The organism is Phycobacter azelaicus, assembly GCF_014884385.1.
GTDB classification, from domain to species: domain Bacteria; phylum Pseudomonadota; class Alphaproteobacteria; order Rhodobacterales; family Rhodobacteraceae; genus Phycobacter; species Phycobacter azelaicus.
In genome coordinates this window covers 2,111,821-2,226,707 of the sequence record NZ_WKFH01000003.1, presented here as the reverse complement: position 1 = coordinate 2,226,707, position 114,887 = coordinate 2,111,821, and the positions used below count along the sequence as shown (strand labels likewise).

The following is a 114,887-nucleotide window of genomic DNA, read 5'->3' as shown; positions in this document are numbered from 1 at the left end:
TCGCGAAGGGAAAACCTGAAGGGCTCGGAAAGATTACCTTTGCCGATGGCGGCACCTACGAAGGCGAATGGTCCGACGGGCTGATCAACGGCAAAGGCGTTGCAGTCTATGCCAACGGTGCCCGCTATGAGGGCGATTTTGTGAATGGTGAGCACCATGGCAAGGGCGTCATGCAAAACCCGGGTGGCTATGAATATGCCGGTGACTGGATCGAAGGGCGCAAAGAGGGAGAAGGCAAGATCACCTATCCCGATGGTGCGACCTATGAGGGCGGAATCCTGGATGGCCAGCTTCATGGCAACGGCACTCTGATCATGCCGGATGGGCTGGTTTACACCGGCGAATGGGCCAACAATCAGATGCACGGCCAGGGCAAACTGACCCAACCCAATGGCGATATTTACGAAGGCCCTCTTGAAAACGGTCGCCGCCAAGGTGTCGGCCGACAGGTGCACGCGAACGGCGACATCTACGTGGGCGACTTCAAGGACGACCTGCGCCATGGCACCGGAACATTCACCAAGACAGATGGATATGTTTACGAGGGCGACTGGCTTGCAGGCCAGATCGAGGGCGTGGGCAAGGTCACCTACCCCGACGGATCCGTTTACGAAGGGCAGTTCCGGGACGATCTGGCCGAAGGGCTTGGCAAGATCACCTACCCAGATGGATCGACCTATGAGGGCGACTGGATCGCTGGCGTGATCGAAGGACAAGGCGTGGCCACCTACCCAAACGGCGTTGTCTACACCGGAAGCTTCAAGAACGCCCGCAACCATGGCCAGGGTGTGATGACCTATGAAAGCGGCTATCGCTACGATGGCGATTGGCAGGATGGCCAGCGACATGGACAGGCCAGAGTGACCTATGCAGATGGATCCATCTATACCGGGGAATTCGCCAATAGCCAGCGCCACGGCAAGGGCAGGATCGAAATGCCCGGCGGATTTGTCTATGAAGGCGACTGGCAGGAAGGCAAGATCACCGGCCAGGGCGTGGCCACCTATGCCAATGGCGACGTCTACGAGGGCAGCTTTGTCAACGGCAAGCGGCAAGGCCCCGGCCTGATGCGCTATGCCACGGGCCAGGAGACCAGCGGCGCCTGGGAAAACGGTGCACTGGTCACGGAAAACTCCGGCGAAGAACAGGCTGACCAGCCCGCGGACAACAACTAGCCTTTTCGCTTAAACCCGGTCGCCTGCATCCATGCGGGCAAGGAACTCTTCCGCCTCGGAAATGACCTGTGCCCGCCTGTCTTCTGCCATTCGGTCCCAAGTGCGGTACATATTGCCCATACGCGGATTGCTGGCGAACCGCTCCCGGTGACGGACCAGAAAGTGCCAATAGAGCAGATTGAAAGGGCAAGCCCCCTCCCCCACCTTCTGACTGACCTTGTAGGCGCAGCTTTTGCAGTAGTCGGACATGCGGTTGATGTAGGCCCCGCTTGAGACATAGGGTTTGGAACCCACGATGCCGCCATCGGCAAACTGGCTCATGCCGACGGTATTGGGCGCCTCCACCCATTCGAATGCATCGGCATAAACCGCCAGATACCATTCATGCACCTCGGTCGGATTGATCCCCGCCAGAAGCGCGAAATTCCCGGTGACCATCAGGCGCTGAATGTGGTGGGCGTATGCCTCTTCCTGCGTTTGGGCGATGGCCTCGGACAGGCAGCGCATCCCTGTCTCAGCGCCCCAGTACAGCGGCGGCAACGCACGGCTGTGCTCCAGGGCATTGCGGCTGGGGTAGTCTTCTCCTTCCAGGAAATAGATGCCCCGCACGAACTCCCGCCAGCCAAGGATCTGTCGAATGAAGCCTTCGGCGGCGTTGATCGGCACATCCCCCGCCTTCCAGGCCTCCTCGGCGGCGCGGCAAACCTCCAGAGGCTCCAGAAGACCGATGTTCAGATAGGGCGACAGCACCGAATGATAGAGCCATTTCTCGCCACGCAGCATGGCGTCCTGATAATCCCCGAAGAGCGGCAGCCCTTCGCGGATGAATTGTTCAAGTGCCCGAAGGGCATCGCTGCGCGTAACTGCGAAATGAAACGGGCGCAATTCCCCGAAGTGATCACCAAATCGCTCCTCAACCAGGTCCAAAACCTCGTCAGTTTCTGCATCCGGGGTGAACTGCATCGGGCCAGCGCAAGTAATCTCCTTAGGCGGCGCCTTGCGATTGTCGTGATCAAAGTTCCATTTGCCCGCCGCAGGTTTGCCCCCCTCCATCAGCAGCCCGGTCTTGCGCCGCATCTCCCGGTAGAAATATTCCATGCGCAACTGTTTGCGCCCCTCTGCCCAGTCCGTGAAATCGGCACGGGAGGCAATGAAGCGCGTGTCCGGCTTTAGGCTGACCTTCAGCGGCAGGGACTGCAACTCGCGGATCAAGCGCCACTCACCGGGCGTGGTGGCGATCACTTCCTCCGCGCCGGTCTGCTGCGCGCGCCGCAACAGCTCATCAGCGATGGTGCCGGTGTTGTCCTCATCCTCAAGACGCGTGTAGGCGACCTCCCACCCCTCCTCCCGCAAATGGCCCGCAAACTTGCGCATCGCAGCAAGGACGAGGGCGATCTTCTTGGGGTGGTGGCGCACATAGGTGCCCTCTTCGGCGACCTCGGCCATCACGACCGTATCCTTTGCCTTGTTACCTGCCGCCAAAGCGGACAGCGTCTCACTCAACTGATCGCCAAGAACCAGAACAAGCCGTGCCATGGGTGTTTGCCTTCTGTCGCCGCCCGCATGAGCTAGGTGCGTTTCGCTGCAGATCAAACGCGCGAGGCACCTTGGCGGCTCGGTTGCCCAGCCTTCACCCTAAAGGGTCAATATTGCTGAGCTATTTTCGCCCTTTCCATTCGCCGCGCGCTCTGTATAAGGTGCCCCCATGACAGCTCGCGCACATATCCATGCCCCGGCCACCGCCATTTGCGGTGCGGCTCTGCGCGACCTACTGATCCTAACCCGCCTCTGAGCGTGCCATTCGGCGCGCCCGCTCAGAGGAGGAGGTTTGCGCGCCAATCGAATGGATCCAGGACAGAGTTTCAAGAAAGCTACCGACATGACGAATACACTCGAGAAAGATCGCGTATTGATCTTTGACACCACCCTGCGCGATGGCGAGCAAAGCCCCGGCGCCACCATGACCCATGATGAAAAGCTCGAGATTGCCGGGCTTTTGGATGAGATGGGCGTCGACATTATCGAAGCCGGGTTCCCCATCGCCTCCGAAGGCGATTTCAAGGCCGTCAGCGAGATTGCAGAACGCTCGCAGAATTCCGTGATCTGCGGGCTGGCGCGCGCTAATTTCAAGGACATCGACCGCTGCGCCGAGGCCGTGCGCAAAGCCGCAAAGCCCCGCATTCACACCTTCATCGGCACCTCACCGCTGCACCGCGCCATCCCGAACCTCACCATGGACGAGATGGCCGAGCGTATCCACGACACGGTCACCCATGCCCGCAATCTGGTCGAGGACGTGCAATGGTCGCCGATGGATGCCACCCGCACCGAATGGGACTATCTCTGCCGGGTGATCGAGATCGCCATCAAGGCCGGCGCCACCACCATCAACATCCCCGATACCGTCGGCTACACCGCACCGCTGGAAAGCGCCGATCTGATCCGCCGTCTGATCGAAACCGTTCCTGGTGCTGATGAGGTGATCTTTGCGACCCACTGCCACAATGACCTTGGCATGGCGACCGCCAACGCCCTGGCAGCCGTGGAGGGCGGCGCACGTCAGATCGAATGTACCATCAACGGGCTTGGGGAACGCGCTGGTAATACAGCTCTGGAAGAGGTCGTGATGGCCCTCAAGGTGCGCAACGACATCATGCCCTGGCACACCAATGTCGATACCACCAAGATCATGCATATCTCCCGCCGGGTCTCGACAGTGTCGGGCTTCCCGGTTCAATTCAACAAGGCCATCGTCGGCAAGAACGCCTTTGCCCATGAAAGCGGCATTCACCAGGATGGCATGCTGAAGAACAAGGAAACCTTCGAGATCATGCGCCCCGAAGACGTGGGGCTCTCAGGCACATCTTTGCCGCTGGGCAAACACTCAGGCCGCGCCGCGCTGCGCGACAAACTGGGCCAGCTGGGCTACGAGGTGGGTGACAACCAGCTGAAAGACATCTTTGTGCGCTTCAAAGAGCTTGCCGACCGCAAGAAAGAGGTCTTTGACGACGATATCGTGGCGCTGATGCGCTCGGGCGAGGATGCCGAGAACGACTATCTTCAGCTTGTGTCCATGAAAGTCGTTTGCGGCACTGGCGGCCCTGCCGAAGCCACTCTGGAGATGGAGATCGACGGCAAGGACGTCAGCGCCACAGCCGAGGGCGATGGGCCGGTCGATGCGACCTTCAAGGCTGTGCGCAAGCTCTACCCGAACTCGGCTCATCTGCAGCTCTACCAGGTGCATGCTGTGACCGAAGGCACCGATGCCCAGGCCACGGTCTCCGTGCGGCTTGAGGAAGACGGAAATATCGCCACAGGTCAATCGGCCAACACGGATACAGTCGTTGCCTCGGCCAAGGCCTATATCAATGCCTTGAACCGTCTGATTGTGCGCCGCGGCAAGGTCGGCGAAGGCGCCGACGCGCGCGAAATTTCCTACAAGGACGCAACCTAGGCGCCAAAACGATCCGGCGCCGTGCCGCAAGGCGCGGCGCCGGGCCCAACGCCTTTTCGATCATCTTCGATGGTCGGCAAAGGGGGCGGGAGTGCCCCGCCAGCCTCGCCCAGCCTCCAAGATTACCCCCGGTTCAGCTCTTCGAATAGTGCGCTGATGCGCGCGACTTCCTCTTCGGCGCCAAAAGGCGCGTTCACCACGAACATCCCCGACCCAACCATCCGGTGCCCCTCGCGGGCAGGCGGGAAACGCACCTCGTGGCGCAACATGCCGGGCAGATTCTGCGCCTCCAGGGTGGCCAGCATCTTCTCATGCGCGCCATCGGTCAGGATCGGATACCACAGCGCAATCACACCGACGTTCCACTTGCGATGCAGCTTGCCGATAATGCCGGGAATGCGGGCATAATCGGCTTTCACCTCGTATGAAGGGTCAATCAGCAGCAGCCCCCGGCGCGGCGTCGGCGGGGCCAGAGACAGGGCCAGCTCAAACCCATCCTGCTGATGCACCTTTGCCCGCCAGGGCCTCAGCGCCTGCCGAAGGGCGGCACATTCCTGAGGGTGCAGCTCGGCAAAATGGAGGCTGTCCATCTCCCGCAACAGTGCGGCGGCCACCAGGGGCGATCCGGGATAGCTTGTGGCGCCAAACCGCGCGCGGCATTCGGAAATAGCCCGGCTCAGGGGGTGATCCTCGGCCAACGCCTCGCCACCCAACACACGGAAGATCCCCGCCGCGGCTTCCCCGGTCTTCAACGCCTCGGGCGCCTGAAGTTCATAAAGGCCGCGCCCCGCGTGGGTTTCGACATAACTCAGTGGTTTGTCCTTGCGCGTTAGATAGGCCAGCATCCAGGCCAGCAGCGCGTGCTTCTGAACGTCAGCCAGGTTTCCGGCGTGATAGATATGTTGATATGACAGCATGAAATGCCAGTAGCCTCATTCGAAACCCAGAGAAAGACAAATCACAACGCATCCAGCGCCGAACCCCTGGGCAAAGCCCATGTTTCACAGGCGGAAAGGCGCTAGTTGTGCGCATTCGGCCCTTTCGCGGCGACGCTGCGCTGCTTATAAGTTCAACAGTGCGTGGCGGCAGAAGAGTCGCAGGCAAAACGGCAGAACTTACAGGATCCCTTCTATATGGCGCTCTTTGGAAATCTAGGCGGTCTGTTCACATCGGACATGGCCATCGATCTCGGCACTGCGAACACGCTGGTCTACGTCAAAGGCCGCGGCGTGATCCTGTCCGAGCCGTCGGTGGTAGCCTACCACGTCAAGGACGGCGTCAAGAAGGTTCTGGCCGTGGGCGAAGACGCCAAACTGATGCTGGGCCGTACACCCGGCTCGATTGAGGCCATCCGCCCGATGCGTGAGGGCGTGATTGCGGACTTCGACACCGCCGAAGAAATGATCAAGCATTTCATCCGCAAGGTGCATAAGCGGTCGACCTTCTCCAAACCCAAGATCATCGTCTGTGTGCCCCACGGGGCAACCCCTGTGGAAAAGCGTGCCATTCGTCAATCGGTTCTGTCGGCCGGGGCGCGGCGCGCGGGCCTCATTGCCGAACCCATCGCGGCGGCCATCGGCGCGGGCATGCCCATTACTGATCCGACCGGTAACATGGTCGTGGATATCGGCGGCGGCACCACCGAGGTTGCAGTTCTATCGCTGGGTGACATCGTTTATGCGCGGTCTGTGCGCGTGGGCGGTGACCGCATGGACGAAGCGATCATTTCCTACCTACGCCGCCAACAAAACCTTCTGATCGGCGAATCCACCGCCGAACGCATCAAGACCTCGATCGGCACTGCTCGCATGCCCGATGATGGCCGGGGCCAGTCCATGCAGATCCGGGGCCGCGACCTTCTGAACGGTGTGCCCAAGGAAATCGAAATCAGCCAGGCCCAGGTAGCCGAGGCCTTGGCGGAACCTGTGCAGCAGATCTGCGACTCGGTGATGACCGCGCTGGAAACCACCCCACCGGACCTGGCTGCCGATATCGTTGACCGCGGTGTTATGCTGACCGGTGGCGGTGCTCTTCTGGGTGATCTTGACCTCGCATTGCGCGAACAGACAGGGCTTGCGGTATCGATCGCAGACGAAAGCCTCAACTGCGTGGCCCTTGGCACCGGCAAGGCGCTGGAGTTCGAAAAGCAGCTCCGCCACGCGATTGACTACGACAGCTAAGGCGCCTTTTCCTCTCCCCTTGAAGAGAGCAGGCGCCCGAAAGGAAGCCTTTGGCCAAAGACCGCTCACAGCGCGATGACTACTCAGCCCCGCTGCGACGCCTGCTGATCGGGCTTGTCTGCCTGTGTCTTGCCGCCATCTTTCTGATTTGGCGCATCGACAGCCCGCGGGTTGAACGCTTCCGCGCGCAGCTCGTAGATACGGTGGTGCCAAGTATGGATTGGGCCATGGCACCTGTCACAGGGGCGATCAACTTATTCCGTGATTTCCAGAGCTATCAGCGGCTGGCAGAGCAGAACCGCGAACTGCGATCCGAATTGCGCCAGATGCGCGCCTGGAAAGAAGCTGCCCTGCAACTAGAGCAGGAAAACGCCCGCCTTCTGGATCTCAACAATGTGCGCCTTGATCCCAAGCTGACCTATATCACTGGCGTTGTCCTAGCCGATAGCGGTTCGCCCTTCCGCCAATCGGTGATCCTCAACATCGGTGCGCGTGACGGCATCCAGGACGGATGGGCGGCCATGGATGGAATCGGCCTTGTGGGACGCATATCCGGGACGGGGCAGGATACATCCCGCGTGATCCTTCTAACCGATGCAGCCAGCGCCGTGCCCGCCGTTATCCAGCCTTCGGGCCAGACTGCACTGGTGACAGGCGACAATACAGCTGCACCCGTTTTGGACTTTCTCGAAAGCCCCGACATGATCCGGCCGGGTGACCGGGTCATTACCTCCGGCGACGGAGCGGTCTTTCCACCCGGCCTGCTGATCGGCCAGGTGGCAGAGGACCGCGCCGGGCGCAAACGTGTCCGCCTGTCCGCCGACTACGAACGGCTCGAATTCCTGCGGGTCCTGCGCCATCAAGGGGCCGAGGCGATAAAGGAACCTGGCGCGCTGGTCGTTCCGTCCCCGGATGCCACCATTCCGCCACGGCGCCCCGACAGCCTAGGACCACAATCCCTTTCCAGATCTGGTGAGGGCGGCAATGGCTAATACCTCTCCGGGCCGTATATGGATGATGCGGATGGCCTTCCCGGCGCTAGCGCTAGTCCTGATCTTTTTTCACCTCCTGCCGCTGGATACTCTGCCCAGCAGATGGGCGCCGCCGGATCTGTTGCTCGCTTTGGCTTTGGCTTGGTCCTTGCGGCGTCCGGATTTCGTGCCGACGATCCTCATAGGCGCAACCATGCTGGTAGCAGACATGATGTTTCAACGTCCGCCGGGCCTCTTTGCGATGTTGGTGGTGCTCGGCTGCGAATTCCTGAAATCGCGTGTGATGCCTCACCGCGAAACAGCCTTTGCCGCCGAATGGCTGGCGGTGGCCGTTGTGATCTGCGGTATCGTCGTACTGAACCGGTCGATTCTTGCTGTGCTGGCGGTGGCTCAGGCGCCTTTGGGTCTGACGCTGATGCAGGCCGTGTTGACCATCGCGGCCTACCCTCTGGTAGTGGTATTCAGCCAGACCCTGCTCGGGGTGCGCAAACTGTCACCGGCCGAGGCCGAAGTCCTGGGAAGCCGCTGATGAGACGCAATCCAAAGGAACTTGAGTTCACCCACCGCAAACTGACACGCAGGGCTCTGCTTCTGGGTGGGATGCAACTGGCCTTTGTCGGTGGTCTGGCCGCCCGCATGCGCTATCTGCAGGTGGATCAGGCCGATCAGTTCCGCCTGCTGGCCGAGGAAAACCGAATCAATATTCGCCTGCTTCCCCCGGCGCGTGGCGAGATATTCGACCGCAACGGCATTACATTGGCACAGAACTCCCCCTCTTACCGGATCACCATCGTGCCAGAGGATGCAGGTGATGTCGGACAGGTCATCGCAAAGCTGTCGCGCCTAATCCCCCTTGCGCCCGAAGACGTGGAGCGCGCCCTCACCGAGATGCGCCGCTCGCCGCCCTTTCTGCCCGTCACCCTTGCCGATCAGATCGGCTGGGAAGACATCTCCAAGGTCGCGGTCAACGCCCCCGCTCTGCCCGGGATCACACCTGAGGTGGGCCTGACCCGTGTCTATCCGCAGCAAAGCGCCTTTGCCCACGTTGTCGGATATGTTGGTCCGGTTTCTGATTACGATCTGAGCAAGATGGAGTCGCCCGAGCCCATCCTACGCATCCCGCGTTTTCAGATCGGCAAGGTGGGGTTCGAAGCCAAGCGTGAGGATGCTTTGCGCGGCAAGGCCGGCGCCAAAAGGGTCGAAGTCAATGCCATGGGCCGCGTCATGCGCGAGCTTGACAGGCGCGAGGGCGAGCCGGGCGCGGACATGCAACTAACTGTGAATGCCGAGTTGCAAAGCTATGTTCAAGCCCGTCTGGGCACGGAAAGCGCAGCTGCCGTGATCATCGACTGCGAGGATGGCGATATCCATGCCATTGCCTCGTCCCCCAGTTTCGACCCAAACCTGTTCGTACGCGGGATCTCAGTTGCCGATTACCGCATGCTGACCGAAGATCCCTATCGCCCGCTTGCCAACAAGGCCGTTCAAGGCACCTACCCGCCCGGCTCCACTTTCAAGATGGTCACGGCGCTGGCTGCACTTGAAGAAGGGCTGATCGGCCCCGATGAGACAGTCTACTGCCCGGGCTACCTAGAAGTCTCGGGCCGCCGGTTCCACTGCTGGAAACGCGCCGGTCACGGACACGTCGACCTCAATACATCCCTCAAGCAATCCTGCGACGTTTACTATTACGACCTCGCCCTCAAGGTAGGGATCGACAAGATTTCTGACATGGCAAACCGGCTTGGCCTTGGAGTGCGCCACGATCTGCCGATGTCGGCCGTGGCCAGCGGACTCGCGCCAAATCGCGAGTGGAAACAGCGCGTCCACGGTCAGGATTGGCTGATCGGGGATACGGCGAACGCCTCAATCGGCCAGGGATACATGCTCGCCTCCCCCATGCAGCTGGCCGTCATGACCGCCCGGATTGCCTCGGGACGCAGCATTGCACCACGGCTTTTGAAATCCATCGACGGCGTGGAACAACCGAACTCGGAAGCCGAACCACTCGGTCTGAACGAAAACAACTTGCGCACGGTCAGGCGCGGCATGTTCTCAGTAAGCAACGACCGGCGCGGCACCGGCTATCGCTCACGCATCATCGCTGAAGACATGCGCATGGCTGGGAAAAGCGGTACGAGCCAGGTTCGTAACATCACCGCCGCCGAACGTGCAGCAGGCGTCATTCGCAATGAAGACCTACCTTGGGAGCGGCGCGACCACGCGCTTTACGTCTGTTACGCGCCCTATGACAATCCGCGCTATGCGGTTTCCGTCGTGGTCGAACATGGCGGCGGAGGCTCCAAAGCCGCAGCGCCAATTGCCCGCGATGTGCTTTTGCAGGCGCTCTATGGCGGCACACCGCCACTTGAGGCGTACCCGAAAGGCGACCGCAGCCGCATCAAAGCTCAGCAGGAGCGGCTCGAGCGCGAGCGGATCAAGCGCGAAGAGGCCGGAGGCAGTGACCGGGCATGAGCTATCTTGAACATCACGCCAAATCGGTCCCAACGGGTCTGCGCAAGATTATCTATCTCAATTGGCCGCTGACGCTGCTCTTGGCTTCGGTCGCGGGCGTGGGTTTCCTGATGCTCTATTCGGTGGCTGGCGGGTCTTTCTCACCCTGGGCCGAGCCGCAAGCGAAACGTTTCGCCCTTGGTATGGCCGTGATGATCGTCGTGGCCATGGTACCGATCTGGTTCTGGCGCAACATATCAGCGCTCGCCTATCTGGTGTCTCTCGTACTGCTGCTCGCGGTCGAATTCTTCGGTACCGTCGGCATGGGCGCGCAGCGTTGGATTGACCTGGGCTTTATGCGCCTGCAACCCTCTGAGCTGATGAAAATCACTCTGGTGATGCTGCTTGCCGCCTATTACGACTGGCTTCCGGCGGAACGAACTTCCCGCCCATTCTGGGTTCTGGTGCCGGTCCTCATGATCCTGATCCCGACCTTTCTGGTCCTCAAGCAGCCGGACCTTGGCACATCGATCCTGCTCATGGCAGCCGGCGGAGGTGTCATGTTCCTGGCCGGAGTGCACTGGGCCTATTTTGCAGCCGTTATCGCAGCCGGAGTGGGCCTGGTCACAGCAGTGTTTCAAAGCCGCGGAACAGAATGGCAGCTGATCAAGGACTATCAATTCCGGCGCATTGATACGTTCCTCGACCCGTCGCAGGACCCTCTTGGAGCGGGCTATCACATCACTCAGTCCAAGATTGCGCTGGGGTCCGGCGGATGGTCCGGGCGGGGTTTCATGCAAGGCACGCAATCGCGGCTGAACTTTCTGCCGGAAAAGCACACCGATTTCATCTTCACCACCCTGGCCGAAGAGTTCGGTTTCATCGGCGGGTTTACCCTTCTCGGCATCTACGTGCTGATCATCGTCTTCTGCGTCGCAACCGCCCTCGCGGCGCGGGATCGCTTCTCTTCGCTTGTCACCTTGGGTATCGCGATCACCTTCTTCCTATTCTTTGCTGTGAACATGTCGATGGTCATGGGACTGGCACCGGTCGTAGGCGTTCCCTTGCCCTTGGTGTCTTACGGGGGGTCGGCCATGCTGGTGCTGCTGGCCGCCTTTGGCCTCGTACAAAGTGCCAATATTCACCGTCCTCGCTAAGCGCCATTCCAAACCACAGGACTTTTCTTCATGAGCATCTTCCATCTCGCCTATCACGTTGACGACTTGGCGCGCGCCCGCGCCTTTTACGGCACCCTTTTGGGATGTCAGGAAGGGCGCAGCACAGAGACCTGGGTCGATTTCAACTTCTTCGGGCATCAGATTTCACTCCATCTGGGCCCGGTCTTTGCCACTGCGAACACCGGCAAGGTCGGCGAGCACATGGTACCGATGCCCCATCTTGGCGTGATCCTGCCACAGGACGAATGGCGCGCGCTGGCGGATCGGCTCGTGGCAGAGGGCATAGAGTTCACCATCGCCCCGACCACCCGCTTTGAAGGGCAGCCAGGCGAGCAAAGCACCATGTTCTTCCATGATCCCGCGGGCAACCCGATCGAGATCAAGGGCTTTGCCGATATGGCCGGAGTCTTTGCCACATGATCAACGTGCAATTCGCCGCCCTTCCCGCCCGCTGGGAGACTTACCGCGAGCCGCTGAAGACCGCCTTCAACAAGGCCGGGCTGGAGGTGGACTTGCGCCTGGATCACGCCCCCGATCAGGTGGATTACGTGGTCTATGCGCCCAATTCCGACCTTCAGGACTTCACACCCTACACCCGCTGCAAGGCGGTGCTGAACCTATGGGCCGGGGTTGAAAAGATCGTCGGCAATCAGACACTGACCATGCCGCTCTGCCGGATGGTGGATCCGGGCCTAACGGCGGGCATGGTGGAGTGGGTCACCGGCCATGTGATGCGCTATCATCTCGACATCGACCGCTCTATCACAGTGCAGGACAGGTGGGAACCGGTGGTGCCGCCACTGGCCTTTGAACGCCCGGTGACCCTTCTGGGCCTTGGCGCCTTGGGGAGCGCCTGTGCGCAAAGCCTTGCGCGCATCGGATTTCCGGTCACTGGCTGGTCGCGTTCCCCCAAGGAGATAGATGGGGTCACCTGCCTGCACGGCGACGAGGGGCTGAAACAGGCGCTGTCGACGGCAGAGATCGTGGTGCTTCTCTTGCCGGATACGCCCGCGACCACGAATATCCTGAATGCAGAGACCCTCTCCCTGCTGTCCAAGGGCGCGCGGATTATCAATCCGGGCCGTGGCCCGCTGATCGACGATGCCGCCCTATTGGCCGCGCTCGACACAGGCCAAGTAGGCCATGCCACGCTGGATGTCTTCCGCCTGGAACCCTTGCCCCTTGAGGATCCCTACTGGGCGCATCCGAATGTAACGGTCACGCCGCATATCGCCGCAGAAACCCGCGCCAGCACGGCCTCCGAAGTAATCGCCGAAAACATCCGGCGCGGTGAGACAGGTCAACCCTTCCTGCATCTGGTTAACCGCGACCTCGGCTACTGAACGAGTTTTCGCCGGGGACCGCTCCCCGGCGAACATGACTTACTTGGCAGCCAGACCGCGCCCTTTCAGCAGCGCATCCACTCCAGGCAGACGCCCCCGGAAAGCCGTGTACAGCTCCGCGGGATCCTTTGAGCCGCCAGAAGACAGGATATGCGCCTCCAGCGCCTTGGCTCGTTCGGGGTCGAAGGCACCGCCTGCCTCTTCAAAGGCGGCAAAGGCATCGGCATCCATCACCTCGGACCACATGTAGCTGTAGTAGCCCGAACTGTAGCCATCGCCGGAGAACACATGGGCGAAATGCGGTGTGGCGTGCCGCATGATGATCGCATGGGGCATACCGATTTCTGCCAGCACCTCGGCCTGTTTGGCCATCGGATCGGCTGGGGCCGCGCCATCATGGAAAGCCAGATCGACCAGCGCCGAGGCCACATATTCGACCGTCTGAAAGCCCATGTCGTAAGTGGCGGCGCCCAGAACCTTGTCCAGCATCTCCTTGGGCATCGCCTCGCCGGTTTCTGCGTGGGTGGCAAATTCGCTCAGCACCTCGGGCACTTCCAGCCAGTGTTCGTATAGCTGCGAGGGCAATTCGACGAAATCGCGCGCCACCGAGGTGCCGGAAATGCTCTCATAGGTCACATCCGATAGCATCTGGTGCAGCGCATGGCCGAATTCGTGGAACAGAGTGCGCGCATCGTCATAGGACAAAAGCGCCGGATCGCCCTTGGCAAAGTTGCAGACATTGATCACGATCGGCGCCTGCTTTTCGGGGAATTTGGCCTGGCTGCGCATCGCCGAACACCAGGCGCCCGAACGTTTCGATCCCCGCGCGAAGTAATCGCCGATGAAGACCGCCACATGTTCGCCGCCCCGCGTGACTTCCCAGGCCCGGCAGTCAGGGTGATACAGGGGCACGTCAAGCGGCGCGAACTCCAGCCCGAACAGGCGGTTCGCGCAGGCGAATGACGCTTCGATCATCCGGTCCAGCTGCAGGTAGGGTTTCAGCTCCGCCTCGTCGAGGTCATGTTCGATCTTGCGGCGTTTCTCGGAATAGTAGTGCCAGTCCCAGGGTTCCAGATCGCCATTGATCCCATCCCCCTGCATCATTTCGGTCAGCACCGCTGCATCTTCATCCGCGCGCGCCTTGGCTGGTCCCCAGACATCCATCAACAGGCCGCGCACCGCCTCCGGTGTCTTGGCCATTTCGGTTTCCAGCTTGTAGGAAGCGAAATTCTGATACCCCAATAGCTTGGCGCGTTCTTCCCGCAAGGCAAGGATTTCGGCCGCGATTGCCCGGTTGTCGGTCTTGCCACCATTTGCCCCACGCGCGGCCCAGGCTTGAAACGCCTTTTCGCGCAGATCCCGGCGGGGCGAGAACTTCAGAAACGGCGTGATAATCGACCGTGAAGTGGTCACAACCGGCCCCTTTGCGCCCTTTTCCTCACCCGCAGCGCGGGCGGCTGCGACGGCGAATTCGGGCAGCCCTTCCAGATCCTCCTCAGAGAGTTCCATGAACCACTCGCGCTCATCCGCCAAAAGGTTCTGGGTGAACTCGGTACCAAGGCTGGCAAGGCGGCCTTTGATCTCTTGCATGCGGGCATCATCGGCGCCTTCCAGCGCCGCACCACCGCGCACGAAGCCGCGGTGGGTCAGCATCAAGACCCGCTGCTGTTCATCCGAAAGGTCCAGATCCTCGCGCTTATCCCAGACCGCCTTTACCCGCGCATAAAGCGCCTTGTTCGCCGTGATGGCCGAGAAATGCGCGGCCAGTTTCGGGGAGAACGCCCGCTGCAGCTCTTGTCGTTTGGGATTACTGTCCGCCCCCGCCACCGTGTAGAAGACCGACAGCACCTGCTCCAGCGGGCGGCAGGGCGTCTCTAACGCTTCGATCACATTGGCGAATGTGGGCGGCTCAGGATTGGTTGCGATCGCCTCGATCTGCGCATTGTGCGCTGCAAGCGCCTCTTCCAGCGCCGGGGCAAAATCCTCATCCGAGATGCTGCCAAAAGGTGCGATCTCAAAGGGTGTATCCCAGTGGGACAAAAGCGGGTTGGTCATGGGCAAAGCCTCCTTTGGATCAGAAGCTATGCCCACGCCCCGGCAGCGTCCAGAGGACGCGCGCGCAATCCCCCGGATCATTCAATCAAAAGCGCAGAAAACTTTGCAATCAGCCGCTCTCTCCTGCGCAAATCGGGCAATCCTGGCGCTGTTTGAGGCCGATCCGGCGGCTTTCTCCGTAAAGCGCATCGTAGATCAACATAGACCCACGCAGCACCTCTCCGGCGCCGGTGATCTGTTTGATCGTCTCCACCGCCATCATCGCGCCCACAACCCCCGGCAGTGGGCCGATCACACCTGCCTCTGAACAACTGGGCGCAAGCCCCGGCGCCGGGGCCTCGGGGAAGATGCACTGGTAGCAGGGGCCTCCCTGATTGGGGTGGAACACAGACAACTGCCCCTCCCACTGCGACAGCGCGCCCGAGATCAGCGGCTTGCCAAGCGCCACGGCGGTGCGGTTCGACAGGTAGCGGCTTTCGAAATTATCGGTGCCATCCAAGATGATATCATACTCGGCAAATAGATCTGCGGCGATGTCATCGGTCAGGCGGCGATGATAGGGGCGCACGGTGACGAACGGGTTCTGCGCCTCCATTGCGCGCTGCGCCGAGAACACCTTGGGCACGCCGATGTCTTCGTCCCGATGAATGACCTGCCGCTGCAGGTTGGCGTTTTCCACCACATCGTCGTCGATAACCCCGATGGTGCCGACACCTGCCGCCGCCAGATACTGCAGCGCGGGCGCCCCCAGCCCCCCGGCACCGATGACCAGAACCTTTGCGTTCTTCAGCTTCTTCTGCCCCGGCCCACCCAATTCGCGCAGGACGATATGACGGGCATAGCGATTAAGTTCCGTTTCGGAAAAACGGCCCGGTTTCGGGTTGGCGCCAGTTTGAGGATCGCCCTCGTCTTGCCCATCGGCCCGTTCCCGCAGCCGCGCTACGGTCCAGCTGTAGGCCCCTATCAGAAGGGCCACGCCGCCAAGAATGAGCCAGGACTGGGCCGATCCCCCCGTGGCCACACGCAGGGGTGCGCCTTCTGGCAAGGTCAATTGCAACAGAAGAATAGCGAGAAAGAGAACGGCGAGAAGCGCCAACCGCAACTTGCGCTCAAGGCCCATCAGCCCGCCGCCCCACCAGATCAGCCCCGCAAGCCCCAGAACCAGAATCATCAGCTTCTCCCTGTTGAGCCGAAACCACCACTGCCACGCACCGTCTCGCTCAGTTCCTCCACCAGTTCAAACCGCGCCTTCAGTATCGGTGCGATCACCATCTGCGCAATCCGGTCACCATGGGCGATTTCGAAAGGTTCCTGTCCGGCATTTAGGAGGATGACACCTAAAGGCCCACGATAATCACTGTCTATGGTTCCGGGAGTATTCGGCAGCGTGATCCCATGTTGCAGCGCAAGGCCCGAGCGCGGGCGGATCTGGATCTCATAACCATCCGGGATCTCTACCCTCAGCCCGGTTGGCACCAGGGCACGGGCGCCCGGCTCCAGCACAATGGGCGTGCGATCCGCCAGGTCCGCGCGCAGATCGGCCCCCGCAGCACCTGCAGTCTCATAGAAAGGCAACGGCAGATCCGGATCTGCCTGCGCATCACGGCTAATACGGATAGTGACCATTGTGGCTCCTTCCTGGGGAAACTCTGGATCAAAAAGGCCAGTACCGGCTCACCCCTCAAGCGCAGCGGAAATCCGCTCTGCCAGCTTGCGGGCGACCTCGTCCTTGCCCATGCGCGGCCAGTCCTCGGCCCCGTCTTCTGAGATCAGTGTAACCGCGTTTTCACTGCCGCCCATGATACCGGTTGCAGGCGAAACGTCATTGGCAACAATCCAGTCGCAGCCCTTGCGCAAACGTTTCGCAGTGGCGTTTTCCAGAACGTCATTTGTTTCGGCGGCAAAACCGACCACCAGACCGGGGCGACGTTTTTCCATGTGCGATACGGTCTTGAGGATGTCGGGGTTCTCGGCGAACTCCAGCGCGGGCAGCCCATCCTTCGTTTTCTTGAGTTTGCGGTCCGAGGCGCTTGCCACCCGCCAGTCCGCCACAGCCGCCGCAAAGACCGCAGCATCGGCCGGTAGGGCCGCCTCGACCGCCGCCTGCATCTCAAGCGCGCTTTCCACGGGCACGATCTCAACCCCTTCGGGGGGCCGGACCGTTGCCGGGCCCGTGATGAACACCACCTCCGCTCCCAAGTCGCTCAGAGCACGGGCCACCGCAGTCCCTTGCGCCCCCGAGGAGCGATTGGCGATGTATCGTACCGGATCAATCGGCTCATGGGTCGGACCGGAGGTCACCACGATCCTCTTGCCCGTCAGGGGGCCTTTACGAAACTGCGCGGCAATGGCGTTGACGATCTCATCCGGTTCGGCCATCCGGCCGGGGCCGAACTCACCGCAGGCCATGCCGCCTTCGTTGGGGCCGACAAAGCGGATACCATCGCCTTTCAGCACTTCGATATTGCGCTGCGTCGCGGGATGCTCCCACATGCGCACATTCATCGCGGGCGCGATCAGCACCGGCGTATCGGTCGCCAGCAACAGGGTTGAGGCCAGATCGTTGGCCAGCCCCTGCGCCATTTTTGCCATCAGATCAGCCGTGGCGGGGGCCACAACCACCAGATCGGCGCTGCGCGATAGCTGAATATGGCCCATTTCGGCCTCTGACGTCAGATCGAACAGATCGCGGTGCACGGGCGCGCCCGCCAGAGCCGACACGGACAGAGGGGTCACGAATTCCTCTCCCGCGCGGGTCAGCACTGGGGCCACGCTTGCGCCCTGATCCTGCAGGCGTCGGATGAGCTCGAGGGCTTTGTAAGCGGCGATGCCGCCACCAATGATCAGTAGAATATGTTTGCCAGCCAGCATATTGACCGCCTCCGCCCGTACCTGGGGATTTTGTCCCGGCGCTGACCTTACTGCGGGCTGCGCCAAGTGTGAAACGGTTTTCCGATCAGCCTTTTTTGAAGGCGAGACAGGGGTCCGGGCGCTCTACCGCCGGACTATCAAGCAGCAGATCGAAATCGCCGCTGATCGCGCCGCCCTCGCTTTGTCCAAGGCTCAAGACATCAACGCCAGGTCGCGCTTTGGCCAAATAGACTGCAAGCCCACGGTCAAGCCGCGCGTGGCCGTTGCCGGTGATCACCACCACCGGCCCTCCGGTCTCTTTAAGTGCCCGGTCTGCGGCGGCAGCAAGAGCCGCATCACGCAAACGCTGAAAGTCTACGAGAACGGGCAGCATCTCTTCCGGCATAGCATTGCAGTGGTTGGCCATCTGGTCCGCCTCGCGTGCGGATTGTTCAGCGTCCGGCAAGGGCTGATCCAGCCCGAACGCCGCAGCACGGGCGCCAAAAAAATCGGCGACACCCTGCTCCAGGGCTGAACGTGCCTCCGAGCGAGGCACCAGAGCGCCATATTGCTCAGCGGGGGCCGCTGCAGCAAAGACCGGAGCATAAAGATCAAACGCAGGCCAGCCGGACGACGACCAGTCTAGGATCTTGGCCGTAGCCTCAGCGCTGCCCAGAATGTCCGAGGTCAGCGCATCTGCCTGCTCTTGCGTGATCATTTCCCAGACTACGGCGCGGGGCGCGATATGCGACAGGATCTCAGCCTGATTGAGGTGGTGTCTGGCGTTGTCGTGAACCTCACCAAGAATCACAACATCGGCACCCTTCGCAAGGCTGGCTGCGGCTTGCGGCGATACCGCGAATTCAGGTCCGGCGCCCGCATCTGCCGCAGCCGCTACCCTTGTGAAAACGAGTGCGGCCGCAGCACATGCCACGGCCGCTTTTCTGATAAAAAGAATCGACTTTCTCATGAAAGAAAGTTGTGAACTTCCCGTGAGCAACCTTCAAGTGTCTTTCGCATCTTCTGGAAGGCTGCGGCCTCCAGCTGGCGCACACGTTCCTTGGACAGATTCAGCTCGGACCCCAAGCTTTCGAGAGTACGCGGTTCTTCGCGCAGCTTGCGTTCTGTGATGATAAAGCGTTCGCGCTCATTGAGCGCCTGCAAAGCCTCTACGAGCCAGGCACGCAACTGGCGGCGATCATGCTCTTCCTCGACCAGTTCGGCCGCTTGAGCGCTATCGTCTTCCAGCGCCTCAATCCATTCGCGCCCTTCATCGTCAGACGATTGGACCGCGTTCAGGGAGAAGTCAGAGCCGGACAAACGCCCATCCATCATCTCGACATCCCGCAACGGCACGCCGATCTCGGTGGCGATCTGCTGGTTCAACTGGTGTTTGTCCAGTTCAATACCAGCCGCACTGGCCTCGCGTTCCAACTGCGCCTGAACGCGGCGCATGTTGAAGAACAGCGATTTTTGCGAAGAGGTGGAACCTGTGCGTACCATGGACCAGTTGCGCATAACGTAATCCTGGATGGACGCCTTGATCCACCAGACCGCGTAGGTCGAAAAGCGCACACCCCGGTCGGGATCAAACTTGTCCGCTGCCTTCATCAGGCCGACACCGGCCTCCTGGATGAGATCGTTCATCGGCGCGCCGTAGCGCTTGAACTTGGCAGCCATGGATATCGCTAGCCGCATGTAGGCATGGATGAGCCGATGCAGAGCCTCCTCATCCCGGTCGTCGCGCCAGGCATAGGCAAGCTTCAGTTCTGTTTCAGCGTCCAGCAGCTCGGCCTTCATGGCCTGCCTTGGCAGCGGGTTTTCAGTGGTCGTGTCAAGTGCCATGATACTCCCCTCGAAACTGATTTGTAGAGTGTACGCAGCCCTCCCGAGATTGGATCACTCTATCTGGTAATTTTTTTTGCCCACTTCTCTGGACGAACAGTCAATCGGACCCAGATTGCGCGCTTTCGAGTATGGCTTCTTCCTGAAAACCGCGGTTATCCGCGAAACAAGCGCTCAGAAACCATGCAGTGGAATGCTTGTGTTGAATTGGGCCAGCGGATAGGCAAAACCAAACTTAACCTCTGTAAACAGGGTACGGAATTTGACCGCAGCTGTCACACTCATTCTCGGCGGAGCCGCATCGGGCAAGTCGGCGTTCGCCGAAAAACTGTGCATCTCCTCGGGCAAGCCGCGAGCGTACTGGGCCACGTCACAGGTGTTTGATGACGAGATGCGCGCAAAGGTGCACAAGCACCTTGTGCAGCGCGGTCCGGATTGGATGACACACGAAGAGCCCTTTGACGCGGTCAGTGTGCTCAACACGCTTTCGGAGGGCCAGATCTGCCTCATGGACTGCGCCACCATGTGGCTGACAAATCACCTGCTGGCCGAGCACGACTTGGAAGCGGAAACCGAAGGCCTGTTGACCGCCATTGACGCATGCGCTGCGGATATCGTGATTGTTACCAACGAAACCGGTCTCGGGATCGTGCCCGAGAACGCCCTGGCCCGCAGGTTCCGAGAAGCGCAAGGACGGCTCAATATCGCTCTGGCGGCCCGCGCAGAAAGGGTCGTTCAGGTGACTGCCGGTCTGCCTCTTGTTCTGAAAGGTACCCTGTCATGACCCGCCTGTTTCTGGTGCGCCACGGTCCAACCCATGCGAAATCCATGGTTGGCTGGTCGGACCTGCCTGCTGACCTGTCTGATACGGCTGCACTCGACCGGCTCTCCGCCGCTCTGCCAGATGACGCGCTAGTCGTCTCCTCGGATCTGTCCCGCGCCGCTGAGACGGCAAACGCCATCGCACGGGGCCGCACGAGGCTGCATCATCTGCCTGACCTCCGCGAAATCCACTTCGGAGCGTGGGAACTGCGAACCTGGAAGGACATCGATGCCGAGGACCCCGAACGCATCCGCGCCTACTGGGAAACCCCCGGAGATGTGCGCCCTCCCGGCGGCGAAAGCTGGAATGAGGTCTGCGCCCGCGTTGATCGCGCCATCGACAGCCTGATCGAAGCCCACCGAGGGCGAAATCTGGTTGTCGTGGGCCATTTTGGACAGATCCTGACCCAGATCCAGCGTGCCGAGGCCCTGACGGCGGAAGAGGCCTTTTCCCATCGGATCGACAATCTGTCGCTCACCGAGATCCACCACCGTACCGATGGCTGGCATACAGAGCGCATCAATCACCTTCCGTGATGGAGACGCGCACAAACCATCGATTTGATAACGCGCCGCACCACGATAGCCTGTCCCCATGACATATGATCTTTTTATCGGTGACCGCATGTATTCCAGCTGGTCCTTGCGCGGCTGGCTCATGCTTGAAAAATTTTCGCTTCCCCATGTAGTGCATATGGTGGGGCTGTATTCCGGAACCATGGCGCAGGATCTCGCGGATCTGGCGCCCGCACGCCTCGTGCCGACACTGCGCACGCCTGAAGGCATCGTGATTGGCGAAAGTCTTGCCATCGCCGAGACTCTCGCCGAACGGCACCCGGAGGCAGCTCTGTGGCCCAAGGATGCAGCCGCACGGGCAACCGCGCGTTGGCTGGTAGCTGAAATGGCCTGTGGGTTCTCCGCCCTGCGCGGCGATTGCGCCATGCAACTCAGTCACATCTGGGAAGGCTTCACGCCCTCTGATGCCGTACTCAGGGATCTGGCGCGGATTGAAGTGCTGTTCACCCATGCCCGCAAGGTATCAGGCGCGGATGATGGCTGGCTCTTCGGTGACTACAGCCTTGCCGATGCCTTCTACACGCCGGTCGCAGCACGGATCATCGGCTATGATTTGCCTGTTTCGCCCGAAACAAGGGCCTATTGCCGCGTGCTCTTGTGCGATCCAGCCGTTCTGCACTGGCAAAAACAGGCCCGCAAGGTGACTTACGACCCCGAACCCTATGCGCTGGACCTGCCACGCCGCGCATGGAGCCTAGATTAGGAAACAGTCACAAAGCCCGCGAAGCCAACGTCAAAAACACACGCTTAGCGTGCTTTTCAGGCGACTCTGATCGCGCGATTGCTAGTATTTTCACTGGACAATTCAGAGGGATAGCGCAGCATGATTTCGCGGGCCTACACAGTCGCATTTCAAGGGGTGGAGGCCCGCTCGGTCGAAGTGCAATGCGCCGTGGTACCGGGGCTGCCTGCTTTTTCCATCGTTGGCCTGCCAGACAAGGCCGTAAGCGAGGCACGCGAACGAGTGCGCTCGGCCTTTGCGGCAATGTCCATCGCGCTGCCGTCAAAGCGGATCACCGTGAACCTGTCACCCGCCGATCTGCCAAAGGAAGGCAGCCATTTCGACCTGCCCATCGCACTGGCGCTTTTGGCGGCCATAGAAGTGATCCCGGTCGAAACGGCGAGCGAGACCATCGCCCTTGGCGAACTCTCCCTTGATGGCACGTTGATCCCCGTTTTGGGCGCCCTGCCCGCCGCCATGACCGCCGCGAGCGAAGACCGCCTGCTGCTCTGTCCAAAGGCGTCGGGGGCCGAGGCCGCCTGGGTCGATGCGGCGCGGGTGATCGGTGCGACCAGCCTTCTGGATGTGGTGCGCCATTTCACCGGTAAGATGCCCCTCCCCGAGGCTGTCGCGGGCGAGGTCACAGATGCTCTTGGCGCACGTGATCTGCGCGACGTGAAAGGTCAGGAACGCGCCAAACGCGCGCTGGAGATTGCCGCCGCAGGAAGGCATCACCTGTTAATGGTCGGCCCGCCCGGATCGGGCAAATCCATGCTGGCCGCGCGCCTGCCGACGATCCTGCCGCCGCTTACCCCGCGCGAGGCTTTAGAGACTTCGATGATCCAGTCCTTATGCGGTTTGATCGAAGATGGCGGCATCAACCGCAGCCGCCCATTCCGCGAGCCGCACCATACCGCATCGATGGCGGCCATAGTGGGCGGAGGACGGCGTGCTCAGCCGGGTGAAATCAGCCTTGCCCACAATGGCGTGTTGTTTCTGGACGAGTTGCCGGAATTCTCCCGTCCCGTATTAGAAACCCTGCGCCAGCCTCTGGAAACCGGCGAGGTCATGGTCGCCCGCGCCAACGCTCATGTGAAATATCCGAGCCGTTTCATGCTGGTGGCCGCCGCCAACCCCTGCAAATGCGGGCATCTGGCGGACCCCTCCCGCGCCTGCTCCCGTGCGCCGATCTGCGCCGAAGACTACATGGGCCGCATTTCGGGTCCGTTGATGGATCGCTTTGATCTACGCATTGAAGTGCCGGCCGTGCCCTACAGTGATCTAGATCTTGCCTCTGCCAGCGAAGGCTCCAACGAGGTGGCTCAGCGCGTCTTTGCCGCCCGTGACCTGCAAGAGCACAGGTTCGTGGATCTGCCCGAGGTGCATCTCAATGCCGACGCGGAGGGGGCATTATTGGAAGAGATCGCCCCCCTTGATGCAGACAGTCGCGCTTTGCTGCACAAAGCCGCCGATCGGTTCTCGCTAACCGCCCGCGGCTATCATCGGGTTTTGCGGGTGGCGCGTACCATTGCCGATCTGGATGCCACTGACAGTATCGCCCGCCATCACATTGCAGAAGCACTGTCCTTTCGGATTGCCGGGTAAGCCTCAGACGGGGTCATAGGTGGACCTTGATGAACCGCGCCACATCGCGCAGGGCCTCGCGTGCCTCAGGAATCCAGCCGTCGAACAGATGCCACACATGCGGCGCATTGGGATGCGTGTGCGTCACAACCTGAGCGCCCGCCTGTCTCAAAACCTGCGCCATGCGGCAACTGTCGTCCTGCAGGATCTCGGTCTCAGAAAAATGAAGCAACACCTGAGGATAGTTCGGGAAATCCGCAAACAGTGGGGACAACCGTGGATCGCAGCGGTCTGTTTCGTCACCCAGGATCAGATCCACCAGTTCACCAATGCGGCGGGCCGGGAACAACACGTCGGAGCCTGCATTCCTGTGCAGGCTGTTCCCGGAAAGGCTCAGATCACACCATGGCGACAGCGCAAAGGCCGCAGCAGGCGGGGTGCCCACCCGGCACAAATGCCCCAAAAGCGCCAAGGCAAGCCCCCCACCGGCGGAATCGCCGCCAAGGACTATATCAGTTGGCCGGTATCCCAGCTCCGAGAGCCGCGCCCAAGCCTGGCACGCATCCTCAAAAGCGGCGGGGAAATGAAACTCCGGTGCCAGCGGATAATTGGGAGCGGCGACTTCTACACCGGCGAGCCCAGAAAGTCGCCCAATCATACCGAGGTGGGTTTCTGGGCTACCGGCGACATAGCCACCGCCATGGAAATAAAGGATAATCCGCCTTGTGCGGCGCGTCCCTCTGCTGATGCGGTGCAGACCGTCTTGGCCAACAAGGTGACATACAAGCGGCGGCACAGGCAAAAGGAGGCGCGCGAGACGCTCAAGAGCACGGCGCATTGGCGCAGGCTTATGGACGTGGCCCAAAAGAGGCCGCGCAGCCAAACGCAAGAACGCGTTCAGTGCCTTGAGCTGCCAGCTCAAGTACAGCGGGCCTCGATGGCCTGCCAAACCTTTCCGGCAATGTTGACACCATCAAAACCCTCTAGCTCCTGAATACCGGTGGGAGAGGTCACGTTGATCTCGGTCAGGTAGTCGCCGATCACGTCTATCCCGACAAAGATCTGCCCTTTTTCCTTCAAAAGTGGGCCGATGGTGGCGCAGATCTCAAGGTCGCGTTCCGTTAGTCCGATCTTTTCGGGACGCCCGCCCACATGCATGTTTGAGCGTGTCTCCCCCGCGGCGGGCACACGGTTGATCGCGCCCACGGCCTCGCCATCCACCAGGATGACGCGTTTGTCGCCATTGCTGACATCAGGCAGGAACTTTTGCACAATCAGCGGCTCCCGGCTGAACCCGGTGAAAAGTTCGTGCAGCGAAGTCAGGTTGCGATCATTGGCATCGAGCCGGAACACACCTGCGCCACCGTTGCCATAAAGGGGTTTCAGGATGATATCGCCATGCTTGGCCTTGAAAGCCTTGATGGTATCAAGGTCGCGCGCAATCGCAGTAGGCGGCGTCAAATCAGGGAAATCCAGCACCAGCAGTTTTTCCGGGTAGTTTCGCACCCAGAAGGGATCATTCACCACCAGGGTCTGCCCCTTAAGCCGGTCCAGCAGATGGGTCGAGGTAATATAGTGCATGTCAAACGGCGGGTCCTGACGCAGCCAAACGACGTCGAAATCGGCCAGATTCACTTCGCGCTCCTCGCCCAGCACAGCCGGGGTTCCGGCCACCCGCTGCACGGTCATGTCATATCCGCGCGCGGTGATGCGCCCTTCCTGATAGGCGAGGTGATCGGGGCTGTAATAGAACAGCTCGTGCCCGCGCGCCTGAGCTTCCTCTGCAAGGCGGAAGCTGCTGTCGGCATTGATGTCGACGCCCATGATCGGGTCCATCTGGAAGGCGATTTTCATGAAGTGCATCCCTTTTGTTTCGACGAATAGATGGCCCAGCAGGCCCGAAGGATCAATAGAGCAACGCCTGCCTAGCCCAGCCCAAAGGCATTTTCGAGGATCTCCACCGCCCCTTCCCCGTTCACAAGTACGGCATCAAGGCGCGCTTCGGTCAGCTGGCCCTGTGGTTCCCCATCAAGGAAATGCGCAGCACTGGTCATGATGCGCTGCATCTGGGCGGGAGTGATGCGCGCGGCTGCGGCCTCAAACGTGCTGCTGTGTTTGACCTCGGCAAAGACCACCAGCGCGCCCTTGCGCAGGATCAGGTCGATCTCACCACCGGGACCGCGCCAGCGGCGCATCGCCACCTGATAGCCGCGGGCCTCATAGGCGCGGGCGGCGGCCACTTCGGCGGCTTGTCCGGCCAGGTGGGCACGCTGGCCTTGATGATGCCGCCCTGCCAAGGCTTCAGCCCGCATCCTTGGCCAGTTGCAGCGCCAGCTGGTAAACCTTGCGCCGCGGCAACCCATGGGTTTCCGCCACGATCGAGGCCGCATCCTTGACCGAATTATCCTTCAAGGCGGCGCGCAGGTCTTCCTCCAGGTTGGCTTCACTCACCTCTTCTGCGCGCGCGCGGTCCACCAGCATCACGATTTCGCCCTTGACCGGGTTGTTATCCAACCCAGTGGCGAGGTCGCTGAGAGAGCCGCGCCGCACCTCTTCGAATTTTTTGGTCAGCTCGCGACAGAGCGCCGCCGGACGGTCCCCCAGAACCGCTGCCATATCGGCAACCGAGGCCGCGATGCGCTTGGGCGATTCGTAGAAGATCAGCGTGCCGGGCACAGCCCGCAGTTCTTCCAGGCGCTTGCGGCGGGCGGATGTTGCATTGGGCAGGAAACCCACAAAGAAGAAGGCATCCGTCGGCAGCCCCGCCAGTGTTAGCGCTGCCAGCGCCGCCGACGGTCCAGGTGCCACAGTAACCTTGTGTCCGGCTTCGGCGGCCGCACGGCTGAGGTCATAGCCCGGATCGGCAATCAGCGGCATCCCGGCTTCCGAGGCATAGGCGACCGACTGCCCCGCCTCCATCGCCTGCATCAGCCGCGCGCGGGCGCCTGCGCCGCTGTGGTCGTGATAGGCGATGATCTGACGACCGTTCAGCGGCACGCCATGGATCTCCATCAGCTTGCGCAGGGATCGCGTGTCTTCGGCGGCGATCACATCCGCCGAGGCCAGCACATCCAGCGCGCGCAGGGTAATGTCGCGCGCGGTCCCGATGGGCGTTGCCACAAAGTGAAGCCCCGGCAACAATTTGACGATCTGATGATTCACGCTGGACCCGCCTTCTTGGTCGTTTATGATCCCCCCGAATTCAATTCGGCCACGACAACGGGCGCCCGCCGCCCTAACAGGGGAGTTTAGAGGTCCATTATGTTCGCCGTTTTTAGACAGGCCCGCAAGGCGGCTTTGGCCGCTGTCACCGCAGTTTCCGCACTTGCGCTTGGCGCCTGTAACCCGGTCAGCACCGGCGGCGGTCCTTCGATCAACACCTCAAAACCCGTTCCCGTCGCCCTTCTGGTGCCAAAAGGATCGACGCAAGCGGGCGACAGCGTGCTTGCTCAAAGCCTGGAAAATGCCGCACGGCTGGCGATCGGAGACCTCAAAGGCGTCCAGATTGATCTGCGTGTCTATGACACAGCCGGTGATCCGACCGTGGCCGCCAACGCCGCAACCCAAGCGATCAATGACGGCGCAAGAATCCTGCTTGGCCCTGTCTATGCGGAAGCTGCAAACGCAGCGGGTGTTGCGGCTGCAAAGCGCAATGTGAACGTTCTCGCCTTTTCCAACAACACCGCGATCGCGGGCGGGAACGTGTTCATCCTTGGCGCAACATTCGCCAACACGGCGCAGCGCCTGACCTCTTACGCGGCGCGTCAGGGGCGAAACAACATCGTGATCGTTGCTGGCAATGATGCGGCCGGTCAGGCCGGCAGCAGCGCCATTCAGGCAGCCGCTGCGCGCAGCGGCTCCACCATCGCGGGCACCATCGGCTATGAACTGTCCCAGAAGGGCGTGATCGATGCAATTGGCCCGGTCCGCGATACCGCCCGCGCAAGTAACGCCACTGCGATCTTCATGACCGCAACCACAGCCGGCGCCCTGCCGCTCTTGACCCAGCTCCTACCGGAGGCAGGGCTCGACAAGGAAACCTACCAATACATTGGCCTGACCCGCTGGGATATTCCGTCCCAAACCCTCGCGATGCCGGGTGTTCAAGGTGGCTGGTTCGCCCTGCCAGATCCGGCCAAATCCCAGCAATTCGTGTCACGCTACAGCGCGGCCTATGGCGGCACACCGCATTCGATCGGTGGTCTGGCCTATGACGGGATCGCAGCCATTGGCGCGCTTGTCAGCGCCGGAAAGACCGACGCACTGACCGGCGCGGCCCTGACGCAGCCTGCAGGCTTCCAGGGCACCGGCGGCATCTTCCGCCTGCGTCCGGATGGCACCAATGAGCGCGGCCTGGCCGTCGCCACAATCCAAGAACAGAAGGTGGTCGTCATTGACCCAGCCCCAAGCAGCTTCTCCGGCGCCGGTTTCTGATCCGGCCCCCAACTCCCAAGGGCTTCTGCCCCCGATCAAGAACGAGCTGATCTGCCCGTCGACGCAGATCTTTGACGCAGAGAAACTGCGCAACCAATTGTCGCAGGCTGCCAAAACCATGGATGCAACTGCGCTAAGGGCCGAGGTCGTGCGCCTACTGCGAGAGGCCAACAAGGACGGACGCGCAGCGATCGCGTCCGCCTTTGCACTGTCTCCGTTTTCTGCCCGCGCTCTGACCCAATCATACAGTCATCTGACGGACGGGTTGGTAACAACCGCGTTCTATGCGGCGACCGAACTGTTGCACCCACTCTCCAACCCGACCCGTGGCGAGCGTATCGCGGTCATGGCCGTGGGCGGCTACGGTCGCGCCGAAATGGCGCCCTTTTCGGACGTGGATCTGCTGTTTCTGACTCCTTACAAGATCACCGCCTGGGCCGAGAGCGTGATCGAATCCATGCTCTACATCCTGTGGGATCTTCGCCTCAAGGTCGGCCACTCCAGCCGCACCATCAAGGATTGCATCCGCCTTGGCGCTGAAGACTACACCATCCGCACGGCCATGCTGGAACACCGCTTCCTGTCGGGCGACTCCGATCTTGCCGCAGAGTTGGATGACCGCCTGCAAAGCGATCTGTTCTCCAAGGATGCCCGCGACTTCATCGAGGCCAAGCTCGAAGAGCGAGACCAACGCCACCTTAAACAGGGTGAACGCTACATGGTCGAGCCAAACGTCAAAGAGGGCAAGGGCGGCCTGCGCGATCTGCAATCGCTGTTCTGGATCGCCAAGTACCTGTACCAGGTGCAGGACGTGGCAGAACTGGTCCCCCTTGGGCTGTTCAGCGAAGATGAATTCGCCTTCTTTGCTGAGGCCGAAAGCTTTCTTTGGGCGGTACGCTCGCACCTGCATCTGGTGACGAACCGTGCCACCGAACAGTTGACCTTTGATCTTCAGGTCGAGGTGGCCCAGCGTATGGGCTATCAGGACAAAGCCGGACGCCGCGCGGTCGAGATCTTCATGCAGGACTATTTTCGCAAGGCGACCCAGGTCGGGGACATCACCCGGATTTTTCTCACCAAACTCGAAGCCAGCCAGCAAAAGAACGAACCGCTTTTGGAGCGGATCTTTCGCCGCCGCCCCCGGATCAAACCAGGCTACAAGGTGGTCAACAACCGGTTGGACGTTGAAGATGCGGAGAGCTTTCTTGAAGACAAGTTGAATCTCTTGCGGATCTTCGAAGAAGCCCTGCGCACAGGCATGCTGATCCATCCCGACGCCATGCGCCTTGTGACTGCGAATCTGGATCTGATCGACGACGAGATGCGCGGCAACAAGGAAGCCAACCGGATTTTTCTTGACCTATTGCTGAAACACGGCAACCCCGAACGCGCCCTGCGTCGTATGAACGAACTTGGAGTGCTCTCTGCCTTCATGCCCGAGTTTGAACCCATCGTGGCAATGATGCAGTTCAACATGTACCATTCCTACACGGTGGACGAGCACACGATCCAGGTGATCTCAAACTACGCATCCATTGAGCGGGGGGAGCTGGAAGAGGAACTGCCGGTCTCTTCAGAGGTGTTGCGCAGCGGGATCAACCGCAAGGTGCTGATGATTGCCATGCTGCTGCATGACATCGGCAAGGGCCGTGAGCAGGATCACTCGATCCTCGGCGCCCAGATCGCACGCAAGGTTGCCCCGCGCCTTGGGCTTAACAAATCCGACAGCGAAACAGTCGAGTGGCTGGTACGCTATCACCTGCTGATGTCGGATATGGCGCAAAAACGCGATATTGCCGATCCGCGCACCGTGCGCGGATTTGCCAAGGCCGTACAATCGGTGAAACGGCTGGATCTTTTGCTGCTGCTCACCGTCTGCGACATCCGCGGCGTCGGCCCGGACACCTGGAACAACTGGAAAGCAGCGCTTTTGCGCTCGCTTTACAACCAAACCCGCCGCGCTCTTGAGGACGGCATGGAGGCACTCAGCCGCGAACATCGTGGCACAGCCGCAAAAAAGGCGCTGCGTGCAGCTTTGCCGGAATGGAGCAAAGCGGACCTCAAACGCGAAACCTCACGCCACTATCCCCCGTATTGGCAAGGCCTTCATGTGACCGCCCATGTTGATTTTGCCGAGATGCTGCAAGAGCTCGAGGCGAAGGACGATCCCGGAGAGGTCATCATTCGCCTGCACCCGGATGAAGATCGAGATGCCACCCGCGCCTGTTTTACAATGTCCGATCATCCCGGCATCTTTGCCCGTGTGGTCGGCGCTCTCGCGCTGGTCGGAGCCAATGTGGTCGATGCGCGCTCATACACCACCAAGGACGGCTATGTAACGGATGCCTTCTGGATTCAGGACGCTGAAGGACATCCATTTGAGGCCTCGCGCCTGCCGCGTCTCACCCAGATGATCCTGAAAACCCTGAAAGGCGAAGTCATTGCCCGCGAGGCTTTGGTGTCGCGCGACAAGATCAAAAAGCGCGAAAAAGCCTTCAACGTTCCCACCCACATTACCTTTGATAACGAAGGCTCCGAAATCTACACCATCATCGAGGTGGACACCCGTGATCGGGCGGGACTGCTTTATGACCTGGCGCGCACGCTGGCGGATGCAAACGTCTATATCGCCAACGCCGTGATAGCGACCTATGGGGAACAGGTTGTGGATACCTTCTACGTCAAGGATATGTTCGGATTGAAATATCATTCGGAGTCAAAGCAGAAGACTCTGGAACGCAAACTGCGAGAGGCCATCTCGGCCGGGGCCGAACGGGCCGGTTCATGAAGCCCGTGAAACTGATTTCCGGCTTCATGACGGTCGGTTTCTGGACTCTTGCCAGCCGTGTCCTGGGATTTGCGCGTGACATCATGATCGCAAGCTTCCTGGGCACTGGCGCGGTGGCCGAGGCTTTTCTCGTGGCCTTCAGTCTGCCCAACATGTTCCGCCGGTTCTTTGCCGAAGGGGCCTTCAACACAGCCTTTGTGCCTCTGTTTTCGAAGAAGCTGCAAAAGGGGGAGGATCCGCTCGGCTTTGCCAGAGATGCCTTCTCTGGCCTTGCGACTGTTCTCATCGTCTTCACTCTGTTTGCCCAACTGGTCATGCCGTGGCTGGTTCTGGCGATGGCCAGCGGATTTCGCGGCGATGTGCGGTTTGATCTGGCAGTTGATTTCGGCCGCATCACCTTCGCCTATATCCTGTTCATCTCCCTGGCGGCCCTCCTATCCGGAGTACTCAACGCTTCAGGCCGGTTTGCAGCCGCGGCGGCTGCGCCCGTACTTTTGAACATCATCCTCGTCAGCGCGCTGCTGCTGGGGGAGAAGGGTGCGTTTGGCTCCGGGATGGAACCGTCCGATCCAGACCTTGCGGGCCTGTCGCAAGGTACCATCCTGGCCTGGGGGACACTGCTGGCCGGTGTTGCGCAGATGGGGCTGGTCTGGATCGCAGCTCGGCGCGCTGGTTTCACGGTGTTGCCGCGACGACCGCGGCTCACCCCGGACCTGCGGCGCCTTGCCATCATAGCTGCGCCCGCAATGTTGGCCGGCGGCGTTGTCCAGATCAACCTGCTCGTCGGACGCCAGGTTGCGAGTTTCTTTGATGGCGCGATTGCCTGGCTCAGCTATGCGGATCGGCTTTATCAGTTGCCGCTTGGCGTGGTTGGCATTGCCGTAGGGATCGTTCTGCTGCCGGATCTGTCGCGCCGATTGGCCGCGGCGGATGAGGCAGGCTCTCAGAACGCCCTAAGCCGTGCGGCGGAGATCTCCCTTGCCCTCACCATACCGTCGGCCGTCGCTCTGGTTGTGATCCCACTGCCACTGGTGTCGGTCCTGTTCGAACGCGGCGCCTTTGATTTCAATGACAGTCAGGCCACGGCCTTTGCCGTCGCGGTCTACGGGCTGGGCCTGCCCGCCTTTGTCATGCAGAAAGTGCTTCAACCGCTTTATTTTGCTCGTGAGGACACACGAACGCCATTTCGTTTTGCGCTGGTGGCCATGGCCGTAAATGCGGTGGCTGCCATCCTCTGTGCCTATCTTTTTGGTTTCATCGGCGCCGCACTCGGCACCACGATTGCCGGCTGGGCGATGGTGCTTCTGCTTGCCTCCGGCTGCAAAGGAATGGGGCAAAGCGCCCGTTTCGACAGCCGCTTTCATAGCCGCATCGGCCGGATCATCCTTGCCGCCCTCGCGATGGGTGTGCTCCTGTGGGGGCTGGCATGGCTGATGGAGCCTTGGTTGTTCCGCGCCAGTGTCCGCTATCCCGCGCTCGCCCTTCTCGTCCTGGCTGGCATCGTCAGCTATTTTTCAATTGGACAGGTCATCGGAGCATTCAGGTTAGCGGAGTTCAAAACTGCCCTTCGCCGCAGCCCGAAACAAAAGTGATGTACACCGACATGACAGCCCAAGAGCCGCGCGCAGGTGAAACGGATTTTCACGCGCCGCAGTAAAGCGGAACATCACGGCAAAGGAAAAGGCCGCCCAAAACCGGGCGGCCTTTCATGATTCGGGAAGCAACAGCACCGTCATCATTTCTGTTCGTCAGTTTGCGTCAGACAGAGGCCTGACAAACAACCTTACAGCAGTTCCAGCGAACCTGCGGACTGCTTGCCGTCGCGACCAGTTTCCAGTTCATAGGAAACTTTCTGGTTGTCGTTCAAACCGTTGAGGCCCGAGCGTTCAACCGCAGAGATGTGTACGAACACATCTTTTCCGCCGGACTCGGGCTCGATAAAGCCGTAGCCTTTAGTTGCGTTGAACCATTTTACGGTGCCGTTGGCCATCCGATATCTCCAGTATAGACTACCCCCGCAACGTGCGAGGGCATACGCCTGTCTATCACAAGGAGCGCGGGCCGACCATGCCAATAATGTCATAAGTCTTGCGCAGGATCGGTGCGGTGATTTCACGCGCACGCTCGGCGCCGCGGGTCAGGATGCGGTCGATCTCGTCCTGCTCGTTCATCAGGCGGGCCATTTCGGTCGAGATCGGTGCCATTTTGGAGACCGCGAGATCCGCGAGCATCGGCTTGAACTCGGAAAATTGCTTCCCGCCCACATCGGCAAGCACCTGCTCAACGCTCTGATCGTTGAGGGCGGCGTAGATATTGACCAGGTTGCGGGCCTCGGGGCGGTCCTCAAGTCCCTTTTCTTCACTCGGCAGAGCCTCGGGATCGGTCTTGGCCTTGCGGATTTTCTTGGCGATGGCGTCAGCGTCATCGGTCAGGTTGATGCGGCTGGCATCCGATGGGTCCGATTTCGACATCTTCTTGGAGCCGTCGCGCAGGGACATGACGCGGGTCGCCGCCCCTTCGATCACAGGTTCGGTCATTGGGAAGAAATCAACGCCGTAGTCGTGATTGAACTTGGCGGCGATGTCGCGGGTCAACTCAAGGTGCTGTTTCTGATCCTCGCCCACCGGAACGTGGGTCGCGTGATAGACCAGAATGTCCGCCGCCATCAGCGCCGGATAGCCAAACAGCCCCAGTGAGGCGTTCTGCGCATTCTTGCCTGCTTTGTCCTTGAACTGGGTCATACGCTGCATCCAGCCCATGCGGGCGACGCAGTTGAACACCCAACCCAGCTGCGCATGCTCAGGCACCTGGCTCTGGTTGATCAGGATGGACTGCTCGGGATCTAGGCCAGCCGCGATGAAACCGGCGCAGAGTTCACGCGTGGATTTCTTCAGATCCGCAGGATCCTGCCAGACGGTGATCGCGTGCAGATCGACCATGCAGTAGATGGTTTCCACATCCTTGGCCTGCCAGTCGACAAAACGCTTGAGCGCGCCAAGGTAGTTGCCGAGATGCAGGTTGCCCGAAGGCTGGATGCCGGAAAAAACACGCGGCGTGAAGGTGGTCTCGCTCATCGAGAAACTCCCGTCTGGAAATAGAGCCTGCGGTGGCTTAACCATGGGCGCAACGGTCGTCAACAGCCCGCCCCCTATGCGGGCTGGCGCGGGCACATCAAAAGACCGGAGCGAGGCAAAAAGGGCCAATCGAAATGAGCAGCAGCGAAAACCCCTCCCCCGTCAATCCGCTGCCGCCTGTGGTGGTGGCGCTGGTTCTGGTGATCATGGGAATTGAAGCCGCCTTTTCCTTGGGTGCACGGGGCATCATCGGCGGACCGTCCGCCGTGGGCTGGCGGCTCGAGGCGTTTCAATCCTATGCCTTTTCAGCCGAGATCTTCTGGTGGATGTGGGAGACGGGGCAATGGCCCCTGGAGCACCTGATGCGCTTTGTCTCTTACGCCTTTGTGCATGGCAGCTTTACCCATGCGCTATTTGTCTGCGTCTTTGTGCTGGCAATGGGCAAGATGGTCGGAGAGGTCTTTGGCGATCTGGCGATGATCCTGATCTTTGTCCTCTCAGCCATCGGGGGCGCTGTGGGATATGCAGTGTTTTCTGGGTCTGAAGTTCCGTTGATCGGCGGTTTCCCAGCCGTCTACGGGTTGATAGGCGCCTTCACCTACATCCTGTGGCGACAGCTGTCACTCGTCGGCGCGCAGCAAAGCCGGGCCTTTTCGCTGATTGCCTTTTTGATGGGGATCCAGCTTCTCTTTGCGCTGCTGTTTGGGGGGCAGCCGGACTGGATCGCGGACCTGGCGGGTTTTGCGACAGGGTTTGCCTTGTCGTTCTTCCTCGCACCGGGTGGCTGGGCAAGAGTCCGCAACAAGATCCGTCACGACTAAAGGCAAACACAGGCGCTCCCGCCCGTCTGCGGCATGACACATGCCTTATCCCGTTGGGCATGGCGCCGCGCCAAGGCGCGGCGCAGGTGGCCCTAGGCTCGACCGTTGCGACGTCGTCCGACGAACCCTACGGCTCCAAGCCCTAGCAAAAGCAAGGGCAGCGCGGCTGGGACCGGTACCGGTGCCATCGTCGAGACGAACCCGCCAAAGCGTTCATTGTCATTGGTGCCAGATGTCTCGCGCATCTCCACCCGGTCAAAAGGGTTGGCGTAGAGCGCTCCGAAGAAGGCGATCGTATCATTGATCGGATTGAAGGTCTCGCTGCCGACAACCGCGCCGCCGTTTTTGAAAGTGAAGGTAAAGGTCGAGTCGCTACAGACGGCCGTTCCGCAGCCATTTATCGTGCCGGCCAGAGTAGACTCGAAGATATCGAGACCGAACCCAAACCGAAGCGTATCGAACTGAAAATTGAGATGCTCAACACCGCTGATCAGAATGGCATTTGCGATTCCTAAATCACTGGCGCCAAATGAAGAGGCCGAGGCCATTTCCGGCCCGAGCGTACTCACCGTCAGGCCGTTGCTAAATGCACGGGACGTTGTGCCGCGCGGAATATTGCCGGTCGTATGATCGCTCGCGGTTCCGGACGCTGCAAGAAACGCCGTACGGTCCGTGAATGTTGCTGCCATCGCCGAGGTCGACATACACAATGCGGCGACCGCCACTGTAAAAAATATCTTTAACACGTTGCAATCCCCACAAAAACTCCCACACCGGCGTAAAAGTCCGCCCGATTCGAGTCAATTTTTCATTAATAATGGTTAATGCAGCAGCCAGAGGATGTACTGTTCCGGTACCCCGGCTGCGCTCCTGCAGCTGCCTTTTGCAACAATCCGCACAGGCCTGCTGAAACAAGGCTGACGTTGGTGACGTAGAGAGCCTCAGCTTCTGCCTAAAGCCCCTTCACGCCATTGAGCGTAAGTGTGGCAACCATATCGGCATAGCCTTCGCGGGCCTCGGATCCGGCACCGGAATTCCACATGTAATACCAGTTCAGCATGCCAAAGACTGACATTGTGGCGCCGCGCAACTTGGCCGGATCACCCTCAAAAACATCAGGTGCCACAGCGCTGATCGCATCGCTCATGAAGGCAACGAGTTCGCGCTGATAACCCCGCAGCAGTTTTTGCTGTTCTTCAGGAAGGGCCGACATGGCGCTGATCTGCACCTGATGTTCGTTATCGGCACCCTGGTAGGCCAAGAGCACCTCCGCCACGATGCGGCGCAGGCGGGCCTCTGGGTCGAGGCCCGTCAGGTCCAACCCGCAGACCCGATCCCGCAGATCGCTCAGATAGGTTTCAAGGAGGCCGAAAAGAACGGCATCCTTGCTGTCATAGTAATGGTAGATATTGGCCTTGGAGATCCCGCAGTCGCGTGCCAGCTGGGTCATCGAGGCGCGGTCATACCCGGCCTCGGCAAACACCTTGGCTGCAGATTTCAGGATCTGCGTGCGTTTCTGGTCATGGTCTTTTGCAATCGTGCGGGCCACGGATATCTTACCCCTTGTCGCGGTTGTCGATGACGCGCTTGGCCTTGCCCTGGCTGCGCTCGACCTCGCCGGGATCGCCGACGATGATCTCGGTCGAAACACCGACCATATCCTTGATCCGCTTGGTCAGCATCCGCGCTGCGGCGGTCTTGGATAGCTCGTCCGTAGCGTCCGGGTTGGCCTCGACGTAGACGCGCATCGCATCCATGCGGCCGGATTTATAGAGCTCGATCTGGTAATGCGGCGCGAGTCCGCCAGTTGCCATCAGCTGTTCCTCGATCTGGCTGGGGAAGACGTTCACGCCGCGCAGGATGATCATGTCGTCACTGCGACCGGTGATCTTTTCGATCCGGCGCATGGTCCTGGCAGTGCCCGGCAGCAAGCGAGTCAGGTCACGGGTGCGGTAACGCACCATCGGCAGGCCTTCCTTGGTGAGCGTGGTGAAGACCAGCTCGCCCATCTCGCCATCGGGCAGCACTTCACCGGTAACGGGATCGATGATCTCGGGCAGGAAGTGGTCTTCCCAGATCACCGGGCCGTCCTTGGTTTCCACGCATTCGCTGGCGACACCGGGCCCCATGATTTCCGAAAGGCCGTAAATATCCACCGCATGCATATCAAAGGCGTCCTCGACCTCCTTGCGCATGGCGTCGGTCCAGGGTTCGGCGCCGAAGATACCCACCTGCAGCGAGCTTTCACGCGGGTCAAGACCCACCTTGTGGTACTGCTCAAGGATGTTCAGCATGTAAGAGGGCGTCACCATGATCCCATCTGGCTGGAAATCGGTGATCAGGCCCACCTGTTTCTCGGTCTGACCGCCGGACATTGGCACGACTGTGGCGCCAAGGCGTTCGATCCCGTAATGGGCGCCAAGGCCGCCAGTGAACAGACCATAGCCATAGGCGTTATGCACCATGTTGCCCTTGCGCAGACCGGCGGCGCGCAAAGACCGCGCGACCAGATCGGCCCAATTGTCGATGTCATTCTTGGTGTAACCCACAACGGTCGGCTTGCCCGTGGTGCCGGAGGAGGCATGCAGGCGGATGATCTCTTCGCGCGGCACGGCAAACAGGCCGAACGGGTAGTTGTCGCGCAGGTCGTTCTTGTAGGTGAAGGGGAACTTCGCAAGGTCTGACAGTTGTTGCAGGTCATCGGGGTGTACGCCCGCCTCGTCGAACCGCTGCTTGTACATCGGCACGTTTTCATAGGCATGGCGCAACGACCACTTAAGCCGCTCCAGTTGAAGACTGCGAATTTCGTCGATCGATGCGATTTCGATCGCGTCGAGATCGCTCTTGTTGGGGGTCAGGTCTTTCATGGCGTCCTCCTCACCTATTCTTCGAACAGATGGCCCTTGATCGCGCGGGACTGGCCCCGAAACTCTGCGATCACCAGGTCATCCTGATTTCTTACTGTCACGTCGTAAATACCGCTGCGCCCTGTCAGAGAGACCTCGCGCGCATCGGCGGTCAGCCGGTCGCCCAGGCGGCCCGGCGCGGTATAGGTAATGCTGTTGCTTTGCGCCACGGTCGACTGGTTGCGGCTGTTGCAGGCAAAGGCAAAGGCGCTGTCGGCCAGCATGAAGGTGACGCCCCCATGGCAGATGCCATGGCCGTTGCAATGATGGGCCTCCACCGTCAGTTGCAGCACGGCGCGGCCTTCATCGACCTCAGCAATCTCCATCCCGGCCCATTTCGACGCATTGTCGCTGGCCCACATGGCGGCGCTGGATTTCTCGGCGCGTTCTTTTGGTGTCATGCTCATTTGCCCTTGAAGACCGGCTGGCGTTTTTCCAGGAAAGAGGCGACGCCTTCGGCATAATCGGCGCTTTCGCCGCAGGTTTTCATCGCGTCTGCTTCCATCTCAAGATGGTCGGTCAGCGTGTCCACGGCGGCGGCCTGAATGCATTGCTTGGTCAGGCCCATGCCCAAGGTCGGACCGTTGCCGAACTTCTCGGCCATGGCGCGCGCCTCACTCATCAGTTCGTCATCGGGCAGCGCCTTCCAGATCAGCCCCCAGTCTTCGGCCTTTTTTGCTGGCAGCGGCTCGGCGGTGAAGGCCAGCCCCTTGGCGCGGGCTTCGCCCAGCAGACGTGGCAGATGCCAGCTGCCGCCGGTATCCGGGATCAGGCCCACTTTCGAGAAGGACTGGATGAACTTGGCGCTTTCGGCGGCCAGAACCACGTCACAGGCGAGCGCGATATTGGCCCCTGCCCCGGCCGCGACGCCATTCACAGCACAGATCACCGGGAAGTTCAGCGAGCGGATCAGCCGCACCAGCGGCGCATAGAAGGTGCGCACAGTGTTGCCGAGGTCCGGCGGGCCATCCATCTTGCGCGGATCGCGGTCACCCAGATCCTGGCCGGCGCAAAAGCCACGCCCAGCACCCGTCAGCAGAACAGCACGGGCCCCACCATCCCGGGCGGCCTCCAATGCGGCGCGTAGCGCATAGTGCATTTCATCGTTGAAGCTGTTCAGACGGTCCGGGCGGTTGAGGGTGATTTCCACCCAAGCCCCATGATCCGCAACCAGAATCGAGTCAGCCATTTCCCGCTCCCATATGTCATTCCCTCCGCCAAAACCCTGTTTTCATAGCGAAAACACCGGCACGACGGCCTCTTGGACAATTTTCTTGCATAAACCGACCGGACGGTCAATATATATCGCAATTCAATCAGGCCCCGCGCGCCGCCCTTGGGTTGTTATGGCGCGGCAGGGCAACCTAGGGAGAGAGCAATGAGCCTTCTTGAGATTTCCAGCTACGCCGCAGGGGAATGGGTGAAACCCGGCGCAGGGGCGCGTAATATCGCCAGCGCCGTCACCGGCGCCGTGATCGCCACCGCAGGCAACGATGACCTTGATGTGCAGGCAATGCTGGATCATGCCCGCAAAGTGGGCGGCCCCGCCCTGCGCAAGCTGACCTTCCACGACCGTGCCCGCATGCTGAAGGCGCTGGCAACCGAGCTGGGCAAGCACAAGGATGCGCTTTACGATCTGTCCTTCCACACCGGCGCCACGCAGTCCGATCATATGATCGACATTGATGGCGGCATCGGCACCATGTTCGTCTTCGCTTCCAAAGGCCGCCGCGAGATGCCCGATGGCCATGTCTATCTGGACGGCGATATCGAGCAGCTCAGCCGTACCGGCACTTTCCTGGGCCAGCATATCTGCACGCCGCTGCAAGGGGTTGCAGTGCATATCAACGCCTTCAACTTCCCGGTCTGGGGCATGCTGGAAAAACTGGCCCCTACCCTTCTTGCCGGTGTGCCCTCCATCGTGAAGCCCGCAACCGCGACCTGCTATGTGACCGAGCTGGCCGTAAAGATCATGCTGGACAGCGGCATCCTGCCCGAGGGCGCGCTGCAGCTTGTGTCGGGCAGCACCGGCGACATGCTGGACCGCCTTGGCTGCCAGGATGTGGTCAGCTTCACCGGCTCGGCCGATACCGCGCTGAAACTGCGCAACACCCCGGCGATCCTGGAAAACTCGGTGCGTTTCGTTGCCGAGCAGGACAGTCTCAACGCCTCGATCCTGGGGCCGGACGCGGTGCCCGGCACGCCGGAATTCGATCTTTTCATCAAGGAAGTCTCCCGCGAGATGACCGCGAAGGCCGGACAGAAATGTACCGCTGTGCGCCGCATCATCGCGCCCGAAGCACAGGTTCAGGCGGTCATTGAGGCGCTGTCCGCGCGCTTGTCCAAAGTGGTGATCGGCGATCCGCGTCTGGAAACCACCCGCATGGGTGCACTGGTCTCAAACAGCCAGAAACGCGACGTTCTGGAAAAGGCCGCCCTGATCGCAACCGAAGCGACGCGAGTCTTTGGCGACCCGGAGAACTTCACCGTCGAAGGCGCGGATGCCGACCAGGGCGCCTTTGTGCCGCCAATGCTGTTCCACTGCGAGAACCCCGATACCGCCCAGCGCGTGCACGACACCGAGGCCTTCGGCCCTGTTTCCACCGTCATGGGCTACCGCGATCTGAACCACGCCATCGAGATCGCCAACCGCGGTCAAGGCTCGCTTGTGGCCTCGGTCATCACCCATGATCCGGCGGTCGCGCGTCAGGTGGCGCTTGGAGCTGGTGCCTTCCACGGGCGGCTTTACTTCAACAACCGAGACTCGATGAAGGAATCCACCGGTCACGGCTCCCCGCTGCCCCATATGGTGCATGGCGGCCCGGGCCGCGCGGGCGGCGGCGAGGAAATGGGCGGTGTGCGCGGCGTCAAACATTACATGCAGCGCACCGCGATCCAGGGCAGCCCCGATATCCTGTCGGCGATTGGCGAAAAATGGGTGCCAGGTGGTGCCGAAATCACCGGCCCCGCGCATCCCTTCACCCGTAAGTATGGTGAATTGTCCATCGGGGAGACGCTCCACACCGACCCCCGCACCGTTACGCTTGACGATATCGAACATTTCGCCCATTTCACTGGCGACACCTTCTATGCCCATATGGACGACGCCGCAGCCAAGCGGAACCCGTTCTTCCCAGGCCGCGTGGCGCATGGCTACCTGCTGCTGTCTTTTGCTGCGGGTCTCTTCGTGCAGCCGGATGAAGGGCCGGTTCTGGCCAATACTGGCCTGGACGGTCTGCGCTTCATGAAGCCGGTTTCGGCAGGGGATAGCATCAAGGTGCGCCTCACCGTGAAGAAGAAGACACCCCGCAACGAGGAATACGGCGAGGTCCGCTGGCACGTGACCCTGACCAACCAGGATGGCGACCTGGTTGCGGAATACGAGCTTCTGACCATGAACGCCTTCTGATAGCTGGCGGCAATCAAACGGAAATTCTGCCCGGGCTGGCGCAAGCGGCCCGGGCATTCTATTCTGTGCACATGAGCACAAAGCAAAACCAGTGGTTCGAGACCAGCGTCGCCCAGTTGAATGATCCGCAGAACCTGCGGGTCTGGTCCATTATCGTGTCTCTGTTTGGCGATCTGGCCCAGAAGGAAGGCGCACAGATCAGCGGCGGGGCGCTGACGCGCATCATCACCCCGATGGGGATCAAACCCGAAGCCATCCGCGTCGCGCTGCATCGCCTGCGCAAGGACGGCTGGATCGAAAGCGCGCGCGCGGGGCGCGCCTCGGTGCATTTCCTCACCGAGTTTGGACGCAGCCAGTCCGCGGCCGTCACACCAAGAATCTACCAGCGCAACCCGCCAGCGCCCACAGACTGGCATCTTCTCATCTCAGAGGACGGTTCAGGTCAGGATATGCTCGACGATGTTCTGTTGCTGCCGAACTACATCGCCGTGAACCGCCACACCGCGCTCGGGCACGGAAAAAGTCCTGAAAACCTGGAGGATCTTCTCGCGGTCGAAGTCTCGAAGATCTCGGTTCCAAGCTGGCTCAAAGAGCGACTGTTTCCGCAAGAGTTGCAGACGGCGTGTTCGACGCTGGATGTGGCGCTCCAACGCATTTCATCTCCCCCTGCGACATTGGGTGCAGAGCAAATCGCCACGCTGCGCACGCTGATTGTCCACCACTGGCGGCGGATCGTACTGCGCCATCCGGGACTGCCCCCGTTGTTTCACCCCACCGGCTGGCGCGGCGAAAGCTGCCGTAGCCGGGTCTTTGACTTGTTGGATACCCTGCCCTCTCCTGACCTCTCTGATTTGAACACTGCACCTTAAGCCTGTTGGACAAAGGAATTTTCAATGTCAGCTCTCGCAACGATTTCTCTTGCGGCCCTTGCCCTGCCCGCAGCCCTGCTTGGCGCAGCCCATATCAGCACTCGTAAGATGGCGAGCGAAGCCGAAGACCTCGTGCCCCCGGTTGGCCAGTTCCACCAAACGCCCCATGGGCGCATTCACTATGTCGAGATGGGCCAAAAGGACGCTCAGCCCTTGGTGCTTATCCATGGGCTGTCGGGACAGCTACAGCATTTCACTTATGCTTTGGCGGGCCAACTGGCCAAAGATTTCCACGTGATCGCGCTGGATCGTCCCGGATGCGGCTATTCAACCCGAAACAGCGATACGCTGGCGCGGCTGCCTTGTCAGGCGGCGATGATCCAGGAGGTTCTGGATGCCAAGGGCATCGAGGCGCCGGTTCTGGTCGGTCACTCCCTTGGCGGAGCTGTTTCCCTGGCCATGGCGCTTGCCAGCCCGGCCAAGATCCGCGGACTGGCGTTGCTAGCGCCGTTGACACACCCGTCCGAGGGCGGCTCCGATGTCTTCAAGGGGTTGATTGTCAACTCCCCGATGATGCGGCGGCTGATGGCCCATACTGTCGCAGTCCCGGCAGCCAAGAAGACGGCCGATGCGGTGCTCACACAGGTTTTCGCACCAGAAACCTGCCCGGACGATTTCCTGGATCGCGCTGGCGGTGTTTTAGGCCTGCGTCCGCAGAGTTTTATCGCCGCCTCTGCCGATGCGACGCTCCTGTACCCGGCCATAACGGAGCAGGCTGCCCGCTATGCCCGCGATCTGCGCACGCCGGGCGCGGTGCTGTTTGGCGCCGACGATGTGCTCCTCAGCGCCGAGGAAAACGGGCGCGCGATGGAGGCCTTTGGCCTTGGATGCCGCATCGAGCCGGGCCTGGGGCATATGCTCCCGATCACTCAAGCGGCTCTTTGTGAAGAGTTCATTCGCGCAACAGTGGCCGACCTGCCAAAGTAAGTGCAGCAGGCCGGCGCATGCGCCTCAGAGAACCTGATCAAGGACCGATGTCAGACGCTTCAAGGTCCCTTCCACGTCATATAGCTTATCCAGACCAAAGAGCCCCAGACGGAAGGTACTGAAGCCTTCGGGCTCATCACATTGCAGCGGCACACCGGCTGCGATCTGCATGCCGAGGGCCGCGAATTTCTTGCCGTTCTGGATCTCGGGATCATTGGTGTAGCTGACAACAACGCCCGGCGCACCGAACCCATCGGCGGCCACCGACACAATGCCCTTGCCCTTCAGATAGGTACGCACCCCGTCGCCGAGCTGCCATTGCGCATCCCGCAAGCGATCAAATCCGTAGTCGCGGGTTTCCAACATGGTATCGCGGAAGGCACGCAGGGCATCCGTCGGCATTGTGGCATGATAGGCATGACCACCGTCCTCATAGGCTTTCATGATCGTGCGCCACTGTTTGAGGTTGAGGGCAAAACTGTCAGATGTGGTTTCTTCGAGCCGCGCGAGCGCCGCATCCGAGAACATAACCAGACCGGCAGAGGGCGACGCGCTCCAGCCCTTTTGCGGGGCCGAGATCAGCACATCGACGCCTGTGGCCTTCATATCGACCCAGGCACAGCCCGAGGCGATACAGTCCAGCACCATCAGCGCGCCGACCTCATGAGCGGCGGCGGCCATGGCAGTGACGTAATCATCGGGCAGGATCACCCCAGCCGAGGTTTCCACATGGGGGGCAAAGACGATATCCGGTTTTTGCTCGCGAATGGCGGCGACCACATCCTCGATCGGAGCAGGGGCAAAGGGCGCGGGCACGGTGTTGCCGGTCTGGCGCGCCTTCATAACCGTGCTTGATGCGGTAAAGCCGCCGCTTTCAAAGATCTGGCTCCAGCGGTAGGAGAACCAGCCATTGCGCACGACCAGCACATTTGCACCACCGGCAAACTGGCGGGCCACCGCCTCCATCGCGAAGGTGCCGCCACCGGGCACCAGGGCGACGGCCTCGGCACTGTAGACCTCTTTCAGCATAGTGCTGATGTCCCGCATGACCTGCTGGAAAGCCTGCGACATGTGGTTGAGAGAGCGGTCCGTAAAGACCACCGAGAATTCCTCGAGGCCCTCCGGGTCCACGGTTTTCAGCAATGCCATCGGTGATCCTCCTTATTTCATCCCGTCTACCGCTAATGCCCGTGTCTGCCTTTGGCAAAGTCTACTTTGGCATACAGGGCGGTCAGGCATGCGCTGATATGAACAGAGTTGACCGGGAAGCACAGCCCGACCCCGCCGGTTCAGGGGCCAACGGAGGAAACCCCGTTTCCGATCATCGACAGACTGTAACCTATCACAGCGGACCCGGCCTACGCTCTTCGGAGAGCAAAACATTGGCATCCACATTGCCCACGCCTGGCAAGGTCATGACCCGGCGCCGCAGCACCCGTTCGAAATCGGCAATGTCCCGCGCGGTGACCCGCAGGCGGTAGTCATACATACCCAGCACATGCTCCACCGTCTGCACCTCGGGAATGGCGGAAACGGCGCGCTCGAAATCCTCGAGGCTGACCCGCCCCTTGGTGGCCAATTTGATGCCCAGGAAAACTGTAACACCAAAGCCAAGCGCCTTGCTGTCAAGCTCCAGCCGACGCCCCGCAAGAATGCCAGCCTCCTGCAAGCGACGGATGCGACGCCAAGTTGCAGGCTGGCTGAGCTCCAGTTCCCGCCCCAGCGCCCCGGCAGATCGGGTCGCATCCTGGGACAGTGCCCGCAGGATCGCGAAATCGATATCGTCCAGATCAGCGCGGCTCATAGCGGCAGGCTTTCGTTCGATTTGATCCGCGCCACATGCATCAGAGCCTCGATATCGGTGATATGCGGCAAGGTCAGAATCCGGGCGCGGTAGATTTCCTGGTAGTGTGGCATGTCGCGGGCAATCACCGAAAGGCGCACATCCACCTGGCCAAGGAAGGTCTGGATCTCCAGCACCTCAGGGATCTGGCGCGCAGCCTCGATGAATTCGTCAAAGGCGCGTGGATTGGTCTTGTCCAGCGTTACCCTGAGCGAAACCTCCACCGCATAGCCCAGTGCGCGCCAGTCGATCACCGCACGCTGGCCCAGGATCACGCCCGCCTCGCGCAGTTTCTCCAGCCGTCGCGACAGACGCGACGAGGTCAGCCCCAACCGGTCTGCCAGGTCCGGAATCGATTGCTCCGGGTCACTTTGCATGTGGCGCAGGATGCGCCGATCAAGATCATCAAGCATGATTCAATCAGTATTGTATCATCTGACGAATGACTACTCCGAAAATGGGCGGAATTACGCGTCAAAACCCATCGCCTTTGCTCTCTGCCCCCTTATGCTCTGCCTCAAACGTCAACCGGAGGATTTTGACATGCGCGTTTACTACGACCGCGACTGCGATGTGAACCTGATCAAGGACAAGAAAGTAGCCATCCTGGGCTACGGATCGCAGGGCCACGCCCACGCCCTGAACCTGCGCGACAGCGGCGCCAAGAACCTTGTCGTCGCCCTGCGCGAAGGCTCCGCCTCGGCCAAGAAAGCCGAAGCCGAAGGTCTGCAGGTCATGGGTATCGCCGAAGCGGCAGCCTGGTGCGACGTCATCATGTTCACCATGCCCGATGAACTTCAGGCAGAGACCTACAAGAAATACGTCCACGACAACATCCGTCCCGGTGCAGCCATCGCATTTGCCCACGGTCTGAACGTGCACTTCGGCCTGATCGAGCCGAAAGAAGGCGTCGACGTCATCATGATGGCCCCCAAAGGCCCCGGCCACACCGTGCGCGGCGAATACACCAAAGGCGGCGGCGTGCCCTGCCTGGTGGCCGTTGACACCGATGCAACCGGCAAGGCGCTGGAAATCGGCCTGTCCTACTGCTCCGCCATCGGTGGCGGCCGTTCGGGCATCATCGAGACCAATTTCCGCGAAGAATGCGAAACCGACCTCTTCGGTGAGCAGGCGGTTCTATGTGGTGGTATCGTCGAGCTGATCCGCTGCGGTTTCGAAACCCTGGTCGAAGCAGGCTACGCGCCCGAGATGGCCTATTTCGAGTGTCTGCACGAAACCAAGCTGATCGTGGACCTGATCTATGAAGGCGGCATCGCCAACATGGACTACTCGATCTCCAACACTGCCGAATACGGCCAGTATGTCACCGGCCCGCGCATCCTGCCCTACGAGCAGACCAAGAAGGCGATGAAGGAAACCCTGTCGGACATCCAGACCGGCAAGTTTGTGCGTGACTTCATGCTGGAGAACGCCGTGGGTCAGCCCACCATCAAGGCCGCCCGTCGCCACAACGACGAACACCAGATCGAACAGGTCGGCAAGAAACTGCGCGACATGATGCCCTGGATCTCGGCCGGCAAGCTGGTCGATAAAGACAAGAACTAAGGCGCCACTTTGGGCTTGGCGGGCTTTGCCCGTCGCCTTATTCCTCTGCAAGGGCGCTCCATTTCATCGGGGCGCCCATTTTCTTTGGAGATTTCAAATGCAGCACGGCGCGGGCACACTCAACTGGATCAAACTTCTGTTCCTAGGAATGATCTGGGGTGCGTCCTTCATGGCGGTCTCGGTCGCGCTTGCAGACGTCGGCCCGGTGACCATCGCAGCAGCGCGCATTGCCATCGGCGCCCTAAGCCTGCTGACCATCCTGCGCGTGATGGGCCTGCACCTGCCGCCGATCAATACCGGAACCGGACGTCTGATCTGGCTGTCAGCCCTTGGCATGGGCATGTTCAGCAACGCCGTTCCCTTTGCCCTGCTCAGTTGGGGACAGACCTATGTGGCCAGCGGTTTTGCCGGGGTCTGCATGGCGGTGGTGCCATTGTTCGTGCTGCCACTGGCGCATCTCCTTGTGCCCGGAGAGGCCATGACCCTGCGCCGCAGCATCGGGTTTCTGACCGGCTTTGCGGGCGTTCTGGTTCTGATTGGCCTGGATGCCCTCAGTAGCGCTGGCACCGATTTTGAATCCCTCGCGCGCCTTGCCTGCGTGGGGGCTGCGCTCTGTTATGCCATCGGTGCGATAGTGACCCGGCTGGCACCTTCCGTGAACATGCTGTCACTGTCGGCCGCCGCCCTGATATGTGCAAGCGTCCTGATCGTACCCGTTGCACTGCTACAGGAAGGCGTCCCGTCACTCCCCGAGGCACGCCCGATGATGGCAATCCTCTACCTTGGCCTGTTCCCGACCGCGCTGGCGCAGATCCTTCTGGTGCAGATCGCCCGCAGCGCCGGACCGGCCTTTTTGTCCACCGTGAACTACCAGGTTCCGGTCTGGTCAGTCCTGTTCGGTGCGCTACTTTTGAACGAAGCCGTGCCGCCGCAGCTGTTTGCTGCCCTTGCCCTGATCCTTGGCGGTCTTTTACTGAGCCGCGCGCCCCGCCGACGCGCTGGTGTCGCCAGCTAGTGCAGACGGCTGTCAATTCCGGACCAATCAAAAATTGGTTGACCTCACCATTTTTGCCAGGTCATGTCACGCCGATGCAGGCTTGAGGAAGAGATGCCCGAAATCGCAGGACGCTATTGGCTGATGACCGCCACGCTGGGGTTCATCTGGGGGGCGACCTTCATGGTGATCGAACTGGCGCTGGAGGGAATTACTCCCTTCTGGCTGACCGCCGGGCGGATCGGTTTTGCGGCCCTGCTTTTGTGGGGCATCTGGGGCGCGCGCGGGTTTCCCTTGTTCAAGGAGCAGACGAACTGGCCTGTTCTGTTGCTTCTTGGCCTTCTGAACACACTTGTGCCCTTCTCTCTGATCAGTTGGGGGCAGCAATATGTAACCTCTGGCTTTACCGGGGTGACCATGGCCGGGATCGGGCTGATGGTGTTACCACTGGCGCATGTCTTTATCCCCGGCGAGCAGATGAGCCTGCGCAGACTGGCCGGCTTCCTGATCGGCTTTGCAGGAGTTGCCCTCCTGTTCGGAGGTCAGGCCTTTGACAGCACCGGCGACGCGATGGAGCCACTGGGCCGCCTAGCCTGCCTTGCGGCAGTGGCCTGCTATGCGGCCTCTTCAATCCTTACGCGACGCCTGCCTCCAGTGGACCCGGTTGGCCTTGCTGCAATCCCTTTGGCGATCGGAACGCTCCTCATCCTGCCCGCCGCCTGGATGATCGAAGGGTCGCCGCCCTCGGTAGATCTGCAAACGCTGGGCTATCTCGCCATTCTCGGTCTGTTTCCAACCGCTGGCGCCGCCTTTTTGAGGGTCTTGGTGATTCGCGGTGCAGGCCCGACATTCATGAGCCTCACCAGCTATCAGGTGCCGGTGTGGTCGGTGGTGCTGGGCGCTGTCTTCCTCAACGAACCACTTCCGGCCAGTCTTTTGGTAGCGCTTGCCCTAATCCTGAGCGGTATGGGGTTAAGCCAGTACGGCGCGCTCAGACGGCTGTTCGGGCGAGGGCAGTAACGCTCAGCGCACCGCCTGCCACAGCCGCACGGCCTGCACGGTGTCTGCTACATCATGCACGCGCAGGATCTGCACACCCTGAGCGAGGCCAGCAAGCCCCACTGCGATCGAACCCGGTGCACGCTGATCGGCCTGCGCGGCGGCGCCGATCTTCCCAATGAAGCCTTTTCGCGACACACCCAGAAGAACCGGACAGCCCAGCCCGTGAAACAGGCTTAGTCCCCGCAACAGGGCCAGGTTATGCTCCAACGTCTTGCCAAAGCCGATGCCGGGATCGATGACGATCTGATCGCGCAAGACGCCAATCGCCTCAAGCCGGTCCACCTGCTCTGAAAGGAAATCATAAACGTCGAGCAGCACATTGTCATAGCTCGGCGCCTCTTGCATCGTAGCTGGATCGCCCTGCGCATGCATCACGCAGACCGGAACACCCGCCTGTGCCGCCACGGGAGCCAGCGCCGCGTCGAAAGTGAAACCCGAGACATCATTGATCAGCCCGGCACCGGCCTCCAACGCCTCTACCGCAACCGGTGCTTTACGCGTGTCGATGGAGATCGCAACAGAGGAGGATGCCCGAATGGCCTCGATCGCTGGGACTGTGCGGGCGATCTCTTCCTCTTCGGGGATGAAATCGGCGCCAGGGCGGGTGGATTCTCCGCCCACATCAATGATGGTGGCGCCTTCCTCGACCATGCGCAGAGCGGCGGCAGAGGCCGCCTTTACCTCGGCGTGGCGCCCCCCATCCGAGAAACTGTCAGGGGTGACGTTCAGAATGCCCATGATTTGTGGCTGGGTCATGTCCAACCCGCAGATAGCGGCGCGGCGAAAGCTCAAGCGGTGACGCACCTCTTCGGGAATAAGCCCCGCAGGCATCAGCCGCGGCGGACCATCCCGGCTGAGAAGCTCCACTTCGGAAAACCAAAGGGCGGACCCGCCCGCCAGAGGCACCGCGCCTTCCGGGCGGGCTTCACCGTGCTGCACCAAAGGCCGGTAATATGTCAAAGCGTGCGTTGCTCCACATCCACGGCGCGCAAGGCCACCTGCTGTTCGCTCGGCAGCTCGGCGCCAATCACAATCATCTCTTCCGCTTCGAATGTTGCCGCAAACCACGAGGCAAGTGCAACCGCATCCGACGGCGCCGCCGAGGGGCCATCCACCGCATCCAGTACGATCTTGGAAGGCGCCCAAACACAGATCTGGCCGTTTTTCATGGCCCAGTCCAACTCGGTCCGGGTGGCAACCACCTTGCAGCGATGGTCTTGTGCGGCCAGACGCCATGCGTTTTGCTCAATGGCAAGGAGGTCGATCCGGCGCTGAGTCATCTTGTGCCCGGTCTGTGGCACATGCAAGGGATGCGCCCCGACACAAAGGATCAGCGGGCGCTGGCGGCATTCCATCTGGTCGATCCAGCCAGCAAGGTTGTCGCTGTCGATCGCAGCATTGGACAGGTACATGAGGCGGGGGTGAGGAACCTCTTCTTCCTCAACCACGTGGCTGACCTGATCCTTGGAGCGCACGATTTCAACGCCCAGCGCACCGGGCCCACGATCCAGTTTTTCAATACGGACAAATGATCGGATCGCCTGCGGTTCCAACAGGATCCGCTCTGCCACACGTTCGGCGAGCGTTTCCAGTAGGTTCAAACGCTCCGCAGCCAGTTCATAGGCGATTGCCTCGGTCACCTTGTCATAGGAGAGGATACGGTCGACATCATCGTCAAGGTCCGCTGGCAGAGGTGCCACCTCCACGACAACGTTGAAACAGATCCGCTGTGTTGTACCCCGCTCCGCTTGAAAGGCCCCGATCTCGACTTCGACAAGATGATCGCGCAGCGAAATCCTGTCGAGCGGACCACCGGGGGCCGTGGCGATGGAGCGTTCGGAAGGGTGTTCAAATGCGAGACGGATCTCTGAGGGCATGGCTGCGGGCCTCTGTCTGGCTGTACGTTTGGGCGGCGGTCCACCCTACCTTTGTTTTGCCGTCCATATCAGGCCCGCATGCGCCGCACCAGCGCCCGAAAACGCCCTGTGCGGCAGCGAGGGTCACCAAAGACCCAAATCAGTTGTTAGAAGCAGTGCGATACCGATCGTCGCGATAGAACAGGTGTACCCCAATACGCGCGGTCTTGGTGAAATGACTGCTCCAGCGGGGACGCACGGCCGTCGTATGATAGTAAGTCGCTCCCTCGGTCAGGCCGGTTTCGACACCATCCAGAACGAGGCGCGCCACCTTGGCAACGCGCTCATAAGCAGCCTTTTCACGAATGACTTCTTCGTGCCCATCGCAGGTATAAGTGAACTGGCACTGGTAACGGCGACCGGTACCCTGATTGATCACGCCGCAATAGCTGCCGGGGAACTGATCGGCGTTGACTCGATTGCGGATCACTTCGGCAACGGCAAACTGGCCTTTAATGGTCTCACCACGCGCTTCAAAGTAGAGAGCCTCGGCAAGGCAGGCAAATTCCTCATTGCCAGTTGCCTTGGGCTGGGCATCGATCCAGGCGCGGGTGAACTGCACATCCTTAACGGGCTTGCGAGACGCCTTTGGTTTGAACCCGAACAGGCCACTCAGGCGGCGTTCGGGCACGGAATTCAGAGCAGACTGCTCGCGGTTGAAAAGGGACTTCAATCCGGTCTCGGCCTGGGCCGTGGGTGTCGTGACCGTAAGGGCTGCCAGAACGGCAGCCAGCGTCAGGAGTTTCATATTGCAGATCCTCGTTTATCAGCTTGCGCGGCCTCCCCAGATAGCGCGAGGGCAGCCTTTAAAGGATAAACCGCCCAGCGTCCACCTATACGGAAGTGCAGGGCGGCCCGAGGGCTGGAAGACTGGATCTGAGCGCTGCGTCTAGGACGCCCACAAACGCAAATTTTGTTAATTTTTTGCGTAAGTTGGAGCGGCTTTCCCGATCTTTTCCCCGATCGCAAGCTGGGCGGCGGCTAACCGCACAGCCGGAACCCGGAACGGGGAGCATGACACGTAATCGAACCCCGCTGCACGGCAAAATGCAATCGATTCGGGGTTGCCTCCGTGTTCGCCGCAGATGGAAAGCGTAATATCTGTGCGTCCCTTGCGGCCCCGCTGCACACCAAGTTTCAACAATTCGCCCACTCCGTCCACATCCAGCACATGGAACGGGTCCTCGGGGAATACCCCTTGCTGGACATAATTCGACATGAACCGTCCGGCATCGTCACGGGACAATCCATAAGTCATCTGCGTCAAATCGTTAGTTCCAAAGCTCAGGAAGGCTGAGTGAACGGCAATTTCCTCGGCCCGGAGCGCAGCACGCGGTGTTTCCACCATCACCCCCAGGCGATAGTCAAAGCGTTGCCCTCTTTCGGCGCTGACAGCCAAGGCCACCGCATCGATCCGGGCCTTGACCAGTTCGACCTCGCGTTTGGCCGAAACCAGTGGGATCATGATCTCAGGGACAACCGGCGCGCCATCCTTGGAGGCTTCAAGCGTGGCCTCAAAGATCGCGCGGGCCTGCATATCGTAGATTTCCGGCACGGTCACACCAAGCCGCACGCCGCGCAGCCCCAGCATGGGGTTATATTCCTCCAGTTCCTCAACCCGGCGGGTGATGTCGCTGACCGGGATACCCAGCGCCTCGGACAGCTCGCGCTGACCAGACATCGAGGTGGGCAGGAATTCATGCAACGGCGGGTCGAACAGGCGGATGCACACCGGCAACCCCTCCATGATGCGGAACAGCTCGCGGAAGTCATCGCGCTGCATCGGCAAAAGGCGCGCCAGTACCGCAGCCCGCCCGGCCGAGGTTTCGGCGAAGATCATCTCGCGCATCACCGTCAGACGGCCCGGATCAAAGAACATGTGCTCGGTCCGGCACAGGCCGATCCCCTCGGCCTTGAAATTGCGGGCTGTTTGGGCGTCCGCAGGCGTGTCGGCATTGGCACGGATCCCCATGTCGCGAGCCTCATCCGCCCAGGCCAAAAGGGTCTGAAACGCATCGTCCTGCGCCGCCTCGAGCATCTCTGGTTCCCCAGCCAGAACCTGACCGCTGCTGCCATCGATCGTCACGATATCGCCTTGACCAAAGACGCGGCCATCCGGCGCCACCAGTTGCTTCCGCTTAGGCAAAAACTTCATGTTCGAAGCACCCACGATACAGGGAACCCCGAGGCCACGCCCAATCACGGCGGCGTGGCTGGTCATGCCACCCCGTTCGGTCAGGACGGCCGCAGCGGCATGCATGCCCCGCACGTCCTCGGGCGAGGTTTCGCGTCGTACCAAAATACAAGGTTCGCCGCGGGCCGCGCTGGCCTGGGCATCCACAGCGTTGAAAACAAGAGCTCCTGTTGCGGCACCGGGGCTCGCCGCGATCCCAGCGCCGATCACGTCACGCTTGGCATCGGGCGCCACCTGCCGGTGCAGCAGCTCGTTCATGGCATGTGCATCGACCCGCATCAGCGCCTCATGCGGGGGAATGATGCCGTCTTGCGCCAAAGCTACGGCAATCCGTACTGCGGCGCGGGCCGAACGAGCCACGCGCACCCCGTCCAATATGTGAACAGAGCCGTCCTGGATGACAAACTCCACCTGCATTTCCTCGCGCAGGCGGCGCCGCATCAGTTCCGCATGGGCCTTGAGATCGGCAAATGCCGTTGGGGCAAGCTCTTCAAGCGAGGGTCCCCGCTCATCCTTTTCCAGGAACAGTGCGCCTGCCCCTGCCCCCAGAGCCTCGCGTCCCTGCGACTGGCTGAGATAGCGCCCGGTCAGCTGAGGTTTGCCGGTGCGCGAGTCCACAAGCTGCAAAACACCCGATCCGCATTCCCCCTGCCCCAGTCCCGGGATCATCTCCTGCACCACCAGCCCCAGCCCCGCATCTGCCGGCGCCCCCTTGGCCTGCCGCAAGAGGCGGGCAGAGGTGCCCTCCCAGGCCCGCGCCATGGAGCGCAGCACCGCGCCGAGCTGCTCTGCCGGGTCTTGCGGGAACGGTTCATCCGTTTCCGCCTCGTAGGCCAGCAGCGTTTCGCGCAAGGCATCCGGGCCACCGTCCTCGACATCGTCGAAGGCATCAGGATCCAGCCGCGCAACATGAACGGCATAGGATTGCACAAAGCGCAGATACAGCCCCGCCGCAGCCTCTTCGCCAAGCCGTGCGCACAGCTCCTTGCAGCGGACCTCGTTCATACCGATGTTCAGGATTGCCCCCGGCCCGCCCCAATCGGGATCCTCGGAAGAGGGGCGCACACAAAGGAGCGCATCCGAAGCAAATGATTTAAGTATCGCATCGATATTCGGCAAATGGCCGCTGGCGATAGCATGCACTGCGTCAAAAGACAGGGCGACGGTGCGCGGCACTGGCATTTCCAGACGCACCAGGCGCTGTAAGCACTTTGCCCGTCCGCCATGGCTGGAGGTCGCAATCGGAGCTGACTGGGTGATCAGCGTGGCCAGGGGCGCATCGGGCATTGTCTATCCTGAACTTTCTGCACTGCGGCACATTCCGCGTGCTTGCAGCATAAGCTTGATCGCCCTTCCTGCAAGGGGGAAGCGCCCTTGCAAGTTTGCATCAAATGAAAGACGCCGCGCAATCTGCACGACGTCCACCGTTATCAAAGCTTCAGCTCACAACCGCGAGGCACCAATCACCCCTCCAACCGGGTCAGATCGGCAACCTGACCACAAACCTTGCGGATTTGGCCGAGGAGATTCAACCGGTTGCGGCGCACGATGTCGTTGTCCGAATTCACCTGCACCGCCTCGAAAAAGGCATCGATCGGCTGGCGCAATGCGGCCATGCCGCCCATGGCGGCCGCGAAATCCTCGGCTTCGATGGCCGAGGAGATCGCTCCCTCGCCAAGGGCAAGCGCGTCAAACAGGGCCGTTTCACTGGCGTCCTCAGCGAATTTCTTGTCAGCGCCAAAGGAATACTCCACCCCGTCCTTTTCTTCAGCCTGGGACAGGATGTTGTTGGCCCTCTTGAAGCCCTGCAAAAGGTTCTCGCCCTCTTCGGTCTTCAGGAACGCCTCCAGCGCGCGGGCGCGTTTGACCAGAAGGGTCAGATCGTCATTACCCGCCATCGCGATACAGGCATCGATCACGTCGTGGCGAATACCCTGATCTCGCAGGAAGACCTTCAGGCGGTCATGGAAGAAGGTCAAAAGGTCGCGCGATACATCCGGCAGGCTTTCCTTCAGCTCTTCCAGATGTTTCGGCAGATCGCCGTCAAAAGCATCGAGAACCGTGCGCACAGCCGAGCCGAACACGCCGTGATCGGCAATCTCTTCAATCATGTCATTCAATAGGCCGGTTGCAACTTCGTCCTCGCCATTCTGTTTCAACTCATGGCGCAGAAGATGCGCGTCGATGTGCTGATCCAGCGGCGTGCGAATGTCGTTTTCCAGCACAAGCCGGATCACCCCAAGTGCGGCGCGGCGCAGGGCAAAGGGGTCTTTTGACCCGGTCGGTTTTTCATCAATGGCCCAAAACCCGGTCAGCGTGTCCAGCTTATCCGCCAGCGCCACCACAACGGAGAGTTTATCGCTCGGCACATCGTCCGAGGGACCAAGGGGGGAATAATGCTGCTCGCAGGCGTTTGCCACCTCCTGTGGAAGGCCCGCAGCCTCGGCGTAATAACGCCCCATCAAGCCCTGCAGCTCGGGGAACTCATAGACCATTTCGGACGAGAGGTCCGCCTTGGCCACCCGCGCGGCCTGTTCGGCCAGATCCGCATCCGCGCCCACAACGGGGGCCAGCTCGCGGGCCAGTGCCGCGATGCGCTCGATCCGCTCTGCCTGGGTGCCCAGCTTGTTGTGGAAGGTGACATTGGACAGCGCCTCGGTCCAGGCGCTCATGCCACCCTTGGCGACGCGCAGGTCGTTTTCCCAGAAAAATTTCGCATCGGCCAGACGCGCCGACAGGACCTTTTGGTTGCCTGCGAGAATGGTTGCGCCGTGATCGGCGGTTTCGCGGTTGGCCACGGTGACAAAGCCCTCGATACGGCCCGTCTTGGGGTTGCGGACCGAAAAGAACTTCTGATGCTCTTTCATCGAGGTCTGCAGCACCTCGGGCGGCAGCCCCAGGAAATCATCATCGATCTTGCCCATCAGGACCACGGGCCATTCGACCAGCCCAGCAACCTCGGCCAGAAGGCCCTTGTCCTCGACCACTTCCAGACCGGCGGCAAAGGCCTGGTTGGTGGCGTCATGCCAGATGGTATCCGCGCGCTCTGCCGGGTCGAGGATCACATGAGCGCGTTTCAGCTTGGCTGTGTAGTCTTCAAAGGAGGCGACCGAGAAGGCATCCGGCGCCATGAAGCGGTGACCCTTGGTGCTGTCTGCGGCCTTCAGGCCTTCGATTTCGAAGGGAACCACCTCGGCGCCGCCCTCATCCGTCAGGATGCACAGGATCGACTGCAAAGGGCGCACCCAGCGCAAAGACCCAGCCCCCCAGCGCATGGATTTGGGCCAGGGGAAGTTACGGATGGTTGTTTCCAGTACTTCCGCGATGATCTCGGCGGCCGGGCGGCCCGGCTTTTCGATTGTCGCAAAATAGACGGCGCCCTTGGGCGTGTCGCGCTCTTCTAGTTGATCCCGATCGATCCCGGCGCCGCGCAGGAAGCCTTCGACCGCCTTGTCCGGCGCGCCGACCTTGGGCCCCTTTCGCTCTTCGCGGATGGTGGGGCTTTCGGCCAGCAGACCCTCAACGGCCAGCGTCAGGCGGCGCGGTGTCGACAGGGCGTGGGCTGCGGCATAGGTCAGACCCGCCTCGACCAAACCGTCGGTCATCCGCTTTTTCAGATCCTCCGCCGCACGCGCCTGCATGCGGGCCGGGATTTCCTCGGAGAACAGTTCAATCAGCAGGTCGGGCATCTGGGATCCTCAGAAGTTCACGATCGTCTGGATGACGATTGCATTGGCAATATCAACAAAGAAGGCGGATACAAGGGGGAGCACCACAAAGGCAATAGGTGATGGGCCATAGCGTTTGGTCACAGCGGTCATATTGGCAATGGCCGTGGGCGTGGCGCCAAGGGCAAAGCCGCCAAAGCCGGCCGCCAGCACGGCGGCACGATAGCCGCCACCCAGCAATGGAAACAGCACCAGCAGGACGAACAGCACCGTAAAGAGCGTCTGTCCCAGCATTACGGCAAGGATGGCAGGACCGAGGTCAGCAATGGTCCAGAGCTGCAGGCTCATCAACGACATCGCGAGGAAAATCCCTAGAGAGACCTCCGAAATCAACGCGAGCGATGGCGTTCGGGCGACGGCCGGAGCCGCCGGAAACAGCAGCGCGCGCAGGTTTGCGATGAAGATGCCCGCCACAAGGCACGGTACAAAGAGCGGCAGTTTGACACCCAGTGTCTCGAGTCCCTCCCAGCCTGCATAACCCAGAATGATCGCAAAGTTGAGATAGAGAAGGCTGCGCATGACACCATCAGGCGTAATGATCTGAGGTGGCGCTCCGTTTGGTGTGGCAAGGCCCGCAATTGGCCCCTGATCGGGTCGATCCGGCGTCAGGGCATCGCGCTGGATCAGATAGCCGGCGATCGGTCCGCCAATGATAGCCGCCAAAACAAGGCCCAGCGTTGCGACGGCAACGCCCAATTCTTGTGCGGCGCTCAGACCGGTCGCCGCAGCAACTTCGGGCGCCCAGGCAATCGCCGTGCCGTGCCCGCCGATCAGCGCCGCCGATCCAAAGAGTACACCGGCCTGCGCCGGATATCCGAATATCGCCGCCCCGGCACCACCGATCAGGTTCTGCGAAAGGATCGTGAGCAGGGTCAGCGCCAGCAGGATCATCAAGGGCCGCCCGCCAGAGATCAAATCTCCGAGCCGCGCATTCAGCCCAATTCCGGCAAAAAACATCACCAGAAAGAAGTCGCGAGCCTCCAGCTCGAAGACAATCTCAACATCCAAAACGAGATAAACGCCCATCAGGAAAAGCGAGGCGAGCAAACCTCCACTGACGGCCTCGGGAATGTTCAGTCGCCGCAACAAACCGAACCTCTTGTTGAGCATCCCCCCACCGAGGAAGACCGCCAATCCAAGCGTTACCGTGATGAAATCCGGAATGAGCATCGGGGGCAGCGCTCCTGTTCACCCGGACATTCGCGGTCCGGCTTTACTCGCTTTCTGGGCGCGGCGGGCAGGCTTCGGTGACGATGGCACTGCCATTGTAGATCTGTTCGCCGCAATTGTTCAGCTCATGCCAGACAAAGCCACGTCCGTCCGCACCGATGACCGCAATCCGGTCCACCCCGTAAGAGATGTTCTTGACCGACAGGAATGCAGTGGCAGAGCCTTCTTTCAGTGCCGTGCCGATTTCGGCAGCGTCAAAACAGTCGAACCAACCCGGCGCGTTGCGTGGCACGTTGAGGTCAGAAGTCGCGAATTCCGAGGCCAGATCCTCTGGTATCACGTCTGTCGTAAAACAGGCGCGGTAGCGGATCGGAGAGCTTTCCGCATCGATCGCCTGAAAATCACCATAAGGTATCGGGCGCGGCTCAGTTCCATCCAGCGGCGTCAGAACCACATCAAGCCCAGGCTGCGGCGTCACATCCTCATAGAACCCATAGACTTGCAGGTAATACATGGACACACCCGCAACCAAAGCGCAGATGCCCAACACAATCCCGATAACCTTGCCCATCATGGCGTTTCTTCCCCTCAGGTCTGACCCTCAGGCGGCCTGGCCACCTGCTTCGGTTTGTACAAATGCGTCGGCGCATTGCTTGGCAAGCGCCCGCACCCGACCGATATAGGCCTGACGTTCGGTCACGGAAATGACTCCGCGCGCATCGAGGAGATTAAAAATGTGGCTGGCCTTGATGCATTGGTCATAGGCTGGGTGCGCCATAATGATGCGCTTGCCGGTCTTGGGGTCGATATGCTCCTGCGCGAGAATGGTCGTGCACTCGGCCTCTGCCTCTTCAAAGTGGCGCAGCAGGACGTCGGTGTTCGCGACATCAAAATTCCAGCGGGCGTATTCTTCCTCGGTCTGCTTGAACACGTCGCCATAGGTCAGCGGGATCGGCGCATCGGGGTCGTTAAAGGGCATGTCCATCACATGATCAATGCCAAGGACATACATCGCAAGACGCTCAAGCCCGTAGGTCAGCTCACCCGAGACAGGCGCGCAATCATGGCCGCCGACCTGTTGGAAATAGGTGAACTGGCTGACTTCCATCCCGTCGCACCAGACTTCCCAGCCAAGGCCCCAGGCGCCTAGGGTCGGGCTTTCCCAGTCGTCCTCGACAAAGCGGATGTCGTGCAGGTCCATATCGATGCCGATGGCCTCAAGACTGCCGAGATAGAGCTCCTGCAGGTTCGGCGGCGAGGGTTTGATAAGGACCTGGTACTGGTAGTAGTGCTGCAGGCGGTTGGGGTTTTCACCGTAGCGCCCGTCGGTGGGGCGGCGCGAGGGCTGCACATAAGCCGCGGCCCAAGGCGCAGACCCCAAAGAGCGCAGCGTTGTTGCCGGGTGAAAGGTGCCTGCTCCGACTTCCATATCATAGGGCTGCATGATGGCGCATCCCTTGGATGCCCAATAGGACTGAAGCCGCAGGATGATCTCCTGAAAGGAACGTGGAGCGCCCGTGGAGGCGGCAGCGGCAGTGGTGTTCTGGGTCATGTCAGATCCCTCTCTGGGACATCTTTTCAGGTCAAAGAATGCGGGGTTCTTCCTATGCAACCCCCTGCCGAGCGTCAACGGCTAGTCTTGCACGGAGCACCGTTGTCGGCCTCTTGCAGCCGCACGGGCAACAAAGGTGATGGAATGCTGCATCAAGAGACGAATTCCCCGTTTACCGGGAGTTTGCTTTGTCCTCCTAAAGTGCTTATCTGCCCGGCAACAATTTACCCCATCGGGATAGAGGTCCTGCAATGAAAAGAATTTCATCCGCCCTGCTGCTGGCGGTCACCACGATTATGATTGCCTTTGGCGGATCCGCCCATGCGCAACAGGCAAGCCAGGATACCGTCTGGATCCAGATCGCTGCGCGGCCGTCCCTGAGCGAGGCCCAGGCAGAGGCGCAGGAATTTGCATCGCGCCTGCCGGATGTTGCCGGCTTTACCTTGGGCGCAGGTTGGTACGGTATCGTGCTTGGCCCCTATACGCGTCAGGATGCCGAGCGCGTTCTGCAAGTCTATCGCACCGAAGGACAAATCCCGCGCGACAGCTTCATCGCCTTTCAGGAAAACCTGCGCAACCAGTTCTACCCGGTGGGCGCGCGGGATCAGGCAACTGCAACTGCCCCCGTCGCACCGGAGGTGAGTGCCGCTCCCGCGGTCACAACGCCCGAACCGCAGTTGACTTTGCCCGATGAAACACCTGCCCAGGCGCGCCGTAGCGAGCAAGCGCTGAGCCGCGACGAGAAAAAGGAGCTCCAGATCGCGCTCAGGGCAGCCGGCTTCTACGACTCCGCAATCGACGGATCCTTTGGCCGCGGCACCCGCGGCGCCATGTCCGACTGGCAGCTGAGCAAAGGGTTCGACCCCACCGGCGTACTGACCACTGCGCAGCGTAAGCTCCTGATGGATGACTACAATGCGCCACTGATCTCGGTGGGCATGGCAGAGGTGTTGGACTCCCGCGCAGGCATTTCCATGCAGATCCCGGCGGCAGAGGTAACCTTTGCCCGCTATGAGTCGCCCTTCGCCCATTACGACAGCAGCGGCGACCTCGGTGCTCGCGTTCTGCTGATCAGCCAGCGCGGCGACAAGAATACCCTGTTTGGTCTCTATGACATCATGCAGACCCTTGAAATCGTGCCTCTGACCGGCCCGCGCGAACGCAGCAGCGACAGCTTCACGATCGAGGGGCGCAACGGGCAGATCGTCTCCTACACCGAAGCCAGCCTGAACGGCGGGCAGATCAAGGGCTTTACCCTGATCTGGCCTGCGGGCGACGAAGCCCGCCGCACCCGCGTTCTGGCCGCCATGCGCGAGAGCTTTGCCCGGATCGATGGCGTTCTTGAGGACACGGCGGGAAGCGACCTGAGCCAAAGCGTCGATCTCCTGGCCGACCTGGAGGTGCGCAAGCCGCGCCTGTCACGCTCTGGCTTCTTTGTGAGCCAGAATGGAGCCGTGATCACCACATCCGACGTGGTTGCGGGTTGCAGCCGGATCACCCTGGATCACGGCTATCAGGCCACGGTGACGGCCAACGCTCCGGAGAGCGGCTTTGCGATCCTGCAGCCGGTAGAGCGGCTTGCGCCCATGGCGGTTGCCGGTCTAAGCACCCAGTCCCCGCGCCTGAAATCAGAGGTCGCGGCCTCCGGGTTCTCCTACGAGGGGGTACTTGGCGCTCCCAGCCTGACCTTTGGCGTTCTCGAGGATGTCAAAAGCCTGGACGGCAACACCGGCGTGATCCGCCTTGATCTTTCGGCGCAGGCTGGCGATGCGGGCGGTCCGGTTCTTGATGCCTCCGGTGCGGTTCTCGGCATGCTGCTTCCGCAAGAGATCAAAGGACGGCAGCTGCCCGAAGGTGTCAGCTTCGGCGTCAACGCGGCTGCGTTGCGCGAGGCGCTGATCGCCGCGAATATCCCGATGTTTGTTCCTGCAGGCAGCGGCGCGGCTTTGCCGAATGAAGCCCTGGTGCGTCAGGCCAGCGGCATGACCGTACTGGTGAGCTGCTGGGACTAAAAGCGACCCGCTTTCATTCACAAAATGCGAAAAGCCAGAGCTTTGCCGCTCTGGCTTTTTTATTTTGCACTCCCGTCAAACTGGATGCGGGTTTCAATAGGCGTGGATGCGACCGTCCCAAGTGTGAAAACAGCCCGTCGTGGACATGTCGAGCACATCGAATTCGTGCAGAAGACCCTCAACAGACTCCTCTACCGAGATATCCCCTTCCATACCGCCCATATCGGTGCGCACCCAACCGGGATGGTAGATACCAACCGCAATTCCGTCAGGCTTGAGATCTGATGCCAGATTGCGACCGATATTGAGTGCTGCAGCCTTTGAGGCGCGATAGGCATAGCTGCCGCCGGGTGCACGGGCATGGCTGGCCATCTGGGAGGAGATGATTGCAATCTTCGGCTTCTCGGCCCGGCGCAGGTTCCCCAAAAGCGCCTGTACGGTCAGGAACACCCCGGTGACATTCACTGCCAGCGTCTTGTTCCAGACTTCGGCCGTGTACTCTTCGATAGACATTCCCTTGTCGATATAAACGCCAGCATTGCAGACAAGAAGATCAATTGGCTTGTCGCCAAGCTGGGCTGCAAAGCGTGCCTGCTGACCCGGATCGCACACATCAAGACGCACACCCGATGAATGGTCGCGCGACGTTCCAGTCACCTCGTATCCGGCATCTGCCAACCGGGCGACAAGCTCCCGGCCAATACCCCGGCTGGACCCGGTCACAACTGCATGCATGGAAATGTCCTTTTAATTCGTTTTCCGCGTTGGACCAAATGGCAAAGGCACAACCGGAACCCCGTCTTCAATCAGCGATTTTGCCTCATCCAGACGCGCCTCTCCATGGATCGAACGCGGCGGTGCCTCCCCGAGATGCATCGCGCGCGCCTCTGAGGCGAAGTCCTTGCCCACATAATCGGAGTTGGCTTCGACCTGTTTGCGCAGCTCCTTGATCGCCTTTTCCACCTCGCTGGATGGCGCGGTCAAGGCACCGCCGACAGGCTCCGGCCGTTGCTGCGCCTCAGACGCAGCTTCCGTGTCCGACTGCTCAAAGCTCTCGGCTTTGCCGCCCTGAGATACCGCCTTGCGTCCGGGACGCACACGCGGCGCCATGATCGCCTTTTCGACCTTGGCGCTGCCGCAAACCGCACAGGATACCATGCCCGCGTCTGCCAATTTGTCGTAGGCAGCAGCCGACTGAAACCAGCTGTCAAAGCTGTGACCCTCTGCACATTTCAAGCTGTAGCGTATCATCTCATCTCTCGTCGCAGCTTCTTGCCCACTTGGCTTTTTGCCCACGGCCCCCTCAAGAGTGGAAAAGTTCCGAGTCAATCACCGCCGGATCGAAGTTGGCCAAAATGGCCTTGAGTCCCTTCTCCTGAACCAGCGCGGCAGCCTTTCGTGGCGATTTCCATGCGCGCGTCCTTTGGTCCCGTTCGGGAAACTCATCCTTCAACGCCGTCACGAACACCGGATAGACGCGCACCACACATTGTAGCGGGGCCAGTTCGCGCCGCCACTTTTCATAGGAGTACTCACCAATACACTGGTCAACCGGCACGCCGCGCACGCCAGCCTCCTCCCAAGCCTCGATCGCCGCAGACTGTGCCAGGCTACGTCCCTCGACGGGCCACCCCTTGGGCAGGATCCAGCGCCCGGTTCCACGCGAAGTGACCATCAGGATCCGCGGTTTTCCGACTTTGGTCATGCGACAGCACAGCGCCGCGACCTGGGTTGCGACGGCCGAACCCGAAACAGCATACAGTGCGGATTTATTCAAAGGAACACCACCTGATTTTCCCGGCCATCAGGACAGACGGCCAGCGCCCTGCTCTCCTGCATCCTATTGATAGCAGAGTTTAACCCAGAAGTTGAAGCGTGCATTACAGCAGATGCCTATCATTTCTCGCGCCAGCGGGTCACATCACCGCGAACGCCCTCCCAGGCGCCCTCTGACAGCGCAAGGCCCAACACCCGGTCCGGGTTGGTTGGCGGCGGCATCAACACGCCGTCCAGTTTTTCAAAGCCAAAGCGGCTGTAGTAGGGCGCATCGCCCACCAGCATGACCCGCGCCCAGCCGCTGGCAAAAGCGCGCGCAAGGCTGTCGCGGATGAGCGATCCCCCCAGCCCCTCTCCCTGGTGGGTGGGGTGTACCGCAACCGGTCCAAGAAGCAAGGCATCGACATTGCCCACATGCACGGGCCAAAATCGGATCGCACCGGCCAGGATCCCCAACTCATCCCGCGCCACGAGGCTGAGGCCCGCTACCGGCGCCACGCCATCGCGCAATCGATAGGAGGACAGCGCCTCCCGACCCGGCGCAAAGCACAGATCATAGAGCGCCTCGACCTCCCAACGGTCATCGGGCTGTTCCGGTTTCAATTCGATCACGCCACTCACGCCTCCGCGAAATCGCCCCTCAAGGGGTGGAAATCGCCCTAACACGGGCCTAAGCATTGAGCAAACACTTGGAGATGCGCATGTTCTACCGCCCCGAAGACGGCCACGGCCTGCCCCACAACCCGTTCAACGCCGTGATCACCCCGCGCCCGATCGGCTGGATATCTTCCCGCTCTGCCGATGGGATAAACAACCTGGCCCCCTATTCCTTCTTCAACGGAGTGGCCTACACCCCGCCGCAGGTCATGTTTGCCTCCACTGGCAGCAAGGAAGACCAGGAAAATACCAAGGACAGCATGGCCAATATCGAGGAAACAGGCGTCTTCTGCGTCAATGTGGTGGCCTATGCCATGCGCGATGCGATGAACGCCAGTTCGCAGACCTTAGGCAAAGAGGTGGACGAATTCGACCACGCAGGGCTCAAATCGGTTGAATGCGAAACGATCAACTGTGCCCGCATCGCTGACGCCCCGGCGGCACTGGAATGCAAGCTGACCAAGATCGTCGATCTGCCCGGCGCAGCAAACCGTGTCGCCTTTGGCGAGGTGACCGGCGTGCACCTGCGTGACGATTGCCTCAAGGACGGAATGTTCGACGTTACCACGTTTGAGCCCCTCGCACGGCTTGGCTATCGCGACTATTCCCGCGTTACCGAGGTTTTCTCGCTCGCCCGTCCGGACGACTGATCCATGCCCCTGCCCGACCCAAGCCTGCGCCACCCGATCGTCCTGCCTGACGGTACGCCCCATGAGGGCACCGTGATGCTATCGCGCGCGGTGGACCACCCGAATTTCAAGGTTGGTGATTATACCTACGCCTCGGACTTCGACCCGCCACAGGACTGGGCCGCGCGCCTGGCGCCTTATCTCTTTCCTGGCGCCCGCGAGAGGTTAGTGATCGGGCGTTTCTGCCAGATTGCCCATGGGGTGCGCTTCATAACCTCTTCGGCCAACCACGGGCAGGACGGGCTCAGCTGCTATCCCTTCCCGGTGTTCGATCCGGATCAGATGGCAGGGTTTCAGCCCGACACCCGTGACACGGTGATCGGCAATGATGTCTGGATCGGCTACGGCGCGATGATCCTGCCCGGTACGCGCATCGGCGATGGCGCCATCATTGGCGCAGGCGCCGTTGTCCGTGGCACGGTGCCTGCCTACGGCATCGTCACCGGCAATCCGGGCCGCGCCGAACGGTTCCGCTTTTCCAAGCCCCAGATCGCGCGGCTGCTGGCGCTGAAATGGTGGGACTGGCCGGTCGACCTGATCCTGCGCGCCGAACCTGCGCTTCTGTCCGGCGATCTCGACATGCTCGAGAGCCTCGCACCTGACTGAGTTCACCCTACCTTGGCGGCTGCTTCAGTGAGCCCGAGTGCGTTTTCCAATCAAAAGGGCCTGTGGATCCGCAGCCACAGGCCCTCTTTACAGAGCTATACCAACATTCAGTGTCCGCCGAGAACACCCGTCTTGACCGAGTAATCCACCGCCAGCGCGTATTCCGGGTCATCATCGCTGTCGACCATCAGGTGACCCGCTTTCGACAACAGCTGGTGACAATCGCGGCTCAGGTGACGCAATACGATGGTCTTGCCGGCCTCTTCATATTTGGCGGCCAGCGCCTCGATCGCCTGCAGGGCGGATTGGTCCACCACGCGACTATTGGCAAAGTCTACGATCACACGCTCAGGGTCATTCGGAACGTCGAACAACTCGATGAACCCATCCGTAGAACCAAAGAACAGCGGACCTTCGATCTCATAAACCTTGGCGCCCTTGTCGCTGACAGATTCGCGGGTGCGCGCATGAATGCGGCGGGCGTTATTCCAAGCATAGGCCAGCGCCGAGACGATCACCCCGACAACAACCGCGATCGCAAGGTCAGTCATCACCGTCACAACGGTCACCAGGACGATGACAAAGGCGTCCATCGGCGGCACCTTGGTCATCACCTTAAAGCTATTCCAAGCAAAGGTTCCGATCACCACCATGAACATCACACCAACGAGTGCCGCCAGCGGGATCTGCTCGATCAAAGGCGAGGCGACAACGATGAACAGCAGAAGGAACAGTGCGGCCGCGATACCCGCGATCCGGGTCCGGCCACCGGATTTCACGTTGATCATTGACTGGCCGATCATGGCACAGCCACCCATACCCCCAAAGAAGCCGGTGACGATGTTCGACGTGCCTTGCGCAATACACTCCTGGCTGGCGCCCCCCCGCTTGCCGGTGATCTCACCGACAAGGTTCAGTGTCAGCAGGCTTTCGATCAACCCGATGGCCGCAAGGATCACGGCGTAGGGCAGGATGATCTGGAAGGTCTCAAAGGTGAAAGGCGCCAGCATGGTGCCATAAAGCCCCTCACCGGTGCCGAAAGGATTGTGGAAGCTCGGCAGGCCACCCTCGATCGAGGCCATATCGCCCACACGCGGCACATCAAGGCCCAGCGCGATCACCAGGATGGCCACGATACCAATGCCCGCCAGCGGCGCAGGGATGACGCTGGTGATCTTGGGGGTGCCCCAGATGATCAGCATGGTCAGCCCCACAAGGCCCAGCATTAGATACAAGGACATACCGCTCAGCCATTCGGTCCCGCCCGTGCCCGGCACCTTGAACTGCGTCAGCTGCGCAAGGAAGATCACGATGGCCAGACCGTTCACAAAGCCCAGCATCACCGGATGCGGCACCAGGCGGATGAATTTGCCCCAGTGCATGACACCGGCAATGACCTGAAGGATCCCCATCAGGATGACAGTAGCAAAAAGGTATTCGACCCCGTGCTCGGCGACCAGCGCCACCATCACGACCGCTAGCGCCCCTGTCGCCCCAGAAATCATGCCCGGACGCCCGCCGATAACCGCAGTGATCAGGCCGACCATGAAGGCCGCATAAAGGCCAACCAGCGGGTGAACGCCTGCGACAAAGGCAAAGGCCACCGCCTCGGGCACCAGGGCAAGCGCCACGGTTAGGCCCGACAGAAGCTCGGTGCGAACGCGACCCACAGACCAGCCCTCATCCTGCATGATGGATAGGTTCGGTGGGGAAATACGATTGGCCAAAAGGGCCATGGCGGCGCGTTTCATTAAGAATACCTATGGTTGGAGGAGGTCACGTTACCGCCCGCCCCTAGCTGAAACTGGCCCTGGGGGCAAGGCTCGTGATCCGGGCTGCCCCCTTCAGGCTCTCTTTTCAAGAGACCGAAAGCACCTGCAAAAGCATACTGCCCAGAAACAGCCCAAACCCGAAAAGACTGTGTGTGATCATGCTATTGATCCGCGCGCGCCAGGGGGCAGCGGTCTTGCTTGCAGCAAAGCCGAGGCCCATTGCAGGCTGCAAAAGGCCAAAGGGTAAGACCACTGTCAGTACGCCATAGCCAAGCGTCAGACCCAGCGTAGGCTCCCGAAGCCATCCTGAGCCGACCCCAAGCCAGAGACCACAGGCCAGAGCGATCCCTACCGCGTAGTGAAAGACCCAGCCCAGTGCGGTCTCAAAAGGCTTGGAAGGTCGGGACTTGTCTTCATTACTGAGGACAGGGCGGCCCTGAAACAGCCCCAAAACCCAACGTCCGACGAAACCCCAGTTCGGCCCTCGCACGCCAAGCCAACGCTCACGTCCCCATGCCGCGACATCAATCAACGCGGTGGCCAACGCCCCGACAAAGGCGAGTTGCCAGATCACGGTCCAAGGCATCTCCATGTTTTGCTCCTGTATGGTATCTAAAGCTGCTAGAGATCACAGGTATGCAAATTCAAGCCAACTTGAGGTCAAGATGAAATCCTTGGACATCGCCGAGGTCGCCCGGCGCAGTGGCGTCAAACCTTCCGCCTTGCGCTACTACGAAGAAATCGGCCTGATCCATGCAGACAGCCGCAAGGGGCTGCGGCGGCAATATGATGACAGCGTGCTTGACCGACTGGCCCTTATTGCGATGGGGCAGACTGCCGGGTTCAGCCTGCAGGAGATTGGCGTCATGCTGGGCAGCGCCGAAGGGTATGACCTCGACCGCCAAAAGCTGCGCGCGCGTGCGGATGAGGTCCAGCAGCGTATCCGCGAATTACGTGTACTTTCGCGCGCATTGCGCCATGTGGCGGACTGCACGGCACCGGACCACAGTCGATGTCCCACCTTTCGGCGTATGATGGACAGCGCCCTGAACCGTGCATCATCAGCAAAACCCTGACATGCGCAGCAAGCGAGCAACGCGCCGCCAGGCACAGCCGATTTCGCCATCGTGACACTGCAGGGCTTGCCAAGATGGCGCCGCCTTGCGCATACCGAAAGAGTATCAGCAGCAGGAGAGCAGGACGTGACCAAGGACACCATGATTGCCGTGATCGGCGGCTCGGGCATCTATGACATCGAGGGGCTGGACGGCGCCGAATGGGTCACGGTCGACACCCCCTGGGGGGCGCCTTCGGACCAGATCCTGACAGGCGCGCTAGACGGGGTCAAAATGGCCTTCCTGCCCCGACACGGGCGCGGCCATGTTCACTCGCCGACCGAGGTACCCTACCGCGCCAATATCGATGCCCTGAAACGCCTTGGAGTGACGGATGTATTTTCGGTCTCTGCCTGCGGATCGTTTCGCGAGGAAATGGCGCCGGGCGATTTCGTCATCGTGGACCAGTTCATTGACCGAACCTTTGCCCGCGAAAAGTCCTTCTTTGGCACGGGCTGCGTCGCCCATGTCAGCGTCGCTCATCCAACCTGCGACCGCCTGAGCGACGCTGCAGAGGCCGCTGCGCGCGATGCAGGCATCAATGTGCACCGGGGCGGCACCTATTTGTGCATGGAGGGGCCACAGTTCTCCTCGGTTGCAGAATCCAAGATGTACCGCGAAAGCTGGGGCTGCGATGTTATCGGCATGACCAACATGCCCGAGGCCAAACTCGCCCGTGAGGCAGAGCTGTGCTACGCCTCCATCGCCATGGTGACCGACTATGACAGCTGGCACCCGGATCATGGCGCCGTGGACATCACAGCCATTCTGGCAACCCTGCAGGGCAACTCCAACAATGGGCGCGAGCTTGTGCGTCGACTACCAGGCATCCTCGGCCGCGAGCGTGCGCCCTGTCCGCACGGCTGTGATCGCGCGCTGGAATACGCAATCATGACCGCACCGGAGAAGCGCGATCCTGAGTTGCTGGCCAAACTGGATGCCGTCGCCGGGCGTGTTCTGAGCGCCTGATCCGTGGGGCCCGATACTGTTCTTGTTCTCCATAACCGGAGGCGCCTTGCGACCGGTTCGCAGGGGGAGCTCGGTTGTTCAGCCCTGCCGTGTGACGCCGCAGGGCATGAGCGGCGCCCGCCTTGGGAACAAAGAGCACTGCTGTGATACTGCTTGACCGTGTTCTTGGCAGGCCGCGCCCTCCTATCCTGCGCGACATCCAAGGTTTTCCTTGCATGGCGGGCACGCTTCGGCCAAACCCCGGGGCGGCCCTGATGCCCTCTTTCGGTCCGGGTGCCATGACCAAACGCCAACCGATCCCGCAAGCAGGAGCCATCCATGCCCAAGAAGACCGCAGTCAAGGACTACATCCGTACCATCGTCGATTTCCCGCACGAGGGGATCATGTTCCGTGATGTGACCACGCTCTTTGCCGATCCGCGCGGCTTTCGCATGGCCATCGATCAGATGCTGCATCCTTATGCGGGTGAACGGATCGACAAGGTGGTGGGCCTCGAGGCGCGTGGTTTCATCCTCGGCGGCGCAATCGCCCACCAGCTGAGCGTCGGCTTCGTGCCGATCCGCAAGAAGGGCAAGCTTCCCGGCACCACTATCAGCGAAGAGTACCAGCTGGAATATGGCGAAGCGATCGTCGAGATCCACGACGATGCCATCCAGCCCGGTGAAAAAGTGCTTGTGGTCGACGATCTTCTCGCCACCGGCGGCACCGCAGGCGCGGGCATCAAGCTGATCGAACGCCTCGGCGGTGAGATCGTCTCCTGCTGTTTCATCGTCGACTTGCCAGATCTTGGCGGGCGCAAGCGGCTCGAGGATATGGGCATGGATGTCCACGTCCTTTGCGAATTCGAGGGCGAATAGCACCTCGGATCAGCCGCTCCGATAACAGGATCATCACACTGCAATAACATAGTTTTTACTGGAAACCCAAAGGTCGCCTAGCTTAGCTCTGGCGGCCTTTTTGTCAAAGCCCGACCAGCTGAAATCCGCCACATCCGCAACAAGACCTCTGCCGTAGTGCTATCGATGCCTTTGAGGGCGTCTTGCAATCGAAACAGAGAGGAAATCGAAATGTTCCGCAAGATGATGACGACAACCGCAGCGACACTCTTCATGGCCGGTGCGGCTTTCGCCGGCGGTCATTCCAAGGATATCGTCGACACCGCCGTCGGCGCCGGAGACTTCTCCACGCTGGTCGCAGCCGTTCAGGCGGCAGGCCTCGTGGACACCCTGAAGGGCGAAGGCCCTTTCACCGTGTTCGCCCCCACTGACGCCGCCTTTGCAGCCCTGCCCGAAGGCACCGTCGAGGAACTGCTGAAGCCTGAAAACAAGGACCAGCTCATCGCGATCCTCACCTACCACGTCGTACCGGGCAAGGTCATGTCCACCGACCTGAGCGATGACATGAGCGCGACCACCGTTCAGGGCGGCAACATCATGATCGACCTGGACAACGGGGTCATGATCAATGACGCCAGCGTCGTCACCGCCGATATCGAGGCTGACAACGGCGTGATCCACGTGATCGACAAGGTGATCCTGCCCAAGTAAGCCCTGACAAACCTGCGCCGGGCACCGTCCGGCGAATTCTGTTGCAGGTCGTCGGCACGCGCCCTAGCGTGCCGGCATGACCACGTCCGATATCCTCGACAGCCGGTATTCCTGGCTCCGCCTGCTGGTGACGCTTGCCATTGCAACGGTGGCCAACGTGGGCATGTGGGCGATCATCGTGATCATGCCAGCAGTCGAGGCGGAGTTCGGCGCCGGACGCGCCGAATCCTCAATGCCCTATACTCTGACCATGGTGGGCTTTGCCCTTGGCAACCTACTGATCGGGCGGCTTGTTGACCGCTTCGGCATCACACTTGCCCTCATTGGCGCGGTTGTGGCGACGGTATCGGGCTATGTCCTGTCCACCCTTGCTCCGACCATGGTGGGGCTGTCTCTCACACACCTGCTGCTTGGCCTTGGTACCGCTGCAGGCTTTGGCCCACTCATTGCAGACATCTCGCACTGGTTCCTGCGCCGACGCGGGATTGCAGTCGCGCTGGTGGCCAGCGGCAATTACCTCTCAGGCGCCATCTGGCCAACGCTGCTGGCCGACGTCTTGGAGACCGGCGGCTGGCGTATGGTCTATTACGCCCTGGCCACCGTCACCATCATCGTGGTGATCCCGCTTGCTCTGATGCTGCGCCGCCGTGTCCCGGCTGAAGCCTATGCGGCCTCGGATGCGGCCTCGGCACTCAAGGCCCGCAGCGCCGGTTTGTCGCCGCGCACGCTTCAATGGCTCTTGGGGCTGGCCGGGATCGGCTGTTGCGTGGCCATGTCGATGCCCCAGGTGCATATCGTCGCCTATTGCGTCGGCCTTGGCTACGGCCCCGCCGTGGGGGCCGAGATGCTGTCCCTGATGCTTTTGGGCGGTGTGGTCAGCAGGATCATCTCGGGGCTCGCTGCCGATCGGCTGGGGGGCGTGATGATCCTTCTGATCGGAACAATTCTGCAGTGCATCGCGCTGTTCTTCTACCTGCCTTTCGACGGGATGGTTCCGCTTTACCTGGTGAGCGCGCTGTTCGGCCTTGCCCAGGGCGGGATCGTGCCAAGCTACGCTCTGGTGGTCCGCGAATACATGCCTCCGAAAGAGGCCGGCGCGCGGGTCGGCTTCGTGATGATGATGACCATCCTCGGCATGGCGCTGGGGGGCTGGATGTCCGGCTGGATCTATGATGTGACAGGCAGCTATCAGATGGCCTTTATCAACGGCATCATCTGGAACGGGCTCAACATCCTGATCATTGGCTGGCTTGTGATACGCAGCCGACCGCGTCGGCCTGCGGCAACAGCAAGCGCCATCTGAAACGCCCACAGCCAAGGCAACCATGGGCTGGCACAGCCAGACCCCCTCGGCGCCGGAGGGGCTTTTCCTAGCCGTTCTGTCGCAGAACGGCCCCCGGGTTCATAATTCCCCGGGGATCCAGCGCTGCCTTGATAGCGCGCATCGCCGCCAGTTTCACGGGATCACCGTAGCGCTCCAGGTCACCGGTTTTGAGACGACCGATGCCGTGTTCCGCGCTGACCGATCCTTCAAACGCGTGCACGAGATCGTGCACAGTTCGCTTCACCTCATCGCGCAGGTGCTCGTGATCCTTACGCGACTTGCCAGGTGCGGGGAAAACATTGTAGTGCAGGTTTCCATCGCCAAGATGGCCAAAGCAGTTGATCCGCATATCGCCGTCGCCAAGCGATGCAATCGCCTCTCCACCGCGCGCAATGAAGTCTGGGATCGCAGAAATAGGAACCGAGATGTCATGGCTCGACACCGAGCCGATCAGGCGGTTGGCCTCAGGGATCATTTCGCGCACGGCCCACAACTCGTCACGCTGCGCTTCAGACTGTGCGATAACACCGTCCAGTGTCAGATCGGCCTCCATCGCGGCCTCGAAAAGATCCGCAAGCGCTGCCTCTGGATCCAGTCCGCGCGCGAGGCCCAACTCGATCAAAACACACCATTCGGGCGCAGTTTCAAACGGCTGGCGCACCTGCGGTAGAGTCTGGGCCAGAAACTCCATCCCCTGCCGATGGATCAGTTCAAAAGCGCTGATCCCTTCGCCCAAGCTATCACGTGCCAGCGACAACAGAGCGATCGCTGCCTGCGGTGAAGGAACGACAAAAATGGCCGTGCCGCGCCCCGCCGGAATCGGCGACAACTTCAGCGAAGCCGCCGTGATCACACCCAGCGTTCCCTCGGCGCCGATCAACAGATTGCGCAGGTCATACCCGGTGTTGTCCTTTCGCAAACGCGAAAGTCCGTGCCAGATCTCACCGCTCGGCAACACCGCCTCAAGGCCGAGGCACAGATCGCGCGCATTGCCATAGCGCAGCACATTCACACCGCCGGCATTGGTCGCAAGGTTCCCGCCGATCCGAGCGGAGCCTTCGGCCGCCAGAGAGAGCGGAAACAGCCTGTCAGCCGCGGCAGCCGCCGCCTGAACATCCGCAAGTACAGCACCCGCCTCGGCAATCAGGACGTTTTCCTCTGGATGAACGGCGCGGATCGCGTTCATCTTTTCAAGTGACAGGAGTAGCGGCGCCGGACCCTCCGGCATGATCTGCCCCCCGACCAGACCTGTGCCACCACCATACGGCACGACCGGCACATGTGCCTCGTTGGCTGCACGCAGCAGGGACGCCACTTCTTCTGTCGTTCGAGGCAGTGCAAGCAGCCCCGCCTCGCCCTGATAGCGCCCACGCGGCTCTTCCAGATAGCGCGGCTCGGCACTGCGGAGCACCACCTCTGGCAATTCAGATGCAACACGGGCGGCAAATGCGGGATCAGCAGGATAGAGTGTCATGGACGTTTCATGTCCAATCGCAGCGCTCAAGGCAAGAGGCCCTATTCGTCCTTGCGCAGATAAGAGGGGCGCAGCACATGGATCGTCGGGCGATCCGGCAGGGTCCGCAGGGAAACGGTGATATCCGCCGCGCCCTCCTGCACCACATCAAACTCTCCCCCGGCCTGGTTGCCGATCTGGATCAAGAAGCGCTCCAGCGAATAGTCGGTGAACCAATGCATCGGCAGGATGACCGAGGACCGCAGGCGGCGCAGGACCTCAACCATCTCTGGCAGGGCCAGGGTCATGCCGCCATCCACAGCCGCCATCACCACATCCAGACGCCCCAGCGCGGCAAATTGTTCGGGGGTGGGCATGTGGTGCAGATGTCCGAGATGTCCGATGCACAGGCCTGCAACCTCGAAGACGAAGATGGAATTGCCGGCAACCTCGACTCCGCTGCTATAAGGCGACCGGATATCCGTCGAGACATTGCGGATCAGCATCTCGCCGAGATCAAGATGATGGTCGATCCCCTCTCCGAAAGCGCCCCAGCCTTCCAGCACGTGGGGGATCGCAGGATCCGGATGCGCCGTCCAATGGGTTTCATGAGCGTGGTTCATTGTCACCACGTCGGGAATGAAGTCGGCAGATCCAGTAAAGCCTGTGAAGTCGGTCACAACATTGAGGCCGCCTTCCGTCTGGATCAGAAAGCTCGCATGCGCGAGGTAGCGGATGCGCACCGAGTGTTCCGGTACGGGCGCCTGCCAGCTCGCCTTGTGCAGGTAGGCAATCCCCGGCGTTGCCTCTGCCAGAGCAATACAGTGACTCGCCCGTCGCTCTTGCGCGGCAAGGGGCGCCGCGAAAATCACGGTCCATAGGGCTAAAAGAAAAGGACGAACCAGGAAGGACATGCGGTAAGTCTAGCGTAAGAATCCCGTCTGTCAGCGGTCCCTGCGCAAAATCATCGCAATCCCCGCCTGCTTGCCCATCAAAAACTGTATCTCAAAGCTGCCCATCAAAGCCCTCCCGCCCGGTCCGCGGTCCTCACAGAATACCCCCTCCCAAGTTGGGCGCGGCGTGGCACCCTACACAGCCCGGCCCCATGCCTTAGGCCGCCAAGGCGCATAGGCACAACCGGTGCACCTGCGGGCGCTGTCCCATTCTGTTCGATATAGCGTGTTACGCCTGACCGACCTGCGTCTTGCCGCGACGGTCATGGCGCAGGCTGGCATAAAGGACGTGAGTGCGCCAACGACCGTTGATCTGCAGGTAGGATTGCGCAACGCCTTCGTATTTGAAACCTGACCGCTCCAACAGCCCACGCGAAGCGGCATTTTCCGGGAGGCAGGCCGCCTCGATCCGGCTCAGGTCCAACTTGCCAAAGGCGTGATGCACCACGGCCCCGATCGCCTCGCCCATATACCCCTGGCGCGCGAAGGGCTGACCGGTCCAGTAGCCCAGCGTACCAGCCTGCGCCGGCCCTCGGCGGATATTGTCGAGCGTGATGGCGCCGACCAGTTCCTGATCTTCGCGGCGGATCAGGAACAGCGGCAGGGCCGTTCCGGATGAAACTGCGCGCTGCGCCCAGTACACCCGGTTGGTGAAGGCCTTCCGGCTGAGGTGATCTGAAGCCCAGACCGGCTCCCATGGCACAAGATAATCCTTGCTCTGCAAGCGCAGCGACGCCCAGGTCTGGAAATCCCCGTGCACCGGCGGCCTGAGTGTCAGGCGTTCGGTTTCAAGCCGGACCTTGCGACGGGAGAGAAGAAGCATCAGGCGACGCGCCTCTCCTGCAGATCTTCGAGTCCAGGTGCGCGGCCCACCGGCCCGTAAAGCGCAAGCGCAGCGGGCGCCCGCACGGCCAGCCCTTCTGCCATGGTACGCACGTCCTGCACTGTCACGGCGTCAATGCGCCCAACCGTGTCTTCCAGCGAAGGCACCCTGTCCCAGATCTGCACCAAACGGGCCAGACGCTCCGCCCGGTTCGAAGGGCTTTCCAGCCCCATCAGCATGCCCGCTTTCATCTGCGCACGGGCGCGGGCGACTTCCGCGTCACTCATGTCCTCGGCCGCGCGCTTCATCTCGTCGATGGTGATATGGGCCAGCTCACCCAGCTGGTCGCCCGACGTACCCGCATAGATCGTGGTTGTCCCGGTATCCGCATAGGCGCCGGCCTGGGCAAAGATCGTGTAGCAGAGCCCGCGTTTTTCCCGCACCTCCTGAAACAGGCGCGAGGACATGCCGCCACCCAGGGCGCTGGCATAGATCTGCGCCGTGTAGATCTCGTCGTCCTTGTAGCCGGGGCTTTCAAACGCGAGCGCGAAATGCGCCTGCTCCAGATCCTTGTCGCGCAGTGCCTCACCGCCGGTGAAACGGGCGACATCAGGATCGAGCACGGGGCGTGGCGCCATATGGCCGAACTGCGCCTCTGCCAGCCGCACCAAGGCGTCGTGATCCACCGCGCCAGCTGCCGAGAGGATCATCTGTCCGGGGCCGTAGTGCTGGCCCACAAACCCTTGCAGGTCCTCGCGGGAAAACGCCCGGATACGCTCTGCCGGGCCAAGGATCGTGCGCCCGAGCGCCTGATCTCGGTAGCTTTCCTCCTGCAGCCAGTCAAAGATCACATCATCGGGCGTATCCAGCGCCTGACCGATCTCCTGCAGGATCACGCCGCGCTCCACCTCGATCTCATGCGGGTCGAACACCGGATTGAGCAGGATATCCCCGATCACATCCAGCGCCAGCGGCACATCGTCCTTCAGAACCCGCGCGTAATAGGCCGTGACCTCGCGACTGGTGTAGGCGTTGATATAGCCGCCCACATCCTCCACCGCCTCGGCGATCTGCAGCGCCGTGCGTGTTTCTGTGCCCTTGAAGGCCATATGCTCCAGGAAATGGGCAATACCGTTCTGCTCGGGGCGCTCATGGCGCCCGCCAGCGGTCACCCAGATCCCGATGGAGGCGGACTCCAGCCCCGGCATATGTTCCGAGACGATGCGGAAGCCGTTGGCGAGTGTGTGCTGCTGAACTGTCAATTCGCGATGTTCTTTCTGATATGTGCCTCGAGGGCGGCCAGATCGTTGTCGATGCGGGTGACGCGTTCGTCCCGCTCATAAAGATCCGCCATGCGGGGCGGCAGCGGCGGATGGATTCCGCTTGCTTCTTCGACGGCGGCAGGGAATTTCGCTGGGTGGGCGGTAGCAAGCGTCACCATGGGAACATCGGCAACGCGCAGGTCATTTGCAACCTTCACACCGACCGCGCCATGGGGGCACAGAAGCTCACCAGAGGCGGCGACTTCAGATTTAATCGTCGCCATGGTTTCCTCTTCGGAGGCGCGACCCGACACATAGGTTTCCTGCAAGGCCTGCATCGCGCCCTGGGAGACGTCAAAGCCGCCATTTTTTAGCTCATCCATCAACTGACCGACGGCAGCGCCGTCCTGGCCGTAGGCATAGAAAAGGGCGCGCTCAAAGTTCGAAGACACCTGAATATCCATCGACGGGCTGATCGAGGGGATGGTGTCGCCCTTGTAATAGCCCTCTCCCGAGAGGCAGCGGTGCAGGATGTCGTTCTGGTTGGTTGCCACGACAAGTTGGTCGATCGGCAGACCCATCTCTTTTGCGATATAGCCGGCGAAAATGTCGCCAAAATTTCCGGTGGGCACCGTGTAGCTGATCTTGCGATGCGGCGCGCCAAGCGACACAGCGGAAGAGAAGTAATAGACCACCTGCGCCAGAACGCGGGCAAAGTTGATTGAGTTCACACCCGCCAGTTTAACCCCGTCGCGGAAGTCGAAATCGTTGAACATGTCCTTCACGCGCGCCTGGCAGTCGTCAAAGTCGCCTTCAACCGCTAGCGCATGCACGTTGCTGTCCGCAGGCGTGGTCATCTGGCGGCGCTGGACCTCGCTGACGCGGCCATGGGGGTAAAGGATAAAGACATTGACGGCGTCCAGCCCCCGGAACGCTTCGATCGCGGCAGAGCCGGTATCGCCCGAGGTGGCACCCACGATGGTCACGCTTTCGCCTCGCCGTTTCAGCGCCACTTCGAACAGCTGACCGATCAGCTGCATGGCGAAATCCTTGAAGGCCAACGTGGGTCCGTGGAACAGCTCCAAAAGGAAGTGATTGGGCGCCAGCTGTTTCAGCGGCGCGCGGGCGGCATGACCGAAATCGGCATAGGCTTTGGCAATGATCTCGCGGAACTCTTCATCGGTGAAGCAGTCGCCCAGAAAGGGGCGCATCACGCGAAAGGCTGTTTCCTCGTAAGACAGGCCCGATAGCGCCGCGATCTCATCATGGCTCATCTGCGGGATCTCTGCGGGCACGTAAAGGCCGCCATCGCGGGCGAGGCCCGTCAGCATCGCCTCTTCGAACGTCAGCTCGGGCGCCTGGCCCCGGGTGGAGATGTATTTCATCGCTTCAGCCTTCGGATTTGGCGCGGCTGCGCCTCAGGAAATAGGCGGTCATCGCGGCCCAGATCACGGCCAGCGAAAACCAGGTGATTGCATATTGCAAGTGGTTGTTGGGAATGCCTGCGCTTGTCACCGGCTGCGGAATCGCATCCCCTCCGGGAGAAGCAGTCCGGACGACGACCAAGACAGGCTCTGTGTTCAGACGCTCTGCCATATAGGGGACATCACGGGCGTAGAGAATGTTGGCACCCAACTCCGGTGCAGGTGTGGTCCAGTCACCATCATCCGGCCACAAGAGGTTCCCGGTGATTGTGCTGGCACCGGACGTGCGAGGCGCATCCTTGGCTGCGGCGGGAACAAATCCACGATCGACTAGAATCCGCCGCCCCTCTGCCGTCACCAACGGCGAAATGATCCGATAGCCGGTCTCAGCCTCTTTGGTCACCCAGAAAACATGCAGCTCGCTGGCTTCGATTTCTCCGCTGACCGTTACGGCACGATAGCGGTCCTGCTCATGGCTCGGGGCAATGGGCAAAGAAACCGGATCGGCGGCGATGCGGGCATCAATGGTGGCTAGGACATCTTCTTTCCAAGTCATGCGCTGCATCTGCCATACCCCCAGCGACAAAAGGGCCAAGAGGCCCAGACCGCCAACAAGAGATAGAAAGAAAAGCCCGCGCATTGCGTCCTCACCGCCAATGGAAAAGCGCGCGGGAAAGGCTCCCGCGCGCTGTGTGTCTTACGGTCTGTCTGCGGAATTTGAAACCACAAACATGTACCCGCTACATTCGTCTCTTACAGACCGGAGGTACCCCAGACGTAAACCGCCACGAAGAGGAACAGCCAGACAACGTCCACAAAGTGCCAGTACCAGGCCGCCGCCTCGAAGCCGACATGCGCCTCTGGCGTGAAGTCCCCCTTCAGGGCACGGATCAGGCAGACGGTCAGGAAGATGGTACCAATAATGACGTGAGCGCCGTGGAAGCCGGTGGCCATGAAGAAGTTCGAGAAGAACTCGTCTTCACCGAAAGCCCAGCCCTGCTTCAGCAGGTAGCCGTATTCATAACCCTGCAGGAAGGTAAAGAAGATGCCCAGTACGATACCGATCGACAGGCCCTGGATCAGCGCCTTGCGGTCGTTGTTGTGAACCAAGGCATGGTGTGCCCAGGTCACGGCACAGCCCGACAGCAGCAGCACGACAGTGTTGATGAGCGGCAAGTGGAACGGGTCAACCGCATACATCTCGGGCGCCACATATTCGGTCCCGACATATTCTTCCATGGGGTACATGGCGTGTTTGAAAAACGACCAGAACCAGGCGAAGAAGAACATCACCTCGGACATCACGAAGAGGATGAAGCCATAGCGCAGACCGATACGGACCACCGGTGTGTGATCGCCCTGACGGCTTTCTGCGACCACCTCGGACCACCAGCCGAACATGGTGTAAAGCACAGCGGCCAGACCGGCCCAGAACAGCCATGCCGTGATGTCATGCATCCACAGCACTGCGCCGAACAGCATTGCAAAGCCACCTACGGAGCCAAGGAACGGCCAGATCGACGGTGGCAGAATGTGATAATCGTGGTTTTTAGCGTGCGCCATTTAAGTGTCCCTCACCTAGCGGCCTAGTTCTTGCCTAGTTCGTGATTGTGCCTGCCCCGGCTTTATCACCGGTGTCGAGAGCCGCATAGCCCTCGGGCAGATCGATTTCATAGAATGTGTAGGAAAGCGTGATCGTATGCACGTATTTTCCGTCCCGGTCCTCGACGATTTCCGGATCCACAAAGAAGGTCACGGGCATCTGCACCCGCTCCCCCGGTTCAAGCACCTGCTCCTCAAAGCAGAAACAGGCGATCTTTTCAAAGAAGGCACCGGCCGAATAGGGCGTCACATTATAGGACGCCTGCCCGGCAACTGGCTTGTCTGTCGGATTGTATGCCTCATAGAAGGCCAGACCGGTCTCGCCAATCCGGACTTCCATTTCCCGCTCGACCGGTTTGAACTGCCAGGGCATGTCGCGCTCCTTGGAGGCGTCAAACCGGACTGTAATCGTCTGATCCAGGATCGTATCGGATCCCTGCTCCGCAACACCGGTGACGCCGCCAAAGCCTGTCACCCGGCAGAACCAGTCATAGAAAGGGACCGATGCCCATGCCAGACCACCCATCAGAACGACCACACCAACAGTTTGAAGAACGGTTTTCTTGGGACCTTCGAGTGCCATCAGTTCTGCTCCGTCTGCGATTGCGCCTGGGGAAACTTGAACCCCGTGGAGGTCACCTTGACCATGGTCAGAGCCAGAACCAAGACGACAAAACCGCCCAGTAGCAGGCCAACGCCCATGTTGCGTCCCAGACGCCGTTTATGCAGTTCGTGTTCCTTGCGCAGGGCCATCTTACCAGCCTCCCAGACCGTATGGTTTCAACAGGGCTTCGACGAGAATCGCGCCGAAGTGCAGGAACAGATAGAGCAGCGACAGCTTGAAGAAAGCACGCTCAACCTTGAAGTTGTCGGCTTCGCTGTCTTCTTCGTCACGGCGGTAGATTTTCCACGCGCCATGCAGGAATAGGGCGTTCAGAACAACGGCCGCTGCAAGGTAGATCGGGCCACCGATCCCCGAGAAGGCGGTGCCCACAGCCAGCAACGCGAGCAGCACCGTATATGCGAGGATGTGCGTGCGCGTCGAACGGCGTCCGTGGGTCACGGTCAGCATTGGAACGCCTGCGTCGTCATAGTCAGATCGCATGAACAGCGCCAGCGCCCAGAAGTGCGGCGGCGTCCACATGAAGGTGAGGGCAAACATCAGCCAGGGCTCAATCGACATGGTGCCGGTCGCTGCGATCCAGCCGATGACGGGTGGAAAAGCGCCCGCCGCGCCGCCGATGACGATGTTTTGCGGCGTCGCCCGTTTCAACCACATGGTATAGACGACGACATAAAAGAAGATGGTGAAGGCCAGGAAAGCGCCAGCAAAGAGGTTGGTTGCCAGCCCCAGCATGATGCAGGAGAGGCCCGACAGCGCCAGTCCGAGGCTAAGCGCCTCGCCCGCCTCTATCTTACCGGCTGGAATCGGACGCGACCGGGTGCGCTTCATCACCTGGTCGATATCCGCATCCCACCACATGTTAAGGGCACCCGAGGCACCACCACCGATGGCGATGAACAGAATCGCGGCAAAACCTACCACGGGATGCACACCCACAGGAGCGGCAAGAAGGCCGACCAGGGCTGTGAACACGACCAAGGACATCACGCGCGGCTTCAGCAGGGCGAAATAATCGCCAAAGCTCGGCTCGTCGTCGCGGATGTTGCTGGCATTGATGCTTGCGTCGCTCATGTCAGTCTCTTTGGCCATCGGGGGATGCGGCGCGGGCTGCATCCGAGTTGCTGATCAGATAGTGTGATGGGCGCCACCGATGACAGAAGCGCCCATTCCGGGGGACCGCCACGCGGCCCTAGCCAAATTCAGTTGGAAGCAACCTGAAAGGACTGCGGTGTGCCCGCATATTCTTCGATCGCGCCCTTCAGCCACTCTTCGTAGGCTTCCTCGCTGACCACTTTGACGGTGATCGGCATATAGGCATGGTCCTTGCCACAGAGTTCGGAGCACTGACCGAAGTAGACGCCTTCCTGTGTCGGCTTGAACCACAGCTCTGCGAGGCGACCCGGAATGCCGTCCTGCTTCACGCCAAAGGAGGGGATGGTCCAGGAGTGGATCACGTCAGCTGCGGTCACCTGCATGACGATGGTCTTGCCAACGGGCACCACGACGGCAGTGTCGGTTGCCAGCAGATATTCGTCTTCGGCGTAGCCATATTCCGCCAGGTCTTCCTTCGGCAGCAAGAAGCTTTCGAAGCCGAACTCGTGGTCCACGTACTCATAACCCCAGTACCACTGGTAGCCAGTGACCTTGATCGTGACGTCGCCCTCGGGGATTTCCTGCTGGCGGAACAACTCCGGCAGCGAGAAGGAGCCGATAAATACCAGGATCAGGATCGGGATCACGGTCCAGGCGATTTCAATCGGGGTATGGTGCGTGAAGGACGCGGCCTCCGGGTTTGCGCGACGGTTGTAGCGCACGATAGCGTAAAGCAGAAGGCCCGCCACGAACACACAGATCACTGTGATGATCACAAGGATCAGGTTGTCGAGCATATGGATGCCTTCCGCCAGTTCAGTCGCGGCCGGCTGGAAGCCAAGAGCGCCGTCAGTCGGCTTACCAATGGTTTCCAGACCTTCTTGCGCGGTGGCTGGAAGGCTCGAGAGGCCAGCAAAAAGGCCCGAAAGCATCAAAGCATTCTTCATGTCATGTCCTGATCGTTTGATCGCGTTGTTGCTGCTGCCCGGCACATCTAACGGAAAACTTGATTCCACAAAACGCACCGAACCCGTTGTCTTTGACGCAGCTTAAAATCATATTCCTCCGTGCAGATAAAGAGGCAGGCGAGCGGCAAAGCGTCGCTTTCTTGATTTAGATCAAAAAAAGTCGCCCCATCACAGAGGATCGAAGACATGGAAACCACCGCCTACCGACCGTTTGAGACCAGTCTCCCCGAAGATGAGGCGCTGGCTATTCTTCGCAGTGCGACCCACGGCGCCGATGACGGAGAGATCTTTGCCGAACGGCGCAAGTCCGAGGCGCTGGTCTTTGACGATGGGCGCTTGCGCAGCGCCAGCTACGATGCCGCAGAAGGGTTCGGCCTGCGCGCCGTCAATGGCGACGTGGCAGGGTATGCGCATTCCACTGACGTCTCCATTGGCGCCCTTGCCCGTGCGGCAGAGACCGCCCGACTTGCGGTTGGCGATGGCGGCGGCACTTATGCCCAGCCGCCGGCCGCGACCAACAAACACCTCTATACCGACGCCGACCCCATTGGCGCCCTGCCCTTTCCGGTCAAGGTCGAGACCCTGCGCGAGATCGACGCCTTCGCCCGCGATCTGGATCCACGTGTGGTTCAGGTTTCGGCCAGCCTCGCAGCATCTTTGCAGGAAGTGGAGATTCTGCGTGCCGATGGCGTAAGAGTGCGCGATGTGCGCCCCATGACACGGCTCAACGTCTCGGTGATCGTTGAACAAAACGGGCGACGCGAGAGCGGATCTGCGGGCGGCGGCGGCCGTGTCGGCCTGGATGGGCTGATCGATCCAGCAAACTGGCAGGCAAAAACGCGTGAAGCTTTGAGAATCGCACTTGTGAATCTTGAGGCGGTTCCGGCCCCCGCCGGTGAGATGGAAGTGGTCCTTGGGCCGGGATGGCCCGGCATCCTGCTGCACGAAGCGATCGGGCACGGGCTCGAAGGTGACTTCAATCGAAAAGGCAGCTCAGCCTTTGCCGGCCTTATGGGCCAGCGTATTGCGTCTCCCGGCGTAACAGTTCTCGACGACGGCACCATTCCGGATCGACGCGGCTCCATTACGGTCGACGATGAAGGCACCCCGAGCCAGAAAACGACACTGATTGAAGACGGCATCCTGGTGGGTTTCATGCAGGATCGCCAGAATGCGCGCCTCATGGGGGTTGAGGCCACCGGGAACGGACGCAGGCAAAGCTTTGCCCATGCGCCGATGCCGCGGATGACCAACACCTATATGATGGGTGGAAATACGGACCCCGCCGATCTGGTCGCGGGTATCAAGGACGGAATATGGGCCGTAGGCTTTGGCGGCGGTCAGGTGGACATCACCAATGGCAAGTTCGTGTTCTCCTGCACCGAGGCCTATCGCGTTCAGAACGGCAAGGTCGGGGCGCCGGTAAAGGGTGCAACCCTCATCGGGGATGGCGCCACCGCGCTCAAGCAGATCCGTGCTCTTGGCAATGACATGGAGCTGGACCCCGGGATGGGCAACTGCGGCAAGGCGGGCCAATGGGTGCCTGTCGGTGTCGGTCAACCATCGGTTCTGATGGGCGGGCTGACCGTTGGAGGGGCAGCGATCTAGGTAAAGAAACAGCGCCAAAAGAGGTAAAGATCGCCGAAAGTAACCGGCGGTTTTTACTCGATACTGGCCGCGGTTCTTACCTCAATCTCTGATTTTTTGCTGTACTGTATCGCAACGGGGCGCAAAGTTTCCAAAAACACCCCGGAAACTCAGGCATAAAACAAAAATCTTTCAATGACTTACGCTTCACCTTGTCCATTTGGGGAAAAAGCCTGAAAAATTTGAGTCTATTCACCACCTGTTAACCCCCTAAGGTTAATTCTAAGGATGCAAACAGGCGGAGTTACGGATGACTGAAGAAGCACATTCTTCCACTCACCCCCCACTCCCACCCACCACGGAAGATCTGCAGTTTACGTGGCTTCGCCTTTTGCGCTCCAGACGGGTTGGACCGGCGACCTTTTACCGGCTGCTCTCTCAACATGGTTCAGCGCAGAATGCGCTGACAGCGTTGCCTAAAATGGCACGTTCCGCTGGCATAAAGGGGTATGAAATATGCCCTGCTGAAGCGGTGGACGCCGAAATGGAAGTCGCAAAAGCCGCCAAAGCGCGGCTTTTGTGCTTTGGCACACCCGAATATCCTGCCGCCCTTGCGCAGATGAAAGATCCCCCGCCAGCACTTTGGGCAATTGGCGATCTCGATATGCTGAACCGCCCGATGATCGCGGTTGTCGGCGCTCGCAACGCTTCTTCGCTTGGCATCCGAATGGCGCGCGCTCTGGCGCACGATCTAGGGGCCAAAGGCTATAAGGTGGTCTCCGGTCTTGCCCGAGGTGTCGACACGGCGGCCCATGACGGATCCCTTGTCTCTGGGACCGTTGCTGTCCTAGCCGGAGGTGTTGATGTGATCTATCCCGCCGAGAACGCCCGCCTGGCCGACCAGATACGCGAAAAGGGTGTTTTGCTCTCCGAGCAACCCATGGGCCTGCCCCCCAAGGCCCGCCACTTTCCCAAACGCAACCGCATTATCGCCGGTCTAGCGCAGGCCGTCGTTGTGGTCGAGGCCGCAGCAAAGTCCGGCACGCTGATCACTGCCCGCGATGCTCTGGATATGGGCCGCGAGGTTCTGGCAGTTCCCGGCCACCCCTTCGATGCGCGCGCTTCCGGTTGCAATATGCTGATCCGTGAAGGTGCCCAGCTTGTCCGTAACGCCGAAGACGTGATCACTGCGCTCCCCACGCCCCCCCATGTCACGCTGCGCTCTGAACCGGCTGATACACGAGGAACGAGCGCCGCTCAAAGCGCGAAAGAAGTACTCGCACACCTCCCGTCTCCACCGCCACAGCGCCGCAGCCTGCGCGAGACCGCCGCGCTCCATCAGCAGGTCCTCGCCCGCCTCGGCCCCTCTCCAACCCCTGAAGATCAGTTGTTGCGGGATCTGGCGATCGCTCCAAGGGAACTCTCAACGGTTCTGACGGAACTGGAACTGGATGGCTCCGTAGACAGGTTACCCGGCGGGTTGCTCAGCCGCCCAGTCGTCCGAAAGGATGACTGATTCCCCGCCATGCGTCCCCGGGCAATACGCAGCGCCCAATCGGTCAGCACAAGGCCGTCAACGCGCCACAAAGCCTGCGCAGACAGCACGCCCAAAGCCCGCGCATTGACATTCTCCCCTTGCACGCCACATGTTGCCCCGCCATAGAGCGCGCTATATCCGCCCACCAAAAGGTTCCATTATAAATGCCAGTCGTTGTCGTCGAATCCCCAGCCAAAGCAAAAACAATCAACAAATACCTTGGCTCTGACTACACCGTTCTGGCGTCTTATGGCCATGTACGCGACCTGCCGCCAAAGGATGGGTCAGTGGACACCGAGCATGATTTCGACATGAAGTGGGAGGTTGGAAACGACAGCCGCAAGCACGTCAAGGCGATCGCTGATGCGCTGAAAGAAGACAACGCTCTGATTCTCGCGACCGACCCCGATCGCGAGGGAGAAGCGATCAGCTGGCACTTGCAGGAGGCGCTGACCAAGCGTCGCTCGATCAAGAAAGACACCCCGGTCAGCCGCGTGACCTTCAACGCGATCACCAAGGAAGCCGTCGCCGAGGCGATGAAGAACCCGCGCCAGGTGGATATGCCGCTGGTGGAGGCCTATCTGGCCCGCCGCGCCCTTGATTACCTCGTGGGCTTCAATCTCTCCCCCGTTCTGTGGCGCAAGCTGCCCGGCGCGCGTTCAGCCGGCCGGGTGCAGTCTGTCTGCCTGCGCCTGATCGTCGAGCGCGAGATGGAGATCGAAGCCTTCAACCCCCGCGAATACTGGTCGGTGAAGGCCCAGCTTGCCACGCCGCGCGGGCAGGAGTTCGAGGCCCGCCTGACGGTTCTGGGCGGTGACAAACTGGATAAGTACGACCTGGCCAACTCCACCGCTGCCGAACTGGCGGTGCAAGCGGTGGCCAGCCGTGATCTGAAGGTACAATCGGTCGAGGCGAAACCCGCCTCCCGCAACCCGTCGGCGCCCTTCATGACCTCTACGCTGCAGCAGGAGGCCAGCCGCAAGTTTGGCATGGGTGCACGCCAGTGCATGAATGCAGCCCAGCGGCTCTATGAGGCTGGATATATCACCTACATGCGGACCGATGGCATCGACATGGCGCCCGAGGCCGTTCAGGACGCCCGAGCCGAGATCGAAACCCGCTATGGCGCCGAATACGTGCCGGGCTCGCCCCGCATCTACAAGAACAAAGCCAAGAACGCTCAGGAAGCGCATGAATGTATCCGCCCCACGGATATGAGCCGCGATGCAAAAAGCCTGAAGGTCAGCGAAGAGGATCAGCGCAGGCTTTACGATCTGATCTGGAAACGCACCCTCGCCTGCCAGATGGAAGGCGCCCGGATGGAGCGCACCACTGTCGATATTGGCTCGGGTGACGGCCAGGTTGTGCTGCGTGCCACAGGGCAAGTTGTGCTGTTTGATGGCTTCATGCGCGTCTACGAGGAGGGACGCGACGATGTGGTGGACGAGGATGACAAGCGCCTGCCGCAGATTATGAACGGCGAAGGCATCAGTTTTGCCTCCTCGCTGGCGGCGCAGGCGGAAAAAGCGGGCAAGGATGCTGCGATACTGTCGGAGAACGCCGCCGTTCTGGGCCTGCAGCACCACACCCAGCCGCCGCCGCGCTATACCGAAGCAACGCTCGTCAAAAAGATGGAAGAGCTGGGCATTGGCCGCCCCTCGACCTATGCCAGCGTCATCACCACGATCCAGGACCGCGAATATGTCCGCAAGGAGAAGAACCGCCTCTTCCCCGAGGATAAGGGCCGGATCGTGACCATCTTCCTCTTGAACTTCTTCAAACGCTACGTGGAATACGATTTCACCGCCGCATTGGAAGAACAGCTGGATGACGTCAGCGCCGGTGAAGCCGATTACAAGGATCTCCTGGGCAGTTTCTGGCGCGATTTCTCGGCCGCAATTGCCGAGACCTCGGACCTGAGGATCACCGAGGTACTGGATGTGCTGGATGACGCGCTGGCGCCGCAGCTTTACCCGCCGCGCGAGGATGGCACGGACCCGCGCATCTGTCCCAAATGCGGCGCTGGCCAGCTGCACCTCAAGACCTCGCGCACAGGTGGTTTCGTGGGCTGTGGCAACTACCCCGAGTGCAACTACACCCGTCCAATTTCGGGCGAGGGTGCCGAAGGGTACGAGCGGATCCTGGGCGAGGATGACGGCGATGAGATCCACCTGAAATCAGGCCGGTTCGGGCCCTACGTGCAGCGCGGCGAAGCCACGCCCGAAAACAAGAAACCGCCGCGCTCTTCGCTGCCGAAACAGGGCAAGGATTTCCTGCCCGGTTGGGGGCCCAATGAGATCGGGCTGGAGCAGGCGGTCACCCTTCTGACCCTGCCGCGTGAGATCGGTCAGCATCCGGATGGTGGCGTGATCCAGTCGAACCTGGGCCGCTTTGGCCCCTATATTGCCCACCAGCGCCCGGACGAGGAAAAGCCGGTCTATGTGAACCTCAAGGAAACGCTGGACGTCTTCGAGATTGGCATGAACCGTGCAGTGGAAATGCTGGCCGAAAAACGCGCCAACCCCGGACGTGGCCGTCGTGCAGCCGCCAAGGCGCTCAAAGAACTGGGCGAACACCCCGAAAGCGGTGGCGCCGTCAGCATCATGGATGGGCGCTACGGGCCTTATGTCAAATGGGAAAAGGTCAACGCCACCCTGCCCAAGGACGTGGAACCCAAGGACGTCACCATGGAAATGGCAGTTCAGCTGATTACCGAGAAAGCTGGGAAGTCCAAGAAAAAGGCTCCTGCCAAGAAGGCTGCCGGGAAAAAGACCGCGGCCAAGAAGACGGCGGCGAAGAAAACCACGAAGAAGGCCTCTGACGCCAGCTAAGCCAGAGGTCGTACCAGCGGCAAGGCTCCACCGAGCCAGAAGCGGGCGGCTCCCGCCGGTTCGGCGCACATTCTCAGAATGTACCCTTTCCGTTGGGCCCGGCGCCGCTGGCGCGGCGTGGATGTGGTGCAATGGGCGTGCCGTGATCGCAACCGCGCCGCGCCAGCGGCGCCGGGCCCAAGCCAGCGTGGCGCATTGGCTCTGCCAATGCGCCGCAAAGTCGCGGGAGCACTCCCCCACCCCTATTTTCCGGCCCTCTCACGAAAAACTGCTCTCCGTAGAAATACGCGTTTCTCTCCGTATTCTTGACTCTGCCCGGTCCGAAGCGCAGAACCCTGCCAATTGGCAGTTTAGGGAGAACTCCGTGAAAAAAGTCTATTCCAACGCCGCCGAAGCGCTTGACGGGCTGCTTCATGACGGCATGTTCATCGCGGCAGGCGGCTTCGGCCTCTGCGGCATTCCAGAGCTTCTGCTGGACGCAATCAAGGACGCTGGCACCAAGGATCTGACCTTTGCCTCCAACAATGCGGGCGTTGACGATTTCGGCATCGGCATCCTGTTGCAGACCAAGCAGGTCAAAAAGATGATCTCCTCTTACGTGGGCGAGAACGCCGAATTCATGCGCCAGTACCTTTCGGGTGAGCTGGAGCTTGAATTCAATCCCCAAGGCACCCTGGCCGAGCGCATGCGCGCAGGCGGCGCCGGTATCCCCGGCTTCTACACCAAGACCGGCGTGGGCACCGTGATCGCCGAAGGCAAAGAGCACAAGGATTTCCCCACCGGCCCTGATGGCGCCATGGAAACTTACATCATGGAAAACGGTATCTTCGCGGATCTGGCGATTGTGAAGGCCTGGAAAGCGGATGAAACCGGCAATTTGGTGTTCCGCAAGACCGCGCGCAACTTCAACGTGCCCGCCGCCACCTGCGGCAAGGTTTGCGTGGTCGAGGTCGAGGAAATCGTGCCCACCGGCAGCCTGGACCCCGATCACATCCACCTGCCCGGCATCTACGTGCACCGCATCATCAAAGGCGAGCACGAAAAGCGTATTGAGCAGCGCACCGTCCGTCAGAAGGAGACCGCATAATGCCTTGGGACCGCAATCAGATGGCCGCCCGCGCGGCGCAAGAGCTGCAGGACGGCTGGTATGTGAACCTCGGCATCGGTATCCCGACGCTGGTGTCCAACTACATCCCGGAAGGCGTCGAGGTGACGCTGCAGTCGGAGAATGGCATGCTGGGCATGGGCCCCTTCCCCATCGAGGGCGAAGAGGATCCTGACCTGATCAACGCCGGCAAGCAGACCATCACCGAACTGCCGCAGACCGCCTATTTCGATAGCGCGCAGTCTTTCGCGATGATCCGCGGCGGCAAGATCGCCATGGCAATCCTGGGCGCGATGGAAGTGGCCGAGAACGGCGACCTTGCAAACTGGATGATCCCCGGCAAGCTGGTCAAGGGCATGGGCGGCGCGATGGATCTGGTCGCAGGTGTCGGCCGCGTGGTCGTGGTCATGGACCACACCAACAAGCACGGCGACAGCAAGGTTCTGAAGGCCTGCACCCTGCCGCTGACCGGCAAGGGCGTTGTGGACCGGATCATCACCGGTCTGGGCGTTCTCGACGTGGTCGAGGGTGGCCTCAAGATCGTTGAGCTGGCCGATGGCGTCACCGAGGAAGAGCTGCGCGCCGCAACCGAAGCGACAATCGTCGACTGATCGCAGCCACGCAGCAGAATATGAAAAGGCCCGCCCGGTAATAGAGGCGGGCCTTTTTGCGTCGAATGTTCAGTCCCCGGCGGGGTCCTCACCCTCTTGCGCATGCTGTCGTGGACGGGTCAGGACAAGAGCACACATCATGCCGGATACCGCAAAGAACCCTGCGAGATATGGCGAGTATGGATCAAACATCCATGCCATAGCCGTGACGTAAAGCAGACCGGCCGCCGCGCCGAGGCGCAGCGCCGCCCATATAACTGATTTCGCACCCCAGAAGTCCGGTTGCCGTATGCGCCAGAACGTCAGTGTCAGCAGCGAGACAATCCCGGTCCACGACAACGGCCCGCACCGGAACTCCGCCAAACACCCACCTATCCCCATGCAGAAGTTTCAGCTCGTAGGCCGTGCCGTCCGGGGCCGCGATACGCTGCACTTCGGTGTAATACGGGGCATGCGCCCAGGCTGACCCGGCGATGAGCAGAAACAGACTGATGAAAGGCGCAACCCAAACCATATTGGGTCCACAAAAGCCAAAGGCACCAGACTGCACAGGAGGAAATCGCCCATCGGAGGCATTCAGAGGGCACAGCCGCAGACCTGCGCCCCGGGTGTTGTTTCTGTTGCGCTTCAGATGACCCTGGCGGTCCCGGAAACCCGTATGCTTGCGCCGGGGGTATCAGAGATCTCGGCCCGCAGCAGCGATTTGGCGCCCATATCCTCCCCCTGAACGATGTCGATAGCGCCGCCGTGGGGCCAGCCTGCGTCGCGCATATAGCCTGCCAGCGCTGCCGCTGCCGCGCCGGTTGCGGGGTCCTCCAGAACGCCGCCGACGGCAAAGGCGTTGCGGCTGTGGAACAGGCGTGGGCTCTCAGCCCAGATCAGGTTAATTGTGGTCAGCCCATGCGCCTGCATCAGCTCCGCACCCGCCCTCAGGTCATAGCCCATGGCGGCAAGCCGCGCGCGATCCGCCAAGGCCAGCACCAGATGGTCATTCCCTGCATTGGCAATGGACGGAGGCAGCGCAAGATCCAGATCAGAGGCATCAAGGCCAAAAAGCGCCAGCGCCTCCGCGAGCAGTTCAGCCGCAACTGGCCCGCTTTTGGTTGGCGGAGACATCAGCGCAGCCCGTGAAAGGTCACCCGCCGCATCGCTTTCGACCGTGATGCGCCCGTCGTTCAGCACCAATGGATAGGTCCCGCCGCCAAAGCGCGCCGCAAGCCGCGCGCCCAGCGCGATGGTGGCATGGCCGCAAAAGGCAACCTCGGTGCTGGGGGCAAAATAACGAACGCGCCATGATCCGCTGTCATCACCGGTTGGCGCCGCAAAGGCCGTTTCCGAATATCCCACATCGGCGGCGATGCGCTGCATCTCGGCTTCGCTCGGCATCTGCTCGGCAATCACAACACCCGCCGGATTGCCGCCTTCCAGGCCATTGGAGAAAGCCGCCACGCGGTCGACGTTCGGGTGGTTTTCCATGATGCGTTCCTCTTCATTAGGACGTGCGTCGGGGCGCAGAAATCTATGACGGCGCCCCTCCCGATATCAGTCGTTGATGCGATCCAGGAAGGTCAGCATTTTGCCTGCGATCTCATCACCATATTCTTCGAGGGCGAAATGGCCCGTGTCCAGCAGGTGGAACGCCAGATCATTGAGGTCCTGCTTGTAAAGGCGGTCATCAGCTTGGCACTATAGGCAAAGCTATACTCATACTCTGCCGCATCCGGCATGTCAGAGGCACCAAAACCGGGATAGTCGGGGGCGATGACATGGTACTGCTCGGCCAACACCGGGATCAGCTCTCGGAACATATGCGCGGAGGTGGGAAAGCCATGCAGCAGCAACACCGTAGGGTTCGCCAGATCGCCGGCCTCGCGGTAGGCGATGTTCAGCCCCTCGATTTGCAGGGCGTCAAAACTCACATCTGACTTGGAGTTCGCCTGCCCGCTGCCGGGCATGGCAGAAAGAGCTAGGGCTCCAGCCACAAGAGCCGCATTCAGGGTATGGGTCAAATCGGACGTCATGTCAGTTTCCTTTTCGGGAGGGCACGGTACTGTCACGCGGGCTGCGCCGCTTTCAGCCGCGCGTTCTCGGCTTGCAGCTCAGCCAGTTGCTTACGCAGCGGCGCAAGGTGGGGTTCCAGTTCCTCCAGCGTCAGGCGCTCGGGGATGTGACGGGGACAGTTCCAGTCGAAGGCCTCGATACGGATCAGGATGGCCCGTTCGGGGATTGCGTCCGCGCCAGAAGGAAACAGGCTGTCGGCGGCTTCGGCGCCTTCCACCACCTCGACCGTGCCCCAGATCTTGAGCCGCCGCCGGTTCGGGTAATCCATCAGGATCAGCGAGATTCGCGCGTTCTCGGTGAGGTTTCCGAGCGAGACATACTGCCGGTTGCCACTGAAATCCGCATAGGCAATGGTCTTCTCGTCGAGCACCTTGAGAAAGCCGCGCGGCCCGCCCCGGAACTGCACATAAGGCCAGCCGGTTTCGGATACGGTCGCCTGGTAGAACCCATCGCGATCCGCGATGAAGGCCGCCTCATTGATGCCGATCCGGTCGCCGGAGCGGTCCGGGGTTTCAAGGAAACGCCCGTAAGAGCGCGCCGATCCCATGCGCTCCTGATGGGTACGTACGGCGGGGGTAAAGGCAATCTCTGCAAAGGCACGGGGCATCGTTGGGTTCGCTTTCTATTGGAATTGTGTCAAAGGCCGAGATCGGACAGGCCCGGATGATCGTCGGGGCGGCGCCCCAGGGGCCAATGGAACAGGCGGTCCTCGTCGCGGATCGGCAGGTCGTTGATTGAGGCGATGCGCCGCTGCATGCGGCCATCGGCGGCGAACTCCCAGTTCTCGTTCCCGTAAGAACGGTACCACTGGCCGCTGTCGTCCTGCCATTCATAGGCAAAGCGCACAGCGATGCGGTTCTCGGTATGAGCCCAAAGCTCCTTGATCAGCCGGTAGTTCAGCTCCCGCCCCCATTTGCGGGTCAAAAGCCCGCGAATTTCCTCTTGGCCGGTCACGAACTCGGCGCGGTTTCGCCAGGGGCAGTCATCTGTATATGCAGGCGCCACGATCTCGGGATCACGCGTGTTCCAGGCATCTTCGGCCAGACGCACCTTTTTGGCGGCACTATCTGCGTCAAACGGAGGCAAGGGAGGACGGGACATGAAGGAGGTCCTTTCTATGAAGACCGTAGGAGGGGAAAAAAGCCACCCCGGCCTGTGCGATATTTGGGGAGACCACTGGAGGCCAGGCCGGGATGGAGGGGGCAACTGCCGGTCAGTTGGCGGCCACCCGCATGGGGGCGCCCTCGGGCAAGGCGCCTGCCATGTTCGCTAAATGGACAGGGCGTTTGCGCTCCTGAGCATCCAGAACCGCTTGTGCGGATGGCGCGAACTGGGCCACCGCAATGGCAGCAGTCAGCACGAAGGGACCAAGGGGCGAGCGCATGGGTTGGAACAATCGTCTCATTCGAGGTCTCCTGTGCTGGAAGTAAGTGTACCGATCTGTAATCCTTGCGATCAAACTGTACAGATCGGTAATATTTTACAAATCACGATTTGTTATGCATTGATCACGACTTGCTGATATTCATCACAGCGCTTTGAAACTGTTCACTTTATTGTGTCGCAGTTGTCTTTTTTGATGATGTGAAATACTTACAGATCGGTACAGAAAGAGACGAATCATGCGCCCCAACAAAAGAGACGAGCTGGTCCGAAAGGCCCTCGATGTTTTCTATCGTAACGGGTTTCACGCCACCGGCATGGACAAGCTGGTCGCGGAAACCGGGGTGTCGAAAACATCGATGTACAAGCACTTTCGCACCAAGGAAGAACTGATCCTTGCAGTCCTGCGCCTTCGGGACGAAAACTTTCGCAACTGGCTTTATCGGCGCATCGAAGAGCTGGCAGACACTCCCGAAGGACAGCTGCTGGCCCTGTTCGACGCTCTGTCGGAATGGTTCGAAAGGCCCGAATTCCGTGGCTGTATGTTCATCAAGGCCAGTGCAGAGTTTCAGGAGGTGAACCACCCGATCCACGCGCAAAGCGCCGCGCACAAGCAGTTCCTGCAGGATCACTTTGTTGGGCTCGCTGCCGATGCAGGCGCCGAAGAGCCGCTCAATCTGGCCCGGCAGCTGTTGCTATTGAAAGAGGGCGCTATCGTTTCGGCCGTGATGGCGCGCGGCGGGGGGCTGGCTGGTGATCCGGCAGCCGACGCAAAAGCAGCCGCGCGCAAACTAATTGAACTTCACATCCAGAAATCGTGACTGCCCATTGACCCCGATGGGGCTTACTTCACCTGACGGAACACGCAGCCATCGGTGATCAGCTCGGGCGGGCTCATGCACAGACCCCGCGCGACGCGGTACGCGGCCAACACCTTTGGCACGTAGTCCCGCGTCTCCGCAAAAGGTGGCACGCCTGCATGGTCCCGCACGGCACCCTCTCCCGCATTGTAGCCAGCAAGCGCCAGAATTGGATCGCCATCGAACTCCTGCAAAAGCCAGTCGAGGTATCGCACGCCGCCCGCGATGTTCTCCTGGGCGGCAAAGACATCTGCCACACCAAATCGACTGGCGGTGTCCGGCATCAGCTGCATCAGACCCTGCGCCCCGGCGGCACTTACCGCATCGGTCTTGCCGGCGCTTTCAACGGCAATGACAGCCAGGGTCAAAGCAGGAGACACCTGTGCCTCGAGGCTGGCCATAAGAATAGGCACCCCCTGGGCCGCAACGATTTCCTGTAAGGTTTGCAGGCGCGGCGCCGAAACGCCTGCGCCTTGTGGCGATCCCAATACTGTCATTGCTCGCTCAAGCCGTACTGCGCCGCTGGAGCCCGCAAGATCGGCCGGGATTTCGTCCCAGAACCAGGCATAACGCCCCTTTTCAGGTGTATCCTCGCCGACCGGCCCTTTGGCAGATACTTCGGGCTGAGCAGGCGGCGGCGCGATTTGCACGGTGATGCGCTGCGACGTGCCAGGCTTTGGCGGTTTGACCCGCTTAGCCTCAAACTCCGGAAAGGGTTTTGGTGCCTGCTCCGCCCCCACGGAACTGGCAATGAACGTAAAGACAACGGCCGCACCGGCGACAATTGAACGACATAAGGGCATGGAGTGGCCTGTTTGCCTGAGTATGAGTCTGCTCTTTTTCCCAAAAGACTCGACCAAATGGCGATTCAAATCCAGCCTTAAGCCTCAGAATCTGGCATATTCGCCATATTTCACCGACGATGCCGCCCAAATGCCACGCCAGTTTACGAACCGTAAACGCTTTTTGCGCGCATTATCATTGCCTTAACAAGTTTATTTAAAAACCGTTAAAATTTGGCAGCCTTTCCGGTTTTCGGCCCAAATGCTGCCACGCTCACCCGGCTATATGTATTCATCCAAGCCGGACAGGGTCGGTGAGAGAGAGAGACAGACCCACTCAGAGGACGGCGGGATAATGCAAATTCAGAGATCCTTTGGAGGGACGACACAATGATCAAGTTCATCAAAAACTTCCGCAAAGACGACTCCGGCGCCGTGACCGTTGACTGGGTTGTTCTGACCGCAGCCGTGGCCGTTCTGGCTGGCGCAGTCTACACCTCGATCCAGACCGGTGCGAGCAGCCTGACGGCATCGACCGGCACCTACCTGACCGGCAAAACTCCGACCGACGGCTAATAGCCTGACTTAGGCACAAGCTTTGGGGCCGCGCCTTTCGTGACAAAGGCGCGGCCCTTTTTCCCACAAAACCCGTTTGAAAGAGCTACCCAAGATGAAAAAGATCTGGACCTTTCTCGCCAGGGATGAGGGCGCGGTGACGGTTGATTGGGTGGTTCTGACCGCAGCGATCATCGGTCTTTGCGTTCTGATCGCTTCGGCCATGCAAGACGGGGCAATGGGACTTGCGGATGCGTTCATGGCCTACATGGCCAACTGGACCTTCAGCTAAGGCCTGCTGCACTCACCTGACCTACGACAGAGTGCTGTACTCCCTGCCTTACCACGAAACCGGGTCCGCAAAACGCGGGTTCGGCACTTGATGAATGAGAGGTACCACAATGCGTGCGGTTTTCGGACTCGTGCTGATTGTCGGTGTCGCCTTGGCCGGTGGCGCCGTTATGATGGCGAAGAACTACATCTCGGCCTATCAGAATGAATTGGCCCGCGAACGGGCAAACCGTGCGGAAGTTGTTCCGACCACGGATGTTTATGTTGCAACGAAGCAGCTGAAATATGGTGAGCGCCTGACGGAAGAAGCGGTTCGCAAGGTGCGCTGGCCAGAGGAGTCGGTACCCGAAGGGGCCTTCACCAGCCTCGAAGAGCTGTTCCCGCCGGAGCGCTCTGATGAGCCTCGCGTGGTGCTGCGCACCATGGAAAAGGACGAACCGCTGCTGACCGTCAAGGTGAGCGCACCGGGCGAAGATGCCGGCATCACCTCACGCCTTGCACGCGGCATGCGGGCCTTTGCGATCAAGGTCGACGTGGCATCGGGCGTGTCCGGGTTTCTGCGGCCGGGCGACCGCGTCGACGTCTACTGGACCGGCGCAGTCCGCGGAGCGAATGTCGCGGTTCAGGGTGATGTGACACGGTTGATCGAGACCAATGTCGAACTGATCGCCGTCGACCAGAGCGCCGGCGGCGACATTGACGGCGCAGTCATTGCCCGCACCGTCACCGTAGCGGCGCGCCCCGAACAGGTGGCCGCGCTGGCCCAGGCGCAAAGCACAGGTAAGCTTTCTCTGGCGCTTGTCGGCGCCGAGGATGACACGGTTGCCGCCATGGTCGAGGTGGACCAGCGCAAGCTGCTTGGCCTCAGCGCGGTTGAAGCACCGGTCGTGGCACAAGAAGAACGTGTCTGCACCATCCGCACCCGCCGCGGCGCTGAAGTGGTGGAGATCCCGATCCCCTGCTCGAACTGATCGCCGCCGCCAGAGCAACCTGTTCTATACCTGCTTCAGACCCTATGCCGCCGCCCCCAGTTGGGCGGCGGTTTCTTATGTGATGTTGCCCCTGCCCCACAGTGCCAGCCCCACTCTCTGTCCTTTGCAGCCTTTGATTCTTGCAATAATTCGGGAATTGCCGCACACTGCTCCAAAATATCGGGCAAAAAGACCCGAAGTTGAGGCGTGATCGGAAAGGCAGGTCACATGGCATTTCGAAGGTTTCTTGCGGCGGCCCTGACCGGGCTCTCGCTGGTATGCGTCGCGGTTCCTGATGGAGCCTTGGCCAATGGTGTACGCGTTGTCAAAAAAGGCGCCTCTGCCTCTTTGGACGTACCAATGAACCGCGCGGTCGTGGTAGAGAGCGATGTCCCCTTTGCGGAACTCAGCATCGCCAATCCCAGCATCGCGGATATCTCCTCCCTTTCGGATCGCACCATATATGTGCTCGGCAAGTCGCCCGGACTGACAACGCTGACCCTGCTGGATGCCTCTGGCCGACTGATCACGAACGTCGATGTTCGCGTGGCTGCCGATGTCAGCGAATTCAAGGAACGTCTGCGTCAGATCCTGCCCGGCGAAAAAATCGAAGTACGCACCGCCAATGACGGCATCGTTCTCTCTGGTACCGTTTCAAGCTCGGCGCGCTTGCAGCGTGCGCTGGATTTGGCCGAACGCTATGCCCCTGATCGCGTCAGCAACCTGATGTCGGTGGGCGGCGTCCAGCAAGTCATGCTGAAGGTTCGCTTTGCCGAGATGCAGCGCTCCGTTTCAAAGTCGCTCAGTTCATCACTTGGGGTGAATGGTGGCAGCAGCTTTGGTGTCAATGGCGGGGTAAACACACTCAACAACCAGCCCGCGCTGACCGGGGCACTGGGCGGAAGTATCCCTGACGCCAACAGCAATACCGGCGCCATCCTGTTTGGATTCAACGTCGGGTCGGTTCAGGTCGGCCTGCTTCTGGAAGCTCTGGAGCAAAAAGGCGTTGTCCGCACGCTGGCCGAGCCGAACCTGTCGGCCCTGTCCGGGCAGGAGGCTAAGTTCCTGGCGGGCGGTGAATATCCGGTTCCGGTCGCTCAGGAAGACGGGCTGATCACGGTCGATTTCAAACCCTTCGGTATCGAGCTGAACTTCATCCCTCGCGTGGTGGACGAGGACATCGTGAACCTAGAACTGAAAGCTGCGGTCTCGGCTATTGATCCGACCAACACGCTTGAGCTGAACGGACTGTCGATCAACGCCTTCTCGCGCCGGGAGACCTCCACCACCGTGGAAATGCGCGATGGAGAGAGCTTTGCAATCGCCGGTTTGATCAAGGATGAATTCCTCGACAACGCCTCGCAGTTGCCCTGGATCAGCGACGTACCTGTGCTGGGGGCTCTGTTCCGCAGCGCCGACTATCAGCGGTCTCAGACCGAGTTGGTCATCATCGTCAGCGCCCATCTTGTCACGCCCACGCGCGGCGAAGCGCTGGCCCTGCCCACCGACCGTATCAAACCACCCAGCGAGGCGGATCTGTTCCTGTTCGGGCGCACCGCACGCAGCCGGTCAGGCCCTGCAAGCGAGGTTGCAAAGCAGGACTTCAACGGCTCCTATGGCTACGTAATGGACTGACCGGAAGGAAGATGGGGCCGATGATCAAGAAATCCGCTGCCTTGGCGCTTATGCTGACTACAGCCGCTTGCGCGACCCGCGAAGCCGGGGAGCCTTTGTCCAGCAATGTCTTTGGTCATTCCACGCTGAACAATGCCGCCGTGATGAGCGGCGAGCGCGACTATGCCATCCAACTTGCGGGTCGCTTTGCCGAGGAAGTGCCGACCACCATCACCTTCGATTTTGACAGTGCCCGCCTTGATGGCGCTGCACGGGCGACACTGGATCGTCAGGCTCACTGGATCAAGCAGTTCCCCGAGGTGCGCTTCCGTGTCTATGGCCACACCGATGCCGTTGGCAGCGCTGCCTACAACAAACGCCTTGGCAAACGGCGCGCCCAGGCCGCCGTGAATTACCTGGTTTCCAAAGGCATCAGCCGGGCACGCCTGGAAGCGCTTGTCTCTTATGGTGAAACCCAGCCCCTGATCGTCACCCAGCAGCGCGAAAGACGCAACCGCCGCACCGTCACCGAAGTAAGCGGCTTCCTCAAGCGTCATCCCACTGTCCTGGACGGGAAGTACGCTCAGATCGTCTATCGTGAGTATCTTGCAAGTGCCGTCCCGGCAACGACGCTGACGGCGGAGCAATCCCTGCAATCCACCTTGGAATAAAATTCCTTCCTAAAACCTCTTAACTTTTCCCTACAATTGGAGGCTTTTGGCCCAATTGTGGTCAAGATCTTAACGGACATTCTCTAAAAGAGGTGAAGTGCGCCCCGACAAACGGAGGCGACGCACCTTGAGACTAAGAGGATGTTGGCGATGAGCAGCGGACTACCGCAAACTGATACACCTGCCATTGTTGCCTGTACCATCAGCCGCGATGTGCAGAATTTCGACCTCTTGATCGAAGACATGGAAACCGCCTTGGGGGAGGCTTGGGGCGATCTGGGCTTCAACGAAGCGCTGACCTTCTTCAACCAGCCCGAAGCCGAATCGCTGCAATTCGTTGCAATGGCGATGGATTGCGAGGACGAAGAAAATCTGCCCCTGATGGGTGATATCATCACCGAGGCCCACGCAAAGGGCATTAAGGTCATTCTGATCGCCGAGGATGTCACCCCGGCCGCCTTGCACTCCCTGCTGCGCCAGGGCGCCGACGAATTCATCCCCTACCCGCTTCCCGAACAAGAGCTACAGGCGGCCATCGAACGTCTCAGCGCGCCTGAACCTCAGCCGGAACCGGCAGCGGAAAACCCGCACCAGCTGAAAACAGGCAGCCGTCGCGAAGGCGCCCTGATCGTGTGTCACGGGCTGGCCGGGGGCACCGGATCAACCACGCTTGCCGTGAACCTTGCCTGGGAGCTGGCAGAACTCAGCAAAAGCAAGGAACCAAGGGTCTGCCTGCTGGATTTCGACATGCAGTACGGATCCGTATCTACGTATCTGGACCTGCCGCGCCGCGAGGCGGTCATGGAGATGCTGAGCGAAACAGACAGCCTTGATGAAGAGGTGTTTGGCCAGGCGCTTTTGCCGTTTCAGGAAAAACTGCAGGTCCTGACGGCCCCTTCGGACATGATCCCGCTTGAAATCATCACGCCTGAGGATGTCGAACGGGTAGTCGAGATGGCCCGCAGTCATTTCGATTTCGTGGTGGTGGATCTGCCGCACACACTGGTACAATGGTCCGAAACCATGCTGCAGCTGGCTCATGTCTATTTTGCACTGATCGAGCTGGACATGCGCTCGGCCCAGAACACGGTGCGCATGAAACGCGCCCTGCAATCCGAAGGACTGCCGTTTGACAAGCTGCGGTTCGTTTTGAACCGAGCACCAAAGTTCACCGATCTGACCGGGAAATCCCGTGTCAAACGCATGGCAGACAGCCTTGGAATATCGATTGACCTGCAAATGCCGGATGGTGGCAAGCCGGTTCTGCAAAGCTGCGATCACGGCCAGCCCTTGGCGCTTTCCAATGCCAAAAACCCGCTACGCAAGGAGATCGCGAAACTCGCTCAGTCCCTGCATGAGCTGGGCCAGAGCGAAGCGGACGCAGCCGCCTAACCAGCAGGAACTCCGGGGGATAAAGATTTGTTTTCCAGATATAAAAAGCAAGCACCCAGCGCTCGGACGGCTCCGGCTCCAGCGCCTGCTCCCATCCCTGGTGCTGAGGAGGCACCCGCACCGGCCGCGTCCCTGCGTCGCCCGGTCACCCGCAAGACGGCCGAAGCCGCCCCGGCGGACAAAGATCGCAAACGCAAGGAACGTCTGGGCGAAATCAAGGTGCAACTGCATCGGGAACTGCTCGACAACCTGAACCTTGCGGCGCTGGAAAAGGCCAGCGAAAAGGAACTGCGCGGTGAAATCTCGCAAATCGCCGGCGAAATCCTTGAAGAGAAGGGCATCGTTCTCAATCGCGAAGACCGCATGACGCTCAACAAGGAGCTTTATGACGAGGTCACCGGCCTCGGCCCGCTGGAATCGCTTTTGCAGGATGAAACGGTCAGCGATATTCTGGTGAACGGTCCGCAGCAGATCTTTGTGGAGCGCGAGGGCAAGCTGCAGCTGTCCGACGTCACCTTCAAGGATGAAAAGCACCTGATGCGCATCATCGACAAGATCGTCTCAGCCGTGGGACGACGCGTTGATGAATCCAACCCCTACGTGGACGCCCGTCTTGCAGATGGCTCACGCTTCAACGCCATGGTCCCACCCATTGCAGTGGATGGATCGCTGGTTTCGATCCGAAAGTTCAAAAAAGACAAGCTTGGCATCGACGACCTGGTGAAATTTGGTGCTTTTACAGAAGAAATGGCTGCTTATCTGCAAGCCGCCGTTTCCACCCGTCTGAACGTGATCGTCTCAGGGGGAACCGGTTCGGGCAAAACGACAACGCTCAACGCGCTTTCGAGCTTCATTGACGACTCCGAGCGGATCCTGACCATCGAAGACACTGCGGAACTACAGCTGCAGCAGACCCATGTGGGCCGGATGGAAAGTCGTCCGCCCAACGTCGAGGGCAAGGGAGAAGTCTCGCCGCGGGACTGTCTAAAAAACGCCCTGCGCATGCGTCCAGACCGTATCATCGTGGGCGAAACCCGCGGGGAAGAAGTCATCGACATGCTGCAGGCCATGAACACCGGTCACGACGGTTCGATGACCACGATCCACGCCAACTCGGCCCGTGATGGGGTGTCGCGCCTTGAGAACATGATCGCAATGGCAGGCATCGAAATGCCGATCAAGGCGGTGCGCAGCCAGATTTCATCGGCTGTGAATGTCATCGTACAGGCCTCGCGTCTGCAAGACGGCTCGCGCCGGATGACCTCGATCACCGAGATCACCGGCATGGAGGGCGATGTGATCTCCATGCAGGAAATCTTCCGTTTCCAGCGTGTCGGCCTGACCCCGGACAACAAGATCATCGGCCATTTCACGGCCACCGGCGTGCGCAGCCACTATTCCGAGAGATTCCGCCTGTGGGGGTATGATCTGCCGCCGTCAATCTATGAACCCACACGGATGGAGTGACCGGGATGCAAGTGCCTATAGAACCGCTGATTTACGGGCTTATCTTTGTCGGTGTCATCGTCCTGGTGGAAGGGATCTACCTTGTCGTCTTCGGCAAATCGATCCGCCTTAACAGCAAGGTCAGCCGTCGGCTTGAGATGCTGGAGAAGGGTAATACCCGTGAAGAGGTGTTGGAGCAGCTTCGCAAAGAACTGAAACAGCACGGAAAATCCCAGTCCATTCCGCTCTATTCACTATTGGCAGAGCGCGCCCAGAAAGCCGCGATCGCTTTCACGCCACAACAGTTGATGATGATCATGGCCGGGGTGGCCATCATCGCCTTTATTGCATTGAGCGTCGCCACCGCAGCCCCTCTGCCCGTCCGCGCCCTCGGAGCGCTGATCATTGGCGTCGGCGGCGTGTTTTTCTGGGTCAACAAAAAGGCCAGCAAACGTATGGCCATGATCGAGGAACAACTGCCTGATGCAGTCGAACTGATGGTGCGGTCTCTGCGTGTCGGGCACCCGTTCTCTTCGGCCATTCAGATCGTTTCAAACGAAATTGAGGACCCGCTTGCCTCCGAGTTCGGCATGATCGCCGATGAGTCCGCCTATGGTCGCGACATCGGCGAAGCGCTCAAGGAAATGGCCGAGCGGCTGGATCTGCAGGACATGCGCTTTTTGGCGGTTGCCGTCACGATCCAGCAGCAGTCTGGCGGTAACCTAGCAGAGGTTCTGGCCGGTCTTGCCAAGGTGATCCGCGCCCGCTTCCGCCTGTTCCGCAAGGTGAAGGCCATCACCGCCGAAGCGCAATGGTCGGGCAAATTCCTGTCCGGTTTCCCCTTGTTCGCCCTGGGCGTTCTGCTGGTCAGAGATCCAAACTACTATGACAACGTGCTCGATCATCCCTGGTTCATTCCCGCCTGTTTCGTGGTCGGGATCATGCTGACGGTCAATCTGTTCGTCATGAAGATGCTCACCAACATCGAGGTCTGAGGAGAAGTTCCATGTCCATCCTGTCCGACTTGAACGGTCTCCTGACTGATCAGTTTGGTGCTTTCGGTCCGCTCCTTGCCATCGGCATCCTGGGCCTTCTGATGATCGTTCTGGCAATACCCCTGCTGCTCAACCAGCCCGAAGATCCGCTCAAGAAGCTGCAAAAGGACATGTCGCCCGAGACACAGCCCAAACAGCAGAAAGAGCGCCTGCGCCAAGGTAATCGGAACGAGCAGCTGCAAAAGTTCGCCTCGTTCCTGGAGCCGCAGAACGCCGAAGAGCTGTCTGCGATGGAGCTGAAACTGCGCCAGGCGGGCTATGCCTCCAAAGACTCTGTCCGCCTGTTTCGCTTTGCCCAGTTTGCCTTGGGGCTTTTGGGTCTCGGCGCCGGGCTGTTCTACGTCTTTGTGATGAAAGCCGGGACGGAATTTGACAGCCAGCAGCTGGCCCTTCGCATTCTTGGTCCCGGCGGCGCAGGCTACATGCTCCCCAGATACTGGATCACCCGCCGCATCGAAGAGCGCAAGAAACAGATCACCCAAGGCTTTCCCGACGCGCTGGACATGATGCTGGTCTGCGTGGAGGCGGGGCAGTCTCTTGACCAATCCATCGTGCGCGTCGCAAAGGAGCTGCACGCCTCCTACCCCGCGCTGGCCGAAGAATTCGAAATCGTTGCCTATGAGATGAAGGCAGGCAAGGAAAAGGAAAAGGTGATGCGCGATATGGGCACCCGTTGCGGGGTGCAGGACATATCCTCTTTTGTCACCGTGATGATCCAATCCCAGGCCTTTGGTACATCCATCGCCGATGCGCTACGGGTCTACGCGGACGAAATGCGTGACAAGCGCGTGATGCGCGCCGAAGAGGCCGCAAACAAGTTGCCTGTGAAAATGACTCTTGCCACAATGGGCCTGACAGTGCCTCCGCTTCTGATCATTCTGGTCGGACCTTCGGTGGAAGGCATCGCGAACATGGGCAATATGGGTAACTGATCATGACCAGGCTGCGCAGGGTGGCGGAACTCCGCCCCTGCCCCTTTCACTTCGCCGCCCGCGCCGCTGCGCTGGTGGCGTTTCTCGTTGCCTCGTCCTGTGCACCGCAGTTCGCACGGCAAGAGCCTGACAGCCCCTGGGCGCCCGGCGTGGATCTGCGCAAACAGGCCGAAGACGGTCTGGTGGTCGGCCACCGCCTGATGGATGCGGGCGAATACGAGCTGGCACTCGATGCCTTCAACAGGGCCGCATTGGATCAGGGACTGACACCCGAGGTGCTCTCTGGCATGGGATCTGCCAACCTCGGCCTTGGTCGTCTGGGGCAGGCCGAAGACCTGTTGCGACGTGCCACCGAGGCGGCCCCCGACTGGCCAGAGGCCCTGAACAACCTTGGTGTTGTCCTGATGGAGCGGGGCAAAACGCCTGAAGCCGCGCAGATCCTGCGCCGGGCCTATGCGCTCGATAATGGCGAAAGTGACGCAATCCGGGATAATTTGCGTCGGGCACTCGAAAAACTTGAAAATTCCGCGCATAGTGATCCGCAAAACGAAAGTCGAAGTGACTTCACATTGATGCGGCAAGGCGGCGGCAGTTATCGGATCGAAAAGAATCCTTAGGCCAGCCATCAGATCCGCAAGGGCAGAGCAGCAAAAGGACGCATAAAATGCGCCAGTTTATTCTTGTTACAACAGGTCTTGTGGGCGTTCTTGCCCTTTCGGCCTGTGTTAAACCCGATGGCAAAGAAACAGTTGAACGCGCCTTTGAAGAGGTCAATGTCGTGGATGCGCATAACCTCAACGAGGTCATGCTCACCGTTGCCGACCCCAACGAGGCCGTGAGCTATTTCCAGAAATCCCTGAAATCCTCGCCTGATCGCATCGACTTTCAGCGCGGGCTTGCCACCTCGCTGATCCGGGCCAAGCGCAACACCGAAGCCGCAGGCGCCTGGAAAAAGGTCGCGGCCCATTCCGAGGCCACGGTTGAGGATCGCATCTCGCTGGCGGACGCCCTTATCCGTGTCGGTGACTGGAAAGGTGCAGAGGATGCGCTGGATTCTGTCCCCCCCACCCATGAAACCTATCGCCGCTATCGTCTGGAAGCGATGGTTGCGGATGCCAACAAGGAATGGAAACGCGCCGACAGTTTCTATGAAATCGCCACGGGCCTGACGACACAGCCTGCAAAGGTGATGAACAACTGGGGTTATTCCAAGCTTTCACGGGGCCAATTCGCCGAGGCCGAGCGCCTCTTCAGCGATGCGATCCGCCAGGACCCCACGCTGTTCACCGCCAAGAACAACCTGGTTCTCGCCCGAGGTGCCCAGCGCAACTATACGCTGCCAGTGATCCCGCTTGATCAGACCGAACGCGCGCAGCTGTTGCACACGATGGCCTTGTCCGCGGTCAAGCAGGGCGACGTCAAAACGGGTGAGAACCTTCTGCGCGAAGCCCTTGCGACCCATCCGCAGCATTTCGAGGCCGCCGCCCGCTCCCTTGCGGCGCTTGAAAACGGCTGATCCATGATACACTTGGCCATCCCGGCCCATGTCGCCCTGTGGTTTCTGCCCTTCGTGCTGCCGCTCTGCTATGCGGCGGCGCTGACAGACCTGCGCGGCATGCGCATTCCCAACTGGATCAATGATTGCCTCGGGCTGGTTTACATCATAGTTGGGGTCTTCGTGATGCCGACCTGGGCCGATTATGGCTGGCAGCTATTGCACCTGCCCGTCGGCATTGCGCTGGGGTTTCTGTTCTACTCCGCAGGCATGATCGGCGCGGGGGATGCCAAGTTTGCAGGTGCGGCCGCACCTCTGGTGGCCCTGTCTGACCTGCCCGCGCTGATGATGATCTTCTCCGCAAACCTTTTGGCTGGGTTCGTGACACACAGGCTCGTGAAACACACCCCGCTGCGCAGACTCGCCCCCGACTGGCTCAGCTGGAACGTGGGCAGCAAGTTTCCCATGGGTCTTTGTCTTGGCGCGACACTTGCAATCTACCTTGTCCTTGGTGCGCTTTTGGGGAGTCCTTCTGCGAGCTGAACCGGGCTCTTTCCTAAAATGCCGCAGAAAACGGCGCCTGCACGGCGCGCCTTTTCCCGGAAATGCACCAGCATTGCCGTTCTCTTGCCACAGTGACGCGTAGACTGATCATCAGGAGTGGATCCCCTGATGGCGGGGCTGCGTGGGCCCGCCCCCCACTAAGCCGCCTTCAGGGGAGCAGGTTGAACAGACAGGCCGTGACACATGAACATGCAGACCAGCGCCGTGGTGGCGCCGCCCGCGCCGCGCGGGCTTTCCCAGATGAAGCTTCCCATCGTGATGATGCGGGATATCCTGCTCAAGACGATGTTCCGCAAGAATGCGGACCTTGTCAGCGACATCGCAGCGGCCATCTGCCTGCCAATCCCCGTGACGCAGGAACTTGTCGACATGGCCCGCGAGCAAAAGCTGTTGGAGGCGACGGGCACGCTCAATGCCAACAGCGGCAACGAGATGGGTTATCAACTGACTGATGCCGGGCGCGCGCGCGCGCTGGATGCGCTCAGCCAATCGGAATACTACGGCGCCATGCCGGTGCCACTCGATGTCTACCGCGAACAGGTCGAGCGCCAGTCGATCCGCAACATCATGGTCACCCGTCAGCAACTGACACAGGCCATGGGGCATCTGATCCTGCCTGACAGCTTGCTGGATCATTTGGGCCCTGCGGTCAGCGCTGGCCGCTCGATCTTGATGTATGGCCCACCCGGGAATGGTAAGTCCTCGATCTCAAACGGTATTCGCGATGCCTTGGGTGACTGTGTCTATGTCCCTCGCGCCATCGAATATGCAGGCCAGGTGATCACGGTCTATGACCCCATCGTGCACACGGCGGCCCCCGAAGAGGCCGAGGATCCCAACGCCCTGCGCCGCCCGCGCCGTTTCGATACCCGCTACGTCAAATGCGAGCGTCCCACCGTTGTAACTGGCGGCGAACTGTCCCTGTCGATGCTCGATCTGGTCTACAACCCCACAGCACGCACCTATCAGGCGCCGCTGCAGCTCAAATCAACGGGCGGGATATTCATCGTGGATGACCTTGGCCGCCAGGCAGAGCCGCCCCAGGCGCTGGTCAACCGCTGGATCGTGCCACTGGAAGAGGGGCGCGATATCCTTGCCCTGCAATCGGGGGAAAAGTTCGAGGTCCCGTTCGATACGCTGGTGATCTTCTCCACCAACTTTCACCCGAACGAGATCTTCGACCAGGCGGCGCTGCGCCGGATCTTCTTCAAGATCAAGATCGACGGACCGGATCAGGAGAACTTCCTCAAGATCTTTGCCCTGGTGGCCCGCAAGAAAGGCGTGCCGCTGGACGAGGCAACGCTTGTGCACCTTCTGAAGACCAAATACCCGACCATCGGCAACGTCTATGCAAACTACCAGCCGGTCTTTCTGATCGATCAGATGATGGCGATTTGCGATTTCGAGGGCATCCCTTATCAGATGAGCCCCGCACTGATCGACCGCGCCTGGGCGAACATGTTCGTCAAGGACGAGACAATCGTAAAATAGGCGAGCCGGGAACTCCCGCCCGTCGTCGGCCTTTTTAAAAAAAGACCTCCTCCCGTTGGGCCCGGCGCCGCGCATGCGCGGCGCCGGGCCCAAGGCCGCCAAGGGGTATCGGCGCAGCCGATGCACCTGCGGGCGCGGGAGCCTTCCCCCTTTTTAGATTTGCGCAGGCTGCCGCATGGACTAAATAGGGAACATGACCAATCTCCCCTCCCAGATTTCCGACTGGTTGGAACACCGCCAATGGCGCCTGCATCCACATCAGACAGCGATGCTGGCCCGTGCAACCGATCCCGCGACGCTCTTGATTGCCCCCACGGGCGGCGGCAAGACCATGGCCGGTTTCCTGCCAACGCTGGCAGACCTTGTAGGCAACACACATGATGGCCTACACACGCTCTATGTCTCGCCCCTAAAGGCGTTGGCTGCGGACATAAAGCGTAACCTCACCGGCCCTGTTGCAGAGATGGGTCTGCCCATCCGCATTGACGACAGGACCGGCGACACACCGCAATCGCGCCGCAAACGCCAGCGCGCCGACCCGCCGCATATTTTGCTGACGACCCCGGAAAGCCTTGCGCTGATGGTCTCATACGAAGACGCCGAGCGCACGTTCAAGGGCCTCAAACGCATTGTCATCGACGAGATCCATGCGCTTGCAGAAAGCAAGCGTGGCGATCAGTTGATGCTGGCGCTGTCACGCCTGCAAAGCCTCTGCCCCAACTTGCGCCGTGTAGGTCTTTCAGCCACCGTCGACGACCCGGCCGCCATTGCACGCTACCTTGCCCGCCACCCAGATCCCTGCGCTATCATTGAGGCCGATCCGGGCCCTGCGCCCGACATCGCCATGCTGGAGACTGCCGAGGCGCCCCCCTGGGCCGGGGGCGGTGCGGCCTATGCGATCCCGGCCGTTCTGGAGCAAATCCGTACCCATCAGACTACGCTCATTTTTCACAACACCCGTGCCCAGGCCGAGATCTTTTTTCACAATCTCTGGCTGGCGAATGAAGAAGGCCTGCCCATTGCCATCCATCACGGCTCGCTCGACCGGATGCAGCGCGAGCGGGTCGAGGCAGCGATGGTCGCGAATGACTTGCGGGCGGTGGTTTGTACAGGCTCGCTCGACCTTGGCATCGACTGGGGCAACGTGGACCTGGTGATCCAGATCGGCGCGCCCAAGAACGTCAAACGTCTCGTGCAGCGGATCGGGCGGGCCAATCACCGCTACAACGCGCCGTCAAAGGCCCTTCTGGTGCCCGCCAACCGGTTCGAGGTGGTGGAATGCCAAGCCGCGCTTGAGGCTGTCAAAGAGGGCAAGCTGGACGGAGATCCCCGCCCGCCAGGGCCGCGCGATGTGCTCTGTCAGCACATCCTGATCCGCGCCTGCTCCGGGCCGTTCGATGCCGATGCGCTCTTTTCCGAAGTCACCAGCACTGGCGCCTATTCGCACCTGACCCGGGCTGCGTTCGACGCTTGCCTCGATTTCTGCGCAACCGGTGGCTATGCCCTGCGCGCCTATGACCAGTGGCAACGTCTACTGCAGCGCCCGGACGGGCTGTGGCAACTGCGCGATCCCCGCTCTGCCGCGCGCATCCGCATGAACATCGGCACCATCCAGGACGCTGACCTTCTGAAGGTGCGTATGAAGCGCAGCCGCGGCGGCAAGCCTCTGGGCGAGATCGAAGAGGCCTTTGCCGCAACCCTGACCCCCGGTGACACCTTCCTGATCGGCGGGCAGATCATGCGCTACGAAAGTTTGCGCGAAATGACGGTCGAGGTCAGCCGGGATCGGGGGCGCAAACCCAAGATAGCAGTCTTTTCCGGTACCAAATTCGCCACCTCGACGCAGTTGAGCCAGGGCATTCTAGCCCTTCTGGCGCAGGACGCATGGCCCGATCTGCCCGCACATACAGCCGATTGGCTGACCCTGCAGCGCGAGGTGTCAGAACTGCCGCGTGCGGGCGAGATGCTGATCGAAACCTTCCCCCATCAGGGCCGCGAGCACGCCTGTCTGTACGGCTTTGCAGGACGCAATGCGCAACAGACGCTGGGCCTTTTGGCCACCAAGCGAATGGAGGAGCTGGGCCTTGATCCCCTCGGATTTGTCGCAACCGATTACGCCACGCTGATTTGGGGGCTGTCGGAGTTGACCGATCCGGCCCCCCTATTGGACAAAGATGCCTTGCGTGATGGGCTGGAGCGCTGGCTGGCCGGGAACGCCGTGATGAAGCGCGCCTTTCGCGCCTCGGCCACCATCGCCGGGCTGATTGAACGCAACAGCCCCGGCAGCCGCAAATCCGGGCGACAGGCGACCTTCTCATCCGATATCCTCTATGACACGTTGCGCAAATATGACCCCGATCACCTGCTTCTGGACATCACCCGTGACGAGGCGCTGAGCGGGCTGGTAGATTTTGCCCGCATTGAGGAAATGACGGATCGCATCTGCGGGCGCGTGAACCTGCGCCGCCTCAGCCGGATCAGCCCGCTGGCGGCGCCGCTTTTGCTTGAGGCCGGCAAGGTGCCCGTGCAAGGCGCAGGCGCCGAAAAGCTGATGCAGCAGGAAGCGGCGGACCTGATGCACGCATCGGGCCTTGCAACCCTCGCACAATGAGGCTTGCGGGCGGGCCAGAAACCGGCGATCAGACGGTCATGAGAGGCTACGACTTCACCCTTGCAGGCACACGGCTGAACGCCCTTGGCAGCGGCGCTCTCTGGTGGAGCGATGAGCGGCTTTTGTGCGTGTCCGATCTTCATCTCGGCAAATCCGAACGCCATCTCAGGCGCGGTGGTGCCGCCCTGCCGCCTTATGAGGTGCGCGATACGCTGAACAGGCTGACAGCCCTGATCGAGCAGTTCACCCCAGATACGGTCCTGTGCCTTGGCGACAGTTTCGACGATCTGGCCGCCGCCAGAGCCCTGCCCGCGCCCGAAGCGGGTGACCTGCGCCAGATGGTGAAAGCACGAAACTGGATCTGGATTGAGGGCAACCATGACCCCGGCGCAACCAGCTTTGGAGGGTACAGCTGCGATGAAATCACCATAGGAGCGCTCACCTTTCGCCATATTGCCCGCAAGGACGCGGCACCGGGCGAAGTGTCGGGCCATTACCACCCGAAGGCCCGCCTCAGCCGGGGCAGCGCACGGCCCACGTTTCTTCTGGACCATACCCGACTGATCCTGCCCGCATTCGGCACCTACACCGGCGGCTTGCGCACGAGCGATCCGGCGCTGGCAGGGCTGATGGCACCGCAGGCGCTGGCGATCCTGACAGGTCCCACCCCGCTGCCCTGCCCGATGCCGCGCTGACGCAACGTCTTGTTCCAACGGGCAGAATGCGCGTCTAAGCTGCACCTCATGACAACAGAACGCATCAAAGACAGTTTCGACCGCCAGAGCATGATGACCACCCTTGGCGCCACGCTCGATACCGTGGAGCCGGGCAAGGTGGTGATTTCGGCACCCCTGTTGCCAACCAGCCTGCAACAGCATGGCGCCGCCCATGCCGCGCTCACTTTTGCCATTGGCGACAGCGCCGCGGGTTATGCAGCACTCAGCCTGCTGCCGGAGGACCAGGAGGTTATGACCGCCGAAATCAAGATCAACCTCCTCGCGCCCGGCGTCGGAGACCGCCTGCGCGCTACCGGTACGGTGATCAAGCCAGGTCGGCGCCTCATGGTGGTAACCTCCGAAGTGCACGCCATCACCGGAGGCGAGGAAAAGCTGATCGCCATTCTGCAGGGCACCATGGTGCCGGTTTCCCCCTAGATGAGACAAAAAACACCCGCCGAAAAGCTGCGGCGGGTGAATTTCATTCTTCCGAGGAATGAGCAAATCAGGCCGTCAGCCCTTCAGGTTCGTCAAGCCCTTGCGCGCGGCAACAGGCGGTGAGGGTATTGGCCAAAAGGCAGGCGATGGTCATCGGGCCGACGCCACCCGGCACCGGAGTGATGGCGCCTGCGACCTCGGAAACCGGAGTAAAATTCACATCACCCAAAAGCTTGGTCTTGCCGGGTTTTTCCGGGTGCGGCACGCGGGTGATGCCCACGTCGATCACCGTAGCGCCGGGTTTGACCCAGTCGGCCTGCACCATTTCCGAGCGCCCCACCGCAGCCACAAGGATATCAGCGCGGCGGCAGACCTCGGGCAGATCGCGGGTGCGCGAATGGGCGATGGTCACGGTGCAGTTTTCCTGCAAGAGGAGCTGCGCCATCGGCTTGCCGAAGAGGTTCGAGCGCCCAATTACGACAGCGTTGAGACCGGTCATGTCACCGACCTGATCGCGCAGCAGCATCAGACAGCCCAGCGGCGTGCAAGACACCAGCCCCTTTTCCCCGCTCGCCAGAAGGCCTGCATTGACGACGCTCAGCCCATCCACGTCCTTGGCCGGGTCGATGCGCGCCACGACGGCCCGCTCATCCAAGTGGTCCGGCACCGGGAACTGGCACAGGATACCATGCACGGTGGGATCGGCATTCAGTTGGTCTATCAGCGCGAAAAGATCGGCCTCGGACACGTCGGCGGGCAGTTTATGCTCGAAGGAGGCCATTCCAACCTCGACCGTCTGCCTGTGTTTTGCGGCGACATAGACCTCGCTCGCCGGGTCTTCGCCCACCAGGATCACCGCAAGACCGGGGGTGATGCCATGGTCTGCCTTCAGGCGCGCCACATGGTCCGCCACCTTTCCGCGCACCGTGGCTGCAAAAGCCTTGCCGTCGATGAGTGTCGCTGCCATCTGCCAAATTCCTCTTCTTTCGGATCTCTATCCTGATGCACCGAAACGCGATGCGGCCCGGAACCCCTTCCGAGCCGCAGATTGCGCAAATTCTGCCTTAGAACAAGCCTTCGATCTGTCCTTCGGCGTTCAGATGGATGTTTTCCGCCGCCGGAACGCGTGGCAGGCCCGGCATGGTCATGATCTCACCGCAGACAACCACCACAAAACCCGCTCCTGCCGACAGGCGTACCTCGCGGACCGGCACCGAATGGCCCGTGGGCGCACCGCGCAACGTCGGGTCGGTCGAGAAACTGTACTGGGTCTTGGCCATGCAGACCGGCAGATCGCCATAGCCCTGATCTTCCCAGAGCTTCAGCTGATCACGGATCTTTTGGTCTGCCAGCACTTCATCCGCACGGTAGATGCCCTTTGCAATACGTTCGATCTTCTCGAACAGGGTCAGATCGTCACGGTAGAGCGGTGCGAACTGGCTGGTGCCGCTATCGGCGATTTCCGCAACCCGGCGGGCCAGCGCTTCGGACCCTTCCGAGCCCAGCTCCCAGTGGCGCGACAGGATCGCTTCAGAGCCTTGTGTTTCCACGTAGTCCTTGACCGCCTGGATTTCGGCCTCTGTGTCGGTGACGAAGTGGTTGATCGCAACGACCACCGGCACGCCAAAGGATTTGAGGTTGCCGATATGACGGCCGAGGTTGGCGCAGCCTTCCCTCACCGCTTCGACGTTTTCGGCGCCAAGATCCGCCTTGGCAACGCCACCGTTCATTTTCATTGCGCGCACGGTGGCGACCAGCACCACGCAGTCGGGGGCCAGACCGGCCTTGCGGCACTTGATGTTCATGAACTTCTCGGCGCCAAGGTCCGCACCAAACCCGGCCTCTGTCACCACGTAATCAGCGACTTTCAGCGCGGTTTGCGTTGCAATGACCGAGTTGCAGCCGTGCGCGATATTGGCAAATGGACCACCGTGGACGAAGGCCGGGTTGTTTTCCAAAGTCTGGACGAGATTCGGCTGCATCGCATCCTTGAGCAGAACTGCCATGGCGCCTTCTGCCTTGATGTCACGACAGAAAACCGGACTGCGATCGCGGCGATATGCGACGATCATATCCCCCAGGCGCTGCTCAAGATCTTTGAGATCCTTGGCAAGGCAGAGAATTGCCATCACTTCAGAGGCCACTGTGATGTCAAATCCGCCTTCGCGGGGAAACCCGTTGGCCACACCGCCCAGGGAGACGTTGATCTGGCGCAGGGCGCGGTCGTTCATGTCGACAACGCGGCGCCACTGGACGCGGCGGATGTCGATCTCCTGCTCGTTGCCCCAGTAGATGTGGTTGTCGATCATTGCGCTCAGCAGGGAATGGGCCGAGGTGATGGCGTGGAAATCGCCGGTGAAGTGGAGGTTCATGTCCTCCATCGGCACCACCTGCGCATAGCCGCCCCCGGCGGCGCCCCCTTTCATGCCGAAGTTGGGACCCAGGGATGCTTCACGGATACAGATCATGGCATTCTTGCCGATACGGTTCAGACCGTCACCCAGCCCCACAGTGGTGGTGGTCTTGCCCTCGCCGGCCGGTGTCGGGTTGATCGCGGTCACCAGGATCAGCTTGCCGTTTTCCTTGCCCTGAACGGAATCGATAAAGGGCTGGCTGACCTTCGCCTTGTCATGGCCATAGGGCAGCAGATCGTCATGCGACATGCCCAGTTTGGCGCCGATCTCCTGAATCGGGAGCTTCTTTGCCTCGCGCGCGATTTCAATATCACTCTTGTAGCTCATGGCCTGGTTCCTGACCTGTTTCATCTGTTGACCGGCAGCGCAGCCGGGGTTGTTCAAGACTTATCCAGACTGCGGCAATTCGCGCGCGTGTTTTCCGACATTATCGCGCCTTGAAGCGGCGTGCCCCGCTTTCCATCGGAACGCTCGGTGTCCGAAAGGAACGCATTTTTTCCTTTGATGCGCGCCTCAAGGCGCCCAAGCGCGCTGATCAGGTACAAAAACCACGAGTTGATCACCAAGCGCCAGACGCCCCGGGCGTTCTACCCAAGCGGTGATTCCCCGCCGGTTCTTGGCAGCCGGTTTGAACTTGGCGCCATAGCCCGTGTGGTCCTTTTCAATCTCCCGGCCCGGCAGAACGCAGGGACGGTTTTCCATGTCAACGGTCAAGGTGGTGCCATCGGGACCCTGCAGGCGAGTGTTCGGCGGGATAAAAGTGAAATCAGGGATACCGCGTAGAACCAGCGTCGCCCCGAGGCGCGCAGGGTCAAGCCGCTCCAGCCCCATATCAGCGGCGATGAGCGCAAGTTCTTCTTCAGAGAGTATCGTCAGCTGACGCACATTTCGGATTTCAGTCCCTTGAGGGTAAAGGTTCTTGACCCGAACGCATGAGGCACGCGTCTCGCCCTCGTGACGCTCCCCTTGAAGGCCTTGAAAGCCGAGATCCAGTGCCGCCTGAGGCGTTGCGGACAATTCCTCTGCGGACGGAACCATGCCCATCCAAGTGATTTCTCCAACAAATTCCGTTTTCCGCAGCACGGGCATATTAGGGTTCCTATGGATCATCAAAACCGATTGAAGACCGACAAAGCGGCCTTTCCTATTGCCGCGACCATACACGCTCAGCAGCGAGCGGCCAGAGCCAACGAATGATCTGACTGTAAAAAGCGATCAGATGCCCACGCGATGGGGCCCCGGCGGGTGGCCACCAGGCGACCTCCTGTCCGAAACACAGGCCCTTAGTTGGAATAAAAAGGCCCGGTCGATGACCGGGCCTCATGTCTAGCTGTTGCTTATGCGGAGGGTTCAGGCTCCATGCCCCCTTCCGGCGGGGACTTTTTCGGTTTGGCCTTTGGGACCGACGTGATCGACGCGCTTCCCTGATCGGCGTCATCGCCTTCATCCTGACCTGACTGAGGTGGCTCGCCGTTCATGACACGCTTGATCTCATCCCCGGTCAGGGTTTCATACTCGAGAAGTCCCTGAGCCAGACGCTCCCACTCATCCTTGTGATCTGTCAGGATCTTGTAGGCCCGCTCATAGCCGTTTTGGATGAAGGATCGCACCTCGTCTTCAATCATCTCCTTGGTATGCGCCGACACCGAGAAGCCCGCAGTGTTGCCGCTGTAGCCTTCGTGGGCTTCGGCGTAGTCGATATTGCCGACCTTGTCGGACATGCCCCAGCGCATCACCATGGCGCGTGCCAACTGGCTGGCCTGCTGGATATCACCCGCCGGACCATTGGAGACGTGGTTCTCACCATACTTTATGATCTCGGCGGCCTTACCGGCCATGGTCATGGCCAGCTTCTGCTCGCACTCATCCTTGTGCCAGTTGAGGCGGTCCATTTCGGGCAGGCTCACCACCATGCCAAGGGCGCCGCCGCGCGGAATGATCGTGGCCTTGTAGACGGGATCACACTCGGGCAGCTTCAAGCCCACCACCGCGTGACCGGCTTCGTGATAGGCTGTCTTTTCCTTCTGATCCGCCGTCAACACCATCGAGCGGCGCTCGGCCCCCATCATCACCTTGTCCTTGGCGTTCTCAAAGTCTTCCATGGTGACAAAGCGGCGACCGACGCGGGCGGCCATCAGGGCGGCCTCGTTCACAAGATTCGCCAGATCCGCGCCGGAAAAGCCCGGCGTGCCGCGCGCGATGATGCGCAGGTCCACATCGGGGCCCAGCGAGGTCTTGCGCGCGTGCACGCCGAGGATCTTT

The 114,887-nt window shown here is 60.7% G+C and carries 111 protein-coding genes (2 of these 111 only partly in view); 53 read left to right on the top strand and 58 right to left on the bottom strand.

All coding sequences use genetic code 11. The features are described from left to right. Positions 1-1,175 carry the 3' portion of a 2-isopropylmalate synthase gene (locus tag INS80_RS11840; protein ID WP_192965838.1) on the top strand. It extends 277 nt beyond the left edge of the window, so 1,175 of the gene's 1,452 nt are visible here — the last part of the coding sequence; its start codon lies beyond the left edge, outside the window; the stop codon is at positions 1,173-1,175. Between the two features lie 9 nt (positions 1,176-1,184). Here INS80_RS11840 and INS80_RS11835 read toward each other — a convergent pair whose 3' ends face one another. Beyond that, positions 1,185-2,711: a cryptochrome/photolyase family protein gene (locus INS80_RS11835; RefSeq protein WP_192965837.1), complete on the bottom strand. Its 1,527-nt coding sequence runs from the start codon at positions 2,709-2,711 to the stop codon at positions 1,185-1,187. A 343-nt stretch (positions 2,712-3,054) separates the two neighbouring features. Here INS80_RS11835 and INS80_RS11830 point away from each other — a divergent pair, with 343 nt between their 5' ends. Beyond that, a complete protein-coding gene (locus tag INS80_RS11830; protein WP_192965836.1) occupies positions 3,055-4,629 on the top strand; it encodes a 2-isopropylmalate synthase in 1,575 nt (524 codons plus the stop codon). 122 nt (positions 4,630-4,751) lie between these two features. Here the strand turns inward: INS80_RS11830 and INS80_RS11825 are convergent, their stop codons facing one another. Then, positions 4,752-5,546, bottom strand: a complete 795-nt coding sequence (locus INS80_RS11825; protein ID WP_192965835.1) for a 23S rRNA (adenine(2030)-N(6))-methyltransferase RlmJ — start codon at positions 5,544-5,546, stop codon at positions 4,752-4,754. A gap of 216 nt (positions 5,547-5,762) precedes the next feature. Here INS80_RS11825 and INS80_RS11820 point away from each other — a divergent pair, with 216 nt between their 5' ends. From INS80_RS11820 to INS80_RS11790, 7 genes are read left to right on the top strand one after another with little or no spacing between them, the layout of a single operon-like run. Next, positions 5,763-6,809 carry a rod shape-determining protein gene (locus INS80_RS11820; RefSeq protein ID WP_192965834.1) on the top strand — a complete coding sequence of 349 codons (1,047 nt, stop codon included), beginning with the start codon at positions 5,763-5,765 and terminating at the stop codon, positions 6,807-6,809. Between the two features lie 50 nt (positions 6,810-6,859). Further along, positions 6,860-7,801 carry a rod shape-determining protein MreC gene (gene mreC / locus INS80_RS11815; protein WP_192965833.1) on the top strand — a complete coding sequence of 314 codons (942 nt, stop codon included), beginning with the start codon at positions 6,860-6,862 and terminating at the stop codon, positions 7,799-7,801. Next, positions 7,794-8,330 carry a rod shape-determining protein MreD gene (locus INS80_RS11810; RefSeq protein ID WP_192965832.1) on the top strand — a complete coding sequence of 179 codons (537 nt, stop codon included), beginning with the start codon at positions 7,794-7,796 and terminating at the stop codon, positions 8,328-8,330. The genes mreC and INS80_RS11810 overlap by 8 nt, the downstream gene beginning before the upstream one ends. Next, on the top strand, positions 8,330-10,276 hold the full coding sequence (gene mrdA / locus INS80_RS11805; RefSeq protein WP_192965831.1) for a penicillin-binding protein 2: 1,947 nt from the start codon (positions 8,330-8,332) through the stop codon (positions 10,274-10,276). Before INS80_RS11810 ends, mrdA begins: the two co-directional genes overlap by 1 nt. Continuing rightward, on the top strand, positions 10,273-11,412 hold the full coding sequence (rodA, locus tag INS80_RS11800; protein WP_192965830.1) for a rod shape-determining protein RodA: 1,140 nt from the start codon (positions 10,273-10,275) through the stop codon (positions 11,410-11,412). Before mrdA ends, rodA begins: the two co-directional genes overlap by 4 nt. A 30-nt stretch (positions 11,413-11,442) precedes the next feature. Further along, positions 11,443-11,853 (top strand): VOC family protein, encoded by a 411-nt coding sequence (locus INS80_RS11795; RefSeq protein ID WP_192965829.1) that lies wholly within the window; start codon positions 11,443-11,445, stop codon positions 11,851-11,853. After that, on the top strand, positions 11,850-12,776 hold the full coding sequence (locus INS80_RS11790; RefSeq protein WP_192965828.1) for a 2-hydroxyacid dehydrogenase: 927 nt from the start codon (positions 11,850-11,852) through the stop codon (positions 12,774-12,776). The genes INS80_RS11795 and INS80_RS11790 overlap by 4 nt, the downstream gene beginning before the upstream one ends. Positions 12,777-12,815: 39 nt before the next feature. Here the strand turns inward: INS80_RS11790 and INS80_RS11785 are convergent, their stop codons facing one another. The 6 genes from INS80_RS11785 to INS80_RS11760 all read right to left on the bottom strand — a co-directional run bounded on the left by INS80_RS11785 (position 12,816) and on the right by INS80_RS11760 (position 19,526). Continuing rightward, positions 12,816-14,831: a M3 family metallopeptidase gene (locus tag INS80_RS11785; protein WP_192965827.1), complete on the bottom strand. Its 2,016-nt coding sequence runs from the start codon at positions 14,829-14,831 to the stop codon at positions 12,816-12,818. Between the two features lie 109 nt (positions 14,832-14,940). After that, positions 14,941-16,002 (bottom strand): HesA/MoeB/ThiF family protein, encoded by a 1,062-nt coding sequence (locus INS80_RS11780; protein WP_192965826.1) that lies wholly within the window; start codon positions 16,000-16,002, stop codon positions 14,941-14,943. Continuing rightward, positions 16,002-16,457: a dUTP diphosphatase gene (gene dut / locus INS80_RS11775; RefSeq protein WP_192965825.1), complete on the bottom strand. Its 456-nt coding sequence runs from the start codon at positions 16,455-16,457 to the stop codon at positions 16,002-16,004. The genes INS80_RS11780 and dut overlap by 1 nt, the downstream gene beginning before the upstream one ends. Positions 16,458-16,505: 48 nt before the next feature. Continuing rightward, entirely contained in the window at positions 16,506-17,702 is a 1,197-nt protein-coding gene (gene coaBC / locus INS80_RS11770) for a bifunctional phosphopantothenoylcysteine decarboxylase/phosphopantothenate--cysteine ligase CoaBC (protein ID WP_192965824.1), read from the bottom strand. Between the two features lie 85 nt (positions 17,703-17,787). Beyond that, the gene (locus INS80_RS11765; RefSeq protein WP_192965823.1) at positions 17,788-18,651 is read right to left on the bottom strand and encodes a ChaN family lipoprotein; all 864 of its coding nucleotides are present in this window, start codon (positions 18,649-18,651) and stop codon (positions 17,788-17,790) included. After that, the gene (locus INS80_RS11760) at positions 18,648-19,526 is read right to left on the bottom strand and encodes an RNA polymerase factor sigma-32 (protein WP_192965822.1); all 879 of its coding nucleotides are present in this window, start codon (positions 19,524-19,526) and stop codon (positions 18,648-18,650) included. The genes INS80_RS11765 and INS80_RS11760 overlap by 4 nt, the downstream gene beginning before the upstream one ends. Before the next feature lie 262 nt (positions 19,527-19,788). Between INS80_RS11760 and cobU the strand changes: the two genes are divergently transcribed. The 4 genes from cobU (at position 19,789) to INS80_RS11740 (ending at position 23,250) form a co-directional block, all read left to right on the top strand. Further along, positions 19,789-20,310: a bifunctional adenosylcobinamide kinase/adenosylcobinamide-phosphate guanylyltransferase gene (cobU, locus tag INS80_RS11755; RefSeq protein ID WP_192965821.1), complete on the top strand. Its 522-nt coding sequence runs from the start codon at positions 19,789-19,791 to the stop codon at positions 20,308-20,310. Further along, positions 20,307-20,885 (top strand): histidine phosphatase family protein, encoded by a 579-nt coding sequence (locus INS80_RS11750; protein WP_192965820.1) that lies wholly within the window; start codon positions 20,307-20,309, stop codon positions 20,883-20,885. Before cobU ends, INS80_RS11750 begins: the two co-directional genes overlap by 4 nt. A 58-nt stretch (positions 20,886-20,943) precedes the next feature. Next, positions 20,944-21,627 carry a glutathione S-transferase gene (locus tag INS80_RS11745; RefSeq protein WP_192965819.1) on the top strand — a complete coding sequence of 228 codons (684 nt, stop codon included), beginning with the start codon at positions 20,944-20,946 and terminating at the stop codon, positions 21,625-21,627. A gap of 120 nt (positions 21,628-21,747) precedes the next feature. Continuing rightward, positions 21,748-23,250 carry a YifB family Mg chelatase-like AAA ATPase gene (locus INS80_RS11740; RefSeq protein WP_192965818.1) on the top strand — a complete coding sequence of 501 codons (1,503 nt, stop codon included), beginning with the start codon at positions 21,748-21,750 and terminating at the stop codon, positions 23,248-23,250. A gap of 13 nt (positions 23,251-23,263) precedes the next feature. Here INS80_RS11740 and INS80_RS11735 read toward each other — a convergent pair whose 3' ends face one another. The 4 genes from INS80_RS11735 to rsmI all read right to left on the bottom strand — a co-directional run bounded on the left by INS80_RS11735 (position 23,264) and on the right by rsmI (position 26,391). Beyond that, positions 23,264-24,067 (bottom strand): alpha/beta hydrolase, encoded by an 804-nt coding sequence (locus INS80_RS11735; protein WP_369411399.1) that lies wholly within the window; start codon positions 24,065-24,067, stop codon positions 23,264-23,266. A gap of 80 nt (positions 24,068-24,147) precedes the next feature. Beyond that, the gene (gene gshB / locus INS80_RS11730; protein WP_192965816.1) at positions 24,148-25,083 is read right to left on the bottom strand and encodes a glutathione synthase; all 936 of its coding nucleotides are present in this window, start codon (positions 25,081-25,083) and stop codon (positions 24,148-24,150) included. Between the two features lie 71 nt (positions 25,084-25,154). Further along, positions 25,155-25,541 (bottom strand): YraN family protein, encoded by a 387-nt coding sequence (locus INS80_RS11725; RefSeq protein WP_192965815.1) that lies wholly within the window; start codon positions 25,539-25,541, stop codon positions 25,155-25,157. Further along, positions 25,531-26,391 (bottom strand): 16S rRNA (cytidine(1402)-2'-O)-methyltransferase, encoded by an 861-nt coding sequence (gene rsmI / locus INS80_RS11720; protein WP_192965814.1) that lies wholly within the window; start codon positions 26,389-26,391, stop codon positions 25,531-25,533. Before rsmI ends, INS80_RS11725 begins: the two co-directional genes overlap by 11 nt. 99 nt (positions 26,392-26,490) lie before the next feature. Here rsmI and INS80_RS11715 point away from each other — a divergent pair, with 99 nt between their 5' ends. From INS80_RS11715 to murJ, 3 genes are read left to right on the top strand one after another with little or no spacing between them, the layout of a single operon-like run. Next, complete coding sequence (locus tag INS80_RS11715; protein ID WP_192965813.1) at positions 26,491-27,663, top strand: penicillin-binding protein activator; 1,173 nt, start codon at positions 26,491-26,493, stop codon at positions 27,661-27,663. Further along, on the top strand, positions 27,623-30,451 hold the full coding sequence (locus INS80_RS11710; RefSeq protein ID WP_192965812.1) for a [protein-PII] uridylyltransferase: 2,829 nt from the start codon (positions 27,623-27,625) through the stop codon (positions 30,449-30,451). The genes INS80_RS11715 and INS80_RS11710 overlap by 41 nt, the downstream gene beginning before the upstream one ends. Then, a complete protein-coding gene (murJ, locus tag INS80_RS11705) occupies positions 30,448-32,043 on the top strand; it encodes a murein biosynthesis integral membrane protein MurJ (RefSeq protein ID WP_192965811.1) in 1,596 nt (531 codons plus the stop codon). Before INS80_RS11710 ends, murJ begins: the two co-directional genes overlap by 4 nt. A gap of 191 nt (positions 32,044-32,234) precedes the next feature. Here the strand turns inward: murJ and INS80_RS11700 are convergent, their stop codons facing one another. Then, on the bottom strand, positions 32,235-32,441 hold the full coding sequence (locus INS80_RS11700) for a cold-shock protein (protein ID WP_014875579.1): 207 nt from the start codon (positions 32,439-32,441) through the stop codon (positions 32,235-32,237). 55 nt (positions 32,442-32,496) lie between these two features. Beyond that, entirely contained in the window at positions 32,497-33,525 is a 1,029-nt protein-coding gene (gene trpS / locus INS80_RS11695) for a tryptophan--tRNA ligase (protein WP_192965810.1), read from the bottom strand. Positions 33,526-33,659: 134 nt separating this feature from the next. Here trpS and INS80_RS11690 point away from each other — a divergent pair, with 134 nt between their 5' ends. Next, positions 33,660-34,346 carry a rhomboid family intramembrane serine protease gene (locus INS80_RS11690; protein ID WP_192965809.1) on the top strand — a complete coding sequence of 229 codons (687 nt, stop codon included), beginning with the start codon at positions 33,660-33,662 and terminating at the stop codon, positions 34,344-34,346. A gap of 92 nt (positions 34,347-34,438) precedes the next feature. Here INS80_RS11690 and INS80_RS11685 read toward each other — a convergent pair whose 3' ends face one another. The 5 genes from INS80_RS11685 to paaG all read right to left on the bottom strand — a co-directional run bounded on the left by INS80_RS11685 (position 34,439) and on the right by paaG (position 38,441). Next, on the bottom strand, positions 34,439-35,092 hold the full coding sequence (locus INS80_RS11685) for a PEP-CTERM sorting domain-containing protein (RefSeq protein WP_192965808.1): 654 nt from the start codon (positions 35,090-35,092) through the stop codon (positions 34,439-34,441). Between the two features lie 206 nt (positions 35,093-35,298). Next, entirely contained in the window at positions 35,299-35,895 is a 597-nt protein-coding gene (locus INS80_RS11680; protein WP_192965807.1) for a TetR/AcrR family transcriptional regulator, read from the bottom strand. A 7-nt stretch (positions 35,896-35,902) separates the two neighbouring features. Then, positions 35,903-37,213, bottom strand: coding sequence for a phenylacetate--CoA ligase PaaK (gene paaK, locus INS80_RS11675; RefSeq protein ID WP_192965806.1), 1,311 nt, complete (start codon positions 37,211-37,213; stop codon positions 35,903-35,905). A gap of 14 nt (positions 37,214-37,227) precedes the next feature. Continuing rightward, positions 37,228-37,653: a hydroxyphenylacetyl-CoA thioesterase PaaI gene (paaI, locus tag INS80_RS11670; RefSeq protein WP_192965805.1), complete on the bottom strand. Its 426-nt coding sequence runs from the start codon at positions 37,651-37,653 to the stop codon at positions 37,228-37,230. Between the two features lie 2 nt (positions 37,654-37,655). Further along, complete coding sequence (gene paaG, locus INS80_RS11665) at positions 37,656-38,441, bottom strand: 2-(1,2-epoxy-1,2-dihydrophenyl)acetyl-CoA isomerase PaaG (RefSeq protein ID WP_192965804.1); 786 nt, start codon at positions 38,439-38,441, stop codon at positions 37,656-37,658. A 189-nt stretch (positions 38,442-38,630) separates the two neighbouring features. Between paaG and paaZ the strand changes: the two genes are divergently transcribed. The 3 genes from paaZ to INS80_RS11650 all read left to right on the top strand — a co-directional run bounded on the left by paaZ (position 38,631) and on the right by INS80_RS11650 (position 42,517). Further along, complete coding sequence (gene paaZ, locus INS80_RS11660) at positions 38,631-40,661, top strand: phenylacetic acid degradation bifunctional protein PaaZ (RefSeq protein WP_192965803.1); 2,031 nt, start codon at positions 38,631-38,633, stop codon at positions 40,659-40,661. Positions 40,662-40,732: 71 nt separating this feature from the next. Then, on the top strand, positions 40,733-41,530 hold the full coding sequence (locus INS80_RS11655) for a PaaX family transcriptional regulator C-terminal domain-containing protein (protein WP_192965802.1): 798 nt from the start codon (positions 40,733-40,735) through the stop codon (positions 41,528-41,530). 24 nt (positions 41,531-41,554) lie between these two features. Next, positions 41,555-42,517 (top strand): alpha/beta fold hydrolase, encoded by a 963-nt coding sequence (locus INS80_RS11650; RefSeq protein WP_192965801.1) that lies wholly within the window; start codon positions 41,555-41,557, stop codon positions 42,515-42,517. A 24-nt stretch (positions 42,518-42,541) separates the two neighbouring features. On the opposite strand, the gene INS80_RS11645 is transcribed toward INS80_RS11650, so the two are convergent. The 3 genes from INS80_RS11645 to INS80_RS11635 form a co-directional block, all read right to left on the bottom strand. Further along, entirely contained in the window at positions 42,542-43,666 is a 1,125-nt protein-coding gene (locus INS80_RS11645; RefSeq protein WP_192965800.1) for an aminotransferase class V-fold PLP-dependent enzyme, read from the bottom strand. Positions 43,667-43,859: 193 nt separating this feature from the next. Beyond that, positions 43,860-44,321, bottom strand: coding sequence for an Lrp/AsnC family transcriptional regulator (locus INS80_RS11640; RefSeq protein WP_192965799.1), 462 nt, complete (start codon positions 44,319-44,321; stop codon positions 43,860-43,862). Further along, positions 44,318-44,773, bottom strand: coding sequence for an Lrp/AsnC family transcriptional regulator (locus INS80_RS11635; protein WP_192965798.1), 456 nt, complete (start codon positions 44,771-44,773; stop codon positions 44,318-44,320). Before INS80_RS11635 ends, INS80_RS11640 begins: the two co-directional genes overlap by 4 nt. 130 nt (positions 44,774-44,903) lie before the next feature. Between INS80_RS11635 and ilvC the strand changes: the two genes are divergently transcribed. From ilvC to INS80_RS11620, 3 genes are all read left to right on the top strand, one after another. Continuing rightward, positions 44,904-45,926 (top strand): ketol-acid reductoisomerase, encoded by a 1,023-nt coding sequence (gene ilvC / locus INS80_RS11630; RefSeq protein ID WP_192965797.1) that lies wholly within the window; start codon positions 44,904-44,906, stop codon positions 45,924-45,926. A gap of 97 nt (positions 45,927-46,023) precedes the next feature. Then, entirely contained in the window at positions 46,024-46,941 is a 918-nt protein-coding gene (locus INS80_RS11625) for a DMT family transporter (RefSeq protein WP_192965796.1), read from the top strand. 93 nt (positions 46,942-47,034) lie between these two features. Then, entirely contained in the window at positions 47,035-47,940 is a 906-nt protein-coding gene (locus INS80_RS11620) for a DMT family transporter (protein WP_192967266.1), read from the top strand. 3 nt (positions 47,941-47,943) lie between these two features. On the opposite strand, the gene folP is transcribed toward INS80_RS11620, so the two are convergent. The 8 genes from folP to INS80_RS11580 form a co-directional block, all read right to left on the bottom strand. After that, the gene (gene folP, locus INS80_RS11615; RefSeq protein ID WP_192965795.1) at positions 47,944-48,942 is read right to left on the bottom strand and encodes a dihydropteroate synthase; all 999 of its coding nucleotides are present in this window, start codon (positions 48,940-48,942) and stop codon (positions 47,944-47,946) included. Beyond that, positions 48,939-49,859, bottom strand: a complete 921-nt coding sequence (locus tag INS80_RS11610) for a dihydroneopterin aldolase (protein WP_192965794.1) — start codon at positions 49,857-49,859, stop codon at positions 48,939-48,941. Before INS80_RS11610 ends, folP begins: the two co-directional genes overlap by 4 nt. 139 nt (positions 49,860-49,998) lie before the next feature. Further along, positions 49,999-50,646 (bottom strand): cell wall hydrolase, encoded by a 648-nt coding sequence (locus INS80_RS11605; RefSeq protein ID WP_192965793.1) that lies wholly within the window; start codon positions 50,644-50,646, stop codon positions 49,999-50,001. 168 nt (positions 50,647-50,814) lie between these two features. Continuing rightward, positions 50,815-53,379, bottom strand: coding sequence for a putative PEP-binding protein (locus INS80_RS11600; RefSeq protein ID WP_192965792.1), 2,565 nt, complete (start codon positions 53,377-53,379; stop codon positions 50,815-50,817). A gap of 176 nt (positions 53,380-53,555) precedes the next feature. Continuing rightward, complete coding sequence (gene glyS / locus INS80_RS11595) at positions 53,556-55,781, bottom strand: glycine--tRNA ligase subunit beta (RefSeq protein ID WP_192965791.1); 2,226 nt, start codon at positions 55,779-55,781, stop codon at positions 53,556-53,558. Positions 55,782-55,790: 9 nt separating this feature from the next. Beyond that, positions 55,791-56,990, bottom strand: a complete 1,200-nt coding sequence (gene gltS / locus INS80_RS11590; RefSeq protein ID WP_192965790.1) for a sodium/glutamate symporter — start codon at positions 56,988-56,990, stop codon at positions 55,791-55,793. A 43-nt stretch (positions 56,991-57,033) separates the two neighbouring features. Beyond that, a complete protein-coding gene (locus INS80_RS11585) occupies positions 57,034-57,564 on the bottom strand; it encodes a DUF6446 family protein (protein WP_192965789.1) in 531 nt (176 codons plus the stop codon). A gap of 27 nt (positions 57,565-57,591) precedes the next feature. Then, the gene (locus INS80_RS11580; RefSeq protein ID WP_192965788.1) at positions 57,592-58,542 is read right to left on the bottom strand and encodes a glycine--tRNA ligase subunit alpha; all 951 of its coding nucleotides are present in this window, start codon (positions 58,540-58,542) and stop codon (positions 57,592-57,594) included. A gap of 251 nt (positions 58,543-58,793) precedes the next feature. On the opposite strand from INS80_RS11580, the gene INS80_RS11575 reads away from it, so the two are divergent. Beyond that, positions 58,794-60,554, top strand: coding sequence for a trypsin-like peptidase domain-containing protein (locus INS80_RS11575; protein ID WP_192965787.1), 1,761 nt, complete (start codon positions 58,794-58,796; stop codon positions 60,552-60,554). A gap of 93 nt (positions 60,555-60,647) precedes the next feature. On the opposite strand, the gene INS80_RS11570 is transcribed toward INS80_RS11575, so the two are convergent. The 4 genes from INS80_RS11570 to INS80_RS11555 form a co-directional block, all read right to left on the bottom strand. Beyond that, positions 60,648-61,289, bottom strand: coding sequence for an SDR family oxidoreductase (locus INS80_RS11570; RefSeq protein WP_192965786.1), 642 nt, complete (start codon positions 61,287-61,289; stop codon positions 60,648-60,650). A 12-nt stretch (positions 61,290-61,301) separates the two neighbouring features. Next, positions 61,302-61,805, bottom strand: a complete 504-nt coding sequence (locus INS80_RS11565) for a DUF1178 family protein (RefSeq protein WP_192965785.1) — start codon at positions 61,803-61,805, stop codon at positions 61,302-61,304. Between the two features lie 52 nt (positions 61,806-61,857). Next, the gene (locus INS80_RS11560; RefSeq protein WP_226892606.1) at positions 61,858-62,331 is read right to left on the bottom strand and encodes an NUDIX hydrolase; all 474 of its coding nucleotides are present in this window, start codon (positions 62,329-62,331) and stop codon (positions 61,858-61,860) included. A 119-nt stretch (positions 62,332-62,450) separates the two neighbouring features. After that, a complete protein-coding gene (locus INS80_RS11555) occupies positions 62,451-62,942 on the bottom strand; it encodes a GNAT family N-acetyltransferase (protein WP_192965784.1) in 492 nt (163 codons plus the stop codon). Positions 62,943-63,031: 89 nt separating this feature from the next. Between INS80_RS11555 and INS80_RS11550 the strand changes: the two genes are divergently transcribed. Further along, positions 63,032-63,637: a flavin reductase family protein gene (locus INS80_RS11550; protein WP_192967264.1), complete on the top strand. Its 606-nt coding sequence runs from the start codon at positions 63,032-63,034 to the stop codon at positions 63,635-63,637. Between the two features lie 3 nt (positions 63,638-63,640). Further along, the gene (locus INS80_RS11545; RefSeq protein ID WP_192965783.1) at positions 63,641-64,282 is read left to right on the top strand and encodes a CatB-related O-acetyltransferase; all 642 of its coding nucleotides are present in this window, start codon (positions 63,641-63,643) and stop codon (positions 64,280-64,282) included. A 107-nt stretch (positions 64,283-64,389) separates the two neighbouring features. Here the strand turns inward: INS80_RS11545 and INS80_RS11540 are convergent, their stop codons facing one another. Then, entirely contained in the window at positions 64,390-66,033 is a 1,644-nt protein-coding gene (locus INS80_RS11540; RefSeq protein ID WP_192965782.1) for a SulP family inorganic anion transporter, read from the bottom strand. Between the two features lie 106 nt (positions 66,034-66,139). Then, positions 66,140-66,646, bottom strand: a complete 507-nt coding sequence (locus INS80_RS11535; protein ID WP_192965781.1) for a DUF2938 family protein — start codon at positions 66,644-66,646, stop codon at positions 66,140-66,142. Positions 66,647-66,719: 73 nt separating this feature from the next. Here INS80_RS11535 and INS80_RS11530 point away from each other — a divergent pair, with 73 nt between their 5' ends. The 5 genes from INS80_RS11530 to INS80_RS11510 all read left to right on the top strand — a co-directional run bounded on the left by INS80_RS11530 (position 66,720) and on the right by INS80_RS11510 (position 70,989). Next, on the top strand, positions 66,720-67,130 hold the full coding sequence (locus INS80_RS11530; RefSeq protein WP_192965780.1) for a helix-turn-helix domain-containing protein: 411 nt from the start codon (positions 66,720-66,722) through the stop codon (positions 67,128-67,130). A 126-nt stretch (positions 67,131-67,256) separates the two neighbouring features. After that, positions 67,257-68,138 carry an S-methyl-5'-thioadenosine phosphorylase gene (locus INS80_RS11525; RefSeq protein ID WP_369411397.1) on the top strand — a complete coding sequence of 294 codons (882 nt, stop codon included), beginning with the start codon at positions 67,257-67,259 and terminating at the stop codon, positions 68,136-68,138. A 318-nt stretch (positions 68,139-68,456) separates the two neighbouring features. Further along, a complete protein-coding gene (locus INS80_RS11520; RefSeq protein ID WP_192965779.1) occupies positions 68,457-68,996 on the top strand; it encodes an adenine phosphoribosyltransferase in 540 nt (179 codons plus the stop codon). Positions 68,997-69,206: 210 nt separating this feature from the next. Beyond that, positions 69,207-69,686: a fasciclin domain-containing protein gene (locus tag INS80_RS11515; protein ID WP_192965778.1), complete on the top strand. Its 480-nt coding sequence runs from the start codon at positions 69,207-69,209 to the stop codon at positions 69,684-69,686. Positions 69,687-69,762: 76 nt separating this feature from the next. Further along, on the top strand, positions 69,763-70,989 hold the full coding sequence (locus INS80_RS11510) for an MFS transporter (protein WP_192965777.1): 1,227 nt from the start codon (positions 69,763-69,765) through the stop codon (positions 70,987-70,989). Between the two features lie 67 nt (positions 70,990-71,056). On the opposite strand, the gene INS80_RS11505 is transcribed toward INS80_RS11510, so the two are convergent. The 11 genes from INS80_RS11505 to coxB all read right to left on the bottom strand — a co-directional run bounded on the left by INS80_RS11505 (position 71,057) and on the right by coxB (position 81,191). After that, complete coding sequence (locus INS80_RS11505; RefSeq protein ID WP_192965776.1) at positions 71,057-72,484, bottom strand: FAD-binding oxidoreductase; 1,428 nt, start codon at positions 72,482-72,484, stop codon at positions 71,057-71,059. 41 nt (positions 72,485-72,525) lie between these two features. Next, positions 72,526-73,377 (bottom strand): MBL fold metallo-hydrolase, encoded by an 852-nt coding sequence (locus INS80_RS11500; protein WP_192965775.1) that lies wholly within the window; start codon positions 73,375-73,377, stop codon positions 72,526-72,528. Between the two features lie 268 nt (positions 73,378-73,645). Beyond that, positions 73,646-74,239: a GNAT family N-acetyltransferase gene (locus INS80_RS11495; RefSeq protein ID WP_192965774.1), complete on the bottom strand. Its 594-nt coding sequence runs from the start codon at positions 74,237-74,239 to the stop codon at positions 73,646-73,648. Beyond that, positions 74,239-75,501, bottom strand: a complete 1,263-nt coding sequence (locus tag INS80_RS11490) for a M16 family metallopeptidase (RefSeq protein ID WP_192965773.1) — start codon at positions 75,499-75,501, stop codon at positions 74,239-74,241. Before INS80_RS11490 ends, INS80_RS11495 begins: the two co-directional genes overlap by 1 nt. Further along, on the bottom strand, positions 75,498-76,886 hold the full coding sequence (gene thrC, locus INS80_RS11485; RefSeq protein ID WP_192965772.1) for a threonine synthase: 1,389 nt from the start codon (positions 76,884-76,886) through the stop codon (positions 75,498-75,500). Before thrC ends, INS80_RS11490 begins: the two co-directional genes overlap by 4 nt. 4 nt (positions 76,887-76,890) lie before the next feature. Next, positions 76,891-77,565 carry an SURF1 family protein gene (locus INS80_RS11480; RefSeq protein WP_192965771.1) on the bottom strand — a complete coding sequence of 225 codons (675 nt, stop codon included), beginning with the start codon at positions 77,563-77,565 and terminating at the stop codon, positions 76,891-76,893. Between the two features lie 113 nt (positions 77,566-77,678). Further along, positions 77,679-78,488, bottom strand: coding sequence for a cytochrome c oxidase subunit 3 (locus INS80_RS11475; protein WP_192965770.1), 810 nt, complete (start codon positions 78,486-78,488; stop codon positions 77,679-77,681). 34 nt (positions 78,489-78,522) lie between these two features. After that, positions 78,523-79,110: a cytochrome c oxidase assembly protein gene (locus tag INS80_RS11470; RefSeq protein ID WP_192965769.1), complete on the bottom strand. Its 588-nt coding sequence runs from the start codon at positions 79,108-79,110 to the stop codon at positions 78,523-78,525. Further along, positions 79,110-79,280 (bottom strand): cytochrome c oxidase system small membrane protein, encoded by a 171-nt coding sequence (locus INS80_RS11465; protein ID WP_192965768.1) that lies wholly within the window; start codon positions 79,278-79,280, stop codon positions 79,110-79,112. The genes INS80_RS11470 and INS80_RS11465 overlap by 1 nt, the downstream gene beginning before the upstream one ends. A gap of 1 nt (position 79,281) precedes the next feature. After that, on the bottom strand, positions 79,282-80,223 hold the full coding sequence (gene cyoE, locus INS80_RS11460; protein ID WP_192965767.1) for a heme o synthase: 942 nt from the start codon (positions 80,221-80,223) through the stop codon (positions 79,282-79,284). A gap of 128 nt (positions 80,224-80,351) precedes the next feature. Next, positions 80,352-81,191, bottom strand: a complete 840-nt coding sequence (gene coxB, locus INS80_RS11455) for a cytochrome c oxidase subunit II (protein WP_192965766.1) — start codon at positions 81,189-81,191, stop codon at positions 80,352-80,354. A gap of 207 nt (positions 81,192-81,398) precedes the next feature. Here coxB and tldD point away from each other — a divergent pair, with 207 nt between their 5' ends. The 5 genes from tldD (at position 81,399) to INS80_RS11430 (ending at position 88,883) form a co-directional block, all read left to right on the top strand. Further along, positions 81,399-82,820, top strand: a complete 1,422-nt coding sequence (gene tldD / locus INS80_RS11450; RefSeq protein WP_192965765.1) for a metalloprotease TldD — start codon at positions 81,399-81,401, stop codon at positions 82,818-82,820. 289 nt (positions 82,821-83,109) lie between these two features. Then, positions 83,110-84,315, top strand: a complete 1,206-nt coding sequence (dprA, locus tag INS80_RS11445) for a DNA-processing protein DprA (protein ID WP_192965764.1) — start codon at positions 83,110-83,112, stop codon at positions 84,313-84,315. Between the two features lie 185 nt (positions 84,316-84,500). Beyond that, on the top strand, positions 84,501-87,167 hold the full coding sequence (gene topA / locus INS80_RS11440; protein WP_192965763.1) for a type I DNA topoisomerase: 2,667 nt from the start codon (positions 84,501-84,503) through the stop codon (positions 87,165-87,167). Between the two features lie 364 nt (positions 87,168-87,531). Beyond that, a complete protein-coding gene (locus INS80_RS11435; RefSeq protein ID WP_192965762.1) occupies positions 87,532-88,254 on the top strand; it encodes a CoA transferase subunit A in 723 nt (240 codons plus the stop codon). Continuing rightward, a complete protein-coding gene (locus INS80_RS11430) occupies positions 88,254-88,883 on the top strand; it encodes a 3-oxoacid CoA-transferase subunit B (RefSeq protein WP_192965761.1) in 630 nt (209 codons plus the stop codon). The genes INS80_RS11435 and INS80_RS11430 overlap by 1 nt, the downstream gene beginning before the upstream one ends. A gap of 184 nt (positions 88,884-89,067) precedes the next feature. Here INS80_RS11430 and INS80_RS11425 read toward each other — a convergent pair whose 3' ends face one another. The 6 genes from INS80_RS11425 to INS80_RS11400 form a co-directional block, all read right to left on the bottom strand. Next, positions 89,068-89,397 (bottom strand): hypothetical protein, encoded by a 330-nt coding sequence (locus tag INS80_RS11425; protein ID WP_192965760.1) that lies wholly within the window; start codon positions 89,395-89,397, stop codon positions 89,068-89,070. Positions 89,398-89,510: 113 nt separating this feature from the next. Next, positions 89,511-90,359 carry a PhzF family phenazine biosynthesis protein gene (locus tag INS80_RS11420; RefSeq protein WP_192965759.1) on the bottom strand — a complete coding sequence of 283 codons (849 nt, stop codon included), beginning with the start codon at positions 90,357-90,359 and terminating at the stop codon, positions 89,511-89,513. Between the two features lie 92 nt (positions 90,360-90,451). Next, entirely contained in the window at positions 90,452-90,904 is a 453-nt protein-coding gene (locus INS80_RS11415) for an alpha/beta fold hydrolase (RefSeq protein WP_192965758.1), read from the bottom strand. A 32-nt stretch (positions 90,905-90,936) separates the two neighbouring features. Next, positions 90,937-91,551: a pyridoxamine 5'-phosphate oxidase family protein gene (locus INS80_RS11410; RefSeq protein ID WP_192965757.1), complete on the bottom strand. Its 615-nt coding sequence runs from the start codon at positions 91,549-91,551 to the stop codon at positions 90,937-90,939. 29 nt (positions 91,552-91,580) lie between these two features. Next, positions 91,581-92,045 (bottom strand): nuclear transport factor 2 family protein, encoded by a 465-nt coding sequence (locus tag INS80_RS11405; protein WP_192965756.1) that lies wholly within the window; start codon positions 92,043-92,045, stop codon positions 91,581-91,583. Between the two features lie 112 nt (positions 92,046-92,157). Continuing rightward, complete coding sequence (locus INS80_RS11400; RefSeq protein ID WP_192965755.1) at positions 92,158-92,349, bottom strand: hypothetical protein; 192 nt, start codon at positions 92,347-92,349, stop codon at positions 92,158-92,160. A 217-nt stretch (positions 92,350-92,566) separates the two neighbouring features. On the opposite strand from INS80_RS11400, the gene INS80_RS11395 reads away from it, so the two are divergent. Next, complete coding sequence (locus tag INS80_RS11395) at positions 92,567-93,148, top strand: TetR/AcrR family transcriptional regulator (RefSeq protein WP_192965754.1); 582 nt, start codon at positions 92,567-92,569, stop codon at positions 93,146-93,148. 23 nt (positions 93,149-93,171) lie between these two features. On the opposite strand, the gene INS80_RS11390 is transcribed toward INS80_RS11395, so the two are convergent. Beyond that, positions 93,172-93,990, bottom strand: coding sequence for a lytic transglycosylase domain-containing protein (locus tag INS80_RS11390; RefSeq protein WP_192965753.1), 819 nt, complete (start codon positions 93,988-93,990; stop codon positions 93,172-93,174). 369 nt (positions 93,991-94,359) lie between these two features. Between INS80_RS11390 and INS80_RS11385 the strand changes: the two genes are divergently transcribed. From INS80_RS11385 to INS80_RS11310, 16 genes are all read left to right on the top strand, one after another. Continuing rightward, complete coding sequence (locus tag INS80_RS11385) at positions 94,360-94,545, top strand: hypothetical protein (RefSeq protein ID WP_192965752.1); 186 nt, start codon at positions 94,360-94,362, stop codon at positions 94,543-94,545. 94 nt (positions 94,546-94,639) lie between these two features. Next, positions 94,640-94,816, top strand: a complete 177-nt coding sequence (locus INS80_RS11380; RefSeq protein ID WP_192965751.1) for a hypothetical protein — start codon at positions 94,640-94,642, stop codon at positions 94,814-94,816. A gap of 109 nt (positions 94,817-94,925) precedes the next feature. Continuing rightward, positions 94,926-95,786, top strand: a complete 861-nt coding sequence (gene cpaB, locus INS80_RS11375) for a Flp pilus assembly protein CpaB (protein ID WP_192965750.1) — start codon at positions 94,926-94,928, stop codon at positions 95,784-95,786. Positions 95,787-96,014: 228 nt separating this feature from the next. Next, the gene (locus INS80_RS11370; RefSeq protein WP_192965749.1) at positions 96,015-97,421 is read left to right on the top strand and encodes a type II and III secretion system protein family protein; all 1,407 of its coding nucleotides are present in this window, start codon (positions 96,015-96,017) and stop codon (positions 97,419-97,421) included. Positions 97,422-97,441: 20 nt separating this feature from the next. After that, positions 97,442-98,071 (top strand): OmpA family protein, encoded by a 630-nt coding sequence (locus INS80_RS11365; RefSeq protein WP_192965748.1) that lies wholly within the window; start codon positions 97,442-97,444, stop codon positions 98,069-98,071. Positions 98,072-98,221: 150 nt separating this feature from the next. Next, a complete protein-coding gene (locus INS80_RS11360; protein WP_192965747.1) occupies positions 98,222-99,463 on the top strand; it encodes a CpaE/TadZ family protein in 1,242 nt (413 codons plus the stop codon). Between the two features lie 27 nt (positions 99,464-99,490). After that, positions 99,491-100,930 carry a TadA family conjugal transfer-associated ATPase gene (locus tag INS80_RS11355; protein ID WP_192965746.1) on the top strand — a complete coding sequence of 480 codons (1,440 nt, stop codon included), beginning with the start codon at positions 99,491-99,493 and terminating at the stop codon, positions 100,928-100,930. A gap of 5 nt (positions 100,931-100,935) precedes the next feature. Continuing rightward, entirely contained in the window at positions 100,936-101,904 is a 969-nt protein-coding gene (locus INS80_RS11350; RefSeq protein ID WP_192965745.1) for a type II secretion system F family protein, read from the top strand. 11 nt (positions 101,905-101,915) lie between these two features. Further along, entirely contained in the window at positions 101,916-102,896 is a 981-nt protein-coding gene (locus tag INS80_RS11345; RefSeq protein ID WP_192965744.1) for a type II secretion system F family protein, read from the top strand. Positions 102,897-102,898: 2 nt separating this feature from the next. Beyond that, entirely contained in the window at positions 102,899-103,513 is a 615-nt protein-coding gene (locus tag INS80_RS11340) for a tetratricopeptide repeat protein (RefSeq protein WP_192965743.1), read from the top strand. Between the two features lie 47 nt (positions 103,514-103,560). Next, positions 103,561-104,412 (top strand): tetratricopeptide repeat protein, encoded by an 852-nt coding sequence (locus INS80_RS11335; RefSeq protein ID WP_192965742.1) that lies wholly within the window; start codon positions 103,561-103,563, stop codon positions 104,410-104,412. A gap of 3 nt (positions 104,413-104,415) precedes the next feature. Beyond that, positions 104,416-104,934, top strand: a complete 519-nt coding sequence (locus INS80_RS11330) for a prepilin peptidase (protein WP_192965741.1) — start codon at positions 104,416-104,418, stop codon at positions 104,932-104,934. A 204-nt stretch (positions 104,935-105,138) separates the two neighbouring features. Continuing rightward, positions 105,139-106,446, top strand: a complete 1,308-nt coding sequence (locus tag INS80_RS11325; protein ID WP_192965740.1) for a DUF8689 domain-containing protein — start codon at positions 105,139-105,141, stop codon at positions 106,444-106,446. Positions 106,447-106,639: 193 nt separating this feature from the next. Continuing rightward, entirely contained in the window at positions 106,640-109,057 is a 2,418-nt protein-coding gene (locus INS80_RS11320; protein WP_192965739.1) for a ligase-associated DNA damage response DEXH box helicase, read from the top strand. A 38-nt stretch (positions 109,058-109,095) separates the two neighbouring features. Beyond that, positions 109,096-109,752 carry a ligase-associated DNA damage response endonuclease PdeM gene (gene pdeM / locus INS80_RS11315; protein ID WP_192967262.1) on the top strand — a complete coding sequence of 219 codons (657 nt, stop codon included), beginning with the start codon at positions 109,096-109,098 and terminating at the stop codon, positions 109,750-109,752. 48 nt (positions 109,753-109,800) lie between these two features. Continuing rightward, positions 109,801-110,211: a PaaI family thioesterase gene (locus INS80_RS11310; RefSeq protein WP_192965738.1), complete on the top strand. Its 411-nt coding sequence runs from the start codon at positions 109,801-109,803 to the stop codon at positions 110,209-110,211. A 67-nt stretch (positions 110,212-110,278) separates the two neighbouring features. Here the strand turns inward: INS80_RS11310 and folD are convergent, their stop codons facing one another. The 4 genes from folD to ftsH all read right to left on the bottom strand — a co-directional run. Further along, entirely contained in the window at positions 110,279-111,178 is a 900-nt protein-coding gene (gene folD, locus INS80_RS11305) for a bifunctional methylenetetrahydrofolate dehydrogenase/methenyltetrahydrofolate cyclohydrolase FolD (protein WP_192965737.1), read from the bottom strand. A 97-nt stretch (positions 111,179-111,275) separates the two neighbouring features. Next, positions 111,276-112,952, bottom strand: coding sequence for a formate--tetrahydrofolate ligase (locus tag INS80_RS11300; RefSeq protein WP_192965736.1), 1,677 nt, complete (start codon positions 112,950-112,952; stop codon positions 111,276-111,278). 186 nt (positions 112,953-113,138) lie between these two features. After that, the gene (locus tag INS80_RS11295) at positions 113,139-113,714 is read right to left on the bottom strand and encodes an MOSC domain-containing protein (RefSeq protein WP_192965735.1); all 576 of its coding nucleotides are present in this window, start codon (positions 113,712-113,714) and stop codon (positions 113,139-113,141) included. A 248-nt stretch (positions 113,715-113,962) separates the two neighbouring features. After that, positions 113,963-114,887, bottom strand: the final stretch of a protein-coding gene (ftsH, locus tag INS80_RS11290; protein WP_192965734.1) for an ATP-dependent zinc metalloprotease FtsH. 989 nt of this gene lie beyond the right edge of the window; only the last 925 of its 1,914 coding nucleotides appear in the window; its start codon lies off the right edge, out of view — the gene reads right to left on this strand; its stop codon occupies positions 113,963-113,965.

Coding starts and splice junctions, on each gene's coding strand:
- INS80_RS11835 (WP_192965837.1), bottom strand. CDS start 2,711: ATGGCACGGCTTGTTCTGGTTCTTGGCGATCAGTTGAGTGAGACGCTG.
- INS80_RS11830 (WP_192965836.1), top strand. CDS start 3,055: ATGACGAATACACTCGAGAAAGATCGCGTATTGATCTTTGACACCACC.
- INS80_RS11825 (WP_192965835.1), bottom strand. CDS start 5,546: ATGCTGTCATATCAACATATCTATCACGCCGGAAACCTGGCTGACGTT.
- INS80_RS11820 (WP_192965834.1), top strand. CDS start 5,763: ATGGCGCTCTTTGGAAATCTAGGCGGTCTGTTCACATCGGACATGGCC.
- INS80_RS11810 (WP_192965832.1), top strand. CDS start 7,794: ATGGCTAATACCTCTCCGGGCCGTATATGGATGATGCGGATGGCCTTC.
- mrdA (WP_192965831.1), top strand. CDS start 8,330: ATGAGACGCAATCCAAAGGAACTTGAGTTCACCCACCGCAAACTGACA.
- rodA (WP_192965830.1), top strand. CDS start 10,273: ATGAGCTATCTTGAACATCACGCCAAATCGGTCCCAACGGGTCTGCGC.
- INS80_RS11795 (WP_192965829.1), top strand. CDS start 11,443: ATGAGCATCTTCCATCTCGCCTATCACGTTGACGACTTGGCGCGCGCC.
- INS80_RS11790 (WP_192965828.1), top strand. CDS start 11,850: ATGATCAACGTGCAATTCGCCGCCCTTCCCGCCCGCTGGGAGACTTAC.
- INS80_RS11785 (WP_192965827.1), bottom strand. CDS start 14,831: ATGACCAACCCGCTTTTGTCCCACTGGGATACACCCTTTGAGATCGCA.
- INS80_RS11780 (WP_192965826.1), bottom strand. CDS start 16,002: ATGATTCTGGTTCTGGGGCTTGCGGGGCTGATCTGGTGGGGCGGCGGG.
- dut (WP_192965825.1), bottom strand. CDS start 16,457: ATGGTCACTATCCGTATTAGCCGTGATGCGCAGGCAGATCCGGATCTG.
- coaBC (WP_192965824.1), bottom strand. CDS start 17,702: ATGCTGGCTGGCAAACATATTCTACTGATCATTGGTGGCGGCATCGCC.
- INS80_RS11765 (WP_192965823.1), bottom strand. CDS start 18,651: ATGAGAAAGTCGATTCTTTTTATCAGAAAAGCGGCCGTGGCATGTGCT.
- INS80_RS11760 (WP_192965822.1), bottom strand. CDS start 19,526: ATGGCACTTGACACGACCACTGAAAACCCGCTGCCAAGGCAGGCCATG.
- INS80_RS11750 (WP_192965820.1), top strand. CDS start 20,307: ATGACCCGCCTGTTTCTGGTGCGCCACGGTCCAACCCATGCGAAATCC.
- INS80_RS11745 (WP_192965819.1), top strand. CDS start 20,944: ATGACATATGATCTTTTTATCGGTGACCGCATGTATTCCAGCTGGTCC.
- INS80_RS11740 (WP_192965818.1), top strand. CDS start 21,748: ATGATTTCGCGGGCCTACACAGTCGCATTTCAAGGGGTGGAGGCCCGC.
- INS80_RS11735 (WP_369411399.1), bottom strand. CDS start 24,067: ATGCGCCGTGCTCTTGAGCGTCTCGCGCGCCTCCTTTTGCCTGTGCCG.
- gshB (WP_192965816.1), bottom strand. CDS start 25,083: ATGAAAATCGCCTTCCAGATGGACCCGATCATGGGCGTCGACATCAAT.
- INS80_RS11725 (WP_192965815.1), bottom strand. CDS start 25,541: ATGCGGGCTGAAGCCTTGGCAGGGCGGCATCATCAAGGCCAGCGTGCC.
- INS80_RS11715 (WP_192965813.1), top strand. CDS start 26,491: ATGTTCGCCGTTTTTAGACAGGCCCGCAAGGCGGCTTTGGCCGCTGTC.
- murJ (WP_192965811.1), top strand. CDS start 30,448: ATGAAGCCCGTGAAACTGATTTCCGGCTTCATGACGGTCGGTTTCTGG.
- INS80_RS11700 (WP_014875579.1), bottom strand. CDS start 32,441: ATGGCCAACGGCACCGTAAAATGGTTCAACGCAACTAAAGGCTACGGC.
- trpS (WP_192965810.1), bottom strand. CDS start 33,525: ATGAGCGAGACCACCTTCACGCCGCGTGTTTTTTCCGGCATCCAGCCT.
- INS80_RS11690 (WP_192965809.1), top strand. CDS start 33,660: ATGAGCAGCAGCGAAAACCCCTCCCCCGTCAATCCGCTGCCGCCTGTG.
- paaK (WP_192965806.1), bottom strand. CDS start 37,213: ATGAAAGACCTGACCCCCAACAAGAGCGATCTCGACGCGATCGAAATC.
- paaI (WP_192965805.1), bottom strand. CDS start 37,653: ATGACACCAAAAGAACGCGCCGAGAAATCCAGCGCCGCCATGTGGGCC.
- paaG (WP_192965804.1), bottom strand. CDS start 38,441: ATGGCTGACTCGATTCTGGTTGCGGATCATGGGGCTTGGGTGGAAATC.
- paaZ (WP_192965803.1), top strand. CDS start 38,631: ATGAGCCTTCTTGAGATTTCCAGCTACGCCGCAGGGGAATGGGTGAAA.
- INS80_RS11655 (WP_192965802.1), top strand. CDS start 40,733: ATGAGCACAAAGCAAAACCAGTGGTTCGAGACCAGCGTCGCCCAGTTG.
- INS80_RS11650 (WP_192965801.1), top strand. CDS start 41,555: ATGTCAGCTCTCGCAACGATTTCTCTTGCGGCCCTTGCCCTGCCCGCA.
- INS80_RS11645 (WP_192965800.1), bottom strand. CDS start 43,666: ATGGCATTGCTGAAAACCGTGGACCCGGAGGGCCTCGAGGAATTCTCG.
- INS80_RS11640 (WP_192965799.1), bottom strand. CDS start 44,321: ATGAGCCGCGCTGATCTGGACGATATCGATTTCGCGATCCTGCGGGCA.
- INS80_RS11635 (WP_192965798.1), bottom strand. CDS start 44,773: ATGCTTGATGATCTTGATCGGCGCATCCTGCGCCACATGCAAAGTGAC.
- ilvC (WP_192965797.1), top strand. CDS start 44,904: ATGCGCGTTTACTACGACCGCGACTGCGATGTGAACCTGATCAAGGAC.
- INS80_RS11625 (WP_192965796.1), top strand. CDS start 46,024: ATGCAGCACGGCGCGGGCACACTCAACTGGATCAAACTTCTGTTCCTA.
- INS80_RS11620 (WP_192967266.1), top strand. CDS start 47,035: ATGCCCGAAATCGCAGGACGCTATTGGCTGATGACCGCCACGCTGGGG.
- INS80_RS11610 (WP_192965794.1), bottom strand. CDS start 49,859: ATGCCCTCAGAGATCCGTCTCGCATTTGAACACCCTTCCGAACGCTCC.
- INS80_RS11605 (WP_192965793.1), bottom strand. CDS start 50,646: ATGAAACTCCTGACGCTGGCTGCCGTTCTGGCAGCCCTTACGGTCACG.
- INS80_RS11600 (WP_192965792.1), bottom strand. CDS start 53,379: ATGCCCGATGCGCCCCTGGCCACGCTGATCACCCAGTCAGCTCCGATT.
- glyS (WP_192965791.1), bottom strand. CDS start 55,781: ATGCCCGACCTGCTGATTGAACTGTTCTCCGAGGAAATCCCGGCCCGC.
- gltS (WP_192965790.1), bottom strand. CDS start 56,990: ATGCTCATTCCGGATTTCATCACGGTAACGCTTGGATTGGCGGTCTTC.
- INS80_RS11585 (WP_192965789.1), bottom strand. CDS start 57,564: ATGATGGGCAAGGTTATCGGGATTGTGTTGGGCATCTGCGCTTTGGTT.
- INS80_RS11580 (WP_192965788.1), bottom strand. CDS start 58,542: ATGACCCAGAACACCACTGCCGCTGCCGCCTCCACGGGCGCTCCACGT.
- INS80_RS11575 (WP_192965787.1), top strand. CDS start 58,794: ATGAAAAGAATTTCATCCGCCCTGCTGCTGGCGGTCACCACGATTATG.
- INS80_RS11570 (WP_192965786.1), bottom strand. CDS start 61,289: ATGCATGCAGTTGTGACCGGGTCCAGCCGGGGTATTGGCCGGGAGCTT.
- INS80_RS11565 (WP_192965785.1), bottom strand. CDS start 61,805: ATGATACGCTACAGCTTGAAATGTGCAGAGGGTCACAGCTTTGACAGC.
- INS80_RS11550 (WP_192967264.1), top strand. CDS start 63,032: ATGTTCTACCGCCCCGAAGACGGCCACGGCCTGCCCCACAACCCGTTC.
- INS80_RS11545 (WP_192965783.1), top strand. CDS start 63,641: ATGCCCCTGCCCGACCCAAGCCTGCGCCACCCGATCGTCCTGCCTGAC.
- INS80_RS11540 (WP_192965782.1), bottom strand. CDS start 66,033: ATGAAACGCGCCGCCATGGCCCTTTTGGCCAATCGTATTTCCCCACCG.
- INS80_RS11535 (WP_192965781.1), bottom strand. CDS start 66,646: ATGGAGATGCCTTGGACCGTGATCTGGCAACTCGCCTTTGTCGGGGCG.
- INS80_RS11530 (WP_192965780.1), top strand. CDS start 66,720: ATGAAATCCTTGGACATCGCCGAGGTCGCCCGGCGCAGTGGCGTCAAA.
- INS80_RS11520 (WP_192965779.1), top strand. CDS start 68,457: ATGCCCAAGAAGACCGCAGTCAAGGACTACATCCGTACCATCGTCGAT.
- INS80_RS11515 (WP_192965778.1), top strand. CDS start 69,207: ATGTTCCGCAAGATGATGACGACAACCGCAGCGACACTCTTCATGGCC.
- INS80_RS11510 (WP_192965777.1), top strand. CDS start 69,763: ATGACCACGTCCGATATCCTCGACAGCCGGTATTCCTGGCTCCGCCTG.
- INS80_RS11505 (WP_192965776.1), bottom strand. CDS start 72,484: ATGACACTCTATCCTGCTGATCCCGCATTTGCCGCCCGTGTTGCATCT.
- INS80_RS11500 (WP_192965775.1), bottom strand. CDS start 73,377: ATGTCCTTCCTGGTTCGTCCTTTTCTTTTAGCCCTATGGACCGTGATT.
- INS80_RS11495 (WP_192965774.1), bottom strand. CDS start 74,239: ATGCTTCTTCTCTCCCGTCGCAAGGTCCGGCTTGAAACCGAACGCCTG.
- thrC (WP_192965772.1), bottom strand. CDS start 76,886: ATGAAATACATCTCCACCCGGGGCCAGGCGCCCGAGCTGACGTTCGAA.
- INS80_RS11480 (WP_192965771.1), bottom strand. CDS start 77,565: ATGCGCGGGCTTTTCTTTCTATCTCTTGTTGGCGGTCTGGGCCTCTTG.
- INS80_RS11475 (WP_192965770.1), bottom strand. CDS start 78,488: ATGGCGCACGCTAAAAACCACGATTATCACATTCTGCCACCGTCGATC.
- INS80_RS11470 (WP_192965769.1), bottom strand. CDS start 79,110: ATGGCACTCGAAGGTCCCAAGAAAACCGTTCTTCAAACTGTTGGTGTG.
- INS80_RS11465 (WP_192965768.1), bottom strand. CDS start 79,280: ATGGCCCTGCGCAAGGAACACGAACTGCATAAACGGCGTCTGGGACGC.
- cyoE (WP_192965767.1), bottom strand. CDS start 80,223: ATGAGCGACGCAAGCATCAATGCCAGCAACATCCGCGACGACGAGCCG.
- coxB (WP_192965766.1), bottom strand. CDS start 81,191: ATGAAGAATGCTTTGATGCTTTCGGGCCTTTTTGCTGGCCTCTCGAGC.
- tldD (WP_192965765.1), top strand. CDS start 81,399: ATGGAAACCACCGCCTACCGACCGTTTGAGACCAGTCTCCCCGAAGAT.
- dprA (WP_192965764.1), top strand. CDS start 83,110: ATGACTGAAGAAGCACATTCTTCCACTCACCCCCCACTCCCACCCACC.
- topA (WP_192965763.1), top strand. CDS start 84,501: ATGCCAGTCGTTGTCGTCGAATCCCCAGCCAAAGCAAAAACAATCAAC.
- INS80_RS11430 (WP_192965761.1), top strand. CDS start 88,254: ATGCCTTGGGACCGCAATCAGATGGCCGCCCGCGCGGCGCAAGAGCTG.
- INS80_RS11425 (WP_192965760.1), bottom strand. CDS start 89,397: ATGGTTTGGGTTGCGCCTTTCATCAGTCTGTTTCTGCTCATCGCCGGG.
- INS80_RS11420 (WP_192965759.1), bottom strand. CDS start 90,359: ATGGAAAACCACCCGAACGTCGACCGCGTGGCGGCTTTCTCCAATGGC.
- INS80_RS11415 (WP_192965758.1), bottom strand. CDS start 90,904: ATGACGTCCGATTTGACCCATACCCTGAATGCGGCTCTTGTGGCTGGA.
- INS80_RS11410 (WP_192965757.1), bottom strand. CDS start 91,551: ATGCCCCGTGCCTTTGCAGAGATTGCCTTTACCCCCGCCGTACGTACC.
- INS80_RS11405 (WP_192965756.1), bottom strand. CDS start 92,045: ATGTCCCGTCCTCCCTTGCCTCCGTTTGACGCAGATAGTGCCGCCAAA.
- INS80_RS11400 (WP_192965755.1), bottom strand. CDS start 92,349: ATGAGACGATTGTTCCAACCCATGCGCTCGCCCCTTGGTCCCTTCGTG.
- INS80_RS11395 (WP_192965754.1), top strand. CDS start 92,567: ATGCGCCCCAACAAAAGAGACGAGCTGGTCCGAAAGGCCCTCGATGTT.
- INS80_RS11390 (WP_192965753.1), bottom strand. CDS start 93,990: ATGCCCTTATGTCGTTCAATTGTCGCCGGTGCGGCCGTTGTCTTTACG.
- INS80_RS11385 (WP_192965752.1), top strand. CDS start 94,360: ATGATCAAGTTCATCAAAAACTTCCGCAAAGACGACTCCGGCGCCGTG.
- INS80_RS11380 (WP_192965751.1), top strand. CDS start 94,640: ATGAAAAAGATCTGGACCTTTCTCGCCAGGGATGAGGGCGCGGTGACG.
- cpaB (WP_192965750.1), top strand. CDS start 94,926: ATGCGTGCGGTTTTCGGACTCGTGCTGATTGTCGGTGTCGCCTTGGCC.
- INS80_RS11370 (WP_192965749.1), top strand. CDS start 96,015: ATGGCATTTCGAAGGTTTCTTGCGGCGGCCCTGACCGGGCTCTCGCTG.
- INS80_RS11365 (WP_192965748.1), top strand. CDS start 97,442: ATGATCAAGAAATCCGCTGCCTTGGCGCTTATGCTGACTACAGCCGCT.
- INS80_RS11360 (WP_192965747.1), top strand. CDS start 98,222: ATGAGCAGCGGACTACCGCAAACTGATACACCTGCCATTGTTGCCTGT.
- INS80_RS11350 (WP_192965745.1), top strand. CDS start 100,936: ATGCAAGTGCCTATAGAACCGCTGATTTACGGGCTTATCTTTGTCGGT.
- INS80_RS11345 (WP_192965744.1), top strand. CDS start 101,916: ATGTCCATCCTGTCCGACTTGAACGGTCTCCTGACTGATCAGTTTGGT.
- INS80_RS11340 (WP_192965743.1), top strand. CDS start 102,899: ATGACCAGGCTGCGCAGGGTGGCGGAACTCCGCCCCTGCCCCTTTCAC.
- INS80_RS11335 (WP_192965742.1), top strand. CDS start 103,561: ATGCGCCAGTTTATTCTTGTTACAACAGGTCTTGTGGGCGTTCTTGCC.
- INS80_RS11330 (WP_192965741.1), top strand. CDS start 104,416: ATGATACACTTGGCCATCCCGGCCCATGTCGCCCTGTGGTTTCTGCCC.
- INS80_RS11325 (WP_192965740.1), top strand. CDS start 105,139: ATGAACATGCAGACCAGCGCCGTGGTGGCGCCGCCCGCGCCGCGCGGG.
- INS80_RS11320 (WP_192965739.1), top strand. CDS start 106,640: ATGACCAATCTCCCCTCCCAGATTTCCGACTGGTTGGAACACCGCCAA.
- pdeM (WP_192967262.1), top strand. CDS start 109,096: ATGAGAGGCTACGACTTCACCCTTGCAGGCACACGGCTGAACGCCCTT.
- INS80_RS11310 (WP_192965738.1), top strand. CDS start 109,801: ATGACAACAGAACGCATCAAAGACAGTTTCGACCGCCAGAGCATGATG.
- folD (WP_192965737.1), bottom strand. CDS start 111,178: ATGGCAGCGACACTCATCGACGGCAAGGCTTTTGCAGCCACGGTGCGC.
- INS80_RS11300 (WP_192965736.1), bottom strand. CDS start 112,952: ATGAGCTACAAGAGTGATATTGAAATCGCGCGCGAGGCAAAGAAGCTC.
- INS80_RS11295 (WP_192965735.1), bottom strand. CDS start 113,714: ATGCCCGTGCTGCGGAAAACGGAATTTGTTGGAGAAATCACTTGGATG.